71 protein-coding genes, 12 tRNA genes, 3 pseudogenes and 1 other annotated feature are annotated in these 84,893 nt (G+C 33.4%); of the genes and pseudogenes, 73 read left to right on the plus strand and 13 right to left on the minus strand.

Annotated elements, in window-relative coordinates; translation table 11 throughout:
- The first annotated feature begins 130 nt into the window (after positions 1-130).
- The 7 genes from ACY2U7_RS06305 (at position 131) to ACY2U7_RS06335 (ending at position 784) form a co-directional block, all read left to right on the plus strand.
- Positions 131-204, plus strand: a tRNA-Asp gene (locus ACY2U7_RS06305).
- Between the two features lie 9 nt (positions 205-213).
- Positions 214-286 (plus strand) — tRNA-Val (locus ACY2U7_RS06310).
- A gap of 15 nt (positions 287-301) precedes the next feature.
- Positions 302-374, plus strand: a tRNA-Thr gene (locus ACY2U7_RS06315).
- 4 nt (positions 375-378) lie between these two features.
- Positions 379-460 (plus strand) — tRNA-Tyr (locus ACY2U7_RS06320).
- 16 nt (positions 461-476) lie between these two features.
- Positions 477-550 (plus strand) — tRNA-Met (locus ACY2U7_RS06325).
- Between the two features lie 56 nt (positions 551-606).
- A tRNA-Phe gene (locus ACY2U7_RS06330) sits at positions 607-679 on the plus strand.
- A gap of 32 nt (positions 680-711) precedes the next feature.
- Positions 712-784: transfer RNA gene (locus tag ACY2U7_RS06335), tRNA-Lys, on the plus strand.
- Positions 785-846: 62 nt separating this feature from the next.
- On the opposite strand, the gene ACY2U7_RS06340 is transcribed toward ACY2U7_RS06335, so the two are convergent.
- Positions 847-1,545, minus strand: coding sequence for a helix-turn-helix domain-containing protein (locus tag ACY2U7_RS06340; protein WP_461816080.1), 699 nt, complete (start codon positions 1,543-1,545; stop codon positions 847-849).
- A gap of 224 nt (positions 1,546-1,769) precedes the next feature.
- Here ACY2U7_RS06340 and yjeM point away from each other — a divergent pair, with 224 nt between their 5' ends.
- The 15 genes from yjeM (at position 1,770) to ACY2U7_RS06415 (ending at position 19,378) form a co-directional block, all read left to right on the plus strand.
- A complete protein-coding gene (yjeM, locus tag ACY2U7_RS06345) occupies positions 1,770-3,254 on the plus strand; it encodes a glutamate/gamma-aminobutyrate family transporter YjeM (protein WP_461812529.1) in 1,485 nt (494 codons plus the stop codon).
- A gap of 181 nt (positions 3,255-3,435) precedes the next feature.
- Positions 3,436-6,660, plus strand: a complete 3,225-nt coding sequence (gene carB, locus ACY2U7_RS06350) for a carbamoyl-phosphate synthase large subunit (protein WP_461812530.1) — start codon at positions 3,436-3,438, stop codon at positions 6,658-6,660.
- 121 nt (positions 6,661-6,781) lie between these two features.
- Positions 6,782-6,864 (plus strand) — tRNA-Leu (locus ACY2U7_RS06355).
- Positions 6,865-6,934: 70 nt separating this feature from the next.
- Positions 6,935-8,332: an aminotransferase class I/II-fold pyridoxal phosphate-dependent enzyme gene (locus tag ACY2U7_RS06360; RefSeq protein ID WP_461812531.1), complete on the plus strand. Its 1,398-nt coding sequence runs from the start codon at positions 6,935-6,937 to the stop codon at positions 8,330-8,332.
- A complete protein-coding gene (locus ACY2U7_RS06365) occupies positions 8,325-8,909 on the plus strand; it encodes a nucleoside/nucleotide kinase family protein (RefSeq protein WP_461816081.1) in 585 nt (194 codons plus the stop codon). The genes ACY2U7_RS06360 and ACY2U7_RS06365 overlap by 8 nt, the downstream gene beginning before the upstream one ends.
- A gap of 42 nt (positions 8,910-8,951) precedes the next feature.
- Positions 8,952-9,941 carry a DNA polymerase III subunit delta' gene (holB, locus tag ACY2U7_RS06370; RefSeq protein WP_461812533.1) on the plus strand — a complete coding sequence of 330 codons (990 nt, stop codon included), beginning with the start codon at positions 8,952-8,954 and terminating at the stop codon, positions 9,939-9,941.
- A 2-nt stretch (positions 9,942-9,943) separates the two neighbouring features.
- A complete protein-coding gene (locus tag ACY2U7_RS06375; RefSeq protein ID WP_461812534.1) occupies positions 9,944-10,855 on the plus strand; it encodes a PSP1 domain-containing protein in 912 nt (303 codons plus the stop codon).
- A complete protein-coding gene (locus ACY2U7_RS06380) occupies positions 10,845-11,585 on the plus strand; it encodes a tRNA1(Val) (adenine(37)-N6)-methyltransferase (protein ID WP_461816082.1) in 741 nt (246 codons plus the stop codon). The genes ACY2U7_RS06375 and ACY2U7_RS06380 overlap by 11 nt, the downstream gene beginning before the upstream one ends.
- Positions 11,586-11,596: 11 nt before the next feature.
- Entirely contained in the window at positions 11,597-12,433 is an 837-nt protein-coding gene (gene rsmI, locus ACY2U7_RS06385) for a 16S rRNA (cytidine(1402)-2'-O)-methyltransferase (protein ID WP_461812536.1), read from the plus strand.
- A 62-nt stretch (positions 12,434-12,495) separates the two neighbouring features.
- Positions 12,496-12,870, plus strand: coding sequence for a DUF5684 domain-containing protein (locus ACY2U7_RS06390; RefSeq protein WP_461812537.1), 375 nt, complete (start codon positions 12,496-12,498; stop codon positions 12,868-12,870).
- A 117-nt stretch (positions 12,871-12,987) separates the two neighbouring features.
- A complete protein-coding gene (locus tag ACY2U7_RS06395) occupies positions 12,988-14,100 on the plus strand; it encodes an ABC transporter ATP-binding protein (RefSeq protein WP_461812538.1) in 1,113 nt (370 codons plus the stop codon).
- A 228-nt stretch (positions 14,101-14,328) separates the two neighbouring features.
- Positions 14,329-16,929: a cation-translocating P-type ATPase gene (locus ACY2U7_RS06400; protein WP_461812539.1), complete on the plus strand. Its 2,601-nt coding sequence runs from the start codon at positions 14,329-14,331 to the stop codon at positions 16,927-16,929.
- 17 nt (positions 16,930-16,946) lie between these two features.
- On the plus strand, positions 16,947-18,098 hold the full coding sequence (locus tag ACY2U7_RS06405; protein WP_461812540.1) for an AI-2E family transporter: 1,152 nt from the start codon (positions 16,947-16,949) through the stop codon (positions 18,096-18,098).
- A gap of 97 nt (positions 18,099-18,195) precedes the next feature.
- Complete coding sequence (locus ACY2U7_RS06410; protein WP_461812541.1) at positions 18,196-18,786, plus strand: nucleoside recognition protein; 591 nt, start codon at positions 18,196-18,198, stop codon at positions 18,784-18,786.
- Positions 18,787-18,859: 73 nt separating this feature from the next.
- Complete coding sequence (locus ACY2U7_RS06415; protein ID WP_461812542.1) at positions 18,860-19,378, plus strand: spore maturation protein; 519 nt, start codon at positions 18,860-18,862, stop codon at positions 19,376-19,378.
- A gap of 229 nt (positions 19,379-19,607) precedes the next feature.
- On the opposite strand, the gene ACY2U7_RS06420 is transcribed toward ACY2U7_RS06415, so the two are convergent.
- Both ACY2U7_RS06420 and metG read right to left on the minus strand, forming a co-directional pair.
- On the minus strand, positions 19,608-20,387 hold the full coding sequence (locus ACY2U7_RS06420) for a TatD family hydrolase (RefSeq protein WP_461816083.1): 780 nt from the start codon (positions 20,385-20,387) through the stop codon (positions 19,608-19,610).
- Between the two features lie 19 nt (positions 20,388-20,406).
- Positions 20,407-22,323, minus strand: a pseudogene (metG, locus tag ACY2U7_RS06425) (methionine--tRNA ligase); the annotation flags it as partial.
- A gap of 494 nt (positions 22,324-22,817) precedes the next feature.
- On the opposite strand from metG, the gene ACY2U7_RS06430 reads away from it, so the two are divergent.
- Positions 22,818-23,033: a hypothetical protein gene (locus ACY2U7_RS06430; protein ID WP_461812544.1), complete on the plus strand. Its 216-nt coding sequence runs from the start codon at positions 22,818-22,820 to the stop codon at positions 23,031-23,033.
- A gap of 61 nt (positions 23,034-23,094) precedes the next feature.
- Positions 23,095-24,840 (plus strand): DUF885 domain-containing protein, encoded by a 1,746-nt coding sequence (locus ACY2U7_RS06435; RefSeq protein ID WP_461816084.1) that lies wholly within the window; start codon positions 23,095-23,097, stop codon positions 24,838-24,840.
- Between the two features lie 280 nt (positions 24,841-25,120).
- On the opposite strand, the gene ACY2U7_RS06440 is transcribed toward ACY2U7_RS06435, so the two are convergent.
- Genes ACY2U7_RS06440 through ACY2U7_RS06455 form a run of 4 tightly spaced genes read right to left on the minus strand, consistent with a single transcriptional unit; the run spans position 25,121 to position 29,074 of the window.
- Entirely contained in the window at positions 25,121-25,801 is a 681-nt protein-coding gene (locus tag ACY2U7_RS06440) for a TIGR00266 family protein (RefSeq protein WP_461812546.1), read from the minus strand.
- Positions 25,802-25,826: 25 nt separating this feature from the next.
- Positions 25,827-26,705: a 16S rRNA (adenine(1518)-N(6)/adenine(1519)-N(6))-dimethyltransferase RsmA gene (gene rsmA / locus ACY2U7_RS06445; RefSeq protein ID WP_461812547.1), complete on the minus strand. Its 879-nt coding sequence runs from the start codon at positions 26,703-26,705 to the stop codon at positions 25,827-25,829.
- A 54-nt stretch (positions 26,706-26,759) separates the two neighbouring features.
- The gene (locus ACY2U7_RS06450; protein WP_461812548.1) at positions 26,760-27,698 is read right to left on the minus strand and encodes an alpha/beta fold hydrolase; all 939 of its coding nucleotides are present in this window, start codon (positions 27,696-27,698) and stop codon (positions 26,760-26,762) included.
- A 5-nt stretch (positions 27,699-27,703) separates the two neighbouring features.
- Positions 27,704-29,074: a citrate/2-methylcitrate synthase gene (locus tag ACY2U7_RS06455; protein WP_461812549.1), complete on the minus strand. Its 1,371-nt coding sequence runs from the start codon at positions 29,072-29,074 to the stop codon at positions 27,704-27,706.
- Between the two features lie 160 nt (positions 29,075-29,234).
- On the opposite strand from ACY2U7_RS06455, the gene ACY2U7_RS06460 reads away from it, so the two are divergent.
- From ACY2U7_RS06460 to ACY2U7_RS06475, 4 genes are all read left to right on the plus strand, one after another.
- Entirely contained in the window at positions 29,235-29,933 is a 699-nt protein-coding gene (locus tag ACY2U7_RS06460) for a response regulator transcription factor (RefSeq protein ID WP_461812550.1), read from the plus strand.
- A gap of 12 nt (positions 29,934-29,945) precedes the next feature.
- A complete protein-coding gene (locus ACY2U7_RS06465; protein WP_461812551.1) occupies positions 29,946-32,492 on the plus strand; it encodes a sensor histidine kinase in 2,547 nt (848 codons plus the stop codon).
- Positions 32,493-32,600: 108 nt separating this feature from the next.
- Entirely contained in the window at positions 32,601-33,752 is a 1,152-nt protein-coding gene (locus ACY2U7_RS06470; RefSeq protein ID WP_461812552.1) for a class I SAM-dependent methyltransferase, read from the plus strand.
- The gene (locus tag ACY2U7_RS06475) at positions 33,753-36,257 is read left to right on the plus strand and encodes a hypothetical protein (RefSeq protein ID WP_461812553.1); all 2,505 of its coding nucleotides are present in this window, start codon (positions 33,753-33,755) and stop codon (positions 36,255-36,257) included.
- A gap of 46 nt (positions 36,258-36,303) precedes the next feature.
- Here ACY2U7_RS06475 and ACY2U7_RS06480 read toward each other — a convergent pair whose 3' ends face one another.
- The gene (locus ACY2U7_RS06480) at positions 36,304-36,804 is read right to left on the minus strand and encodes a QueT transporter family protein (protein WP_461812554.1); all 501 of its coding nucleotides are present in this window, start codon (positions 36,802-36,804) and stop codon (positions 36,304-36,306) included.
- A 526-nt stretch (positions 36,805-37,330) separates the two neighbouring features.
- Between ACY2U7_RS06480 and asnS the strand changes: the two genes are divergently transcribed.
- The 5 genes from asnS (at position 37,331) to ACY2U7_RS06505 (ending at position 43,149) form a co-directional block, all read left to right on the plus strand.
- Complete coding sequence (gene asnS, locus ACY2U7_RS06485) at positions 37,331-38,722, plus strand: asparagine--tRNA ligase (protein ID WP_461812555.1); 1,392 nt, start codon at positions 37,331-37,333, stop codon at positions 38,720-38,722.
- Positions 38,723-38,793: 71 nt separating this feature from the next.
- The gene (vanR, locus tag ACY2U7_RS06490) at positions 38,794-39,483 is read left to right on the plus strand and encodes a VanR-ABDEGLN family response regulator transcription factor (protein WP_461812556.1); all 690 of its coding nucleotides are present in this window, start codon (positions 38,794-38,796) and stop codon (positions 39,481-39,483) included.
- Entirely contained in the window at positions 39,473-40,663 is a 1,191-nt protein-coding gene (locus tag ACY2U7_RS06495) for a sensor histidine kinase (protein ID WP_461812557.1), read from the plus strand. The genes vanR and ACY2U7_RS06495 overlap by 11 nt, the downstream gene beginning before the upstream one ends.
- A complete protein-coding gene (locus ACY2U7_RS06500; RefSeq protein ID WP_461812558.1) occupies positions 40,599-41,654 on the plus strand; it encodes a metallophosphoesterase family protein in 1,056 nt (351 codons plus the stop codon). The genes ACY2U7_RS06495 and ACY2U7_RS06500 overlap by 65 nt, the downstream gene beginning before the upstream one ends.
- A 7-nt stretch (positions 41,655-41,661) precedes the next feature.
- Complete coding sequence (locus ACY2U7_RS06505; RefSeq protein WP_461816085.1) at positions 41,662-43,149, plus strand: ATP-binding protein; 1,488 nt, start codon at positions 41,662-41,664, stop codon at positions 43,147-43,149.
- 50 nt (positions 43,150-43,199) lie between these two features.
- Here ACY2U7_RS06505 and ACY2U7_RS06510 read toward each other — a convergent pair whose 3' ends face one another.
- From ACY2U7_RS06510 to murC, 4 genes are all read right to left on the minus strand, one after another.
- Positions 43,200-44,384, minus strand: a complete 1,185-nt coding sequence (locus ACY2U7_RS06510) for a ribose-phosphate pyrophosphokinase (protein WP_461816086.1) — start codon at positions 44,382-44,384, stop codon at positions 43,200-43,202.
- A complete protein-coding gene (locus tag ACY2U7_RS06515) occupies positions 44,384-45,379 on the minus strand; it encodes an ATP-binding protein (protein ID WP_461812561.1) in 996 nt (331 codons plus the stop codon). The genes ACY2U7_RS06510 and ACY2U7_RS06515 overlap by 1 nt, the downstream gene beginning before the upstream one ends.
- A gap of 15 nt (positions 45,380-45,394) precedes the next feature.
- The gene (locus ACY2U7_RS06520) at positions 45,395-46,447 is read right to left on the minus strand and encodes a DnaD domain protein (RefSeq protein ID WP_461812562.1); all 1,053 of its coding nucleotides are present in this window, start codon (positions 46,445-46,447) and stop codon (positions 45,395-45,397) included.
- Between the two features lie 139 nt (positions 46,448-46,586).
- Positions 46,587-47,972, minus strand: a complete 1,386-nt coding sequence (murC, locus tag ACY2U7_RS06525; RefSeq protein WP_461812563.1) for a UDP-N-acetylmuramate--L-alanine ligase — start codon at positions 47,970-47,972, stop codon at positions 46,587-46,589.
- 212 nt (positions 47,973-48,184) lie between these two features.
- On the opposite strand from murC, the gene ACY2U7_RS06530 reads away from it, so the two are divergent.
- The 31 genes and pseudogenes from ACY2U7_RS06530 (at position 48,185) to ACY2U7_RS06680 (ending at position 75,646) form a co-directional block, all read left to right on the plus strand.
- Positions 48,185-49,456 (plus strand): glucose-1-phosphate adenylyltransferase, encoded by a 1,272-nt coding sequence (locus ACY2U7_RS06530; RefSeq protein WP_461812564.1) that lies wholly within the window; start codon positions 48,185-48,187, stop codon positions 49,454-49,456.
- A 2-nt stretch (positions 49,457-49,458) separates the two neighbouring features.
- On the plus strand, positions 49,459-50,577 hold the full coding sequence (gene glgD / locus ACY2U7_RS06535; RefSeq protein ID WP_461812565.1) for a glucose-1-phosphate adenylyltransferase subunit GlgD: 1,119 nt from the start codon (positions 49,459-49,461) through the stop codon (positions 50,575-50,577).
- 18 nt (positions 50,578-50,595) lie between these two features.
- Positions 50,596-50,880 carry a septation regulator SpoVG gene (gene spoVG / locus ACY2U7_RS06540; RefSeq protein WP_461812566.1) on the plus strand — a complete coding sequence of 95 codons (285 nt, stop codon included), beginning with the start codon at positions 50,596-50,598 and terminating at the stop codon, positions 50,878-50,880.
- Positions 50,881-50,975: 95 nt separating this feature from the next.
- Positions 50,976-51,629, plus strand: a complete 654-nt coding sequence (locus tag ACY2U7_RS06545; RefSeq protein WP_461812567.1) for an RluA family pseudouridine synthase — start codon at positions 50,976-50,978, stop codon at positions 51,627-51,629.
- Between the two features lie 61 nt (positions 51,630-51,690).
- Positions 51,691-51,908, plus strand: a binding site (T-box leader).
- A gap of 69 nt (positions 51,909-51,977) precedes the next feature.
- Positions 51,978-53,420 carry a proline--tRNA ligase gene (gene proS / locus ACY2U7_RS06550; RefSeq protein ID WP_461812568.1) on the plus strand — a complete coding sequence of 481 codons (1,443 nt, stop codon included), beginning with the start codon at positions 51,978-51,980 and terminating at the stop codon, positions 53,418-53,420.
- Between the two features lie 85 nt (positions 53,421-53,505).
- Complete coding sequence (locus tag ACY2U7_RS06555) at positions 53,506-54,699, plus strand: helix-turn-helix domain-containing protein (protein ID WP_461812569.1); 1,194 nt, start codon at positions 53,506-53,508, stop codon at positions 54,697-54,699.
- Positions 54,700-54,777: 78 nt separating this feature from the next.
- Positions 54,778-56,697, plus strand: a complete 1,920-nt coding sequence (baiCD, locus tag ACY2U7_RS06560) for a bile acid Fe-S flavoenzyme BaiCD (protein ID WP_461816087.1) — start codon at positions 54,778-54,780, stop codon at positions 56,695-56,697.
- A gap of 132 nt (positions 56,698-56,829) precedes the next feature.
- Positions 56,830-57,126, plus strand: a complete 297-nt coding sequence (locus tag ACY2U7_RS06565; RefSeq protein ID WP_461812571.1) for an ArsR/SmtB family transcription factor — start codon at positions 56,830-56,832, stop codon at positions 57,124-57,126.
- Positions 57,120-58,019, plus strand: a pseudogene (locus tag ACY2U7_RS06570) (permease); the annotation flags it as partial. The gene ACY2U7_RS06565 and the pseudogene ACY2U7_RS06570, both read left to right, overlap by 7 nt.
- Before the next feature lie 17 nt (positions 58,020-58,036).
- A complete protein-coding gene (locus ACY2U7_RS06575) occupies positions 58,037-58,960 on the plus strand; it encodes a CobW family GTP-binding protein (protein ID WP_461816088.1) in 924 nt (307 codons plus the stop codon).
- 13 nt (positions 58,961-58,973) lie between these two features.
- Positions 58,974-59,216 (plus strand): thioredoxin family protein, encoded by a 243-nt coding sequence (locus tag ACY2U7_RS06580; RefSeq protein WP_461816089.1) that lies wholly within the window; start codon positions 58,974-58,976, stop codon positions 59,214-59,216.
- A gap of 14 nt (positions 59,217-59,230) precedes the next feature.
- Positions 59,231-60,565, plus strand: a complete 1,335-nt coding sequence (locus tag ACY2U7_RS06585) for a CCA tRNA nucleotidyltransferase (RefSeq protein WP_461812574.1) — start codon at positions 59,231-59,233, stop codon at positions 60,563-60,565.
- An 80-nt stretch (positions 60,566-60,645) separates the two neighbouring features.
- Positions 60,646-61,650, plus strand: a complete 1,005-nt coding sequence (locus ACY2U7_RS06590; protein WP_461816090.1) for a CotS family spore coat protein — start codon at positions 60,646-60,648, stop codon at positions 61,648-61,650.
- Positions 61,651-61,684: 34 nt separating this feature from the next.
- On the plus strand, positions 61,685-63,418 hold the full coding sequence (locus ACY2U7_RS06595; protein WP_461816091.1) for a phospho-sugar mutase: 1,734 nt from the start codon (positions 61,685-61,687) through the stop codon (positions 63,416-63,418).
- An 82-nt stretch (positions 63,419-63,500) separates the two neighbouring features.
- Positions 63,501-63,824 (plus strand): non-specific DNA-binding protein Hbs, encoded by a 324-nt coding sequence (gene hbs / locus ACY2U7_RS06600; RefSeq protein WP_461812598.1) that lies wholly within the window; start codon positions 63,501-63,503, stop codon positions 63,822-63,824.
- Between the two features lie 62 nt (positions 63,825-63,886).
- Positions 63,887-64,126 (plus strand): RNA-binding S4 domain-containing protein, encoded by a 240-nt coding sequence (locus tag ACY2U7_RS06605; RefSeq protein ID WP_461812577.1) that lies wholly within the window; start codon positions 63,887-63,889, stop codon positions 64,124-64,126.
- 84 nt (positions 64,127-64,210) lie between these two features.
- Positions 64,211-64,495: a sporulation protein YabP gene (gene yabP / locus ACY2U7_RS06610; protein WP_461812578.1), complete on the plus strand. Its 285-nt coding sequence runs from the start codon at positions 64,211-64,213 to the stop codon at positions 64,493-64,495.
- Between the two features lie 6 nt (positions 64,496-64,501).
- Positions 64,502-64,831 carry a spore cortex biosynthesis protein YabQ gene (gene yabQ, locus ACY2U7_RS06615; RefSeq protein ID WP_461812579.1) on the plus strand — a complete coding sequence of 110 codons (330 nt, stop codon included), beginning with the start codon at positions 64,502-64,504 and terminating at the stop codon, positions 64,829-64,831.
- 58 nt (positions 64,832-64,889) lie between these two features.
- The gene (locus ACY2U7_RS06620; RefSeq protein WP_461812580.1) at positions 64,890-65,216 is read left to right on the plus strand and encodes a septum formation initiator family protein; all 327 of its coding nucleotides are present in this window, start codon (positions 64,890-64,892) and stop codon (positions 65,214-65,216) included.
- A gap of 99 nt (positions 65,217-65,315) precedes the next feature.
- Positions 65,316-66,707, plus strand: coding sequence for a SpoIIE family protein phosphatase (locus ACY2U7_RS06625; RefSeq protein ID WP_461816092.1), 1,392 nt, complete (start codon positions 65,316-65,318; stop codon positions 66,705-66,707).
- A 73-nt stretch (positions 66,708-66,780) separates the two neighbouring features.
- Positions 66,781-68,193, plus strand: coding sequence for a tRNA lysidine(34) synthetase TilS (gene tilS, locus ACY2U7_RS06630; RefSeq protein WP_461816093.1), 1,413 nt, complete (start codon positions 66,781-66,783; stop codon positions 68,191-68,193).
- Complete coding sequence (gene hpt / locus ACY2U7_RS06635) at positions 68,177-68,704, plus strand: hypoxanthine phosphoribosyltransferase (protein WP_461812583.1); 528 nt, start codon at positions 68,177-68,179, stop codon at positions 68,702-68,704. The genes tilS and hpt overlap by 17 nt, the downstream gene beginning before the upstream one ends.
- A 17-nt stretch (positions 68,705-68,721) precedes the next feature.
- On the plus strand, positions 68,722-70,560 hold the full coding sequence (gene ftsH, locus ACY2U7_RS06640) for an ATP-dependent zinc metalloprotease FtsH (protein ID WP_461816094.1): 1,839 nt from the start codon (positions 68,722-68,724) through the stop codon (positions 70,558-70,560).
- 15 nt (positions 70,561-70,575) lie between these two features.
- Positions 70,576-72,618, plus strand: a complete 2,043-nt coding sequence (locus ACY2U7_RS06645) for a glycoside hydrolase family 13 protein (protein WP_461816095.1) — start codon at positions 70,576-70,578, stop codon at positions 72,616-72,618.
- A 99-nt stretch (positions 72,619-72,717) separates the two neighbouring features.
- Positions 72,718-72,799: transfer RNA gene (locus tag ACY2U7_RS06650), tRNA-Tyr, on the plus strand.
- A gap of 22 nt (positions 72,800-72,821) precedes the next feature.
- Positions 72,822-72,908, plus strand: a tRNA-Leu gene (locus ACY2U7_RS06655).
- Positions 72,909-73,099: 191 nt separating this feature from the next.
- Positions 73,100-74,263 (plus strand): FprA family A-type flavoprotein, encoded by a 1,164-nt coding sequence (locus ACY2U7_RS06660; RefSeq protein WP_461812586.1) that lies wholly within the window; start codon positions 73,100-73,102, stop codon positions 74,261-74,263.
- Between the two features lie 218 nt (positions 74,264-74,481).
- Positions 74,482-74,554 (plus strand) — tRNA-Phe (locus tag ACY2U7_RS06665).
- 18 nt (positions 74,555-74,572) lie between these two features.
- A tRNA-Gly gene (locus ACY2U7_RS06670) sits at positions 74,573-74,643 on the plus strand.
- A gap of 558 nt (positions 74,644-75,201) precedes the next feature.
- Positions 75,202-75,342: a hypothetical protein gene (locus ACY2U7_RS06675; RefSeq protein WP_461812587.1), complete on the plus strand. Its 141-nt coding sequence runs from the start codon at positions 75,202-75,204 to the stop codon at positions 75,340-75,342.
- A 52-nt stretch (positions 75,343-75,394) separates the two neighbouring features.
- A complete protein-coding gene (locus ACY2U7_RS06680) occupies positions 75,395-75,646 on the plus strand; it encodes a hypothetical protein (RefSeq protein ID WP_461812588.1) in 252 nt (83 codons plus the stop codon).
- 50 nt (positions 75,647-75,696) lie between these two features.
- Here ACY2U7_RS06680 and ACY2U7_RS06685 read toward each other — a convergent pair whose 3' ends face one another.
- Positions 75,697-76,560: a methionyl aminopeptidase gene (locus ACY2U7_RS06685; protein WP_461812589.1), complete on the minus strand. Its 864-nt coding sequence runs from the start codon at positions 76,558-76,560 to the stop codon at positions 75,697-75,699.
- Between the two features lie 162 nt (positions 76,561-76,722).
- On the opposite strand from ACY2U7_RS06685, the gene dnaX reads away from it, so the two are divergent.
- The 9 genes and pseudogenes from dnaX (at position 76,723) to ACY2U7_RS06730 (ending at position 84,673) form a co-directional block, all read left to right on the plus strand.
- Complete coding sequence (gene dnaX, locus ACY2U7_RS06690) at positions 76,723-78,273, plus strand: DNA polymerase III subunit gamma/tau (RefSeq protein ID WP_461816096.1); 1,551 nt, start codon at positions 76,723-76,725, stop codon at positions 78,271-78,273.
- A 13-nt stretch (positions 78,274-78,286) separates the two neighbouring features.
- Positions 78,287-78,640 carry a YbaB/EbfC family nucleoid-associated protein gene (locus ACY2U7_RS06695; RefSeq protein ID WP_461812591.1) on the plus strand — a complete coding sequence of 118 codons (354 nt, stop codon included), beginning with the start codon at positions 78,287-78,289 and terminating at the stop codon, positions 78,638-78,640.
- A gap of 16 nt (positions 78,641-78,656) precedes the next feature.
- Positions 78,657-79,253, plus strand: a complete 597-nt coding sequence (gene recR / locus ACY2U7_RS06700) for a recombination mediator RecR (protein WP_461812592.1) — start codon at positions 78,657-78,659, stop codon at positions 79,251-79,253.
- Positions 79,254-79,322: 69 nt separating this feature from the next.
- Positions 79,323-80,171: pseudogene (locus ACY2U7_RS06705) on the plus strand (transketolase); the annotation flags it as partial.
- Entirely contained in the window at positions 80,159-81,097 is a 939-nt protein-coding gene (locus tag ACY2U7_RS06710; protein ID WP_461812593.1) for a transketolase family protein, read from the plus strand. The pseudogene ACY2U7_RS06705 and the gene ACY2U7_RS06710, both read left to right, overlap by 13 nt.
- 54 nt (positions 81,098-81,151) lie before the next feature.
- On the plus strand, positions 81,152-81,664 hold the full coding sequence (locus ACY2U7_RS06715) for an HD domain-containing protein (RefSeq protein ID WP_461812594.1): 513 nt from the start codon (positions 81,152-81,154) through the stop codon (positions 81,662-81,664).
- A 123-nt stretch (positions 81,665-81,787) separates the two neighbouring features.
- Positions 81,788-82,777, plus strand: coding sequence for a LysM peptidoglycan-binding domain-containing protein (locus tag ACY2U7_RS06720; protein ID WP_461816097.1), 990 nt, complete (start codon positions 81,788-81,790; stop codon positions 82,775-82,777).
- A 52-nt stretch (positions 82,778-82,829) separates the two neighbouring features.
- Positions 82,830-83,945, plus strand: coding sequence for a DUF5711 family protein (locus ACY2U7_RS06725; protein WP_461812596.1), 1,116 nt, complete (start codon positions 82,830-82,832; stop codon positions 83,943-83,945).
- 8 nt (positions 83,946-83,953) lie between these two features.
- Positions 83,954-84,673, plus strand: coding sequence for a CvpA family protein (locus ACY2U7_RS06730; protein ID WP_461812597.1), 720 nt, complete (start codon positions 83,954-83,956; stop codon positions 84,671-84,673).
- The last annotated feature ends 220 nt before the right edge of the window (positions 84,674-84,893 follow it).

Consider the following 84,893-nt stretch of genomic DNA (forward strand, 5'->3'; position numbering starts at 1 on the left):
GGCAGAGGTGGAAGTGTGGTAACACATGGAGCTGACTGTTACTAATCGGTCGAGGGCATAACCAGTTAGGAATAGGTGATAAACGGATGACATTTCTTGTGTGTGGTTTTGAAGGTATATATCTTCATATGGCCCGGTGGCTCAGTTGGTTAGAGCGCCGCCCTGTCACGGCGGAGGTCGAGGGTTCGAGTCCCTTTCGGGTCGTTATATTGTGGGATCATAGCTCAGCTGGGAGAGCACCTGCCTTACAAGCAGGGGGTCACAGGTTCGAGCCCTGTTGGTCCCATTATATAATTAATATGCCGACATGGCTCAATTGGCAGAGCAGCTGATTTGTAATCAGCAGGTTATCGGTTCAAGTCCGATTGTCGGCTTTATGGATGGATTCCCGAGTGGCCAAAGGGGGCAGACTGTAAATCTGTTGGCACCGCCTTCGAAGGTTCGAATCCTTCTCCATCCATTGAATTAGATAATATCGCGGGGTGGAGCAGTCTGGAAGCTCGTCGGGCTCATAACCCGAAGGTCGTAGGTTCAAATCCTGCCCCCGCAATTCAACTTATTGATAAAATGCCAATAAGGTTTTATTGCCAAGAGGATATAAGTTAAGCCCAGATAGCTCAGTCGGTAGAGCAGAGGACTGAAAATCCTCGTGTCGCTGGTTCGATTCCGGCTCTGGGCATTCTACAAATAGAGTAGAGAAATATAATATATGGAGCATTAGCTCAGTCGGTAGAGCACTTGACTTTTAATCAAGTTGTCCGGGGTTCGAATCCCCGATGCTTCACTTTAAGAACAGATTTATCTGTTCTTTTTTTTGATAAAAAAAAGAGAAGTAAATTCTCTTTTTTATTCCTCTGGCAAAAATTGACGAATACTAAAAAAATTATATTTTTTGAATAACTGTAAATCTTCTTTAGAAAAAATCAATTCATTTAAAATTTCATTTTCTTTTTGAATATCTGGTGCAATTAAAATTTTCCTAGCACATGGATACATGGTAACACTAGAAATTCCAGCTAAAATTCCAACTTTATTATTATTAGAAAACGTTTCCATAGCACATAGCCAGATCTCTTCAGCAGAATGAGAATGATTTTTTAAATGGTAGTGTTGCCATGGACCAAATGATACACCTTTACCGGAATAAATTACTTTACATTTTTCTGGATTTTTAAAATCTTTCATATTGTAAAATAGTTGTGCAAAAGTATTTGTATCATTCGTTGTTTGAAATTCTTCTAATATACTTTTCAAGATTTTTTTCTGTTTTCCATCATAAGAATATACATATTGTCTTTTAAGAAAATCTGTTTTTTCAATAGAATGAATTTTTTCAGAAGGAACAGCAAGAAGTTGCGATGGAGGAATTTCAAAAATTTGAGCAAATTCTGCAATAGTGTCGGCTGTAAGAGGAATAATTCCTTTTTCATATTTGGATATTGTAGAACAACTTTTGTGTACAATTGCTGCAATTTCTTTTAATGTACAGTTGTTGGCAATACGATACTTTTTAATATTGCTTCCTACGATTTCGTTCATTGTCATAACATACACTCCATTTCTGATGATTTTCCTATAAATCAATAATTTTATTAAAAAAGCTATATTTCAAGAAATTATATTGATTTTTTTGCAGTTAAATATAAATAATTTCTTGTTACGATAATAATCTTAAAATATTTTCTTGTCAAGAAAATATCAGATGTTTGATTTATAAACATTTTATAAATAAAATATAAAATATCTTAAATACGTTAGGAGGAAGTTTTATGTCAGAGAAACAAAAAAAATTAAGTATGGGAGCATTAATTTTGATGATTTTTACTTCTGTGTATGGATTCAATAATATGCCTCGCTCTTTTTATCTTATGGGGTATGGAGCAATTCCATTTTACTTATTGTCAGCGGTTGTGTTTTTTGTACCATTTGCATTTATGATTGCGGAGTATGGGTCTGCTTTTAAAGATGAAAAAGGTGGAATTTTTTCGTGGATGCAAATTTGTGTAAATACAAAATATGCTTTTGTTGCTACGTTTATGTGGTATACATCATATGTTATTTGGCTTGTTAACATTTCTTCTGGAATTATGGTTCCTCTTTCTAATGCAATTTTCGGAAAAGATACCACACAGAAATGGAGTATTTTTGGATTAAGTTCCACACAAACACTTGGCGTTCTAGGAATAATTTTTATTGTTGTTGTAACATTTTTTGCAAGTAAGGGTATGAAAAATATTCAGAAAGTAGCATCGATCGGTGGAATTGCATGTATGTTTTTAAATGTTATGTTAATTGGTGGTGCTCTTCTTGTTTTAATTGGAAATGGAGGAGAACTTGCTCAACCTGTTGTTTCAGCAGCATCTTTAGTGGAATCTCCAAATCCAGAATATGCAGGTTCTTTAGCAATGTTGGCATTTCTTGTATATGCATTATTTGCGTATGGGGGAACTGAGGCGGTTGGAGGTCTTGTAGATGAAACTGAAAATCCAGAAAAGAATTTTGGAAAAGGTTTGACAATAGCAGCAATTATTGTTGCAGTAGGATATTCAATTGGTATTTTTTGTGTAGGTATTTTTACAAATTGGAGTCAAACTCTTTCAGCGGCTACAGTTCATAAAGGAAATGCTTCATATGTAATTATGAATAATTTAGGATATCAGATTGGTGCAGCTTTTGGCGCAAATCAAAGCGTGTGCATTCAAATAGGAGATTGGGTAGCGAGAATTATGGGAATTTCTATCTTGCTTTCTTTAGCAGGAGCTGTGTTTACATTATGTTATTCTCCATTGAAGCAGTTGATTGAGGGAAGTCCAAAAGGACTTCTTCCAGAAAAATTTTGTAAAATGGAAAATGGAATGCCTAAATTTGCCTTAAAAGTGCAAGCAGTTGTTGTTGTTGTATTTATTTTCCTAATCTCTATGGGAGGAGATACGATGACACAGTTTTTCAATATTCTTGTTTCTATGACAAATGTAGCAATGACACTTCCATATATGTTTATTTCAGCGGCATTTATTAAATTTAAAAAGAATAAAGATATTGATAAACCGTTTGTTATTTTCAAAAATAATACAGTAGCGATTGTCTTTGCTATTCTTGTAACAGGAATCGTTGGATTTGCAAATTTCTTCACGATTATTCAACCTGCGATGGCTGGTGATATAGCAACAACTGTATGGAGCATTTTGGGACCAGTGTTATTTACAGTGATAGCATTAATCTTACATGCAAGATATGAGAAAAAGCAAAAGTAATTAGTAATGACGATATGAAAAAATAATATGGTAAATTCTGTATTTGGAGTATTGAAAAATAACGAACTTTTCTACAGAAGTTATAAAAATAAAAAAAGATGGAAAATAGCATTGCTATTCCATCTTTTTTTTTGTATAATAGTTGGCAATGGAAAAACAACGAGAAACAGGAGGAATTACAATGTCACAGAGAAAAGATATTCACAAAGTACTTATTATTGGTTCTGGTCCTATTATTATTGGACAGGCGTGTGAATTTGATTATTCAGGGACACAGGCGTGTAAAGCTCTTAAGAGTTTAGGCTATGAAATTGTATTAGTTAATTCAAATCCGGCGACAATTATGACAGACCCGGAAACTGCTGACGTTACTTATATTGAACCTCTCAATGTTGAGAGAATGGAGCAAATTATTGCTAAAGAAAGACCAGATGCACTATTACCAAATTTAGGTGGACAATCCGGTCTTAATTTATGTTCAGAATTAGCACAGGCAGGAATATTAGAAAAATATAATGTTGAAGTAATTGGAGTTCAAGTAGATGCAATTGAACGTGGTGAAGACCGTATTGAGTTTAAAAAGACAATGGATAGTCTTGGTATTGAAATGGCAAGAAGTGAAGTTGCCTATTCAGTAGATGAAGCGCTTGCGATTGCAGAAGAACTTGGTTATCCAGTTGTTCTTAGACCAGCTTATACAATGGGAGGCGCTGGAGGCGGACTTGTTTATAATAAAGAAGAATTAAAAACAGTTTGTGCAAGAGGACTTCAAGCTAGTTTAGTAGGACAAGTACTTGTTGAGGAATCTATTTTAGGTTGGGAAGAATTAGAACTTGAAGTGGTTCGTGATTCTGAAGGAAATATGGTTACTGTATGTTTCATTGAAAATATCGATCCTCTTGGGGTACATACAGGTGATTCATTCTGTTCAGCACCAATGCTTACCATATCAGAAGAAGTACAGCAGCGTTTACAAGAAAAATCTCATAAAGTAGTAGATTCTGTTCAGGTAATTGGTGGATGTAATGTACAGTGGGCACATGATCCAAAAACAGATAGAGATATTATTATTGAAATTAATCCAAGAACATCACGTTCATCAGCTCTTGCATCAAAAGCAACAGGTTTCCCAATTGCTCTTGTATCTGCAATGTTGGCAACAGGACTTACGCTGAAAGATATTCCATGTGGAAAATATGGAACATTAGATAAATATGTTCCAAATGGAGATTATATTGTAATTAAGTTTGCTCGTTGGGCATTTGAAAAATTCAAAGGTGTAGAAGATAAATTAGGTACTCAGATGCGTGCTGTAGGTGAAGTAATGAGTATTGGTAAAACATATAAAGAGGCATTGCAAAAAGCAATCAGAAGTTTGGAAACAGGTCGTTATGGACTTGGACATGCAAAAGATTTTGATAAAAAATCAAAAGATGAGCTTCTCAAAATGTTGGTAACACCTACAAGTGAACGTCATTTTATTATGTATGAAGCATTGAGAAAAGGTGCTACAATCGAAGAAATTCATGAAAGAACAAAAGTAAAAGCATATTTTATCGAACAAATGAAAGAATTGGTTGAAGAAGAGGAAGAACTTTTGAAATCAAAAGGACATTTACCTTCTGATGAAGCTTTAATTGCAGCGAAAAAAGATGGTTTTGCTGATAAATATTTAAGTCAATTATTGGATGTAGAAGAAGCAGAGATTAGAGAGAAGAGAATTGCACTAGGTGTTGAAGAAGCGTGGGAAGGTGTTCATGTAAGTGGAACAGAAGATAGTGCATACTATTATTCAACATATAATGCAGAAGATAAAAATCCAGTTTGTGAAGATAAACCAAAAGTAATGATTTTGGGTGGAGGTCCTAACCGAATCGGACAGGGAATTGAATTTGATTATTGTTGTGTACATGCTTCTCTTGCATTGAAAAAATTAGGTTTTGAGACAATTATTGTAAACTGTAATCCTGAAACAGTTTCAACAGATTATGATACATCAGACAAGTTATATTTTGAACCACTTACATTAGAAGATGTACTCAGTATTTATAAAAAGGAAAAACCAGTAGGAGTTATTGCACAGTTTGGTGGACAAACACCTCTTAATCTGGCAGCAGACTTGGAGAAGAATGGAGTTAAAATTCTTGGAACAGCACCATCTGTAATTGATCTTGCTGAAGATAGAGATTTATTCCGTGCTATGATGGAAAAATTGGAAATTCCTATGCCTGAATCAGGAATGGCAGTAAATGTTGAAGAAGCAGTTGAGATTGCAGAAAGAATTGGTTATCCGGTTATGGTTCGACCTTCTTACGTTCTTGGTGGACGAGGAATGGAAGTTGTATATGACTCAGAAAGTATGGCAGGATATATGAAAGCTGCTGTAGGTGTTACACCAGACAGACCAATTTTAATAGATCGTTTCTTAAATCATGCCTTAGAATGTGAAGCAGATGCAATTAGTGATGGAACACATGCATTTGTTCCAGCAGTAATGGAACATATTGAGTTAGCAGGTGTACATTCAGGTGACTCGGCTTGTATTATACCATCAAGACATATTACAGAAGAAAATATTCAAACAATCAAAGAATATACAAGAAAAATTGCAGAGGAAATGCATGTTAAAGGTCTTATGAATATGCAATATGCAATTGAAAATGGAAAAGTATATGTATTGGAAGCAAATCCAAGAGCATCAAGAACAGTTCCATTAGTATCTAAAGTATGTAACATTAAAATGGTGCCTCTTGCAACTGAGATTGTTACTGCAGAATTGACAGGAAAACCATCACCTGTTCCACAGTTGAAAGAACAATATATTCCACATTATGGAGTAAAAGAAGCTGTATTTCCATTTAATATGTTCCAAGAAGTAGACCCTGTTTTAGGACCTGAAATGCGTTCTACAGGTGAAGTATTAGGATTATCATCTTTCTATGGCGAAGCCTTCTATAAAGCTCAGGAAGCAACACAGAAGAAAATTCCGTTAGAAGGAACAGTATTAATGTCAATCAATGACAAAGATAAACCAGAAGTAGTAGAAGTGGCGAAAGAATTTATTGAAAGTGGATTTAAAATTTTAGCATCTAAAAATACTTGTAAATTAATTCAAGATGCCGGAATGGAAGCAGAAAGAGTATATAAACTCAATGAAGGTAGACCGGATATGTTAGATTTAATTACAAATGGTAAAGTAGATTTAATTATCAATACTCCAATAGGACAAGATAGACAAGAAGATGATAGTTATCTTCGTAAAGCAGCTATTAAAGCAAAAGTTCCATATATGACTACAATGGCAGCAGCAAAAGCGACTATAAGTGGTATTAAATCAATGAAAAAACCAGGATGTGGAGAAGTAAAATCACTTCAAGAATTACATGCACAGATAAGAGATTTATAATGAGAATAATAGAAAGGATGTGGCTTATACAAGTCATATCCTTTTTATTATTATAGGATATTATAGATAAGGAAATCTATTTGACTAAAAACTTAAAAAGAAGTATAATAAAAGATAACTTGCGGAAGTGTCGGAATGGCAGACGAGCTAGATTCAGGTTCTAGTGTGGGTTACTACGTGTGGGTTCAAGTCCCATCTTCCGCATAGACAAGCAGAAAGACCTTAATGAGAGGGATTCTGCTTTTTTTTATATATAGTAGAAGGAGAATAAAGAATGCTCTATGAGAAATTAAAGATGTATCAGAAATCGGATTATTATGGATTTCATATGCCAGGACATAAGCGGAATATAGAAAAATTTTCTGTTGAACTTCCGTATGGAATAGATATTACAGAAATAGAAGGATTTGATGATTTACATCATGCTACAGGAATTTTAAAATTAGCAGAGGAGAGAGCTGCGAGACTTTATCAAGCAGAGGAAAGCCATTTTCTTGTAAATGGTAGTACAGTTGGTATTTTAAGTGCGATTTTAGGTTTGACTGAAAGAGGAGATAAGATCTTGGTAGCTAGAAATTGTCATAAATCGGTATATCATGCTATTTATATGAATGAGTTAGAACCAATATATATTTATCCGGAATATGAAAAAAATTTACAAATCAATGGAGAAATTAAGTGTGAAAAAATAAAGTCAATTTTAGAAAAAGAGAATGATATAAAAGCTGTGGTTATTGTTTCGCCAACATATGATGGGGTTGTTTCTGATGTAGAAACTATATCCAATATTGTACACGAATATAATATCCCATTAATTGTAGATGAGGCACACGGTGCACATTTTGGATTTGATCATAGATTTCCTAAAAATGCAAATGAAAAAGGTGCAGATATTGTTATCCACAGTGTTCATAAAACGTTACCGGCAATGACACAGACTGCGTTAATTCATTTGAATGGAAATATCATAAATAGAGAAAGTGTAAGAAATTATCTTCATATGTTACAATCAAGTAGTCCTTCATATGTACTTATGGCAAGTATTGATTATTGTATGGAAATGTTGGAAAATCATAAGGACATTCTTTTTGGTAAGTATGTAGAAGAGTTGGTTGCATTAAGACAATCACTGAAAGAATTAAAGCATTTAGAAATAATTAGAACAGAACATTTTGATATTTCTAAAATAATTATTTCGGTAAAAGATACTAATATAACAAGTACGCAGTTAAGTGAAATTCTTTTAAAAAAATATCAGTTACAAATGGAAATGACAGCGGGAACTTATGTTTTGGCAATGACAACAGTTGGAGATACTGTAGAAGGTTTTTTACGATTAAAGGAAGCTTTATTTGAGATAGATGAAGGATTGCAATTGGACAGAAGAAATTTAGAAGGTTTAGAACTTCCTCAGTTATCTTTAGTTTGTAAAAGTGCAGAAGTACTTCGAGCAGCACAAAAGGAAGGACTTTCGTATGTAAAGTGGGAAAATGCAGAAGGAAAAGTAGCAGGTGAATATGCATATGTATATCCGCCTGGAATACCATTTGTAGTACCAGGAGAGAGAATTACAAAAGAGGCAGTGCAATATTTGAAAAAATATGAAGAAATGCAGTTTACTATTGAGGGAATTGCAGTGGAAAAACATATTGGAGTGTGGAAAAATGGGTAAAATTTTTTATATTATGGGGAAAAGTTCTTCTGGAAAGGATACAATTTTTAAAAAGTTGCAAGAATGTTTACCAGAATTAAAAACGATTGTTTTGTATACAACTCGACCTATTAGAGAAGGGGAAAAAGATGGCGTAGAATATTATTTTGTTAGTGAAAAGGAATTGGAAACCTTTCAAAAAAATGGGAAAATAATAGAATTGCGATCTTATGATACTGTACATGGAAAATGGAATTATTTTACCGTGGCAGATCATCAGATTCAATTGGAAATAAATAATTACATTATTATTGGAACGTTGGTTTCCTATGAAAAAATGCAAGAATATTTTGGAAAAGAAAACATTGTACCAATTTATGTTGAAGTAGAGGATGGAGAACGTTTGTCAAGAGCGATGGAGCGTGAAAAAATGCAGGAAAATCCTAAATATGCAGAACTCTGTAGGAGATTTTTAGCTGATACGAAAGATTTTTCAGAGGAAAATTTAGAAAAATTGGGGATAAAAAAGAGATTTTATAATGAAAATGTGGATACTTGTGTAGATGAAATTGTACTATATATTAGAGAAAAACTATGATATACTAACAATATATAACTTCAGGAAAGGAATGGTGGTAACATGAAAGGATTCAAAGATGTAATCGGACACAATGATATTATTCAATATATTCAGAATGCTGTATCTCAAGATAAAGTGTCTCATGCGTATATTTTGAATGGAGAAAGAGGTTCAGGAAAAAAGATGTTAGCAGATTTGTTTGCTATGACATTGCAGTGTGAAGAACATACACCGAATCCATGTGGGGAGTGTCATTCCTGTAAACAGGCTAAGAGTGGAAATCATCCTGATATTATTCATGTAAAACATGAAAAGCCAAATACAATCAGTGTAGATGATATTCGTACGCAAGTAAATAATGATATTGTTATTAAACCGTACAGTAGTCCATATAAGATTTACATTATTCCTGAAGCAGATTTACTGTCTGTGCAGGCACAAAATGCACTTTTAAAAACAATCGAAGAGCCACCAGCATATGCAATTATTTTTTTATTAACAGAGAATGCAGAAAGTTTGCTTTCGACAATTATGTCTAGATGCGTTATGCTAAAATTGAGAAATATTAAGACAACGTTAATTAAAAAATATCTTATGGAGCAGATGCAGATTCCAGATTATCAAGCAGATATTTGTTCGGCATTTGCACAGGGAAATATGGGGCGTGCTATTATGTTAGCATCTTCTGAACATTTTAATGAAATCAAAGAAGAGGCGTTGCAGTTGTTAAAACATATAAATGAAATGGAGATTTCTGAGATTGTATGTGCCATTAAGAGAATAGGAACATATAAATTGAGTATTAATGATTATTTAGATCTTATTATGATTTGGTACAGAGATGTGTTGATTTATAAGGCAACGAAAGATGTGAATGGTATTGTGTTTGCTGATCAACTAAAATATATAAAAGATAGAGCAAATAAGAGTTCTTATGAAGGAATTGAAATTATTTTAGACAGTCTTGAAAAGGCAAAAGCAAGATTAAAGGCAAATGTTAATTTTGATTTAGTTATGGAATTATTATTGCTGACAATAAAGGAGAACTAAGAATGACAAAAGTAATTGGTGTGAGATTTCGCACGGCTGGTAAAATATATTTTTTTTCACCAGCAAAACTAAATATTCAAAAAGGTGATAAAGTAATTGTGGAGACATCAAGAGGTGTTGAATTTGGAAGTGTGGTAACAAATCCGAAAGAAGTAGAAGATGATGAGATTACACAACCGTTGAAATCAGTAATTAGAGTTGCGACAGAAGAAGATAAAAGAATAGAAATAAGAAATAAAGAGAAAGAAAAAGAAGCCTTTGAAATATGTTTAGAAAAAATTCGTAAGCATGGTTTGGAAATGAAATTAATTGATGCGGAATATACATTTGACAATAATAAAGTTTTATTTTATTTTACTGCAGATGGAAGAATTGATTTTAGAGAATTAGTAAAAGATTTGGCAGCAGTTTTTCGCACAAGAATTGAACTTCGTCAAATAGGTGTTCGTGATGAAACAAAAATTCGTGGTGGAATAGGTATTTGTGGAAGACCTCTTTGTTGTCATACTTATTTGTCAGAGTTTGCTCCAGTATCTATTAAAATGGCAAAAGAGCAGAATTTATCTTTAAATCCTACTAAGATTTCAGGAGTTTGTGGAAGGTTAATGTGTTGTTTAACAAATGAAGAGGAAACATATGAATATTTAAATAGTCGATTACCAGCCATTGGTGATACAGTTACAACTATGGATGGACTTAAAGGTGAAGTACAGAATTTAAGCGTACTTCGTCAATTGGTAAAAGTAATTGTAACTCTAGAAAACGATGAGAAAGAAATACGAGAATATAAAGTAAATGAGTTAAAATTCAAACCAAGACGTAAGAAATCAGATGTAAAACTTTCAAAAGAAGAAATGAAAGAACTTGCAGCTTTAGAAAGAGGAGAGGGAGCATCGAAATTAGATGGAGAATAATTTGAAACCAGAAGAACGATTAGATGATTTACAAGTGAAAGGGTATCGTATTATTCAACACCCAAGCAAATTTTGTTTTGGAATGGATGCAGTGTTATTATCTAATTTTGCTAAAGTAAAAAAAGGAGAGAGTGTGCTTGATATAGGAACGGGAACGGGGATTATTCCTATTTTACTAGAAGCAAAAACAAACGGGAAATATTTTACAGGTCTTGAAATTCAAGAAGAAAGCGCAGATATGGCGAGAAGAAGTGTTTTATATAACCATTTGGAAGAGAAAATCAACATTGTGACTGGAGATGTGAAAGAGGCAGCAAACCTGTTTGGTTCTGTCTCTTTTGATGTAATTACAACAAACCCACCCTATATGATAGGAGATCATGGTTTACAAAATAAGGATAGTGCTAAGGCAATAGCTAGACATGAAGTATTATGTGATTTAGATGATATTTTAGCAGAAAGTGCGAAATTACTTCGTTCAGGTGGAAGATTTTACATGGTGCATCGTCCATTTAGACTTGCGGAAATTTTATCGAAGATGTGTTCTTATAAGATCGAACCAAAACGTATGCGTTTAGTGTATCCGTATATTGACAAAGAACCAAATATGGTTCTAATCGAGGGAAAGAAGGGGGGAAATTCTAGGATGAAAGTAGAACCTCCGTTGATTGTTTACAAAGAACAAAATCAGTATACAGATGAGTTGTTAAGAGAGTATGGGTTAAAGTAAAGGAGTAGAATATGGCAGGAAAACTATATTTGTGTGCAACGCCAATTGGCAATTTGGAAGACATCACATATAGAGTTATACGAACTTTGCAGGAAGTAGATTTAATTGCTGCTGAAGATACAAGAAATAGTATTAAATTATTGAATCATTTTGAAATAAAAACATCGATGACAAGTTATCATGAGTATAATAAAATTGAAAAAGGGAAGAAATTAGTAGAAAAACTGCAAGCAGGAGTAAATATTGCGTTAATTACAGATGCAGGAACTCCAGGAATATCTGATCCTGGGGAAGAATTAGTCAAAATGTGTTATGATGCAGGAATTGAAGTAACTTCACTTCCTGGGGCAGCAGCATGTATTACGGCCCTTACTTTATCAGGATTGTCTACCAGAAGATTTGCATTTGAGGCATTTCTTCCTAGTGATAAAAAGGAAAAACAGGAAGTTTTAAGAGAACTTGCAAATGAAACAAGAACAATGATTCTGTATGAAGCACCACATCGCCTGATAAAAACATTAAAAGAATTATATGATACATTGGGTAATCGAAGAATTACTGTTTGTCGTGAGTTAACAAAGAAACATGAAGTTGCATTTGCAACGACACTTGAAGAAGCAATTTCTCATTATGAAAATTACGCACCAAAAGGAGAATGTGTTCTTGTTTTGGAAGGCAAAAGTCGTGAGGAAATACGAGGAGAAGAAATTTCACGTTGGGAAGAGATGAGCATAGAAAAACATATGGAATATTACCTGTCCCAAGGGATTGATAAGAAAGAAGCAATGAAGCGAGTAGCGAAAGATAGAGGGGTAGCAAAAAGAGAAATTTATCAAGCATTGTTATAGTAGACATAAATAAAAAAGTATGGTATTTTTAATAAAATAAATTATTTAAAGGAGGAGTTGCTATGGGAATGAACTTAGCGGAAGTGCTCACGACAGGAATAGGTTTATTATTTTCTTTGGGAATGATTCTTTTAACACTTATTGCATCGTGGAAATTATTTGAGAAAGCAGGTTTGCCAGGTTGGAAAGGAATTATTCCAATTTATAATACATACTGCTTATACCAGATGGCATTTGGCAAGGGAAAAGGATGGTATATTATTTGTCTTCTTGTACCTTGTGTAAATGTAATTTTATCTATTGTCTTTAGTGTAAAATTAGCAAATGCATTTAACAAAGGAGTCGGTTATGCAATTGGATTGATATTATTAAATCCAATTTTTATGCTGTTATTGGCGTTTGGTGATGCGAGATACATTGGAGAACAATTAGATTAATTCGTCAATTTGTATATTTTCTAAAAGAAAGATTGTTCAACTTGGAAGTAGACCAAGTTGAACTTTTTTTGTATACTAAAAAGAGGAAAAAATTAATGATTTTGGAGGAAAGATATAATGGCAAGTTTATCATTAAAGCACATTAATAAAGTGTATCCTAATGGATTTGTAGCAGTAAAAGATTTTAATCTTGAAATTGAAGATAAAGAATTTATTATTTTTGTAGGACCATCAGGTTGTGGAAAATCTACAACACTTCGTATGGTTGCTGGTCTTGAAGATATTTCTTCAGGAGAATTAAGAATTGGAGAAAAATTAGTAAATGATGTAGAACCAAAAGATAGAGATATCGCGATGGTATTCCAAAACTATGCATTATATCCACATATGACAGTATATGATAACATGGCTTTTGGATTAAAATTAAGAAAAGTGCCAAAAGAGGAAATTGATAAGATGGTTCGTGAAGCAGCCAAAATTCTTGATTTGGAAGCATTATTAGATCGTAAACCAAAAGCATTATCAGGTGGACAAAGACAGCGTGTTGCTATGGGACGTGCTATTGTTCGTAATCCAAAAGTATTCCTTATGGATGAACCTTTATCAAACCTTGATGCAAAACTTAGAGGACAGATGCGTATCGAGATTTCTAAATTACATCAGAGATTAGGCACAACAATTATTTACGTTACTCATGATCAGACAGAAGCGATGACATTGGGAACAAGAATTGTTGTTATGAGTGCCGGAGTGGTACAGCAGGTAGATACACCACAGGTATTATATGATACACCATGTAACTTATTTGTTGCAGGATTTATTGGTTCACCACAAATGAATTTTGTAGATGCAGTATGTAATGTTAATGGAAATAAAGTTTCTCTTCAGGCAGGACCAGCTTCTATTGAATTGCCACCTGCGAAAGCGAAAAAACTTATTGAAGGTGGATATGATGGAAAAACAGTTATCCTTGGTATTCGTCCAGAAGATATTCATGATGAGCAGATGTTTATCGAATCTTCACCAAATACAGTAATTGAAGCTACAATCCGTGTATATGAAATGTTAGGTGCAGAAGTATACTTACATTTTGATTATGAAGGAGCGTCAATGACAGCAAGAGTAAACCCAAGAACAACAGCAAGAACAGGTGATACAGTTAAATTTGCTCTTGATGCAGAAAAAATTCATGTATTTGATAAAGAAACAGAAAAAACAATTACAAACTAATTGTATTTATAGGGTTGACATAAATCCGAAAAAAGTTTATATTATACTCTAATAAAAGGGAGTAACTAACGTGTTAAGCGTGTACGATATCGTCAGTACGATGAATACTCATCCGTATCGTAATGAAATAGTGAGACTTTTATTGCATTATTAACGTGCAATAAAGGTCTCTTTTTTATTGAAAAAGGGTATACTAAACCTTGTGCACGGAAAGTAGGAGGAAAATGTATGAAAAGATATTATCAAATGTCAGCAGAGGAAGTAAGAAAGGAAATAAATGGTAAACTGGATCCTCTGACAGATGAAGAGGTGTTAAAACATCAAGAAAAATATGGTAAGAATGAATTGGTAGAAGGAAAGAAAAAAAACACATTTCAGGTATTTTTAGAGCAATTTAAAGATTTCCTTGTGATTATTTTGATTGTAGCAGCAATCGTTTCTGGATTTTTGGGGGACGTGGAAAGTACAGCCGTTATTCTTATCGTTATTACAATGAATGCGATTTTAGGAACAGTGCAGACCGTAAAGGCAGAACAGTCTTTGAACAGTTTAAAAAAACTATCAGGACCTACTGCAAAAGTATTAAGAAATGGAACTGTTATACGAATTCCGTCATCTGAATTGACAATAGGTGACGAAGTTATGTTAGAAGCTGGAGATTATGTTCCAGCGGATGGACGTATTTTACAAAATGCTAGTTTGAAAATTGATGAAAGTGCTTTAACGGGAGAAAGTCTTGGAGTAGAAAAATCAGAAAACACTATATCTGCAGAAGTGCCGTTAGGAGATCAAGTTAATATGGTGTTTTCTGGAAGTTTTGTCACATATGGGCGTGGTTCATTTATTGTTACTTCAATTGGAATGGAAACAGAAGTGGGAAAAATTGCAACATTATTAAAGACAACATCAGAGAAAAAAACACCTTTACAAATGAATTTAGATCAGTTTGGACAAAAGTTGTCTATTATTATTCTGATTTTCTGTTCTATTTTATTTGGTATTAGTGTATTAAGAGGAGATGCTATAGGAGATGCATTTTTGTTTGCCGTAGCCCTTGCCGTAGCAGCAATTCCAGAAGCACTCAGCTCAATTGTTACAATTGTTCTTTCATTTGGAACACAAAAAATGGCAAAAGAGCATGCAATTATACGTAAATTACAGGCCGTTGAAGGTCTTGGAAGTGTATCGATTGTCTGTTCAGATAAAACGGGAACATTAACACAAAATAAAATGACTGTGGAAGATTATTATGTAAATGAAAAACGTATTTTGGCGAAGGATATTGATATCCAAAAGCAGGAACAAAAAGAACTATTAAGGTATAGTATTTTATGTAATGATGCTACGAATGTTGACGGAGTAGAAATCGGGGATCCAACAGAAACAGCATTAATCAATTTAGGAAACAAATTAGGAGTTGGAGCAGAATCTGTAAGAGAAAAATTTCCACGTATGAGTGAAATACCTTTTGATAGCGATAGAAAATTAATGTCTACAGCACATATGCTAGATGGAACTTCAGTAATGATTACAAAAGGGGCTGTTGATGTTTTACTTACGAGAATGAACCGTATTTGGAAAAATGGAAATGTACAGAAACTTACAGAAGATGATAAAAGAATAATCGAGGAGCAAAATCAAGAATTTTCAAGAGGAGGGCTTCGTGTACTTGCATTTGCTTATAAAGAAATTGAAAAGGGACATGAATTGGTATTAGAAGATGAACAGGATTTGATTTTTGTTGGATTAATTTCGATGATGGATCCGCCGAGAGAAGAATCCGCACAGGCTGTTGAAGAATGTATTCGTGCAGGAATTAAACCGATTATGATTACTGGTGATCATAAGATTACAGCAGCAGCAATTGCGAAAAGAATAGGCATTTTAAAAGATGAATCTGAAGCATGTGAAGGTTCTGAGATTGATAATCTTTCAGATGAAGAGTTAAAAACTTTTGTAGAGGGTATTTCTGTATATGCTAGAGTATCTCCAGAACATAAAATAAGAATTGTGCGTGCATGGCAGGAAAAGGGAAATATTGTTTCTATGACAGGTGATGGTGTAAATGATGCTCCTGCTTTAAAACAAGCTGATATAGGAGTTGCCATGGGAATTACAGGAAGTGAAGTATCAAAAGATGCGGCATCTATGGTCTTGACTGATGATAATTTTGCAACTATTATAAAAGCAGTAGAAAATGGACGAAATGTGTATAAAAACATCAAAGGTTCTATACAATTTCTATTATCAGGAAATTTTGGTGGGATTTTAGCAGTTCTCTATGCTGCAATTGCAGGGTTGCCTGTGCCATTTGCGCCAGTTCACTTATTGTTTATTAATCTTTTGACGGATAGTTTACCAGCAATTGCATTAGGGTTAGAGCCACATACGAAAGCGGTGATGAAAGAAAAACCACGTCCAATGAATGAGTCTATATTGACAAAAGAATTTATGCTAAAGATAGGTGTGGAAGGGTTGTCTATTGGTGCAACAACAATGATTGCATTTATGATAGGATATAAAAACGGAAACGCATTATTAGCAAGTACAATGGCTTTCGGTACACTTTGTACAGCTAGACTTGTTCATGGATTTAACTGTAAATCAGACAGACCACTTATTTTGACAAAACGATTTTTCAATAATATTTATTTAATCGGCGCATTTTTGTTGGGGCTTGTTTTGATTACTTCTGTGTTAATGATACCTGCCTTAAACAGTATTTTTAAAGTACAGACATTAAATCTTTCTCAGTTAATGATTGTATACGGACTCGCACTTATAAATCTTCCAATTATTCAGTTCCTGAAATTTATTCGTAAAAAATAGATTAGGAAGGTGAATGTATGAATTTAGATAAAGAAACTATTCGGAAAATCAGAGGGTTAATTGTATTTACCATAGTTGTTTTAATGATCATATGGAATTACAAAGTGTTTTTTGAACTTTTAGGATATGTATTGAATATTGTTCTTCCATTTCTAATTGGTGGAGCAATCGCATTTGTATTAAATGTTCCGATGCACTTTATTGAAGAAAAAATATTTGGAAATAAAATGGTCAAGACAAATAAATTTTTACAAAAAATTGCAAGACCAATTAGCTTGGTAATGACTATTGTATTTGTATTTGGAATTGTATTTTTAGTAGTATTTATTGTGGCTCCAGAATTGGCAAATACAGTTACAGGATTGGGAAAAACTATTCAGATGTTTATCCCTGAATTTCAAAGATGGGCAGAGGATATATTTCATAACAATAAGGAAATTTTAGATTGGATTCAAAATTTAGAATTTGATTGGGATAAAATGATTGCAGGAGGAATTGACTTCTTTAGAAATGGTGCAGGAAGTGTTTTAGATTCAACGTTTGCCGTAGCCAAGTCTATTGTTAATGGAATAACTACATTTGCAATTGCATTTATTTTTGCTTGTTATATTTTACTTCAGAAAGAAAAATTAAATATACAGGTAAAAAAATTAGGGTATGCATTTATTCCTAAAGATTGGATGGAGATTTTTATTGCTATATCTTCTATGACATACAAAACATTTTCTAGTTTTTTGACAGGTCAGTGTGTAGAAGCGATTATTTTAGGAAGTATGTTTTTTGTAACAATGAGTATATTTAAGATGCCATATGCACTTTTGGTTGGTGTATTAATTGCATTTACAGCATTAATTCCTATTTTTGGAGCATTTATTGGATGTGCAGTAGGAACACTACTTATTTTTATGGTGAATCCTTTACAATCTATTGGATTTCTTATTTTATTCTTTGTACTACAACAGATAGAAGGAAATTTAATTTATCCTCATGTGGTAGGAAATTCAGTAGGACTTCCATCCATTTGGGTTTTAGTGGCAGTAAGTGTTGGAGGAAGTCTAATGGGAATTGTTGGAATGTTAATTTTTATTCCGATTAGTTCAGTTGTATATACGTTGCTTCGAGGAATTGTAAATCGCCGATTGCAGAGAAGAAAAATTAAAGTAGAATAGAAATATAAAGAGTGGAAATGAATTGAAATTTCCACTCTTTTTTGTATTTTTACAAACGGAAAGCATATGATATAAAAAAACATAAAGGATAAAATATATGTTGAATTATCTTTGGGGTGGAATGATTATTGTAGGGATTATTTTTGGAGTATTTAGTGGTAAGATGCCAGATATTACGAATGGTGCTTTAGATTCTGCAAAGGAAGCAGTAGATTTATGTGTTATGATGATTGGGATTATGTCTATGTGGGTTGGAATTATGGAAATTGCGACTAAATCTGGAATGATTAATATAATAGCAAAAAAAATTAGACCATTCATACATATATTATTTCCAGGTGTTCCAAAAGAGCATTTAGCAGAAAAATATATTACAACAAATATAGTTGCAAACTTTCTTGGCTTAGGTTGGGCGGCAACACCGGCAGGAATTATGGCAATGAAATATTTACAAGAATTAAATCCAAATAGAGATAAGCGAATAGCAAGTTGTGATATGTGTACATTTCTTATTATCAATATATCATCTTTACAATTGATCCCAATTAATGTTATTGCTTATCGAAGTCAATATGGCAGCGTAAATCCTGCAAAAATTATTGGAGCAGGAATTATGGCAACAACAATAAGTACAATTGCAGGAATTGTGTTTGCATTAGTTATGGCCAAGAAAACAAAAAATGTATAAGGAAAAGACTTTTAAAATATTTTTTTGGGTATTACATAAAATATAATAATAAGAAGGAAAGATAGGAGTAAATGTGCGGTTTTTATTGTATATTTCAAATTTTATTGTTCCAGTTGTAATTTTGGGAATTGTTATGTATGGACTTATGCAAAATGTAAATGTATATGATGAGTTTATTAAAGGGGCTAGAAATGGTTTTTTGACTGTTATAAAAATTATGCCGACTTTGATTGGCCTTATGGTTGCCGTTGGAATTTTAAGAGCATCTGGATTTTTAGAATTTTTGGGAAATATTTTAGGAAGATTTACTTCATACATAGGTTTTCCAGGAGAGTTAGTGCCTTTAGCGATTGTGAGAATGTTTTCTTCGTCAGCTGCTACGGGATTAGTATTAGATATTTTTAAGCAATATGGAACAGATTCAAAAATAGGATTAATTGCATCTGTTATGATCAGTTGTACAGAGACTATTTTTTATACAATGAGTGTGTATTTTATGGCAGTAAGAGTAAAAAAGACGAGATATACTCTAGCTGGTGCATTAATTGCAACTCTAGCTGGAATTGTGGCGAGTGTATGGATTGTTGGATAACAATATAAAACAGCGAAACCCCGTTATCCATATGGATAACGGGGTTCGTCGTTTTATTATTATCTAAAGGAATGAGAGTAAAGTGCAACATCTTGATTTCAAGATGTGTTTTACTTTATGAGGGGGGAGATAGTTGTTGTTTATCAACTATCTGACTTTAGTATAAAAGAAAAATGTGTCTAAATTATGTTGCTTTCATTAAAGAAAACGAAATTTTCTTAAGTAGAAATTAAGAAACATTTTTTCTACATTTTTGATAAACCGTATAAGCGTTTTGTTCTGTTTGGTGAATAACTTCTTCCGGTGAAATATCTTTGATATTTGCAATTTCCTCTATAACATACTTAAGGTTTAATGAGGAGTTACGTTTTCCTCTGTTTGGAACAGGAGATAAATAAGGACAATCTGTTTCAAGTACAATTCGTTCTAGTGGAATTTCTGAAACGACATCTTTTAATTTTTTACTGTTTTTAAAGGTAACAACGCCTCCAATACCAATATAAAATCCCATTTTTATATATTCTTTTGCCATCTCTACAGAGTAGGAAAAGCAATGAATAATACCAGTTAAATCTTTGGCATATTTTTTCATAATTTCGAGAGTGTCTTGTGCAGCTTCGCGACTGTGAATGACAACAGGAAGATTTTTTTCTTTTGCAATATTGAGTTGTGCGATAAACCATTTTTTTTGTAAATCGTGTGACTCATTATCCCAGTAGTAATCCAATCCAATTTCACCGACAGCTACGACTTTTTTATGTTCACATTGTTTTTTTAGCCAAGCAAAAGTTTCCTCATTTAAATTTCCAACTTCATCCGGATGTACACCAATAGATGCATAGATAAAGGGATACTTTTCAGCCAAGGCAATAGAATTTTTACAACCATCTAAACTGGCTCCAACATTAATAATTGTAGAAATGCCATTATCTTCCATTTGAGTTAATAAAATATCTCTATCGTCATTAAATTGTTCATCATCATAATGAGCGTGTGTATCAAAAATCATTTAATTCCTCCTAAATGAATTAGCAGATTTCAGCACCTGCTGGCATTGATTTCTCTGGTGTTAATAATGCAAGATTTCCTTCAGCATCTTCAGCACATAATAACATTCCTTCAGAAAGTACGCCAGCTAATTTAGCTGGTTTTAAGTTTACAAGTACCATAACTTTTTTACCAACCATTTCCTCTGCTGTATAATGTGCTTTTATTCCAGAAACAATTTGTTTTACTTGGCTTCCTATTTTAACTTGAGAACAAAGTAGTTTTTTAGATTTTTTAACTTCTTCACAAGCAATAATTTCTCCAACTTGGAATTGTAATTTCATAAAGTCATCAAATGTGATTTCTTCTTTTGGTTCAATGTCAATCACATCATCTTCTTTTTCTTCTTCTACAGGAGGATGAAGTTCGGCTACTTTTTTCATTACTTCTTCTAAGTCTAATCTTTGGAATAAGATTTCAGGTTTATCTGTTACATTTCCACCATTTAACTGTGTAAGAATTTTTTCTGCTGTTTCTGGCATGAAGGAAGAAAGTAATTCAGCACCTGAAGAGATACTATAAATTAAGTTATAAAGTACAGTTTCCAATCTGTCTTTTTTCTCTTCTTCTTTTGCCAAAGCCCAAGGCATAGTTTCGTCGATGTATTTGTTGCAGCGTTTGAACAAATTGAAAATTTCAGTAATCGCATCTGCAACGCGAAGTTTGTCCATTTTTTCCTCTACTGCTTTTGGTGTGTGTTCAGTTACTGCTTTTAAATCAGCATCAACTTCTTCATGTACGCCTTTATTTGTAACAGTTCCACCAAAATATTTGTTTGTCATAGAAATCGTTCTGTTCACAAGATTTCCCAATGTATTTGCTAAGTCTGAGTTCATACGTTCTACCATTAATTCCCATGTAATGACACCATCATTTTCAAAAGGCATTTCATGAAGAACAAAGTAACGCACAGCATCAACTCCAAACATATTTACAAGTTCATCTGCATAGATAACATTTCCTTTTGATTTACTCATTTTTCCGTCGCCTTGTAATAACCAAGGGTGTCCAAAAATTTGCTTTGGAAGTGGAAGATCTAAAGCCATTAAGAAAATAGGCCAGTAAATTGTATGGAAACGAATAATATCTTTTCCAATTAAATGTAAGTCAGCAGGCCAATTTTTGTTGAAAAGTTCTTTGTTTTCTCCACCACAGTCATATCCAATTCCTGTAATGTAGTTTGTTAATGCGTCAAGCCAAACATATACAACATGTTTTGGATCGAAATCAACAGGAATTCCCCATTTAAAGGATGTTCTAGATACACAAAGATCTTGCAAACCTGGTAGTAAGAAGTTGTTCATCATTTCATTTTTACGAGATACGGGTTGAATAAACTCGGGATGCGTATTGATATGTTCAATAAGTCGGTCAGCATATTTACTCATTTTGAAGAAGTAAGCTTCTTCTTTAGCAGGTTGTACTTCTCTACCACAGTCAGGACATTTTCCGTCTACTAATTGTGATTCTGTGAAAAATGATTCGCAAGGTGTGCAGTACATTCCTTCATAATGTCCTTTGTAAATATCTCCTTGCTCATATAATTTTTTGAAAATTTTCTGTACCTGTTTTTCGTGATATTCATCAGTTGTACGAATGAATTTGTCATAAGAAGTATTCATCATATCTGCAATTTCTTTTACTTGAGAAGCAACACCATCAACGAATTCTTTTGGAGATACTCCAGCTTCTTCGGCTTTTAATTCGATTTTCTGTCCGTGTTCATCTGTTCCTGTCTGGAAAAATACATCATATCCTTGGCTTCTTTTGTATCTTGCAATTGCGTCTGCAAGAACAAATTCATAAGTATTTCCAATATGTGGTTTGCCTGATGTGTAGGCAATGGCAGTTGTCATATAAAATTTTTTGTTTTCCATAATTTCTCTCCTTTTGCTTTTAAACGAAAAAAATCGCCTTCTCTAAATATTAGAGAAGACGAGTGTTACCCGTGTTACCACTTCTGTTTATCTCTGCCTCACGACAGAAACCTTAATGGGTACAAATGCATACCCACTCGCTGTAAAGGGCGAACCCATTATACCTTACAAATATATATTTGCTCAATATACCGCTCAGAAGCCATGTTCAGTTTCTCTTCGCCTATCCCTCTCAGCATATTGGGAATTCTCTGTAAAGTTTCAAGAAACTTACTCTTTTCGTCACTGCGTTTTCGTTATATCTTTAAAAATCGTAACATAGACCTGCTTTTTTGTCAATGATTGGGAATGATCAGGTAGGTATTTATAATGTGAAAATAATAAAAAATAAATTAAATATAGTAAAAAAAATAATTAATATGATAGTATATTGATAAACCTATGCATTTAGGACTAGTAGGACATTCATTTGGATGAATAGGATATGAAGATTGGTTAGGAGGAGAGAAGAATGCATGGAAATACACAAGAAAATTTTAATCGGCAGTTTACTTGTCCTAATGGTATGTCTGTTAGGTGGTTGTAGGAATGAAAAAGATACAGAAATTTTCCTAAATGTTACGAAAGGTAACATTGTTACATTTAAATGGGTCAATGTAAATGAGTGCGGAAAGTCATTTTCAGAGAAACAGGCAGACTATCTCCTCAAAATAAAAATCGTAAAAGAATAGATTTTGATAGTATAACACCCTGCTTTTTTTCATACACTGTAAAAAAAGTAGGGTGAATTTTATGAAATTCTCTTTTACAAAGAAATCCAAAAAGGCACGTCATATTTCAGTTCTTCTTGCCATTTTACTTACCGTTTCTCTGCTGGCAAATCATTTTATTCCAAGTTCTTCTGATGTCAATAAAACTTTTGAAAAGTTTACACTATCTCTGTTTCAACAAGAAGTTTCCGCAAACACTATTAACTTACACTATACGTTGGAAAATCCAGAAAAATATGGTGTTTTCAATGTACCTGTAACATATGGAGATTTTTCCACAGATAAAATGTCAGCACTAGCATCTGTGGAAAATTGTGAGAATCTATTAAAAAAATTTCCATACAGAAAATTATCAAAAGAGAACAGGTTAACCTATGATGTGCTGAAATCACATTTGCAACTGCAAAAAGAAGGGGGAAAATATCTTCTGTATGAGGAACCATTGAATGCGATTACGGGTATACAGACACAACTTCCGGTTTTATTAGCAGAATATTCTTTTGCGAAAAAAAAAGATGTGGATACCTATTTACAATTGTTGAAAGAAACACCAGAATATTTTGATTCGCTTATTGAGTTTGAGAAGGAGAAGGCAGAAAAAGGATTGTTTCTTTCAGATAAAGGGGTAGACTCTATTATAAAGCAGTGTGAGTCGGTGATTTCTCAAGGGAAAAACCATTATCTTTATTCAACTTTTCGCCAACGATTAGAAAAGATTAGTTCTTTAACAGAGAACGAGAAAAAACAGTATCTTTTAGAAAATGAGAAAAGGTTAGAAAGTAACGTATTTCCTTCTTATAATAAGTTAATTGAGGAATTGAAAATAATGCGTGGAAAGGGTGAAAATTCGTCGGGGGTTTGCCACTTTCCAAATGGGAAAAAATACTATCAATATAAAGTGAAAATGGAAACGGGTTCTTCAAGAAAAATTTCTGAGTTAAAATCGTTAATTCAGAAACAGATGACAGAAGATTTACTTGCGATGAGTCAAAAAGGAGTAGGAGAGAAAGTAGCAGCAACTGTTTTTTCTTTGCAAAAGAATACTCCAGAGAATTATTTAAAAGATCTAGAAAAAAAGATTACAAAAGTTTTTCCGAAAATTCCTAAAGTGGAAACAGAAATTAAATTTGTGCCAAGAGATATGGAGCCGTATTTAAGCCCTGCTTTTTATTTGATTCCATGTATTGATCATACCGAAAAAAATGTGATATATATTAACCGTTCGCATAATATGGAAAAATTACATTTGTATACCACACTGGCTCATGAGGGATATCCAGGTCATTTATACCAGACTACATATTTTTCTTCTAAAAATCCGAATCCCATTCGTAGTCTTTTGAATTTTGGTGGATATGTGGAAGGTTGGGCGACTTATGCGGAAATGTGTTCCTATTATCTTACTCCAATGGATCGGGAACGGGCAATTTTAGAGCAGAAAAACAGTTCCCTTTTACTTGGTTTGTATGCTAGAGCAGATATAGGTATACATTATGATGGTTGGTCTTTGAGAGATACAGTCAGTTTTTTTGAGAAATATGGTATTAAAGAAGAGAAAACGGTGGAAGAAATTTATGAATTGATTGTTTCTACACCTGCAAATTATTTAAAGTATTATATAGGATATGTAGAGTTTTTGGAATTAAAAAAAGATATGGTGGAAAAAAAGGGAAAAGCATTTTCACAAAGAGATTTTCATCGAGCGGTATTAGATGTTGGTCCTGCCCCCTTTTCGATTGTTAGAAAGTATGTTTTGAAAGAAAAATAAAGTGCGTTTTATTTTACGTTAATAAAATTTCTATTTCTTTTATAGTCTGAACATATTTTGGACACATTTAATCATTATACTAAGAGTCAGATAGTTGATAAACAACAACTATCTCCCCCCCTCATAAAGTAAATTTTCACCTTAAGATGAATTTAAGGTGTACACTTTACTCTCATTCCTTTAAATAATGAACTAACATCATGTTGATGTTAGCCAACAAAAAGGGTTGTTTTCTACAAAGTAGAAACAACCCTTTTTGTGTATATCAATAAATAAAAAATTAATTTCCTTTAGGTAAGTAAGGAATTAATGCACCGGCCACATTACTTGCTGGCATTGTTTGTAACCATACACGTCCTGGTCCTGTAATGACTGTGTTGAAAAGTCCTTCTCCTCCAAATACAATATTTTTTACGCCTCGTATTGTTTGAATATCCATTTGGCAAGAAGCTGTCATTGCTGCTAAGTGTCCAGTATCTATCACGATTTGCTGTCCAGGTTGTAATTCATATTCAACTACATGACCGTCGAATTCAGCAAACATAGTTCCGTATCCAGATACTTTTTGTAGAATAAATCCTTCACCACCAAACAAACCAGAACCTAATTTTTTCTGAAAATGCATAGAAAGTTGAACACTAGCTTCAGCTGCTAAGAAAGCACTTTTCTGGAAAATCATTTCATTTTCCGGACTGATTTGAAATGCTTTTATAGATCCTGGAAAACTAGAGGCGAAAGCGATTGTTCCGTTTCCACCTTGCGCAGTGTAAATATTTTGGAACATAGATTCGCCGGAAAACATTCTACCAAATGCTTTTCCGATACCACCATTGGTGCTCGTTTCCATAAGCATATTTGGTGACATCCAAGACATAGATCCTTTTTCAGTAATCATTTTTTCACCAGCTTCTAGATTACAGATAACAACTGGTAAAGTTTCTCCTTTGATTTGATATTGCATAGGCAATCTCCTTTCTGAAATAAAATTATAATAACTTACTTATAGTATTACTTAATGTGGCGAATTCTTGTAACGTAAGAACTTCTCCACGTATACTTGTACCTTTTCCAAGTGTTTCAATCGCTTCTGTAATAATCTCTTTTGAAAGATTTATTTCAGGAGAATTATTTAATCCATTGGCTAAAGTCTTTCTTCGCTGATTGAAAGATGCACGTATAATTTTAAACATAAGTTTTTCGTCTAAAACAGAAACGGGCGGTTCGGCATGTCGCTCTAAGCGAATTACCGCAGAAGCAACCTTAGGTCTTGGCATAAAACAATTTGGAGGAACATTGGCTACAATATAGGGTTTTGCGTAATATTGTACAGCCAAGGATAAAGCACCATAATCTTTTGTTCCTGGTCCGACTTGCATACGATCGGCAACTTCTTTTTGTACCATGACGGTAATGCTTGCAATAGGGACATTACTTTCAAATAATCCCATAATAATTGGTGTAGTAATATAATATGGTAAATTTGCAACAACTTTAATTGGTTTACCATTATTACGTTCTTGTGCCAAAGCACGTATATCTACTTTTAATACGTCGTCATTAATAATAGTGACGTTATCAAATTCGCTTAATGTATCAGATAAAATAGGTATAAGGGCCTTGTCTATTTCAACGGCAACAACCTCTCTAGCTGCAGAGGCTAAGTATTGTGTCATTGTTCCAATTCCTGGACCGATTTCCAATACAAAATCATCTTTTGTAATCTCTGCAGAAGAGATAATTTTATCTAATACATGTGTATCAATTAAAAAGTTTTGTCCAAATTTCTTTTGGAAAGAAAATTCGTATTTTTGTAATATTTCTATCGTATTTTGAGGATTGCCTAAAGTACATTTGGGCGTATTCATAAATTTCTATCTCCTAACATTTTTATCTTGGTATCAGTATAGCATAGGATTACTTTAATGTGTGCAGGAAATTCGTTTTGTTTCAAGCCATTCATAAATATCCATATAGATAGTTTGTCTGTCGTTTTCGTTTAGGATTTCGTGCCGGTCATTTTTATATAGTTTTAAGGAAACATCTTGTATACCACCATTTTTATATTTTTGAAAGATCGATTTTACCCCTTTTCCAAAGTTTCCAACAGGATCCTCTTCTCCAGCAATAAAAAAGATAGGGAGATGTTTGGGAATCTTTTTAAAGTTTTTGTCTTTTGCAAGATGTTCTATGCCCCTAAACATATGATAATAGCCGTTTACCGTAAAGATAAAGTTACAGCGTTCTTCACTTAAATAAGTATCTACATTTTTCGGATTCCGACTTAACCAATCCATTGTTGTACGAGATGGGGAAAATTTTTTATTATATCCACCAAATGCCATATTGTTTACAAAATTGCTTCTGTAATGCCATCCTTTAAATGTTGCAGTAATACGGCAGAAGATCTTGCCAAGTTTAATTAGGGAAAGAGGTTGGTTTCCAGTTCCCATAATAATTGCTCCGGATAGTCCTAAACCATGCATGGTAAGATATTGTCTTACTAGAAAAGATCCCATACTATGTCCCAGAAGAAAATAAGGAGTTGTAGGGTATTTTTCTTGTGTAAGTTGACGTAATTGATGTATATCTCCAATAACACATTCATTTCCTTTTTTTTCGTTAAAGTATCCCCAATCTTCTTTTGATTGTACAGAATCTCCATGTCCTAAGTGATCATGCCCGACAACATAATAACCGTGTTTGTTTAAAAAGTGTGCAAACTCATCATATCGGTCTATATATTCTACCATACCATGGGAAATTTGAAGTATAGCAGAAATATTTCCTTCTGGAATCCATTCAATTGCATGAATGTTCGTTTTCTTATCCTGCGACAGATAATAAAAATGCCGTTTCATAAATGTTATCTATCCTCCAGTTTGACATAATCTCGATAAGGGCATAAAGGGCGATAGGCAGGACGAATAATTTTATCTACATTTTTTAATTCTTCTAATCGGTGTGCACTCCAACCAACAATACGTGCAGCTGCAAAAATTGGAGTATATAGTTCTTTTGGAAGTCCAAGCATACCGTATACAAGTCCACTATAAAAGTCTACGTTTGCATTAACTCCTTTATAAATTTTACGTTTTTCTCCAATAACTTCAGGAGCAAGGCGCTCTACCATGGCATATAGGTTGTATTCTTTTTCACAACCTTTTTCTATAGCCAGACGTTTTACAAATCCTTTAAAGATATCTGCTCTTGGGTCTGAAATAGAATAGATAGCATGTCCCATACCGTAAATTAGACCTTTTTGATCAAATGCTTTCTTATCTAATAAATCATTTAAATATTGGCGAACAGCATCTTCGTCTTCCCAATCAGATACATGTTGTTTCATATCTTCAAACATTTGGGATACTTTAATGTTAGCACCACCATGTTTTGGACCTTTTAGAGAAGCAAGAGCTGCAGCAATTGTGGAATAAGTGTCTGTTCCAGATGAAGTAACAACATGTGTAGTGAAAGTAGAATTGTTACCGCCGCCGTGATCCATGTGTAGTACAAGTGCCATATCAAGAACAGTTGCTTCAAATTTTGTATACTGCTTGTCTTTGCGAAGCATCATTAGAATATTTTCTGCTGTAGATAGATTTGGAGATGGTGCATAAATAAATAAATCATCTCCACGTCTATAGTTGTAAGCATGATAGCCATAAACCATGAGCATAGGAAATTGGCTAATCAGATTCAGACATTGTCGCAAAACATTTGGAATAGAAGTATCATCTGCTTTTTCATCATAAGAATATAAATTCAAAATGGATCGAGAAAGACTATTCATCATATCTCTACTAGGTGCTTTCATAATGACATCCCTAACAAAATTAGGAGGGAGAGTTCTTCTTTCGATCAATGTTTCGTGGAAATCATTTAATTCTTTACTGTTTGGAAGATTTCCAAATAGTAGAAGGTATGCGGCTTCTTCAAATCCAAAATGTTTTGCATCCAAAAAACCGTTTACAAGATCTTTGATGTTGTATCCTCTGTAATATAAATTCCCTTCACATGGAACTTCTACACCATCGATTTCTTTCTTGGCGCAAACGTCAGAGATGTTTGTAAGACCTGCCAAAACGCCTTTTCCGTTTACATCACGGAGTCCACGTTTTACTTCATATTTAGTATATAATTCTTTGTCTATAGCGTTATTATTTGCACAGAGTTCTGCTAATTGTTGAATTTTAGGGGTGATTTCAAATAATACTTTGTCTATTGAATTTGCCATATATAAACTCCTTTCTCTGAAAAAATTTACTTTATTATACTAAATTGCGAATTATAATACAATTATTAAGTGAATAATTTTTAAACTTTCTTAAGGATTTTTAGATTAGACTCTTAAAAAATCCATGTTAATCTTGTATACTACAAAGGAGGTGATAGAAATGTTTAATATTTTAGTATGTGATGATGATAAAGAAATCGTAGAAGCAATTGAAATTTATTTAAAACAGGAAGGATATAATGTGTTGAAAGCCTATGACGGTGAAGAAGCATTAAAAGTTTTAAAAAAGGAAGAAAAGGTAGATTTATTAGTTATAGATGTAATGATGCCAAGGCTTGATGGTATTCGAGCGACATTAAAAATTCGTGAGGAAAATAGTTTGCCAATTATTATTTTATCTGCAAAATCAGAAGACGCAGATAAAATTTTAGGACTCAATGTAGGTGCGGATGATTATTTGACAAAACCATTCAATCCGTTGGAATTAGTTGCTAGGATAAAATCACAGTTAAGAAGATATACGAAATTAGGAAGTACAGTTGTACAAAATAGTAGTGCAGTATATACAGTAGGAGGATTATCTATTGATGATGATTTAAAAGAAGTAACTGTGGATGGAGAAGCAGTAAAACTGACGCCTATTGAATATAATATTTTATTGTTATTAATGAAAAATCAAGGAAAAGTTTTTTCTATCGACCAAATATATGAACGCATTTGGAACGAAGATGCAATTGGAGCTGATAATACAGTGGCAGTACATATTCGGCATATTAGAGAGAAGATTGAAATCAATCCGAAAGAACCGAGATATTTAAAAGTTGTATGGGGAGTTGGATATAAGATAGAGAAACTTTAGAAAGGGATGTTTATGAAGAAATGGTATAAATCAGCCTTTTGTAAAGGGATTTTAATATTGCTTACAGGAATCTCGTTCATATTAATGAGTGTTTGTTTAGCAATTGGATTAGCATATCCGGGAAATAATTATGAGGAATTATTTATAAAAAAGAGTGAAAGAAATTATGAAGATACAAGGGGATTTTCTATACAAGTTAAAAATGAAGCGCAGGAGTTACTCAAATTTTTAGAGAGTAAAAAGTTGATTGAAAAAGATGGAAAAGAAGATTTAACACAGTCTATTGTAATAGAAAATTTAGAAGACATGGTTGAATTAAAAAAAGGTGTAGGGGAGTTTAGTTTTCGTTTAGAAGATTTATTAAGCGAAACATCTGATCAAGAAGGTTATGAAATTGTTGTTGAAAAAACTCCAAGTGGAAAATATCAGTATAGAAAATTCAAAGAATTTATTCGTGAGGCAAGAGAAGAACAATATTTCTTTCCAACAGAGGCTACGAGTAAAAAGCAGCAGGCACAAATATTGAAGAAGATGGAAACGGACAAGTACCTTCCAGATGGAGAAGTACAAGATAAAGACGGAAAATTAGTTTATAAAAAAGTATGGTTTTTTGGACTCCCACTGGATACTTTAATAAAAACAACAGAAGGGAAAACACTTATAGAATTAGCGAATACTTCGGATAAATTTAATGGTTCATTAGAAAAGATGCAACAAGTTTTAAATGAAATGAAACAGGAAGTTTCCTTTTCAAAAGAACAGTATGATAGCTATAAATATTATTTTTCTCAAGGAAATACAAATCTTTCGTATCTTTATATAGATTATAATACGAGACGCTTAGAAACGAATCGAGACATTATATGGGAGAATATAGAAAATGGAAAAACGGATATGTTGGAAAAGAGCAAATATGTTGTAGTTGCACCTAAACTTGTCGATTGTACTACGAATATGGCAAAAGATGGCGTGGCGTTATCAGATTGGCAACATATGGTTGATTATACTATGACTTATCCGGAAAATTATCAATTGATTCTTTCGGTAGATACAAAATATCCAATACAGGATTCGTTTTATAATTGGGCAGAAGTATATGAACGATATGCACCATATGTGGATAATGTGATTGTTATAGGTGGTTATTCAATAGTACTTTTTCTTGTTGTAATTATTTGGTTGACTGCTGTTGCAGGACATTCAAACCAATATACAGAATTAGCATTGCATCGGTTTGATAAATGGAAAACAGAGATTTGGTCATGTTTTATGGTTGGTTTAGGTGCACCACTTGTGATAGAAGTAATACTAGTGCTAGACTATTACTTGAAACAGATAAAGCCATACGCGAATTCTTTTCATATGGAGCCATTGCGAGGTGGAAGAATCACTATTGCAACATTTATAGGAATTGGTGGAGTAACATTTGTAACAGGGATTTTATTTCTAATTGCATATTTAAGTTTAGTTAGAAGAATTAAGGCAAAAAATTTATGGAAAAATAGTATTTGTAAATGGTTCTTTCATTCACTTGCTCATCTGTATAGAAATCGGAGCAGTATTACACAAGTGGTAATAATAGGAAGTGTAATGTTGGTTATGAATCTTTTAATGATAACAAATTCAGGTTTTTTTATTCTTCTTGGAATTTCAGTTGATATATATATGATTATTAAGATTGCACAAAGAAGCATTGAAAAGGAAAAAATCAAAAAAGGAATTATACGTATTGCTAATGGAGATGCAAAATATAAGATTTCTTTGGAAGATTTTTCAAAAGATAGTCAAGAAGTAGCAGGACAGATTAATCGAATTGGAGAAGGAATTCAAAGTGCAGTGGAAAAGAGTTTGAAAGATGAGAGATTAAAAACAGATTTGATTACAAATGTATCTCATGATATTAAGACTCCACTTACTTCTATTATCAATTATGTAGGTTTATTGAAACAAGAGAAATTTGATGATCCAAAAGTGAAGAGATATTTGGATGTTTTAGATACAAAATCACAGAGACTAAAGACGTTGACAGAAGATGTTGTAGAGGCGTCTAAAATTAGTTCAGGAAATATTCATTTGGAATATGTCAGTCTAAATCTCGTTGAGATGATACATCAGACTACTGGTGAGTTTGCTGAAAAATTTGAAAAAAAAGATTTAAAAGCAATTGTGAATGTACCAGAAGAACCAGTTATTATCCGTGCGGATGGGCGACGCATGTGGAGAGTTATTGAAAATATTTATAATAATGCGGCTAAATATGCTATGGCATCGACGAGAATTTATGTAGATATGATTGCGAACGGTCAAGAAGTTGTATTATCTTTAAAAAACGTTTCTGAATATCCGTTAAATATTAGTGCAGATGAACTTACAGAAAGATTTATCCGTGGAGATGTTTCAAGAAGTACAGAAGGTAGTGGTTTGGGACTATCTATTGCTAAAAACTTAACGGAAATGCAAGGAGGAAAGTTTAAAATCTATATTGACGGAGATTTATTTAAAGTAACGATTACTTTTCCGCAAATATGTTCAACTGTTACAAAAGAGATAGAAATGTAACAAAATTATGAAGAAAAGGCGAGGAATTCTAAAATATTCCTTGTCTTTCTTGCGTTTGAGACGGATAGGCATTACAATATTATGTGATTAAATTTTAAAGAGGTATTTATGGAAGAAATTAGAAATATTTTAGAGGAAAGTTTACATATAGATTTCATACAAGCGATAATAAGTAACCCGAAAAAAAAGGGAGGAATAATAAAGATAAAAGTCCGTCCAATTATCGTGAAAGGGGAACTTTTATTCCAATGCGAAATTTTTGAAAATAAGCAAGCATTTCATAAAAATTATAATAGAGAAGAAACTATTTTGTATTTAGTAGGAAAGATGGAAGAATTTAAGCAGATGCAGTTAGAAACAAAACAATTACAATACACTGTTTTGGTTAGCAAAAAAGGAAAAGTAACTGTGAAACAAAAAAAACAAGTAGGATGTGTGAAGGAAGTTGATTTATCACATAATCGTTCCAAAAAATATATTTTGCAAGAAGGAAAAAGCGTTCCTTTTTTATATGACTTAGGTGTGATGACAAAAGAAGGAAAAGTTGTTAAAACACGTTTTGATAAATTTAGACAAATAAATCGTTTTTTAGAATTTATTGAAGATATATTACCTCAATTGAATAAAGAACGCGAAATTACCATTTTAGATTTTGGATGTGGAAAATCATATTTAACATTTGCGATGTACTATTATTTACATGAACTAAAAGAGTATGATGTGCGGATTATCGGATTGGATTTAAAAAAGGAAGTAATTCAACATTGTAATGAATTGAGTGAAAAATATGGATATGAGAAACTAAAGTTTTTAGAAGGAAATATTGCAGATTACACAGGAGTGAATGAGGTGGATATGGTTGTAACACTTCATGCTTGTGATACGGCAACAGATTATGCATTAGCAAAAGCAATCGGTTGGAATGCAAAAGTTATTTTATCTGTACCATGTTGTCAGCATGAGGCCAATAGTCAAATAAAGAATGAAGTGCTAGAGCCAATTTTGAAGTATGGTTTAATTAAGGAAAGGATTTCAGCTCTTGTGACAGACGCACTTAGAGCAGACTATTTAGAAAAAGAAGGATATGAGGCGCAGATTTTAGAGTTTATTGATATGGAACATACGCCTAAAAATATTTTGATTCGTGCGATAAAAACTGGGAAGAAGGGAAAAAACACAGAAAAGATTGAAGAGTGTGAAGAACAGTTAAATCTTTCGTTGACCTTGAAAAAACTATTAGAACATAAAGGGGAAGTATAGATGAAGAAAAAGATAATAGCAGGAAGTGTAATAGCTGTTATCGTTATTGTAGCAGCTGTTATTTTGGGTATAGTTTTTAATAATAAAATCACAGAGAAGACGGGACAAATGGAAAAAGCAAGTCTTCCAGTCATTTCCTTTCAGGAAGGAAAATATAAGGTTAATACACTTTTAGGGTATACAGAAAGCATAGATATTGCATCAACAAGGGATATGGTTTTACCAGTTTCGGTAGGCACTACTGTACAAGCTGATATATCTGGATATGAGGGAACAATCAAATCACTTACTTATGAAATATGTACACTTGACGGGAAGGAAAGTATTAAACAGCATACAATTAAAAAAGTGAAAGATCATGTTCGGATGGAATTTGGAGATACAATTTCAGATGGAGAAGAGAAAATTTTAAAGATAAAATTAACATTGGATAATGGAAAGGATGTTTTTTATTACACGCGAGTGTTAAAGGCGACGGAATTGCATGTACAGCAATGCTTAGAATTTGCAGATGATTTTCATAAGAAAACATTTGATCCAGAACAAGTAAATACATTAAAACCAAGATTGGAAAGAAGAACAAATACAAATTTAAATTCACTTCAGAAAGTAAATTTGAATTCCGATATAAAGCAAATTGGTTGGAACGGCTTAAAGCCGGAGATAGTTGGTGATGTGGAGTGGCAAATTAAAGAGAGCACAGAAACATATACTTCCATTTATCTTAAGTATCAAGTGAAATGTAAAACAGGAGAAGAAAACAATTTATATAATGTGACTGAATTTTTTAAAGTGCGTTTTATTAAAGGAAAAGGATCATTAGAAGATTATGAGCGTACAATGAATGAGGTGTTTTTAGGAAAAGAGAGTGATTTTTCAGCAAAAGGAATTGAACTTGGAATCGCGGAAGAAAATGTTCAGTATATTTTAAATGAAAAGGAAAATATGATTTCTTTTGTTCAAGAAAGAGAAGTATGGAGCTATAATAAAGAAAAAAATCAGGCTTCTCTCATTTTTAGTTTTGCAGATGAAAAGAATAATGATATTCGAAGTAAAAATGATAATCATAAAATCAATCTAATTTCTATGGATGATAAGGGAAATTTAACGTTTGTTGTGTGTGGATATATGAATCGTGGAATGCACGAGGGACAAGTTGGAGCGAGCATCTATTATTTTAATAGTGAAAATAATTATGTGGAAGAGAAAACATTTATTCCAAGTGGAAAATCAGGTGAAATTGTAGCACAAAATTTGATACAACTTGCTTATTATAGTAAAGAGGGAAATAAGCTATATGTAATGTTTGAAGGAACTTTGTATGAGATTGATTTAGAAACACAAAAACGCTCTGTATTAGTAAAAAATTTGGAAGAAGGGCAATATATTGTTTCGAGTGATGGAAAACATATTGCATATCAGTCAAATGGAAAATTAACAGAAGCAACAGAGATAATTATTCATAACCTGCAAAATGGAAAGAAATATAAAGTAAAAGCAGAAAATGGAGAAATTATTCGCCCACTTACATTTGTTTTGGGAGATGCAGTTTATGGAATTGGTAAGAAAGATGATATTGGAAAAAATGTATCTGGTAATCAGATTATTCCATTATATAAAGTTGAAATTCGAAATCAGAAAAATAAAGTAGTAAAATCTTACCAAGAAGAGGAAACTTATGTTGTTAACGCAAAAACAGAACATAATATGATTACGTTGGAAAGAGTGAAAAAAAATGGAAATATGTATTCTAACATCACTCAACATTACATCACAAATAATAAAGAACAAGAAGAACCTTCTGTTACAATTGAAACAGATACATCTGAAACAAAGGGAAGAGTAACAAGATTAGAAGATACGAAAATGTCATTAACAGGAACGCCAAAATGTCTTGAGAAGAAACCGTTATTGAAGAAAAAACCAGTAGTGATTGAATTTAATTTAGTAGACGACGAAGAAGGTTACTATGTTTATGGAAGAGGGAAATTACAGGGAATTTATAAAACAGCAGGGGCTGCTATTGTGAAAGCAGACACAGTACGAGGAGTGGTGGTTACTTCTAAACAGACAAAAGTTTGGGAACGAGGAAATAGACAACTTCGATATAATATAGAAAATACATCTGCATTTGCTACACAAGCAGGAGAAACTTCTCTTCAAGCAAGTTTAAGACAGGTATTAGAATATGAAGGGAAAAAAGTGAATGTAGCAAAAGAAATGCAAAATGGGAAATCTGCTTTAGAGATTTTAAATCAATATTCAGGAGGAGAAGCAGTAGATTTAAGTGGTTGTACGGTAGAGCAGTTATGCTATTTAATTGGAAAAGGAACTCCGGTTATTGGGATGACAGGAACAAATACTGCAATTTTGTTAGTTGGGTATGATGATAAGATGATTACCTATTTAAATCCGAATACTGGCAAAAAACCTACGGAGGCCATAGCGGTTATTCAAAATATGGTAAAGGGAAGTCAAGGAATTTTCTTTGGATATGTAAAATAAAATGTATAAAAATAAGTCGTTGATTTTATGTCAACGACTTATTTTATTAAGAAATCATTTTATTATTTTTGAAAATAATATATTCATATTTAGAAAGAGCCTTTAATACAATCATTCCTAATACACCGCAAGAAATGATTTCTCCAAGTCCTACTGTAAGCATCATAAATGGGATTGGGAGAGGTACTCCGTATCCGTATGCTAAAACAAATGGGACAACAAGTGTATTGGCGATAATTGGTGGAAGTGGAGCGAGAAAAGGACTTTTTTTACGTAAAGCATATGTAAAGCAAGCAGCGATAAGCGTTGCTAAACTTCCAAAAATAATATCTGGGATAATTGCTCCACCTAAAATGTTTCCAATAAGGCATCCAATAAACAATCCAGGAATTGCTGCAGGTGTAAAAAATGGAAGAATCGTGAGGGATTCTGCTATTCTAACCTGAACTTCTCCAAAGCCAAATGGTGCAAAGACTACTGTCAACACCACATAGATTGCAGCAATCATTGCTGCTTGTGTCAAAAATGTTACTTTCTGGTTTTTCATATTCAATTCTCCTTTAGTTTTGTTTTACGTGTGGAAGGTCACGAACACACGATTCATTTTACGCCGGGAATCGGCGAAATCTTAGTAAGACCTTGTTTAACGTTACAATCATATATCATGGCTGTAAAATTTTCAAGGTTTTTCTTATTTTTGATATATTTATTCCTTATATTGAACCGTTTATTTTCACCTGATATAATCCATTTAATATTTTCGAGTTCATTTAGGAAAAGGAGGAGTTAGCACCATACAAAAAGAAAAAGAGAAGGGCTGTCAAAAAAGTGCTATTATTTTATGCAATTTTTCTTATGAAAGGGGAAAAAATAAGGGTAAAATGGAATCGGAAAAAATACTAAGTTGGCGTGATAAAGAATAGAAATATAAAATGAAATAAAAATTAGTTAAAAAATATATTGTTATTCGTAATTGCGATAAAATGGAAAATAAGGTATACTATAGAGAATAGTGAGAATAATTGTCCAGAAGTTTTTGGAAGGATAATTAAATATAAAAAGGAGTTGGGAAAATGGAATTAATAACAGTAAGAGAATTATATAAAAATCGTGAGCAGTATTTAGATAAAGAAGTGAGCGTTGGCGGTTGGGTAAGAAGTATTCGTGATTCCAAAACGTTTGGATTTATCGTTGTGAATGATGGATCATTTTTTGAAACATTGCAGGTCGTATATCATGATACAATGGAAAATTTTGCAGATATTTCTAAATTAAATGTGGGTGCGGCAATTATTGTAAAAGGTACATTAGTAGCAACACCACAGGCAAAACAACCATTTGAAATTCAGGCAACTGAAGTAGTCATTGAAGGAGCATCGGCACCAGATTACCCATTACAGAAGAAACGTCATAGTTTTGAGTATTTAAGAACAATTGCACATTTACGTCCAAGAACAAATACATTTCAAGCTGTATTTCGCGTTCGTTCTTTAATTGCGTATGCAATTCATCAGTTTTTCCAAGAAAGAGGATTTGTATATGTTCATACACCAATTATTACAGGAAGTGACTGTGAAGGTGCTGGGGAAATGTTTAGAGTAACAACTTTAGATATGGATAACCTTCCAAAGAATGAAGATGGAACAGTAGATTATAGTCAAGATTTCTTTAATAAAGAAACAAGTCTTACTGTAAGTGGGCAGTTAAATGGTGAAACATATGCGCAAGCATTCCGTAACATTTATACATTTGGACCTACATTTAGAGCAGAAAACTCTAATACGACAAGACATGCAGCAGAATTTTGGATGGTAGAACCAGAGATTGCATTTGCGGATTTAGATGATGATATGATGCTTGCAGAAGCAATGTTAAAATATATTATTAATTATGTATTAGAAAATGCACCAGAAGAAATGAATTTCTTTAATTCTTTTGTTGATAAGGGACTTTTGGAACGTTTACATAATGTTGCTAACTCAGAATTTGCTCGTGTAACATATACAGAAGCAATCGAATTATTGGAAAAAAATAATGACAAATTTGATTATAAAGTTTCATGGGGAGCAGATTTACAGACAGAACACGAACGTTATCTTACAGAAGAAGTATTTAAACGTCCTGTTTTTGTAACAGATTATCCGAAAGAAATCAAAGCATTTTATATGAAAATGAACGATGATAATAAGACAGTAGCAGCAGTAGATTGTCTTGTTCCAGGAATCGGAGAGATTATTGGGGGAAGCCAAAGAGAAGATGATTATAATAAGTTATTAGCTCGTATGGAAGAAATGGGATTGAAACCAGAAGAATATCAATTCTATTTGGATTTGAGAAAATATGGTTCTACAAGACATGCAGGATTTGGGCTTGGATTTGAACGTTGTGTAATGTATTTGACAGGTATGTCTAATATTAGAGATGTTGTGCCATTCCCAAGAACAGTAAATAACTGCGAATTATAAGAGGAAGAATGGGGCGTGGGAAAAGTGAATTTCCACGCCCTTTTGTATAAGAGAATTAAGAGGAAAAGAGTATGAATATTTTAGTAGTTGATGATGAAAGAGAAATTGCAGATGTAGTTGAACTCTATTTGCAAAGTGATCAATATCATATTTATAAGTTTTACACAGGACAAGAAGCATTGGATTGCATAACAAATACAAAAATAGATTTGGCACTTTTAGATGTAATGCTACCAGATATTGATGGATTTGAAATTTTGAAAAAAATTCGAGAAAAGTATACATTTCCAGTAATTATGCTTACAGCAAAAGTTGAGTATATGGATAAGATTACAGGGTTGACTTTAGGTGCGGATGATTATATTCCAAAACCATTTAATCCACTTGAGTTAGTTGCTCGTGTAAAAGCCCAGTTAAGACGATATACGCAATATAATGATATGGGGAAAAATGAAGGAAATATCATTGATTTTGGTGCTGTATTTTTAAATAGAACTTCCCATGAATGTATTTATTACGATAAAGAATTGACGTTAACACCAATTGAATTTGATATTCTTTGGTTACTATGTGAAAATAGAGGGAGAGTAATCAGCTCTGAAGAGTTATTTAGAACAGTGTGGAAAGAACAGTATTATAAAAATAGTAATAATACAGTAATGGTTCATATTAGACATTTGAGAGAAAAAATGAGCGAGCCGACAGGTAAGTCGGATTTCATTAAAACCGTATGGGGAGTTGGATATAAAGTTGAGGAATAAATACCGAAAGTTAAAATTAAGTGTTTTATTACAGACTGTATTTGTGACAGCGTTGACAGTATTGGTGGGAACATTTCTTTTGAATTATGTTATCGATGGTATATATAATGAAAGTTTTGGGAAAATTTTCGTAGATGTACTGATGAATATGGGAGTGGAAAGAGAAACTGCAATACATTGGTATTGGAAGTTTATCGGAAATAATAAAGACTTGTTTATGATGGTAGGTTTTTTATCTTTATTTGCTCTATTATTTTATATTGCTCTATCAAAAATGACAAATTATCTTCATCAAATTGAAGAAGGAATTGAAAATATTATTTCGGATTCTACGGAGCCAGTACATTTGATTACAGAATTACATCCTATTGAAAAGCGACTGAATGAAATTAAAGAAACCCTAAAGAAAAGAGAAATGGAAGCAATTGAAGCAGAAAATCGGAAAAATGATTTAGTGGTTTTTCTTGCACATGATTTAAAAACGCCATTAACTTCAATTGTAGCATATTTAAGCATGATTGATTCCCATCCAGAAATGTCAGAAGAAGAGAGAGCGAGATATACACATATTTCGTTGGAAAAGGCAATGCGACTGGGAGAACTAATTAGTGAATTTTTTGAAATTACAAGATTTAATTTACAAAATATTGAATTAGAAAAAGTGGAATTAAATTTAAGTATGATGTTAGAACAGTTGGCAGATGAATTGTATGGAGTTTTACGAGAAAAAAATCTTTTGTGTAAAGTATATACAGAAGAAAATCTTGTCGTTGAGGGAGATCCTGACAAGTTGGCAAGGGTATTTGATAATATTTTGAGAAATGCTATTACATATTGTTATCCAGATACTCTTATAGAGATCAAGGCAAAAGATACAGATGATTATATTGAGATTGTATTTATTAATAGAGGTAAACAAATTCCGCCAGAAAAATTAGATAGATTGTTTGAAAAATTTTATCGTGTAGATAATGCTAGGTCAAGTTCTACAGGCGGTGCTGGATTAGGATTAGCGATTGCAAAAGAAATTGTAGAGTTACATTCAGGGACAATATGCGCAGAAAGTAATGAAGAGCAAACAAAATTTATTGTGAGTTTACCGAAAGGGGAAAAAGATGAAGTTTATTCATATAGCAGACGTGCACTTGGGGGCAAAGGCAGACGCAGGAAAAAAGTATAGTGCAAATCGTGGGAATGAAATTTGGGAAAGTTTTGCAAAAGTGATTGAGATATGTGAACAAAAAGAAATAAATTTATTGCTTATATCTGGGGATTTGTTTCATAGGCAACCACTGTTACGAGAATTGAAGGAAGTGGATTACCTTTTTTCTAAATTAACAACAACGAAGGTTGTCTTTATAGCAGGAAATCATGATTATGTTAAGTGGAATTCATACTATAGGACATTTCGATGGAGTAAAAATGTATTTCCACTTTTGAGTGATCGATTAAGTTGTATAGAATTTCCAGAGTATGATACAGCTATTTATGGTTTTAGTTATTATCAGAGAGAAATTACAGATAGAAAATATGCAAAAGCAAATGCTTGGAAGAAGCAAAAAAATGAAATTCTTTTAGCACATGGAGGAGATGAGAAACACATCCCAATTAATAGAAACGAATTGATTTCTTTAGGATATGATTACATTGCACTAGGACATATACACAAACCTATGACTATTGAAAAAAATAGAATAGTTTATCCAGGGGCACTAGAGCCTATTGATAAAAATGATGTAGGTGTACATGGGTATATAGAAGGACAGATTAAAGGTGGTGTGGTTACAACAAGATTTGTGCCATTTGCTTTACGAGAATATGTGCACATGTGTTTAGAAATAGATGAGACTGTAACGAATATGCAGTTGAGAGAAATTATAAAAATATCTATAGAAAAACGGGGAATAAAAAATATGTATAAAATTATTCTTAAAGGGTTTAGAAATGCAGATATTGAATTTGATGTTTCTAATACCGATCCGTTTGGAAATATTTTAGAAATTGTTGATAAGACAAAACCGGCATATCACTTTGAAGAGTTGAAAGAGAAAAATAAGGACAATTTACTTGGAAAGTATATTGAAAGTATGGGAAATTGTGAATTAGATAGTTTAGAATATATGGCTCTTTATGAAGGAGTGTCGGCACTTTTGGAAACAAAGAAGGGATAACAAAGGAATGAAGTTACTGGAAACCATTATAAAAAACTTTGGGAAAATTTCAGGGAAATCATGGAAATTTACAGAAGGAATAAATGTGATATATGGTGAAAATGAATCTGGAAAGACAACTTTGTATACATTTATTAAAAGTATGTTTTTTGGTTTGGAACGAGGGAGAGGACGAGCATCTTTAAATGATGAGTTTAGTCAGTATGAACCCTGGGAAAACCCTAATTTTTATGCAGGAATATTACGTTTTTCATGTGGAAATAGAAAATTTCGTCTAGAACGAAATTTTGATAAATATTCTAAAAGTGTAAATCTGATTTGTGAAGATGATGGAGAAGAGCTATCTGTGGAAAAAGGAGATCTGCAAATTCTCCTTGAAGGACAAACATTGGATATGTTTGAAAATACAGTTTCTATAGGACAATTGAAGGCTAAGACAGATCAAAGTCTTGCAAGCAGACTTCAAGACTATGCTACGAATTATTATACAACAGGCGATGGAGAAATCCATTTAGAGGAAGCGTTGAAATATTTAAATAATAAAAAGAAAGAAATAGAGAAACAATTTAAAGAAGAATTAATAAAAGTAGATAGAAAACGTGAAGAGGTTGCCTTAGAATCATCTTATGTTTGGAGAGATATTCATAAAATAGAACAGAAATTAGAAGCAATAGATGAAGAAATTAAAGTAAAAGAATTACAAGAAAAGAAGAAAGAGGAAAAACCTAAATGGAGAGTGCATCCTATGGAAGTACTTGGCATTTTAGTTTGTTTTATGGCCATTATTATTTTTATTCCTCGTCCTTGGAATTATCTTATTGTAATTGTGGGAGCTTTGGCAGAAGGGATTTATATTTGGAATAGAATGAAAGAAGGCGGAAAAAACGAGGAAGATATTGAAAATGAAAATACCATTCGAAAATTGCGCTGGGAAAGAAATCATGTTTTTGAGGAACTAAAAGAAAAGCAAGTGCAACATAGTAATCTTGAAGAACAGTTGGAAGAATTACAAGAAGAAAACGAAGAGCATAAGGATTGGAAACGAAAAAAAGAGGCAATTGATTTGGCTGCCGCAAAATTAGTTGAAGTTTCAAAATGTATGCAAAAAAGTCTAGGACAGGTATTAAATGAAAAAACTTCTGAGATTATTCAGCAGATCACAGGTGGAAAATATAAGCGTTTGCTTATAGAGGATAATTTGAAAATAAGTTTATTGACAGAAGAGAAAAAGATTCCTATTGAAAGAGTAAGTCGGGGAACGATAGAGCAAATTTACTTTGCATTGCGTATGGCATCTATTGAAATTATGACAGAAGAAGATTTTCCAGTTATTTTAGATGAAACATTTGCATTTTATGATGAAAAGAGATTACAGTATACTTTGAAATGGTTATCAGAAAATAAAAAGCAGGTGTTATTATTTACCTGTCAGAAACGAGAAGAAGAATTATTAGAAAAAATGGGAATTTCATATACACATCATGAATGTAGATAATAAAAAGATTGCACTTTTGTGCAATCTTTTTATTATCTATTCTATTAGATTTAGATACGTTCTCCGTTACGATACTTTTCAACTATATGTTGAATACGTTCGTTTGGACTTAAAATAGAACTTAAAGAACCATCATGATTTAATGTATCGATAACTAAAGCAATATATTTGCTCATATCACAGTTAATATAATATGGTTTACTTAATAATTCAGGTGTTTGATAAATTAAGTTTGTTGTTAAAATACCATGAATAATACCGTCTTCATATGCTTTATCAAATTTAGCAAGACCATTTGTAAATAAACCAAATGTTGCAGCAGCAAAGATACGTTTGGCTTTTCTTCGTTTCAATTCAGTCGCAACATCAATAATACTATCACCAGAAGAAATCATATCATCAATGATAATAACATCTTTTCCTTCTACATCAGAACCTAAAAATTCATGTGCAACAATAGGATTACGTCCATCTACGATTTGTGTGTAATCGCGACGTTTATAAAACATACCCATATCAAGACCAAGAACGTTTGCAAGGTAAACAGCACGGCTTGTACCACCTTCATCAGGGCTAATTGCCATCATATGTTTGCTATCAATTTGTAAATCAGGAACTGCACGCAAAAGTCCTTTAACAAATTGATAAGTTGGACGAATTGTTTCAAATCCACTAAGTGGAATTGCATTTTGTACACGAGGGTCATGCGCATCAAATGTAATAATGTTATCTACACCCATGTAAACAAGTTCTTGTAAAGCAAGAGCACAGTCTAATGATTCTCGACTACTTCTCTTGTGTTGGCGGCTTTCGTAAAGGAATGGCATAATAACATTGATGCGACGTCCTTTTCCACCAATTGCAGCAATAATTCTTTTTAAGTTTTGGAAATGATCATCAGGTGACATATGATTTTTATGACCTGAAAGAGAGTAAGTTAAACTATAATTACAAACATCAACCATAAGATATAAATCTTTACCTCTTACAGATTCATTGATAATTCCTTTTGCTTCTCCAGAACCAAAACGTGGAACTTTTGCATCAATAAGGTAAGAGTCTTTTTTGTATCCTGTGAAAACTTCAGATGTAGATATATCTAGCGTGCTTTCATTACGCCATTTTACAAGATAATCATTTACCTTATTTCCTAGTGCTTGGCAGCCATCAACAGCAATAATACCAAGAGCTCCTACAGGGATGTTTTCTAAGTTGCGTTCTTTTCGGTGTAACATTAGTTTGCCTCCATATTCATTAGTTTCTTCTTTAGGCGAATATCATCGCCTATAAGTTTTAAAAGTTTGTAGTTACTTGTAATGCGTGAGAATGTACGCTGTGAATAATAATCTGAAAAAGTTTCCAATGCAAGATTTGTTGAAATAATTGTAGATTTTTTTTTCAGAAGGCGTTCATTCAAGCATAAAAATAATTGTGAAGTAGTAAATGAATTAGATAATTCAGTTCCTAAATCATCAATAATTAGCAAATCACAGTCGAAGATATGAGAATTCATCACTTCGGCAGTTTCATCTCTTCCGAATTTACTTTTTTCAAAGATGTTAAAAAGTTCAAATGCAGTAAAATAAATTACAGAATGAGATTTATCAATAAGTTCTTTTGCGATGCAGTTCGAGAGAAACGTTTTTCCTACCCCTGTATCTCCATAGAGAAACAGGTTTTCAAAATTTTCATTAAAATTTTCTACAAACTCAAGACAAGTTTGATAAGCTTTTTTAATAGCGGTCAATGAGGATAGACCACTTTTTGCATCAACAAAATTATCAGAATAGTAATCAAAAGAAAAAGTATCAAAATTTTCTTTTTTTAGAATCTCTTTCAGATTAGATTGGGTATATAAAAGATCAATAGTTGCTTGTCTAAAGCAAATACATTTTTCGTTACCAATATAACCTGTATCTTTGCACAATGCACATTCATAAACAGGTTCAAGATAATTTTCTGGATATCCATTTTTTATAAGTAAATCCGATTTTTCTTGACAAAGAGTATTTAATTGTACACGAAACTCTTCTAAAGCGTGAATATCTCCATCAAGAAACTTACGGGCATATTTTACTCCAAGCATAGAAATAGAATCCTCAAGGTTCTTAAACTTGGGAATCTTTTCATAAATTTCATTATAGCGTTTCGTTAAAATATTTTGACTATGTAACTGCTTCTGTTCATAGTTACGCATAATCATATCATGTTGAGCGTTTTTTAATGCCACGATACTCTCCTTTAATTATTGATTTAAAAGTTGTTTTTCCAAAGAATCATAATCATAAGTACGACCTTCAAAGTTGTTAAATTTATTCTTTACAACAGGTCTTGTCTCTGCTCTTCTATGAATTACTGTTTGTCTATGAGCAGAATCTAGGCGTTGTAAATCAGCAAGATGATGCACGTTGGACGTAATCCATTTTTTTAAAATAGAATCGGTATATTCAAAACTTGGTTGGTGCAGTTTTGCCATTGTGCGATTACATGCTTCGATGATTAAATCTAGAGTAAATCCATATTCTTCTGTCCATTTTTTGATATAAGCTAATTCTGGTGCGGCAGCAGAACGTCCTTTAATTCCAAAAGCATTTAAAATTGAATAGCAGTTTTTGTTATAAAATTTTGAACTATTTCTTGCTTCTTCTACCGTTGTGATATTTTCTTCTGACCATGCAAGAGCTACTTTTTGAATATAATGGATACTTTTGTGTCCATTTTCCACACAGTATTCAATTAGGTATTCTACAAGTTCTGCAGAAAAATGCAAGTTGTCATAAAAATAAGTGATGGATTCAATATCTGTTGCTGATAATGTTTTTCCAAGATACTGTTCAGCAATAAATAACAAAGATTTTAATTCTTTCCGATTCTTAACTTGTTCAATATTAGAATTCTTTGTAGAAGGTTTTTCCTCGGTAAGTTTTTCAGGTATAACAATTGGTGTTGGTTCAGTAATAGGAGTGAGTTCTTCAATAGTACTTTCATTCTCCGTCTCAGTTGGTATACCACCTACGTTAATACTGTCAATTTCGTTATTAGAAGTATAAGTAAGAGTAATCAATCCTTCTTTTTCCCAGTATTTTAAAGCACGCAAAATATCCTTTTCTGTATTCTCAAGGCAATCAGCAATAGTAGAGATTGTCACAGTGGTACATGGATTTTGCAAATGACGAAGCAATAGCAGATACACTTTCACATATTCGCCATTTGCACGTGCCATATAATTATCTATAAAATCATTTTCAATACATGTAGAATTCATCTGAAGATGATTGTGTAATTTTAATGCTTTCATTGTATCTTTACCCCTTCAAAAAGTAAGTTCTTCTTCGTTCGTATGCGTATTATAACACTATATTAGCATAGGACAAAGAACTTTTCGGTGGAAAACTTAGCTTTTTTGTGGATAAAAAAAATGTGGATAATGTGGATAACTATGTGGAAAGTAATGATTCTCCAATGTTTACAACGTCTCCAGCACCCATAGTTATCAACAAATCATCGGGGATACAGTGTTTAAGCACAAAATTTTCCACTGATTTAAAATCAGGAAAATAGTGTGCATCTGTTCCTAATTTTTGAATTTCTTCAGCAAGAATTTCGGAAGACATTCCTAAAGTATCTGTTTCTCTAGCTGCGTAAATATCAACAAGGAGGACATGATCTGCTAGAGAAAGAGCTTCTGCAAATTCATGGAAAAAGGCCTTCGTCCTTGTATAAGTATGTGGTTGGAAAATACACCAAGTTTCTCTGTGTGGATAATGTTTTACAGAAGAAAGTGTAGCTGTAATTTCTGTAGGATGATGTGCATAATCATCAATAATTGTAAATCCATTTTTTTCGCCTTTGTATTCAAAGCGTCTATCTGTTCCAGAGAAAGATAAAAGTCCTTTTTTTATTGAAGTTAAAGGAACTTCTGTAAGTTCTCCTACTGCGATAGCTGCAAGAGCATTAGATATATTGTGATCTCCTGTAACAGAAAGAGAGATGCGATCAATAAATTCTCCAAAACGGAAAAAGTCAAAAGAAGGACAACCTGTCTCATGGTAAGAGATATTTTTTGCACAATAATCATAATCGCCGTTTAGACCATAAGTTAAGATACGACAAGTAAGTCCATCTGTGATAGAATTTATATTTTTAATTTCACCGTTAATTACAAGAGTGCCTTCCTCATTTTGAGGGAGTAATTGTGCAAAACGATGGAAAGAGTGACGAATATCGTGAATATCTTTAAAAAAGTCCATATGATCTTCTTCCACATTTAAGATAACACTTATCTTTGGAAGAAAGTGTAAAAAACTATTTGTATATTCACAAGCTTCAGTAACAAATATGCCTGAATTACCTACACGAATATTTCCATTAATTGCTTTTAAGATACCACCAACAGAAATAGTAGGATCTTTTTCTCCAGCTAAAAGGACATGAGATAACATGGAAGTGGTAGTTGTCTTTCCATGTGTCCCGGAAACGGCGATCGGACATTCGTAGTTTGTCATCAATTGTCCAAGAAGTTCGGCACGAGATAACATTGGGATATTTTGACGAACAGCTTCTGCAAATTCTTCATTATCTTCATGAATAGCAGCTGTATAAATGACAACATCAATACCGCTAACAATATTGGCTGCTTTTTGTCCGTAAAAAATATTGGCACCTTTTTTAGTGAGATGTTGCGTAAGAGAAGATTCCTTATTGTCTGACCCAGAAACAGTAAAGGATTCTTTTAATAAAATTTCAGCCAAACCACTCATACTGATTCCACCGATACCGATAAAATGCACATGGATTGGCTTTTTAAAATCAATTTTATACATAAAAATGCTCCCCATTCTTTTTTTTACATTTTTTAACATATTTTATAGTCTACGATTATATTATAACTATTGTAGGATAAAATGCCAAGCCATTTCTTTTTGTCATAATTGTATGAAAAAAGAAAAAAACATTCAAAGAAATTGTAAAAAATGTTCACGGATGGGTTTGTGTGTGATATAATAAAATTATTATTACTGGAAGGGGCGATGACATGATAAAAAAGGAAATGATAGCAATGCTTTTAGCAGGCGGACAAGGAAGTAGACTTGGCGTTTTAACAGCAAAAGTAGCGAAGCCTGCAGTTTCGTTTGGTGGAAAATATAGAATTATAGATTTTCCGTTAAGTAACTGTATCAACTCTGGAATTGATACAGTAGGGGTATTGACGCAGTATCAACCATTAAGATTAAATACACATATTGGAATTGGGATACCATGGGATTTAGATCGCAATGTAGGAGGAGTAACGGTATTACCTCCGTATGAAAAAAGTACAAGTAGTGAGTGGTATTCGGGAACAGCAAATGCTATTTATCAAAATTTGGATTATATGAGTGCATACAATCCAGATTATGTCTTGATTTTGTCTGGAGATCATATTTATAAAATGGATTACGAAGTAATGTTGGATTTTCATAAAGAAAATAATGCAGATGTTACTATAGCAGCAATGCCAGTGCCATTAGAAGAAGCAAGTCGTTTTGGTATTGTAATTACGGATGAAGAAGGAAAAATTGAAGATTTTGAAGAGAAGCCAGCACAGCCAAGAAGTAATTTAGCGTCTATGGGAATTTATATTTTTAGTTGGCCAGTTTTAAAGCAGGCTTTGCAAGATTTATCAAGTCAGCCAAATTGTGATTTTGGAAAACATATTATTCCATATTGTCACAGCAAAAATCAGAGATTATTCGCATATGAATATAATGGATATTGGAAAGATGTTGGAACATTAAGTTCGTATTGGGAAGCGAACATGGAATTAATCGATATTATTCCAGAATTTAATTTATATGAAGAGTTTTGGAAGATTTATACAAATTCGGGTGTACTTCCACCGAATTATGTTTCGGATCAATCAGTGGTTGAAAGAAGTATTATTTGTAATGGTGCTAGTGTTTATGGTGAGGTACATAATTCCATTTTAGGTTCAAGGGTACGTATTGGAAAAGGAACAATCATAAGAGATTCCATTATTATGAATGAAACAGAAATTGGCGAGAATTGTGTGGTGGACAAAGCAATTATTGCAGAAACCGTAAAGATTGGAAATAATGTTACTATCGGAATAGGAAGTGACAAGCCAAATAAAATGCGTCCAGATATTTATAATTCAGGATTGACAACAATAGGAGAAAAAAGTGTAATCCCGTCGGATGTACAAATAGGAAAAAATACCGCCATTAGTGGTGTGACATCAAAAGAAGATTATGTAGGTGGAGTGCTTGAAAGTGGTGAAACATTAATAAAGGCAGGTGAAAGATAGGTATGAGAGCAGTAGGTATTATTTTAGCAGGTGGAAATAACAATAGAATGAAAGAACTGACGGATAAACGTGCAGTTGCAGCAATGCCGGTTGGGGGAAGTTATAGGTGTATTGATTTTGCACTTAGTAATATGACTAATTCCAATATACAGAAAGTTGCAGTATTGACTCAGTATAACGCACGATCTTTAAATGAACATATGAATTCATCAAAATGGTGGAATTTTGGAAGAAAACAAGGTGGTTTATATGTTTTTACACCTACTATTACAAAAGATAACGGATACTGGTATAGAGGAACAGCAGATGCAATTTATCAAAATCTTGATTTTTTGAAGAAATCACATGAACCATATGTCATTATTACTTCAGCAGATGCGGTTTATAAATTGGATTATAATGAGGTTTTAGAATATCATATTAGAAAACAAGCAGATATTACTGTTGTATGTAAAGATTTAGAACCGGGGGATACTGCAAGACGTTATGGGACAATCAAGATGAATGAGGATTGCTTGATTGAAGAATTTGAAGAAAAGCCAATGCTTGCAAAATCAAGAACAATTTCTACAGGAATCTATATACTTCGTAGAAGACAGTTGATTGATTTGATTGAGAAAGCAGCAGAGGAAGAGAATTATGATTTTGTAACAGATATTTTAATTCGTTATAAGAATGTAAAGAAAATTTACGGATACAAAATTAAAAATTATTGGAGTAATATTTCAACAGTAGATGCTTATTATAAAACGAATATGGATTTTTTAAAACCAGAAGTAAGAGAATATTTTTTCCAAGAATTGCCAAGAGTATATTCTAAAGTAAGCGATTTGCCTCCAGCAAAATATAACCCAGGAGCAGTTGTGAAAAATAGTTTGGTTGCAAGTGGAAGTATTATAAATGGTACAGTTGAAAATTCTGTTTTATTTAAAAAAGTATTTGTTGGAAATAACTGTATTATTAAGAACTCCATTATTTTAAATGATGTGTATCTTGGAGATAATACATATATTGAAAATTGTATCGTGGAAAGTAGAGATACAATTCGAGCAAATACTCGTTATATAGGTGAGAATGGCGTAAAAGTTGTGGTAGAAAAAAATGATAGGTATATATTCTAATTTAAGGAGGCTAAAGATATGCAGATTACAGACGTACGAGTAAGAAAGGTAGCAAAGGAAGGAAAATTAAAAGCTGTAGTATCTATTACTATGGATGAGGAATTTGTAGTACATGATATAAAAGTTATTGAAGGAGAAAAGGGATTATTTATTGCAATGCCAAGTAAAAAATCTTTGGATGGAGAATATAGAGATATTGCACATCCTATTAATTCTGCGACAAGAGATAGAATACAAAAGATGATTTTAGAAAAATATGAAGAAGCATTACAAGAAGAAACAGAGATTGAAAATGCTGTATAAAATTCAAAAATAATAGGCTGCCACGAAATATATTTATTTCGTGGCACTTTTTATATGAATTGTGTATAATAGATAAAAACTAAAGGGGAAAATGAATGGATATCAAAGATTGTATTTTATATGAAGATCAATATTTGCTTGTTTGTCATAAATTACCTAGAATAGCTACGCAGACAAGCCGGATAGGTGAGAAAGATATGGTAAGTTTGCTAAAAAATTATTTATACCAGAAATCGCTAAAAAAACAAGAACCCTATCTTGCGGTTATACATCGCTTAGATCAAATGGTAGAAGGGGTGCTAGTCTTTGCAAAAACTCCTTTTGCTGCGAAAGAATTGAGTAGACAATTACAACAAAAAGAGTTTGGAAAGCAATATAAAGCTATAGTTTGTAAAAGTCCATCTGAAAAAAGTGGGACCTTAATTAATTTTATGATAAAAGATAAAAAATCTAATACATCCAGGATATGTAATGAGCAGGATGTAGGAGCGAAAAAGGCAATTTTGCATTATGAAGTGGTTGATGAAAATAAAGATGGAACAGCAATAGTACACATATATTTAGAAACTGGTCGACATCATCAAATAAGAGTGCAGTTAGCAAATATTGGTTGTGGAATTATGGGAGATGCAAAATACAATGCAGGTAATTATGACAGAGAGAAATGGGATAAGATTGCATTGTGTGCATATCGTTTACGTTTTATACATCCAAAGACAAAAAAGGAAATGGTGTTTGAATTGAAGTAACCTTTCGTTTTACAGACTTGACAAAGGTACATATTTCCCGTAAAATTACGGTAAGTTATACAGATTGGCGATGAAGAGGAATAGTATATATAGAGGAAGTTATAGAGAGGAAATTTTTGGTGGAATATTTCTACGGATGCTATATAGAACCTGCCTTTGAGCTTTGCGTGAAAACGTAACGTATCTCTGCGTTAAAGGGAAGAAAGAGAATTATAATTGACAGGTATATGTTATTATAATTAATTAGGGTGGTACCGCCGAGGTTTTTCGGTCCCTTTTGGGAAAGAAAAAATCTTGGCGATTTTTATTGTGTAAATTATTAAGCATATAGTAAAAGGAGAAAATGTTATGGCAAAAGAAAAGAAGTTTGTAGAAGCGATTACTTCTAGAGATGAAGATTTCGCACAGTGGTACACAGACGTAGTAAGTAAAGCGGAATTGTGTGATTATACAGGAGTAAAAGGTTGTATGGTTTATCTGCCTAATGGATATGCAATTTGGGAAAAAATGCAAGCAGATCTTGATAAAAGATTTAAGGAAACAGGTGTAGAAAATGTGTATCTTCCAATGTTGATTCCTGAAAATTTATTACAAAAAGAAAAAGACCATATTGAAGGATTTGCACCAGAAGTTGCATGGGTTACGCATGGGGGAAACGAGCCACTTCAAGAAAGAATGTGTATTAGACCTACATCGGAAACATTATTCTGCGATCATTGGAGTAAAACAGTGCAATCATACAGAGATCTTCCAAAGATTTGGAACCAATGGTGTTCGGTACTTCGTTGGGAGAAAACAACAAGACCATTTTTACGTTCTAGAGAGTTTTTATGGCAAGAGGGTCATACGATTCATGCTACATATGAAGAAGCAGAAGAAAGAACAATTTTGATGCAGAAAATTTACAAAGACTTTATTGAGGAAAGTCTTGCAATTCCACTTGTTGCAGGGAAGAAAACAGATAGTGAAAAATTTGCTGGTGCTGAAGATACTTATACAGTAGAAGCGTTGATGCATGATGGAAAAGCATTACAAGCAGCTACAAGTCATTTCTTTGGAAGTGGATTTGCAGATGCATTTGATATTAAATATTTGGATAAAAATAACGAGTTACACAGTGTATATGAAACATCTTGGGGATTAACCACAAGAATGATTGGTGCATTGATTATGGTACATGGGGATGACAGTGGTCTGATTCTTCCACCAAGAATCGCTCCAGTGCAGACAAGAGTAATTCCAATTGCACAGCATAAAGAAGGTGTGCTTGAAAAAGCAACAGAACTTATGAATGCATTAAAGGTTGCTGGATATGCGGTTAATATGGATGATTCAGATAAGAGTCCAGGATGGAAATTCAGTGAACAAGAAATGCAGGGTATTCCAACCCGTATTGAAATTGGACCAAAAGATATTGAAAACAATCAAGTGGTTGTTGTGCGTCGTGATACAAGAGAGAAGATCGTTGTATCTTTAGATGAAATTGTAACAAAATTAGGAGAAATTTTAGAGAACATTCAAAAGGATATGTTTGCTAAAGCAAAAGCATTCCTTGATTCACATATTGACACTGCGGTTACTATGGATGAAATGATTGAGAAGTTTCAAGAAAATCGAGGATTTATTAAAGCGATGTGGTGTGGAGATGAAGCTTGTGAAGATGAAATCAAAGCACAGACAGGGGGAGCATCTTCGCGTTGTATCCCACCAGAACAAGAACATTTATCAGATGTATGTATTTGTTGTGGAAAACCTGCGAAACATATGGTTTACTGGGGAAAATCTTACTAGAAATTGTGAGCACTTTGCGATGAGCTATCGCAAGGTGCTATTTTTATCTCATAGGAAACAATTAAATAGTTGGAGGAAAAAATATATGTGGTATCAGAAAGATTGGTTTACGGGAATTGATTATTATAATTTGAAAGAAAAGCAAATATATGTTTCTGAAAAGCATATTGTAAGCCCGATAGAACAAAAATTTCATGAACAGACAGAAATTTATTATATAGAAAGTGGAGATGCAGATATTTGGATTAATGGAGAAAAATACCATCTGAAAGAAGGCAGTTTTTTTTGTTTATATATGCATTTATTTTATAGAATTGAAAATATTCGTGAGCCCTTATGTTGCATGAAAATTTCTTTTCAAATAGGAGTATTTATGTTTCTTTGTTTTGAACAAAGAAAAGTATGGGAAAATGAAGCATTGATTTATAAGGTATATCCATTATTGCAACTAGAAGAGGATGAAAAGAAAAAGGTCAATGGAATTTTTCGGGAATTATTAATTGAGGAAAAAGAGCAAAGATTTGCTTATCAGAATATTCATATTTATTATGCTATGCAACTTCATGCCTTATATTGTAGATATGCTATGGAAAGAGAAAAGAAGAACAATGAAGATAAAAATCCAATTTGGAATGTGATACAAAGAGTATTGCTGAATACAAGTAAAACGGTATCATTAGAGGAATATGCAAAAGAATTGGGAATGACTTCGGTTACATTAAATCGAAAAATTGTAAAATTATGTGGATATACATTTTTTCAATTACAGAAAATGGGGAAAATATATAATGCATGTGCGTTACTTCATTTCCCAGATTTGAATATACAATATATCAGTGATTACTTAGGGTTTACAGGAGTGGAAGATTTCTATCGTGTATTTAAACGCTATATGAAAATGAGTGTTAGAGAATATCAGAGAAAAAATATTGGATGTGGAGCCAAGATGCTATCTGCTGAAGAAGGTTTACAGATTTTACAATATCTTTTATTACATTTTCAGAAATCATTTAATTTGGAAGAAATGTCAATTTCTTTGAAGATGAAAGTTCCACTTATGGAAAAACGAGTGAGAGAAGAATTTGGGCGGAGTGTGCAAGAATTATTAGAAGAGATTAGAATAAGGATTGCTTGTAGTTACTTGTCTGCAACTGAAAAAAGTATTACACAGATTTCAAATGAGGTAGGGTTTGGAAATATTTCTTCATTTCAAAGAAGTTTTGCGAAATATATGAATCAAACGCCGAGCCAGTACAGGAAATATAGTAAATGTCAATAATTGATAATAATATTACAAAATGTGAATATCTATTTTAAAAAAATTGCCATATAATGAAAAAAAAGGAGGTAAAAAATTATGTTTGAACATGTATTTACTCCAATACGTATTCGTGATATGGAGTTGAAAAATAGAATTATTATGCCAGCTATGGGTACAAGAATGGCAGATGAGAAAGGAAATGTGACAGATAAATTGATTGCTTATCATGCTGCTAGAGCAAAAGGTGGCTGTGCATTGAATATTGTTGAGGTGGCAGCGGTACATACACCGAGCGCACCGGCACATTTTGTTTCTATTAGTGAAGATTGTCATATAGAAGGGCACAAAAAACTTACGGATGCCATTCACAAGAATGGAGGAAAAGCAGGACTTCAGCTTTGGCAAGGGTCTATTGCAGTTTCTATGGATCCAAAAGCGAAAATATTTGTTGTTTCTGATATGAATTTTGGACCACATACACTGAAAGCAATTACGAAAGAAGAAATTCAAGAAATAATTTTAGCATATGGAAAAGCGGCTGTTAGAGCGGTAGAAGCAGGATATGATTGCTTAGAATTTCATTTAGCACATAACTACTTGCCACATTCTTTCTTGAGTGCAGGATTTAATCACAGAGAAGATGAATATGGCGGAAGTTTTGAAAATAGATGTAGATTTCCATTGGAGGTAATCGACGAATTAAGAAAAAATATGCCAGAAGGAATGCCATTGTTTATTCGCATTGATTCACAGGATGATATGTTGGAAAATGGGCTTACAGTTGAAGAAATTATTCGTTTCTGTAAGATTGCGAAAGAACATGGGGTAGATGTATTGGATGTATCTAGAGGAAATATCATTACTGCGGCAACTATGTACGAAGTACCTCCAATTGATATACCAAATGGATTTAATATTGAAAAAGCAGCCGAGATTCGTAAGGGAACAGGAATGTTAACAATAGGTGTGGGAAGAATTAATACAGCGAAATTAGCAGAAGAGATTCTTGCAGAAGACAAAGTAGATATGGTTGTAATGGGAAGAGCACAACTTGCAGATGCAGAATTTGTCAATAAGGCACAGCAGGGGAGAATTGAAGAAATTGTTCATTGTGTAGGCTGTAATCAAGGTTGCTATGACGGATTCTGTGATCTGGTAAATCGTCCACACATTACTTGTATGAGAAATCCAATGATTGGACATGAAGGAGAATATGAATTTAAAAAAGTATCTGAACCAAAGAAAGTATGGGTTATTGGTGGTGGAGTAGGAGGAATGGAAACGGCAAAATTACTCCATGAAAAAGGACATGAAGTTACTTTATTTGAGGAGTCTGATGTGTTGGGAGGAGAATTTCTTCTTGCAGGAGAGGCACCTGGAAAAAAAGAGATGAAGATGGCTGCAATGGAAATGGCGGCTCAGACAGAAAAGTTAGTAACAGTACATAAAAATACAAAAGTCGATGCAGAAATGCTTGAAAATGCTGATGTGGACGAAGTTGTTTTAGCAATAGGTTCATCGCCAATTACCATAAATTTAGAGGGGGCAGATAAATTAGAGCACACATCTGCAACAGAAGTGTTACGTCATGAAGTGAAGCTAAAAGGAAAAGTTGCGGTTATTGGTGGAGGATTAGTTGGTCTAGAAACAGCAGATGCTCTTGCGGTAGATGGATGTGATGTGACTGTTTTAGAAATGAAAGATAGTATTGGAAGTGACTTAGGAAATCTTCGTAAAATTGCAGTTATGATGAAAATGCAGGAATTACAGGTAAAACTTTTACCAAATAGTAAAGTATGTAAATTTACGGAGGAAGGTATTGTTTTAGAAGATGGAACTCTTATCCCATGCAACTGTGCGGTGTTCGCAGTAGGATTCAAATCAAACGATTCTAAAGAATTGATAGAGGTCTGTGAGAAAAAGCAAATTCCATATCATGTTATTGGAGATGCAAAAGCAGCAAGACGTGCCTTAGATGCAATTGCTGAAGGGTTTGAAGTTGCAAGAAATATGTAATAGGAAAATATGTTGAAAGTATAGGACAATCGTTACTTGCGGTTGTCCTTTTTGAATGGGACAGATTGACAAATTTCTATGTGAGGAGTATTCTATATATAGAAAAAAATCTATGTATAAAGGAGAAAAGATGTGGAAATAGACTATGTAAAATATGCTGGGATTTTAAAGGTGTTTTCTGATCCAAAGAGACTAAAAATTATCCATATGTTATCGGCAGGAGAGCTTTGTGCCTGCAAAATACAGGAGAAATTTCATATTACACAACCTACATTGTCTCATGATATGAAGTTGATGTGTGATTTAGGAATTGTTATTCCTCGAAAAGAAGGAAAATGGACGCATTATTCTTTGAATAAAATAGTGTTACAGGAAGTGTATCAAGTATTGGGGGAAATTATGTTTGAAAAGCAAGAGGTAAGAAAATGAGTAATGCAATTAAATTTTTTCTTTACGATACAGTAAAACTTTTCTTTCTATTGTCTGTAGTGGTTTTTATTACTTCTTATATACAAAGTTATTTTCCTCCTGAACGAAGTAGGAAGATTTTGGGAAGATTTAAAGGAGTTGGAGGAAATATAATTGGTGCATTGTTAGGAACAGTTACACCATTTTGTTCCTGTTCTTCTATACCAATTTTTATAGGTTTCACTAGCGCAGGACTGCCACTTGGAGTTACTTTTTCTTTTTTGATTTCGTCTCCGATGGTAGATTTGGGATCTCTTGTTCTTCTCATGAGTATTTTTGGTGTGAAAGTTGCAGTGATATATGTTGTTTTTGGTTTGCTTATTGCAGTTCTTGGAGGAACACTTATTGAGAAACTGCATATGGAAAAATATGTCAGAAATTTTATAAAAAATACTGGTAAGATAACTGTAGAATGGAATAAAATGACAAGGAAAGAACGATGGCTGTATGGAAAGGAACGAGTGATTGAAACAATAAAAAAGGTTGCGCCATATATTTTTATTGGTGTTGGAATTGGTGCGATTATTCACAACTTTATTCCACAAATGTGGGTAGAAACTGTATTAGGAAAAGAAAAGTGGTATTCAATTTTATTGGCTGTTATTGTAGGAATTCCGATGTATGCAGATATTTTTGGAACAGTACCTGTTGCGGAAACACTACTGTTAAAAGGTGCAGGGTTAGGGACTGTTTTATCCTTTTTAATGTCCGTTACAACGTTATCTTTACCATCGCTTATCATGCTGAAAAAAGTGATAAAACCGAAACTTTTTATAACTTTTGTAGCGATTGTAACGTTAGGAATTGTATTGGTGGGATATTTATTTAATGGAATTTCATTTCTAATCATATAAAGAAAGAAGGAATATAAATGGAATTATATGTTCTTACAGGTTTTTTGGGAGCTGGGAAAACAACGATTTTGTTAAAAATTTTAGAAAAATTAAAAGGAAAAAGGATAGGTGTTATTCAAAATGAGTTTGGGAAACTGGGAATTGACGGAGAAATACTGAAACATAATGATGTCGAAATGGTTGAGATTAATAGAGGTTCTATTTTTTGTTCTTGTTTAAAATTACAGTTTGTACAAGCATTGAGTGAAATGGCACAATATGAATTTGATAAGTTGTTTGTGGAAAGTTCAGGGCTTGGAGATCCATCTAATGTGGAGGAAATTTTAAAAGCTTCGGAAATCGTATCAGGAAAACAATATGATTTTAAAGGTGTAATTTGTTTTGTAGATGGGGTTAATTTTCTGAAACAGTTGGAAGATTTAGAAACGGTTTATCGGCAGTTAAAACATTGTCATTTAGCAGTTATTACAAAAACAGATTTGGTATCTGAGGAGGAAGTGAATCATCTCTATAGAGTTATAAGAAAGATAAATCCAGTATGTAAGATTGTAGAAAGTGCAAATGGAAACTTAAATTTGTCTGTCTTAGATGAAGATTTATTGTTGTATCAATGGGCAGAAAGTGAAGAAACAACAAATACAGAAGAAACAAAACCGAAAACGTTAGTTATGGAAATAGATTCTAGGGTAGAGGAGAAAGGATTACTTTCTTTTCTTCAGGAGATTTCACAAAGTGTGTATAGAGTAAAGGGATTTGTTGCTTTAAAGGGAAAAGGTTGGCATCAAGTTGATTTGGTTGGAGAAAAAGTGGATCTTCAAAAGGTGGATGACTTAGAAAAGTCACAAATTGTATTTATTTCTAAAATTGGACCTGCGGTTATTAAGAAAATTTTTGATGTATGGGCCAAATATACTGATACAGAAATGAAGTTGAAAAATTAAGGTGGGAAGAAATATGAATATTAAAGTGATTGGCACGGGTTGTGATAAATGTGATAAATTATATGAAAATGTAATGCGGGCAGTAGAGGAGATGGGTGTGGCTACAACGGTAGAAAAGGTAGAAGACCTTATGGAAATTGTTAAGTTGGGCGTGATGACTTCTCCAACATTAATGATAGATGGAAAAGTGGTTTCTGTTGGAAGAGTAATGAAAAAAGATGAAGTAAAAAAATATATACAGTCTGCAGAAAAATAGGGAAGGATTAAATAATGAAGATTACGTTACCAAAAAAAGTGAAAAAAATTATTCAAACATTGAAAAGTCATGGTTATGAGGCTTATGCAGTTGGTGGATGCGTTAGAGATTCTATCTTAGAAAGAACACCTGAAGATTGGGATATTACAACATCGGCTTTGCCAGAGGAAACGAAGGCGTTATTTGACAGGACTTTTGATACAGGTATCGAGCATGGAACAATCACAGTATTGATGGGAAACGAAGGATTTGAAGTAACTACATACCGTATTGATGGAAAATATGAAGATAATCGTCATCCAAAAGAAGTGACATTTACAAGGTGCTTACGGGAAGATTTATTGCGTAGAGATTTTACAATTAATGCTATGGCGTATAATGAAGAAGAAGGTATTATTGACATTTTTGGTGGTTTGGAAGATTTAAAGAAAGGAATTATCCGTTGTGTAGGAAATGCAAAAGAAAGGTTTGGAGAGGATGCTCTTCGTATTTTACGAGCTGTTCGTTTTTCTGCACAACTTGGTTTTTCTATAGAGGAAGAAACAAAGGATGGTATTGTAGCATTAGCGTCGACATTGCAGCAGATTAGTGCAGAAAGAATACAGGTAGAATTGATAAAAATGCTTACCTCTCCAAATCCAGAAAAAATACAGCTTGCATACGAACTTGGAATTACAAAGGTGATTTTGCCAGAATTTGATGAGATGATGAAAACGGAACAAGAAACACCACATCATATGTATACAGTTGGAGAACATACGATTAAGGCACTTGCATATATTAGAGAAAATAAGATTCTAAGGTTAACAATGCTACTTCATGATGTAGGGAAACCAATGATGAAAACAATAGATGCAGATGGTGTTGCACATTTCAAAGGTCATGATGTAGAGGGCGAAAAAATTGTTAAAAAAATTTTAAAGCGATTGAAGTTTGATAATGATACGTTAAAAAAAGTGACAAAATTAGTAAGGTATCATGATTATAGAATGCCTGCACGGATGAAAAATGTTAGACGTGCGATTAATACGATTGGAGAGGATTTGTTTCCTTTTTATTTAGAGGTACGAATGGCTGATACAATGGCACAAAGTGAATACCAGCGCACAGAAAAATTGGCGAATTTAGATGAGATTCGTGATTGTTTTGAAGAAATACAGGAAAAAAACCAATGTGTTTCTTTAAAAACATTAGCTATTACAGGGAATGATTTGATTCAACTTGGAATGAAACCAGGAAAAGAAATTGGAGAAATGCTGAATAAGTTATTGAAATTAGTTTTGGATAATCCGGAATACAATACTGAAGAAATGTTAAAACTTTATGTGAAAGAAAATAGAAAATTCTGACTTGTACAATAGATGTTGTTCTACTTTATGAAAAATCCTCATACAGTTAAAAGAGTAAAATAGAAAATGTAGGGGGAGTTATGAAGGAATATGATTTAAATGTGTTAGAACAGTATGAGATAGAAGTTAATGCAACAAAAAAAGTAAGGGATGCTGTCTTATGCGAAACAGATAAAGGAGTTCTTTTGCTGAAAGAAACTGTTGATTCTGAAAAAAAAATTCCAGTTCTAGAAGCGCTTACAACTCAAATGACCAATAGAGGATATGAACAAGTAGATAGACTTTTTGTGAATAAAGAGGGGAGTTATATTACTGAGTCTGAAGATGGTACACATTATATTCTTAAAAAATGGTATGTGGGAAGAGAATGTGATGTGAAACGAGAAGCGGAAGTTTTAGAAGCAACGAGAAATCTTAGTAAAATTCACTTACTTATGAAAAATTCAGATATAAATTGGAAATTATTTGTAGGAAATAATTTACAGGAAGAATATAAAAGACACAATCGTGAATTGCGGAAAATCAGACAATTTATGAGAAATAAAACAGCAAAAAATCAATTTGAGAATATGGCATTGAAACATTTTCAGGAAATGTATATGTGGGCAGAATATGCAGATAGAAAATTGACAAATTCAGTTTATGAAGATCTTAGAGAAAAAAGCATTGAAGAAGGAACGATTATACACGGAGATTATAATTATCATAATCTGATTATGACACAACAAGGAATGGCAACAACTAATTTTGAGCATGCTTGCTTAGATGTGCAGTTAGCTGATTTGTATTATTTTATGCGAAAGGTGTTAGAGAAATATCATTGGAGTATAGAACTAGGCAGAGCTATGCTTCGTGCATATCAAGAAGCAAAACCATTAGCAGATGAAGAAAAAGAGTATCTTTGTATTCGTTTTGTTTATCCAGAAAAGTTTTGGAAAGTGATGAATAGTTACTATCATTCAAATAAAGCATGGATTTCTGAAAAAAATGTGGAAAAACTTTCTGTTGCTATTTCTCAGATAGAAGAAAAGAAACAGTTTTTAAAGAGTATATTTGCTTTTCATTTGGAAAAGACTGTTGTATAATAAAGAGCAGAAATTACTGGAGGTAAAAGAAAGTATGGATTATCAGAAAAAATATAATCAATGGTTAAATGATTCTTACTTTGATGAAGAGACAAAAGAAGAGTTAAAGAGAATCGCAGATGATGAAAATGAAATTAAGGAACGTTTTTATAAAGATTTAGAATTTGGAACTGCAGGACTTAGAGGTGTTATTGGAGCAGGAACAAATCGTTTAAATATATATACTATTAGAAAAGCTACTCAAGGATTGGCAAATTATATTGTGAAAAGAAATGCGAAGGAGAAAGGTGTTGCAATTGCGTATGATTCACGTCATATGTCACCAGAATTTGCAGATGAAGCTGCACTTTGTCTTGCTGGAAATGGAATCAAAGCATATGTGTTTGATGCGTTAAGACCAACTCCAGAATTATCTTTTGCAGTACGCCAATTAAATTGTATTGCTGGAATTAATATTACAGCAAGTCATAATCCACCAGAATATAATGGGTATAAAGTATATTGGGAAGATGGAGCACAGATTACACCACCACATGATAAAGGGATTATGGATGAGGTACAGGCAGTTGAAGATTTCCATTGTGTAAAAACAATGTCACTAAAAGATGCAAGAGAAGCAGGTTTATATGAGACAATTGGGAAAGAAATTGACGATGCTTATATCGAGGCGTTAAAAGGGCAGGTTATTCATCAAGAAGCAATTGATGCGATGAATAAAGAATTGAAAATTGTTTATAGCCCACTTCATGGAACGGGAAATGTTCCAGTAAGACGTGTTTTGAAAGAATTAGGATTTGAAAATGTGTATATTGTTAAAGAACAAGAATTGCCGGATGGTAATTTCCCTACAGTATCTTATCCAAATCCTGAGTCAGAAGAAGCTTTTAAACTGGGGTTGAAGTTAGCTAAAGAGGTAGATGCTGATTTGATTTTAGCAACAGATCCTGACGCAGATAGATTAGGAGTGTATGTGAAAGACACAATGTCAGGGGAATATAAGGTTCTTACAGGGAATATGTCTGGGTGTCTTCTTGCGGATTATGAAATCGGACAAAGAAAAGAAAAGGAAGGATTGCCTGAGGATGGTTGTCTGATTAAAACAATTGTTACAACAAACATGGCTGATGCTATTGCAAGAGGATATGAAATCAATCTTAAGGAAGTTTTGACTGGATTTAAATATATCGGACAGAAGATTTTAGAGTTTGAAACAACAGGAAAAGGACATTATCTATTTGGATTTGAAGAAAGTTATGGCTGTCTGATTGGCACACATGCCAGAGACAAAGATGCTATTGTAGCAACAATGGCACTTTGTGAGGCGGCTGCATACTACAAGACAAAAGGAAAAACATTGTGGGATGCAATGATTGATTTATATGAAAAATATGGATACTATAAAGACGGTATTCAGTCAATTACGTTAAAAGGAATTGAAGGACTAGAAAAAATCCAGCAAATTTTAAATACATTGAGAGAAGAAACACCGTCTTCATTTGGTCCATATAAGGTTGTAAAAGCACGTGATTATCAAGCAAACACAATTAAAGATATAGAAACTGGAGAAATAAAGCCAACAGGACTTCCAAACTCAAATGTCATTTATTATGATTTGACTGATGAAGCATGGTTATGTGTTAGACCATCAGGTACAGAACCAAAAGTAAAATTTTATTATGGGGTAAAAGGAACATCATTGGAAAATGCAGACGAAAAATCAGAAGAATTAGGCAAAGAAGTGCTTGAAATGATTGATAAAATGCTATAATTCCCTTGACAAATATAGGGGAAACCGTTATAACAATACTTAGGCAAGAGCAGGGGAAATAGCGAAATTGCTCAGAATTGCTATAGAATCTAAGAAGGATTTTATGATACAACTAGAGGAGGATATATCCATGAATAAAACAGAATTAATTACAGCAGTTGCTGAAAATGCAGAATTATCAAAAAAAGATGCAGAGAAAGCATTAAAAGCTTTCGTTGAAGTTGTTACAGAAGAATTGAAAAAAGGTGAAAAAATCCAATTAGTAGGATTTGGAACATTTGAAGTAAGCGAAAGAGCAGCAAGAGAAGGAAGAAATCCACAGACAGGAAAAACAATGAGTATTGCAGCTTGTAAAGTACCAAAATTTAAAGTAGGAAAAGCATTGAAAGATGCTGTGAATTGTTAAGAACTGTGAATGGGGCGTAGTAAAATTAAGTTTTGCTACGCCCCTTTTTAAAAGGAGGAAATATGAGATTAGATAAATTTTTGAAAGTATCTCGTTTGATCAAAAGAAGAACAGTAGCGAATGAGGCCTGTGATGCGGGACGTGTGTTAGTAAATGGATTAGTTGCAAAAGCATCGCAAAAAGTAAAAGTTGGAGATATTATTGAAATTCAATTTGGAACAAAAAGCGTAAAGGCAAAAGTTCTTGACCTTCAAGAAACGACAAAGAAAGAAGAAGCAAAAGAATTGTTTTGCTATTTATAGACAGTCATAAATTTACCGCCCTTTTCATATAATAGCAAAAAGAATGTATTGTTTGTTCGGATAAGAGAAAGGGCGTGTAGGTAAATGGAAGAAAAGCAAGTGTTAAAAGCACATAAAATTGTAATCAATAATCGAAAGACAAGCGTAGTAACAGGAGTGTTGGACGTTTTGTCTTTTGATTTAAATGAAATATTACTCGAAACAGAACAGGGAATGCTTATGGTAAAGGGGAGTGACATTCATGTCAATCGGCTCAGTTTAGAAAAGGGAGAAGTTGATCTCTCGGGAAATATTGATAGCATTGCTTATTCGGAAATCCACCCAAAGGCAAAACAAGGGGAAAATTTACTTACAAAATTGTTTAGGTAATGGATTATGTTAGGATTAGAAAAAGAAATGGCGATATTTGCTCATGCCGTACTTGCGGGAATTCTTGTGTATGGTACATATACTTTGTTAAGAATAATTAGGAGATTTATTAAACATAATTTACGAGCTATTTCCATAGAAGATTTTTTGTTTTGGACAGGAACGAGTTTGTATTTGTTTATAGAAATTTATTATACAAGTGATGGCAGTGTTCGTTGGTTTTTTGTTTTAGGTGTTGTTTTGGGGATGATATTTTTTTCTTTTTTTATTTTAGGAGTAAAAAAAATATACGAAAAAATAGAGAAAAGTATTGATAAACATGTGGAAACACGCTAATATTAACATATATTGTGGGGAAAATGATGTATAAATAAGTGGTAAATAGGTGGTTTTTATGACGAAAATAAACAAAAAAATATCTGCACGTCAAAGAAAACAGCAGTTAAAGCGTCATAAGCGTAGTATGATAGTTGTTACGTGTGTTTTGGCATTGTTAGGTGTAGTAGTGTTTGTGGGAAGTGTTTCTCTTCGCTCTCAGAATAGGACATACAAAGCGCAGGAAAAGGAACTGCAAAGAGAGATTAGAGAAGAGGAAGAAAGATTAGAAGATATTAAAGAACTAGAAGAATATGTGCAGACAGATGAGTATATAGAGGACAAGGCTAAGGAAGAATTAGGTCTTGCCCGAAAGAACGAGATTTTATTTCAGACAGAAAAATAATATATGATTTTACAAAAGATTGCGTTTAACGCAATCTTTTTCTTTTTATATAATTACGGAAATCAAATCTATCGAATAGTATAAAGAAGGAGAGCAGGAATGAGTAAAGTAAATGTGGATAATCCGTATGTGACACAGATTGATAAATTTGCAAGTTCACTTAGACATTTAGCAAATATATTTTTGCATTTAGAGGAAAAAAGAGAGTCGTTGTCACAAGCAGAAATGGAAGAAATTTTTGCAGAAGTGGATGAAAATGTGTGTAAAGATTGTGAAAATAGAGAATGGTGTATGAGTGAAAATTCCATTTCTACATACCAAATGATGTATGAAATTCTTTCAGCGGTGGAAGAATATGGTGTTGAATTAAATACAGAAATAAAAAGAAAATTGCAGAAACGTTGTATACAAGCACCAAGATTTTTAAGAGAGACGCTTGATACCTTTCAAGGAGCAAAAAAAGAGTTGGTATGGAATAATAAATTAGCACAAAGTAGACGAGGTTGTGCGGTTCAATTAGATTCTTTTGCACATATGATTCAACATGCAACCCATGAATTGAATGCCAGTATATTTTCGGATGAATCTCTTGAAAAAAGAATACAAAATCAGTTTAAAAGGATAGAAGTACGTTTATTGAGCAGTGTTTTCTTGATGACGCCAGAAGGGAAGTACGAAATACATTTGACAGTGCGATCGAAAAAGGGACAGTGTATAACGACAAAAGAATTAATAGGAAATTTATCAAAAATAGTCGGCAGAAAAATGGTTTTGCCAGAAGGAGAAAGACTATTGGTTGGACAAGAATATTGTACAATTATTGCTATGGAAGGGCCAAAGTACCATACGTTGCAAGGAGTTGCAAAAATTGGAAAAGGTTGTGACAAGATTTCAGGGGATAATTTTTCGATGATGGAGCTTCCGGGTGGAAAACATGGTGTCGTTCTGTCTGATGGAATGGGATCTGGGGAAAAAGCATTTAAAGAAAGTGCCATGGTTGTGGAAATGTTAGAAGAACTTTTACTTGCGGGTTTTCCAAAAGAAACGGCTATTCAAATGATGAATACAGCGCTTGTTATGGGACGAGAAGAAATTCGATTTTCTACAATAGATATGAGTGTTTTTGATTTATATAATGGGAATTGTGAATTCGTAAAAGTGGGAGCATCTACAACTTATATAAAACGAGGGAAACAAGTGGAGAGAATTAGTTCTACAAGTCTTCCGATAGGTGTTGTACAATATTTGGAAATAGAGACAACAAAGAAACATTTGGAAAATGGAGATTTTATTATTATGGTTACAGATGGTGTTCTTGATGCACTTCCGGTAGGAGAACAAGACTTGCTTATGGAAACGATTATAAGTGGTACGAATAAAAATAATCCGAAAGAAATGGCACACCATATTTTAGAGCAGATATTAGAATGGACAGGAGAAGAACCGCTAGATGATATGACAGTACTTGTAGTTGGATTTTGGAGTTTGTAATGAAAAGGTTGCATTTTAAAATGGAATTCTATATAGTGAGAATGTATATTAAAAGATAAAAGGATTGAATGTAATGATAGAAAAAGTCACACAATTTGTAGAAAAATGGGGAATGCTCCATAAAGAGGATAAAATCGTTACAGGTGTATCAGGTGGTGCGGATTCGATATGCCTTCTTTTTGTTTTGTTGGAATTACAAAAGAAAATAGGTTTTGAAATAATCGTTGTTCATGTTAATCATCTTTTGCGAGGAGAGGCTTCGGAAAATGATGAAAAGTATGTGAAAGAAGTATGTGAAAAATACAAACTTACTTATGAAATTTACCGAGAAAATGTAGAGGAGATTGCGAAGGAAAAGAAAGAATCTTTGGAAGAAGCTGGAAGGAATGTAAGGCGTAAGGCGTTTGAGGAAACCTTAAAAAAGTATAATGGAACAAAAATTGCAGTGGCACATCATAGAAATGATAATGCAGAAACACTTCTTATGAATTTAGCAAGAGGAAGTGGTTTAACAGGACTTGGAGGAATGCGTCCGGTGAAAGAAAATAGAATTCGTCCATTGCTTTGCTTAGAAAGAAAAGAGATTGAACAATATTTGGAAGAAAAACATATTTCTTATTGTACGGATCAGACAAACCTTTCTGACGATTATACGAGAAATCGTATACGACACCATGTTATACAAAATTTAGAACAAGGTGTCAATAAAAAAACGGTTGCACATTTTTCGGAAGCAATGGAAAGAATATGGGAACTTCAAGATTATATAGAAGGGGAAGTGAAAAATCTGTATGAGCTTGTTGTTTTAAAAAAAGAAAATAAAATTTTTCTCTTAAAAGAAGAATATGAGAAAGTTCCGGAGGTGTTTCGCGGGCTTGTCATTAAAAAAGCGATCGCCGCAATAACAAAACATGAAAAAGATATTCATGCAATTCATATAGAAGAAGTTCGTAAACTAATGGAAAATCAAGTTGGAAGAGAAATTTCACTTCCTTATAATGTATGTGCCTTGCGGTGCTATGAAGGTGTATGTTTCCGGTTTATAAATGAAAAAGAGAGAGAAAAAGAAGAGAAAAAAGTTGAATTAGACTTATGGAAGAGTAATCACAAACGGGTAGGGGAATGGACGATTCATTGTGAAATACAAAATATTAAAGAAATAGAAATAGATGGAATAGAAACCCCCTACACGAAGTGCTTTGATTATGATATAATGAAAAATACTATAGCGATACGGACAAGAAGAGAAGGAGATTATCTTATAATTAATGAAACTGGTTCTAGACAGAAACTTAAATCCTATTTTATTAATGAAAAGATTCCGAAAGAGGAGCGAGATCATATTTTTCTTCTAGCAGAGGGAAGTCACATCTTATGGATTTTTGGATATAGAAGAGGTTGTGCGTATCAAATAGGTAAGAATACAAAGCATATATTGAAAATCACAATAGACAAAGGAGAAAGAGAAAATGGCAGAAAAGATTAAAGTATTAATTTCAGAAGAAGAAGTGAACGAAAGAATTGAAGCATTGGGAAAGAAAATCAGTGAAGATTATGCCGGAAAACAGATACACTTGATTTGTGTATTAAAAGGTGGAGTATTTTTTATGTGTGAATTAGCAAAAAGAATTACGATTCCTGTATCTATGGACTTTATGAGTGTAAGTAGTTACGGTGATGGAACATCTTCTAGTGGAGTAGTAAAAATTGCGAAAGATTTAGATGAATCATTAGAAGGAAAAGAAGTTATTGTTGTAGAAGATATTATTGATTCGGGAAGAACATTATCTTATCTATTAGAAATTCTTAAGAAGAGAGGGCCAAAGAGCATGGGATTATGTACATTGCTTGATAAGCCAGATCGTCGTGTGAAAGATGTTAAAGTGGATTATGTTGGATTTGAAATTCCAGATGAATTCGTAGTTGGATACGGACTTGATTATGCACAGAAATATAGAAATCTTCCATATATCGGTGTGGTAGAAGGTGTTGAGTAGAAGGGGGTATTGAGAAATTGAATAATGGTAAAAACAAAGGTGCAAGTGGTTTCCCTTTTGTTTTTTTGATTGTATTATTTTTAGGAATGTGGTGGATTTTAGGTGAAACACCCCAACGAGATTCATCGTATACTTATAATCAGTTTCAAACAGCTGTTAAACAAAAAAAGGTGAAATCAGTTACAATCAAGCAAAATAAAGCGATTCCGACGGGGCAAGTAGAAGTGATTTTGAAAAATGATCAAAAAGAGACATTCAATGTATCTGATGTAAAAGAAGTTGGAAAATTTTTGCAAAAAGAAGATGTGCAGTATTATTTGAATGATATTCCAAAAGATAGTTGGTTTGCCACAACAGGATTTTCAACACTTGTGTCTGTAGGACTTGTTTTGTTCTTATTTATGATGATGAATCGACAGGCAAGTGGAGGAGCAGGCGCAAAAGCGATGAATTTTGGAAAGAGTCGAGCTAAAATAAGTACAGATAAAGATAAAAAAATTACATTTTCGCAAGTGGCAGGACTTCGAGAAGAAAAAGAAGATTTAGAGGAAATTGTGGATTTCTTAAAAGAACCAAAGAAATATATTCAAGTTGGAGCAAGAATCCCTAAAGGAGTACTTCTTGTAGGACCGCCAGGAACAGGTAAGACCCTCCTTGCAAAAGCAGTGGCAGGAGAAGCAGGAGTTCCATTTTTTACTATTTCTGGTTCTGATTTTGTGGAAATGTTTGTAGGTGTTGGAGCTTCCAGGGTAAGAGATTTGTTTGAAGAAGCGAAGAAGAATGCACCTTGTATTATTTTTATTGATGAAATTGATGCGGTCGCAAGAAGAAGAGGAACAGGAATGGGTGGTGGCCATGATGAGAGAGAACAGACACTGAATCAATTGTTGGTTGAAATGGATGGATTTGGAGTCAATGAAGGTATTATCGTTATGTCTGCTACAAACCGTGTAGATATTTTAGATCCTGCAATTTTAAGACCGGGAAGATTTGATAGAAAAGTCATGGTTGGAAGACCAGACGTAAAAGGAAGAGAAGAGATTTTGCGTGTGCATGCAAAGGGGAAACCTCTTGGAGATGATGTGGATTTATTACAAATTGCGCAGACAACCTCAGGTTTTACGGGAGCTGATTTGGAAAATTTACTGAATGAAGCAGCAATTAATGCGGCAAAGGAAGAACGAGTGTATGTAAAGCAAAGTGATATTCGTAAAGCATTTGTAAAAGTTGGCATTGGAACAGAGAAGAAAAGTCGTATTATTTCTGATAAAGAAAAGAAAATTACGGCATATCATGAGGCTGGGCATGCTATTTTATTTCATGTTCTCCCAGATGTGGGGCCTGTTTATACTGTTTCAATTATTCCAACAGGAATGGGAGCGGCTGGTTATACAATGCCATTTCCAGAACAAGATGAAATGTTTAATACAAAAGGAAAAATGTTGCAGGATATTACAGTATCACTTGGAGGACGAATTGCAGAGGAAATTATTTTTGGTGATATTACAACTGGAGCATCTCAAGATATTAAACAGGCAACAGCTATGGCAAAATCAATGGTAACAAAATTTGGAATGTCAGAAACTCTTGGGTTGATTAATTATGATAATGACAGTGATGAAGTGTTTGTAGGACGTGATTTTGCACACGCATCAAGAGGATATGGAGAGGAAGTTGCAGGACAGATTGACAAAGAAATTAAACGTATTATTGATGAATGCTATACGAGGGCAAAAGCGATTATCGTAGAGCATGAATCTGTTCTTCATGCATGTGCGAATGCTTTGCTTGAAAAGGAAAAGATTACAAGAGAGGAATTTGAGTCATTGTTTGAGAAAACAGTTTCTGAAAATTAGAGAAGGAGTGCTTCTATGAATAAACAGGCATTATTTAGTGATGGAACGGGTAGTTATGTTTGGCCACCTGATCCATCGGTAAATGGCCGGATTACAGTACGGTTTCGCACTGCGAAAAATGATGTCGAAATGGTGTGGCTTGTATCCGGAAATGAAAAATTGCCAATGACAAAGAGCGAAACAGAGGGGGATTTTGATTATTATACTGTTGAGAAACAGTTGAGCAATGAGATTTTTTACTATTATTTTGAAGTGAAAAGTAAGGATGACCATTGTTATTATAATGCATATGGAGACTGCGAAAATCTGATTCATTCCTATTCCTTTGCTATTGCACCGGGGTTTTCAACACCTGATTGGGCAAAAGGAGCGGTAATGTATCAGATTTTTGTTGACAGATTTTGCAATGGAGATAAAACCAATGATGTGGAAACAAGAGAATATTTATATATAGGAGAGCCAGCTCAAAAAGTAACGGATTGGAATAGGTATCCAAGAGAAATGGATGTACGAGATTTCTACGGTGGCGATTTGAAAGGGGTTATGGATAAATTAGATTATCTTCAAGATTTGGGAGTGGAAGCGATTTATTTTAATCCTATATTTGTTTCTCCATCTAATCATAAATATGATATACAGGATTATGATTATATAGATCCCCATTATGCAATTATTGTAAATGATGGTGGAGATTTAATTGGAGAGCATGCTAAAAATAATGTTCATGCAACAAAATATCAAAAAAGGACAACGGATAAAGAAAATTTAGAGGCAAGTAATCTCTTTTTTATTCAGTTAGTGGAAGAAATCCATAAAAGAGGAATGAAAGTGATTTTGGATGGTGTTTTTAATCATTGTGGTTCGTTTAATAAATGGTTAGATAGAGAACATATTTATGAGAAACAGCAAAATTATGAAAAAGGAGCTTATATTTCAAAGGATAGTCCGTATAGAGAATTTTTCCATTTTGATGTGAATAATGATTCTGATTGGCCATATAATAGCCGATATGAGGGATGGTGGGGACATTCAACTCTTCCAAAGTTAAATTACGAGGGCTCTAGTAAATTAGAAAAAGATATACTTCGTATTGCAAAAAAATGGGTTTCTCCTCCATATAATGTAGATGGATGGAGATTGGATGTGGCTGCTGATTTGGGCTATAGTAATGAATATAATCATGAATTTTGGAAAAAATTTCGTGGTGTAGTAAAAGAAGCGAACCCTAATGCTGTTATTATAGCAGAACATTATGGAGATCCAAAGGAATGGCTTTTGGGAGATGAGTGGGATACGGTAATGAACTACGATGCTTTTATGGAGCCGATTACATGGTTTTTGACCGGAATGGAAAAACATAGTGATGAAGAAAGACAAGAACTTTGGGGGAATGCAGATCATTTCATTGAAACGATGAGATATCATATGACGAAAATGTTTATGCCATCCAGGCTTGTTGCAATGAATGAACTTTCTAATCACGATCATTCTAGATTTTTGACAAGAACAAATCACATGGTAGGAAGAGCTGCACAATTAGGGGCGAAAGCCGCTGAGGAATATGTAAGTAAAGCTGTTTTTAGAATTGCAGTTACAATGCAGATGACGTGGATTGGTGCACCAACTGTTTATTATGGAGATGAAGCGGGGGTATGCGGATTTACAGATCCTGATAATCGAAGAACATATCCGTGGGGCTATGAGGATAAAGCATTAATTGCTTTTCATAAGGAAATGGTGAATATTCATAAAAAATATGAAGAGTTCAAAAGTGGATCCATCTTATTGCTTCATGGGGAGGAGCATATTTTAGCATATGCTAGATTTAGTTCTAAAAAACAGTTTATCATTGTAATAAATAATAGAAGTGAGCGTGCAGAGGTGGTTGTTCCTGTGTGGCGTGCAGGCGTTCCGCAGAAGAGTAGAATGAGAAGATTGATTTATACTTATGATGATGATTACACTATGGAATATGAAGAAATTCTTGTGAGAAATGGAGAGGTTGCTGTAAACATGGGGAAACACTCAGCTCTTGTGATGAAAACAATGGAATTTTAGTGGATGGGACGTTGAATAACGTCCTATTTTTAAGTAATTGTAAATTTTTCTTGCTTTTTTTATAAAGATATGGTATAAATAATTATTGTTGAGACATATGGATGGATTCCCGAGTGGCCAAAGGGGGCAGACTGTAAATCTGTTGGCACCGCCTTCGAAGGTTCGAATCCTTCTCCATCCACTCAAAATTATTATTTATATATGCCGCAGTGGCGGAACAGGCAGACGCACAGGACTTAAAATCCTGCGGGACTTATACTCCCGTACCGGTTCGATTCCGGTCTGCGGCAGTGAAAAGGTATGGGAGAGGAATCTTTGAGAGCAAAGATTTCTCTCTTTCTTTAGATAGATATATAGATATGCAAAAGTGCATTTTTGGAGAAACAGACTAGGAAATTGTAAAAAACTGAGGTATAATGTACCAAGAGTAAGATGTAGTATAGAATGAAAAGTAGAAGAGAAGATACTTGAGGAGAGAGAGATGAAAGAAATTAAAATCACAGATACAATTAAATATATTGGTGCGAATGATAAAACATTAGATTTATTTGAAAGTCAGTATGTGATTCCAAATGGAGTTTCCTATAACTCATATGTCATTCTTGATGAAAAGGTAACTGTTATGGATACGGTGGATGCAAGGGCGACAGAAGAGTGGCTTGCTAATTTAGAAAATGTTTTGGATGGAAGACTGGTAGATTATTTGGTTGTATCTCATATGGAACCGGATCATGCAGCAAATATACAGAGATTAATTGAGAAATATCCAAATATGCAAGTTGTTGGAAATATGAAAACATTTAATATGATTTCGCAGTTTTTTACTGTAAACTTAGAAGGAAGAAAAGTTGTTGTAAAAGAAGGAGATACTTTAAATATTGGCAGTCATACATTACAGTTTTTTATGGCTCCAATGGTACATTGGCCAGAAGTGATGGTTACTTATGAACAGTCGGAAAAAATTCTCTTTTCGGCAGATGGATTTGGAAAATTCGGAGCGCTAGATGTAGAAGATAAATGGACTTGTGAAGCAAGACGCTATTATTTTAATATTGTAGGGAAATATGGTGTGCAAGTACAGAATCTTTTGAAAAAAGTGGCGAAATTAGATGTTGAAATGATTTGCCCTCTTCATGGACCAGTATTGAAAGAAAATTTAGCGTATTATATTGATAAATATAATACATGGAGTAGTTATGATCCGGAAGATGAAGGCGTTTTAGTAGTTTATGCCTCTATCCATGGAAATACTGCAACGGCTGCAAAAAAAATGGCAGAAATTTTGTGTGAAAAAGGTGTTTCGAAAGTCCAGGTAATGGATTTGTCTAGGGATGATATGTCTGAGGCGATTGAAGATGCCTTTAGATATGATAAGTTAGTTGTGGCATCAGCGACATATGATAATGGGGTGTTCCCATGTATGGAAGATTTTTTGGCGCATTTAAAAGCGAAAAATTATCAAAAACGTAAAGTGGCGCTTATAGAAAATGGTTCATGGGCACCAACGGCTGCAAGACAAATGAAAGCGGTTCTTGAAGGAATGAAAGCTGTGGAAATTTGTGATACTGTAGTGACAATTAAATCTGTGATGAATGAAGATAATATAAGAAGTATGGAAAAAGCAGCAGATGAATTAATGGCATAAAAAGTATGATAATTTTATAGCTCTACGTCAACGGTAGGTGATTCTTTGAAATCCCAGCCATTGATGTAGAGCTAGTTTGATTTCTTGGTGCTTTACAAAATGAAACAGAAATTTTTTGATTTCTTGAATTTCAAGAAAATATATAAAAAGTGCTTGACAATATGTAATGTATCTGATATGATATTAAACGTGTCAGGGATAAATAGTAAAAGACACAAGCCCAGATAGCTCAGTCGGTAGAGCAGAGGACTGAAAATCCTCGTGTCGCTGGTTCGATTCCGGCTCTGGGCATAGTTGAATAGAAATTATGCGGGTGTAGTTCAATGGTAGAACACTAGCCTTCCAAGCTAGATACGTGGGTTCGATTCCCATCACCCGCTTTTTTGCTACGTAAAAATAGAGAATATGCTATACTATAACCAACTAAGCGATATGTTTTGTAGAGTAAGGAGTTGAAAAATATATCATATAAGAAAGTGGACAATGATAGCATTAAGGGTTCGATTTATCATATGGAGATACAGTTTGAGGCGGAAAAAAATCATGTTAAAGACACTGTATTTTTATAATTCGGATAAAGTGAAAATAGATGACGAACTGTATCAGATTCCAAAAGAAACATATAAAAAATTTGAGAAATATTTTTAGTGAAAATGGGCGTATCAATTTTGGTATGCCCTTAAATTTTGTCTATTATCAGATGAATTAAAACACTTCTTAAGGGAAAATGAGTATTTGTTCATGGAATAAAAATAAAATATGGATTGTTTTTTGAAAATACAATTCATCACAAGTATTTTCTTGCAATTACTGGGGTGACCATATAAAATAAGTCTAACTTTATAAAACGGTAAAATGAAAAGAGATGTTACTATGATTTATTGGTTTTTGCCTTATGTTTTTCCTTTTGTTCGTCTGCATTAGCAGTGGATGGTTTTGTGGCAATGGGAGTACATACAGTAGGCGAAACAAAAACGGTTAAAATTAAAATCACAAATGCCCAATTGGCTGGTACTGGTAAAGTTGGAGATATATTAAAAGGAAATGCGCTGACAAAACTAGGGGACTTAGTGGAGTGAAAGTTGTCCCTTATTAAAGCAAAAGTTTCATACAGAAGCGAGGTGGATTGTTATGAAAAATGTAAAAAAATATTTACCTTATATCATTGATGTTATAATCTATATTGTTATTGGAATTGGTATAGTCCGTAATTGGATAGCGATTAATATTCTTCTTCTAATTCTCTTACCAAAGATAATAATTAATGAGTTTCGTGAGTGGAAAGAAAACAGGAAAATTTCAACGTTTATTTCATTTCTTGCATTGTTTGTTGGGTGGATTTTGCAGGTAGCGTTGATAATAAAGACTGGAAAATTATTATAAATATTCTTATTATAGACTGTGGGGCGTATCAAATGATACGCCCCACAATTTTATTTCGTCAGCACCTCGGCGCCGTTTTCAGTAATCAATACCATATATTCAATCTGTGCGGACAGACCGTCATCTTCCGTGTAAACTGTCCAACCATTATCCTCGTCAACAAAGAAATCTGGACTTCCTTCGTTTATCATTGGTTCAATGGTAAAGATCATACCAGGAACAAGTACCATATCACTTCCTTTTGGTATGACGTAGCTTACAAAAGGATCCTCGTGGAATTCAAGTCCAATTCCATGTCCACCAATATCTTCTACGACAGAATATCCGTTTTCTTTTGCATAGGAATTAATTGCATCTGCGATATCTCCCAAATGCCCCCATGGTTTTGCTGCTGCAAGACCTCTTTCTACACACTCCTCTGTAATTTGAACAATTTTTTTTGCTCGTTGTGATGGTTCCCCAATAGAAAACATTCTTGAAGCGTCAGAAAAGTATCCGTTTAAAATAGTAGATACATCCACATTGATGATATCGCCATCTTCAAGAATGATATTTTCATCAGGAATTCCGTGGCAAATTTCATTATTTAAAGATGTGCAAACACTTTTCGGAAATCCGTCATAGCCAAGAGGGGCAGGGATACCACCGTGTTCGGTTGTATAGTTATATACAAGTTTATCAATTTCGGCAGTGCTCATTCCAGCGTGAATATGTTTTGCAACGTGATCTAATATTGCAGTATTTAGTTCGGCACTTTTTCGAATACCTTCAATTTGTGCGGGAGTTTTTAATATATCGCGGGTTGGCACGATATGCCCCTGTTCTTCAAGTAAAGCAATTTTTTCATCAATAAACATATGGCATTTCTTGTATTTTTTACCACTGCCACACCAACAAATGTCATTTCTTTCCATATCAAATCCTCCTTCTTTTCATTCTATTCTATTATAAAACATTTTTTGACTGATGGCACGTGTAAAATGCAAATTAAAAATCTTGTTTGTGTTCTAGTATTCGTGCTATAATGAAGTGTCAATCAGACAAGTTTTATGTCAGCACAGAAGGAGGGAAGATATATGTCATACACAGCATTATATCGTAAATTTCGTCCAAGTGAATTTGATGATGTCAAAGGACAAGATCATATTGTGACAACTTTGAAAAATCAGATAAAAGCAGACCGTATTGGTCATGCCTATCTTTTTTGTGGAACAAGGGGAACAGGTAAGACAACAATAGCTAAAATTTTTGCTAAGGCAGTTAATTGCGAACATACAGTAGATGGAAGTCCATGTGGAGAATGTGAAATGTGTCGTGCTATTTCTACAGGGACATCAATGAATGTAATCGAAATTGACGCAGCATCTAATAATGGTGTAGATAATATCCGTGAAATACGTGAAGAAGTTGCATATAGACCTGCAGAAGGGAAATATAAGGTTTATATTATAGATGAGGTGCATATGCTTTCTATAGGAGCGTTCAATGCGTTGTTAAAGACTTTAGAAGAACCACCGGAATATGTTATTTTTATTTTGGCAACTACAGAGGCACATAAAATTCCAATAACCATTTTATCGAGATGCCAACGATATGATTTTAAAAGAATTGGTATTGATACAATTGCTAACAGATTAAATGAGTTGATGATAGAAGAAAAAGTTGATGTGGAGGAAAAAGCTATTCGTTATATAGCGAAAATAGCAGACGGTTCTATGCGAGATGCACTGAGTCTTTTGGACCAATGTATTGCTTTTTACCTTGGTCAGAAATTAACTTATGATCATGTGCTAGAAGTATTAGGAGCAGTAGATACAGATGTATTTAGCAATCTGCTTCGACAGATATTAAAACGAGACGTTCTAGCAGTTTTGAAAAGTGTAGAAGACCTTGTTATGCAAGGGCGTGAATTGACGCAAATGGTGAATGATTTTACTTGGTATTTGAGAAATTTACTTTTGGCAAAAACTTCGGATAATATGGAAGAAGTATTAGATGTTTCCACAGAAAATCTGCAACAGTTAAAAGAAGAAGCGGAGATGATAGAAGTGGATACACTTCTTCGGTATATTCGAATTTTTTCAGATTTATCTAATCAGATGAAATATGCGATGCAAAAGAGAATTTTATTAGAAGTAACTTTGATTAAACTGTGTAAACCTGCTATGGAAATACATTCAGATACATTACTTGATCGAATTCGAGCTGTGGAGGAAAAGGTGGAACAAGCAGGGGAAATACAGATTGTTAGAGAAGTGACTGAAATTCCAAAAGAACCAATACCTAAACCGACATTGGAAAAGGCGATACCAGAGGATATAAAAGAAGTTGTAAAAAATTTTCGTTCAATTATAAATGAAACTTCAGGACTTTTAAAAGGATATTTGAAGAATGCAAGATTAAGTCTTGGCGGGGAAGATAAGCTACTTATTGTTTTACCAGATGAATTATCGGCAGACTTTATTAACCAACAACAGCATAAGCAAGAATTGGCGGAAGTGATTGAAAACAAAATCGGCAAAGCGATTACAATAGAAGTGCGTCAAATAGAAAATGGACGCAAATTTGAGGAAAGTTTTGTGGATATAGAACAAGTAGTGCATATGAACATTACAATAGAAGATTAAGGAGGAATTTAAAATGGCAAAACGTGGAGGATTTCCAGGAGGAATGCCTGGAAATATGGCGAATTTAATGAAACAGGCTCAGAAAATGCAACGTCAAATGGAAGAGCAAGCAAAAGAAATGGAATCAAAAGAATTTACGGCAACTGCTGGAGGCGGAGCTGTAGAAGTAACTGTATCAGGAACAAGAACAGTTACGAAAGTGAAATTACAAGAAGAAGTGGTTGATCCAGATGATATTGAAATGTTAGAAGATTTGATTATGGCAGCAACAAATGAAGCTCTCCGCAAAGTTGATGAAGAATCTTCGTCTGCAATGGCAAAACTTACAGGCGGATTAGGCGGAGGAATGCCTGGAATGCCATTCTAATTTAGGGGATATCAAAATGGATTATTATAGTAGTCAAATAAGTAAATTGATAGAGGAACTTTCTAGTCTTCCGGGAATAGGAGCAAAATCAGCACAACGTTTGGCGTTCCATATTATTCATATGCCGAAAGAGCAAGTGCAACAAATGGCAACTGCTATGGTAGAAGCAAGAAATAATGTCCGTTATTGTTCGAAGTGTTATACGTTAACAGATAAGGAAGTTTGTCCTATTTGTAGTGATGCTGCTCGTGATGAAAAAACTATTATGGTAGTAGAAACTACAAGAGATTTAGTTGCTTATGAGAAAACGGGAAAATATCGTGGAGTCTACCATGTTCTTCACGGGGCGATTTCTCCGATGCTTGGAATAGGACCAGGCGATATTAAATTAAAAGAACTTATGGAGCGTTTGCAAGGAGATGTAAATGAAGTGATTATTGCAACGAATTCTAGTCTTGAAGGTGAAACAACAGCAATGTATATTAGTAAGTTGATTAAACCTACAGGGATTAAGGTGAGTAGAATTGCAAGTGGAGTTCCAGTTGGAGGAGATTTAGAATATATTGATGAAGTAACCTTGCTTAGAGCGTTGGAAGGACGGACAGAATTATAAGGTTAGTGAATAAGAGTTGCTTCTTATAGAAAAGTAGGATAGAATAGGAAAGAAAAGAAAAGAAAACAGGAGGCCAGTCTAATGAACAAATTAGAATTGATGAAAGTTGCTAATGAAGTTCGTAAAGGTGCGGTAACAGCAGTATTTAATGCTAAGTCTGGACATCCAGGTGGATCGTTATCTGCAGCGGACATTTACGCATATTTATTCTTTGAAGAGATGAATATTGACCCTGCTGACCCAAAAAAAGATGATAGAGATCGTTTTGTATTATCAAAAGGACATACAGCACCAGGATATTATGCGGCGTTAGCAAATAAAGGATTTTTTCCGGTAGAAGATTTAAAAACATTGAGAAAAGTAGGTTCGTATTTACAGGGACACCCTGATATGAAGCATATTCCAGGAGTGGATATGTCCAGTGGTTCTCTTGGACAGGGAATTTCAGCAGCAGTAGGTATGGCTATTTCAGGGAAATTGAGAAAAAAGGACTATCGAGTATATACATTATTAGGTGATGGGGAAATTCAAGAAGGACAAGTTTGGGAGGCGGCAATGCTTGCTGCACATCATGAATTGGATAATTTAGTTGTTATTGTGGATAATAATAATCTTCAAATTGATGGTTCTATTCAAGAAGTTAATTCTCCATATCCAATTGATAAGAAATTTGAAGCATTTAATTTCCATGTAATTAATGTAGATGGACATGATTTTGATGCTCTTGATGCTGCGTTTAAAGAGGCAAGGGAGACAAAAGGTCAGCCAACAGCTATTGTTGCTAAAACAATCAAAGGAAAAGATGTTTCCTTTATGGAAAATCAAGCTTCATGGCACGGAGCTGCTCCGAATGAAGAACAGTATGCAATTGCTATGGCAGATTTAGAGAAAGTAGGTGAAGCATTATGTCAGATGTAAAGAAAATTGCAACGAGAGAAAGTTATGGTAATGCTTTAGTAGAATTAGGGAAACAACATGAAGATCTTGTGGTTCTTGATGCAGATTTAGCAGCAGCCACAAAAACAGTGATGTTTAAAAATGTTTTTCCTGAACGCCATATTGATTGTGGTATTGCAGAATGTAATATGATAGGTGTCGCAGCTGGGCTTGCCACAACGGGAATGGTTCCCTTTGCAAGTTCATTTGCTATGTTTGCGGCAGGACGTGCTTTTGAGCAAATCCGCAATTCTGTAGGGTATCCAAAATTAAACGTGAAAATTGGAGCAACTCATGCAGGAATTTCTGTAGGTGAAGATGGAGCAACACATCAATGTAATGAAGATATTGCATTAATGAGAACAATTCCAGGAATGGTTGTAATTAATCCTTCGGATGATGTGGAAGCAAGAGCAGCAGTAAAAGCAGCATATGAATATGAAGGACCAGTGTATCTTCGCTTTGGTAGATTGGCAGTTCCTGTTATTAATAATGAAGAAGAATATACATTTGAATTAGGTAAAGGAATTACTTTAAAAGATGGTAAGGATGTGACAATTATTGCCACTGGACTTCCAGTTTCTGAATCTCTGGAAGCAGCAGAGAAGTTAGAAAAAGATGGAATTTCTGTAAGAGTAATTAATATTCACACAATCAAGCCTTTGGATGAAGAAATTATTGTTAAAGCAGCGAATGAAACAGGAAAAATTGTTACAGTAGAAGAACATTCTATTATCGGTGGTCTTGGAAGTGCAGTTTGCGATGTTGTTGCAGAAAAAGCACCAGCCAAAGTAATGAAAATTGGAATCAATGATGTGTATGGAGAGTCAGGTCCTGCAGTGGAATTGATTAAGAAATATGGTTTAGATGCAGAAAGTATTTATAAAAAAGTAAAAGCATTTGTATAAGGAAGTACACCTTAGGCTTTTAAGCTTGAGGTGTATTTTTTTAACGGAGGTAGAATGAAACTGAAAAAAATCGTTCGAAAGATATATGAGTTGAGAGAAGAATGGAAATATGATTTTTATGAATGTGTGCAGGATATTGCAGAACATCCAGTAGTGTTGCGCATGAAGTTGTATCCACATCACGGAACAACAAATTGCTATAAACATTGTATGAATGTGGCATACTATAATTATCAATGGTGTAGATTTTTTCATTTAGATGCGAGGTCGGCAGCTAGAGGTGCTATGTTACATGATTTGTTTTTGTATGATTGGCATACGCATGCGGCAAAGACAGGAGATAAATTTCATGGATTAACACATCCGAAGACTGCTTTAAAAAATGCGGAAAAATTTTTTGTATTAAATAAAATAGAAAAGGATATTATATACTCTCATATGTGGCCGGTAACTTTGTTTAGGTTTCCGAAAACAAAAGAAGGATTTATTACGACATTAACAGACAAATATTGCGGTGCTTGTGAAAGTAGTAAAAGAAGAAAAAGGGAGAAAAGACGAGAAAAATAAAAATCTCGTCTTTTTTTGTGGATAAAAGTCGAAATTTTTCAAAGACAAGATGACAATTTCCGATAAAATAAATATTTTCTATATGCTAGTATGAAGAAAAATATGCGAATGAGGTGAAAGGTTATGGAAAGAAAAATTCCCAAAAATGTGAGGCAAATAGGAAATGTGAGTGATTCTTTAAAGATTTATGTAGAAGATTATGTCGATACATATTTAAACCAACTTTGTGAAAAAGAAGCAGAAAATCCAGTGGGAGCATTTTTGATAGGAGATATTGTTAAAGAGGAAGAACTAGAATATCAGTATATCTATGGAGCGATACAGATGGAAGAACTTAGACAAAATGAGAATGGTATTTTTGTCGATGAAGAAACGTGGGAAAATGCTTGCGAAGTATGCCGTACATTTTTTGAAAATGGAGAAATTATAGGCTGGTTTGCCGCCATACCAGGAATTCCTTTTGCTATGAATGGAAATTTGAGGAAAGTGCATCAAGACATATTTGCGAAAAATAAAGGGATTTTTATTTTAAAAGATCCTGTTTGCAAGGATGAAATGTATTTTGCTCCTAAATTTAACGATTTAATGCAGATGAATGGACATTATATTTATTATGAAAAAAATCCATCTATGCAAAATTACATGATTTCTTCTCGCAAAAAGATTGGCGTTACACCCAGTGAAATTGTTGTGGATAGGGCTGCAAAAAGTTTTCGCGATTTAGTGCAGAGCAAAATGCTACAACAAGAGAAAAAAGAAGTAAATAAATGGGCATATGGAACGGTAACTTTTCTTATATTAGTTGTTTTGATCATAGGGGTGACAATGATTAATAATTATGACAGGATGAAATCGGTTCAAAAAGCAATAGAAACGATTTCTAATTCTGTTGAAGAAAAGAAAACGACAAATAAAAAAGAAAAGCAAGAAAAAAAGATTGAGAAAAAAGAAAAAGAGGAAAAAAATATTTATATTGTAGAAAAAGGAGATACGTTGGAAAAAATTAGCAAAAAAGCGTATGGTGATATCCAACATATTGAAGAAATAAGCGAAACAAATGGTTTGGAAAATGGAAATTTGATATACATTGGGCAAAAATTATTGCTACCTTAAAGAAAAATTATGTTATAATTATAAGATACGAATGCGAAAAGGAGATGAATAAGTGGAAGGGGTAAAAAGTAAAAAAAAATTTGTAAAATGGTTTGGGATTATAATGTGTATAGTCCTTTTTGCTGGAATAGTGGGATATATTTTTTTGACTCATAGAAAGTATGATAAGGTTCATATTTTGCATACAACAATGCTTGAACATGAAAAAGGAGAAAATTATGTAGAGTTTTCGGGAGATATTTTAAAATATGGAAAAGAAAGGGTTTCTCTTTTGAATAAGAAAGGAAAAGCAAGGTGGAAATTTTCGTATCAAATGCAAAATCCGGTTGTTAGTGTGAATGAAGAAACAGCGGTAATTATTGATAAAGGAGCGAATGATCTTGTGATTTTGCAAAAACAAGGGGTAATAGGAGAAATTCATACAACTCTTCCGATGAGAAAAGCAGAAGTTTCTAATCAAGGGATCGTAAGTGTTATATTAAAAGGAGAGTCTTCTGAAAAAATTGTTTGTTATGATGCAAAAGGGAATCTTCTCGTCGAAAAGAATGTATCTCCGACAACTACAGGATATCCACTAGATATTGCGATTTCGGATGATGGCTATACATTGCTCGTATCGTATTTGTTTACGCGGCAAGGAAAAGTAGAAACTAAAATAGTACACTATAATTTTGCTGAAAAAAAAGATAAACATCTTGTGTTAGAAGAAAAATATGAAAATGTTGTGGCACCAAGTGTGTTCTTCGTAGATGATAAGACGGCAGCAGTTGTTATGGATAATCAATTACATATTTATGAAGAAAAGGAAAAACCACAAAAAAAGGCGACAGTAAAAATAAAAGATAGAATAGAACGGATCTTTTATGACCATGAGTATATTGGTTTGTTGTTAAAAGGAGAAAAAAATTATTTTGTAAAACTATTTGATAAAAATGGAAAAGAATTGCTTTCGGAGACAGTTGAACATGGATATAAAAATATAAAAGTGGAAAAAGGACAGATTCTTATGTTCGATGGGAAGAAATGTGAAATTATTACGAAAGCAGGGGTAAGATTGTTTGATGGAGAAGTGGAAAATGATATTTCAAATATAATTTCTACGTTTGGTGTAAATAAATACTTGATGATAAATGCAAATGGTCTAGAAGAAATTAGGCTTGCAAAATAGGAGAAAGTATGAATTGGTTATTAATTGGAGTGGGAATCCTCTTTTTTATTTGCATGGTGATCGGATATATTAGAGGGTTTATTAAAATTATTGTGTCGTTTGGGACAACTGTTGCAAGTGTTGTGCTTGTCATTTTTCTGACGCCTTACACGAGTAAAGCAATTGTGGCTTTAACTCCTATAGATGAAATGGTACAGAAAAAATGTATCTCGATGATGTCTGTTGAAGGAATAGATCAAAATATATCAGAAAAATTTTTGAATAAAATAGAGTTGCCTAGGCAAAAACAAATAGAAATTTTAGAAAAAGCGGATATACCAGAGTTTGTAAAACAAGGTTTGATAGAAAATAATAATAATGAAGCATATAAACAACTTGGCGTTGAGAATTTTGTTGATTATATAGGAGCATATGTGTCTGGGGTTGTTGTAAAAATAATTTCGTTCTTACTCACATTTCTTATTGTTATTATTTTTATACGAGCGATTATATTTGCGTTGGATGTTATTGCAGCATTACCTGTGTTGAATGGACTGAATCGCATTGCTGGTATGTTTGTAGGAGGACTGATAGCGATTATTTTTACATGGCTTGTTTTTCTTGCTCTTACATTACTATATGATAGTTATATAGGAGTGGAAGGATTTAGGTGTATAGAAAGTAGCAAACTCTTAACGTTCTTATATGAGAAAAATGTGATACTTGATTGGGTCACAAAATTAAGATAGAATTGCAAAATAAAATCTTACAAAGAAGTATATATGAAATAGATTAGTGTTTGGCTTTGTGAAAAGAGCCCAATACTAATCTATTTTCTATATAAAAGAAAAAAAGTAAAAAAAATGAAAAAAGATGTTGACATATGTAGAATAGAATGATATTATAGACAAGCACTCGAGAGACGAGCCAACAAGTCAAAAACAAATTTCAAAAAAATGAAAAAAGTTG

This window comes from Faecalimonas sp., from assembly GCA_029264305.1.
In the GTDB taxonomy this organism is placed as follows: domain Bacteria; phylum Bacillota; class Clostridia; order Lachnospirales; family Lachnospiraceae; genus Faecalimonas.

What these genes read in the sequence shown, in the direction of transcription:
- ACY2U7_RS06695 (WP_461812591.1), top strand. Translation starts at nt 78,287, where the DNA reads ATGGCAAAACGTGGAGGATTTCCAGGAGGAATGCCTGGAAATATGGCG.
- ACY2U7_RS06510 (WP_461816086.1), bottom strand. Translation starts at nt 44,384, where the DNA reads ATGTTACACCGAAAAGAACGCAACTTAGAAAACATCCCTGTAGGAGCT.
- ACY2U7_RS06450 (WP_461812548.1), bottom strand. Translation starts at nt 27,698, where the DNA reads ATGAAACGGCATTTTTATTATCTGTCGCAGGATAAGAAAACGAACATT.
- ACY2U7_RS06460 (WP_461812550.1), top strand. Translation starts at nt 29,235, where the DNA reads ATGTTTAATATTTTAGTATGTGATGATGATAAAGAAATCGTAGAAGCA.
- ACY2U7_RS06530 (WP_461812564.1), top strand. Translation starts at nt 48,185, where the DNA reads ATGATAAAAAAGGAAATGATAGCAATGCTTTTAGCAGGCGGACAAGGA.
- spoVG (WP_461812566.1), top strand. Translation starts at nt 50,596, where the DNA reads ATGCAGATTACAGACGTACGAGTAAGAAAGGTAGCAAAGGAAGGAAAA.
- ACY2U7_RS06410 (WP_461812541.1), top strand. Translation starts at nt 18,196, where the DNA reads ATGTTGAATTATCTTTGGGGTGGAATGATTATTGTAGGGATTATTTTT.
- ACY2U7_RS06365 (WP_461816081.1), top strand. Translation starts at nt 8,325, where the DNA reads ATGGGTAAAATTTTTTATATTATGGGGAAAAGTTCTTCTGGAAAGGAT.
- ACY2U7_RS06710 (WP_461812593.1), top strand. Translation starts at nt 80,159, where the DNA reads ATGTCAGATGTAAAGAAAATTGCAACGAGAGAAAGTTATGGTAATGCT.
- ACY2U7_RS06340 (WP_461816080.1), bottom strand. Translation starts at nt 1,545, where the DNA reads ATGACAATGAACGAAATCGTAGGAAGCAATATTAAAAAGTATCGTATT.
- vanR (WP_461812556.1), top strand. Translation starts at nt 38,794, where the DNA reads ATGAATATTTTAGTAGTTGATGATGAAAGAGAAATTGCAGATGTAGTT.
- yjeM (WP_461812529.1), top strand. Translation starts at nt 1,770, where the DNA reads ATGTCAGAGAAACAAAAAAAATTAAGTATGGGAGCATTAATTTTGATG.
- proS (WP_461812568.1), top strand. Translation starts at nt 51,978, where the DNA reads ATGGCAAAAGAAAAGAAGTTTGTAGAAGCGATTACTTCTAGAGATGAA.
- ACY2U7_RS06575 (WP_461816088.1), top strand. Translation starts at nt 58,037, where the DNA reads ATGGAATTATATGTTCTTACAGGTTTTTTGGGAGCTGGGAAAACAACG.
- dnaX (WP_461816096.1), top strand. Translation starts at nt 76,723, where the DNA reads ATGTCATACACAGCATTATATCGTAAATTTCGTCCAAGTGAATTTGAT.
- ACY2U7_RS06470 (WP_461812552.1), top strand. Translation starts at nt 32,601, where the DNA reads ATGGAAGAAATTAGAAATATTTTAGAGGAAAGTTTACATATAGATTTC.
- ACY2U7_RS06605 (WP_461812577.1), top strand. Translation starts at nt 63,887, where the DNA reads ATGAGATTAGATAAATTTTTGAAAGTATCTCGTTTGATCAAAAGAAGA.
- ACY2U7_RS06720 (WP_461816097.1), top strand. Translation starts at nt 81,788, where the DNA reads ATGGAAAGAAAAATTCCCAAAAATGTGAGGCAAATAGGAAATGTGAGT.
- ACY2U7_RS06620 (WP_461812580.1), top strand. Translation starts at nt 64,890, where the DNA reads ATGACGAAAATAAACAAAAAAATATCTGCACGTCAAAGAAAACAGCAG.
- glgD (WP_461812565.1), top strand. Translation starts at nt 49,459, where the DNA reads ATGAGAGCAGTAGGTATTATTTTAGCAGGTGGAAATAACAATAGAATG.
- holB (WP_461812533.1), top strand. Translation starts at nt 8,952, where the DNA reads ATGAAAGGATTCAAAGATGTAATCGGACACAATGATATTATTCAATAT.
- ACY2U7_RS06685 (WP_461812589.1), bottom strand. Translation starts at nt 76,560, where the DNA reads ATGGAAAGAAATGACATTTGTTGGTGTGGCAGTGGTAAAAAATACAAG.
- ACY2U7_RS06580 (WP_461816089.1), top strand. Translation starts at nt 58,974, where the DNA reads ATGAATATTAAAGTGATTGGCACGGGTTGTGATAAATGTGATAAATTA.
- ACY2U7_RS06390 (WP_461812537.1), top strand. Translation starts at nt 12,496, where the DNA reads ATGGGAATGAACTTAGCGGAAGTGCTCACGACAGGAATAGGTTTATTA.
- baiCD (WP_461816087.1), top strand. Translation starts at nt 54,778, where the DNA reads ATGTTTGAACATGTATTTACTCCAATACGTATTCGTGATATGGAGTTG.
- ACY2U7_RS06405 (WP_461812540.1), top strand. Translation starts at nt 16,947, where the DNA reads ATGAATTTAGATAAAGAAACTATTCGGAAAATCAGAGGGTTAATTGTA.
- tilS (WP_461816093.1), top strand. Translation starts at nt 66,781, where the DNA reads ATGATAGAAAAAGTCACACAATTTGTAGAAAAATGGGGAATGCTCCAT.
- yabQ (WP_461812579.1), top strand. Translation starts at nt 64,502, where the DNA reads ATGTTAGGATTAGAAAAAGAAATGGCGATATTTGCTCATGCCGTACTT.
- ACY2U7_RS06500 (WP_461812558.1), top strand. Translation starts at nt 40,599, where the DNA reads ATGAAGTTTATTCATATAGCAGACGTGCACTTGGGGGCAAAGGCAGAC.
- ACY2U7_RS06715 (WP_461812594.1), top strand. Translation starts at nt 81,152, where the DNA reads ATGAAACTGAAAAAAATCGTTCGAAAGATATATGAGTTGAGAGAAGAA.
- ACY2U7_RS06585 (WP_461812574.1), top strand. Translation starts at nt 59,231, where the DNA reads ATGAAGATTACGTTACCAAAAAAAGTGAAAAAAATTATTCAAACATTG.
- ACY2U7_RS06360 (WP_461812531.1), top strand. Translation starts at nt 6,935, where the DNA reads ATGCTCTATGAGAAATTAAAGATGTATCAGAAATCGGATTATTATGGA.
- ACY2U7_RS06505 (WP_461816085.1), top strand. Translation starts at nt 41,662, where the DNA reads ATGAAGTTACTGGAAACCATTATAAAAAACTTTGGGAAAATTTCAGGG.
- ACY2U7_RS06545 (WP_461812567.1), top strand. Translation starts at nt 50,976, where the DNA reads ATGGATATCAAAGATTGTATTTTATATGAAGATCAATATTTGCTTGTT.
- ACY2U7_RS06465 (WP_461812551.1), top strand. Translation starts at nt 29,946, where the DNA reads ATGAAGAAATGGTATAAATCAGCCTTTTGTAAAGGGATTTTAATATTG.
- ACY2U7_RS06680 (WP_461812588.1), top strand. Translation starts at nt 75,395, where the DNA reads ATGAAAAATGTAAAAAAATATTTACCTTATATCATTGATGTTATAATC.
- ACY2U7_RS06455 (WP_461812549.1), bottom strand. Translation starts at nt 29,074, where the DNA reads ATGGCAAATTCAATAGACAAAGTATTATTTGAAATCACCCCTAAAATT.
- carB (WP_461812530.1), top strand. Translation starts at nt 3,436, where the DNA reads ATGTCACAGAGAAAAGATATTCACAAAGTACTTATTATTGGTTCTGGT.
- ACY2U7_RS06435 (WP_461816084.1), top strand. Translation starts at nt 23,095, where the DNA reads ATGAAATTCTCTTTTACAAAGAAATCCAAAAAGGCACGTCATATTTCA.
- asnS (WP_461812555.1), top strand. Translation starts at nt 37,331, where the DNA reads ATGGAATTAATAACAGTAAGAGAATTATATAAAAATCGTGAGCAGTAT.
- ACY2U7_RS06480 (WP_461812554.1), bottom strand. Translation starts at nt 36,804, where the DNA reads ATGAAAAACCAGAAAGTAACATTTTTGACACAAGCAGCAATGATTGCT.
- ACY2U7_RS06730 (WP_461812597.1), top strand. Translation starts at nt 83,954, where the DNA reads ATGAATTGGTTATTAATTGGAGTGGGAATCCTCTTTTTTATTTGCATG.
- ACY2U7_RS06475 (WP_461812553.1), top strand. Translation starts at nt 33,753, where the DNA reads ATGAAGAAAAAGATAATAGCAGGAAGTGTAATAGCTGTTATCGTTATT.
- rsmI (WP_461812536.1), top strand. Translation starts at nt 11,597, where the DNA reads ATGGCAGGAAAACTATATTTGTGTGCAACGCCAATTGGCAATTTGGAA.
- ACY2U7_RS06520 (WP_461812562.1), bottom strand. Translation starts at nt 46,447, where the DNA reads ATGAAAGCATTAAAATTACACAATCATCTTCAGATGAATTCTACATGT.
- ACY2U7_RS06625 (WP_461816092.1), top strand. Translation starts at nt 65,316, where the DNA reads ATGAGTAAAGTAAATGTGGATAATCCGTATGTGACACAGATTGATAAA.
- ACY2U7_RS06400 (WP_461812539.1), top strand. Translation starts at nt 14,329, where the DNA reads ATGAAAAGATATTATCAAATGTCAGCAGAGGAAGTAAGAAAGGAAATA.
- ACY2U7_RS06380 (WP_461816082.1), top strand. Translation starts at nt 10,845, where the DNA reads ATGGAGAATAATTTGAAACCAGAAGAACGATTAGATGATTTACAAGTG.
- ACY2U7_RS06420 (WP_461816083.1), bottom strand. Translation starts at nt 20,387, where the DNA reads ATGATTTTTGATACACACGCTCATTATGATGATGAACAATTTAATGAC.
- ACY2U7_RS06375 (WP_461812534.1), top strand. Translation starts at nt 9,944, where the DNA reads ATGACAAAAGTAATTGGTGTGAGATTTCGCACGGCTGGTAAAATATAT.
- ACY2U7_RS06660 (WP_461812586.1), top strand. Translation starts at nt 73,100, where the DNA reads ATGAAAGAAATTAAAATCACAGATACAATTAAATATATTGGTGCGAAT.
- ACY2U7_RS06645 (WP_461816095.1), top strand. Translation starts at nt 70,576, where the DNA reads ATGAATAAACAGGCATTATTTAGTGATGGAACGGGTAGTTATGTTTGG.
- ACY2U7_RS06395 (WP_461812538.1), top strand. Translation starts at nt 12,988, where the DNA reads ATGGCAAGTTTATCATTAAAGCACATTAATAAAGTGTATCCTAATGGA.
- recR (WP_461812592.1), top strand. Translation starts at nt 78,657, where the DNA reads ATGGATTATTATAGTAGTCAAATAAGTAAATTGATAGAGGAACTTTCT.
- ACY2U7_RS06440 (WP_461812546.1), bottom strand. Translation starts at nt 25,801, where the DNA reads ATGCAATATCAAATCAAAGGAGAAACTTTACCAGTTGTTATCTGTAAT.
- hpt (WP_461812583.1), top strand. Translation starts at nt 68,177, where the DNA reads ATGGCAGAAAAGATTAAAGTATTAATTTCAGAAGAAGAAGTGAACGAA.
- rsmA (WP_461812547.1), bottom strand. Translation starts at nt 26,705, where the DNA reads ATGAATACGCCCAAATGTACTTTAGGCAATCCTCAAAATACGATAGAA.
- ACY2U7_RS06555 (WP_461812569.1), top strand. Translation starts at nt 53,506, where the DNA reads ATGTGGTATCAGAAAGATTGGTTTACGGGAATTGATTATTATAATTTG.
- ACY2U7_RS06595 (WP_461816091.1), top strand. Translation starts at nt 61,685, where the DNA reads ATGGATTATCAGAAAAAATATAATCAATGGTTAAATGATTCTTACTTT.
- murC (WP_461812563.1), bottom strand. Translation starts at nt 47,972, where the DNA reads ATGTATAAAATTGATTTTAAAAAGCCAATCCATGTGCATTTTATCGGT.
- yabP (WP_461812578.1), top strand. Translation starts at nt 64,211, where the DNA reads ATGGAAGAAAAGCAAGTGTTAAAAGCACATAAAATTGTAATCAATAAT.
- ACY2U7_RS06430 (WP_461812544.1), top strand. Translation starts at nt 22,818, where the DNA reads ATGGAAATACACAAGAAAATTTTAATCGGCAGTTTACTTGTCCTAATG.
- ACY2U7_RS06590 (WP_461816090.1), top strand. Translation starts at nt 60,646, where the DNA reads ATGAAGGAATATGATTTAAATGTGTTAGAACAGTATGAGATAGAAGTT.